Source organism: Streptomyces sp. NPDC050121, assembly GCF_044460385.1.
GTDB classification, from domain to species: domain Bacteria; phylum Actinomycetota; class Actinomycetes; order Streptomycetales; family Streptomycetaceae; genus Streptomyces; species Streptomyces soliscabiei.
Map to the genome: position 1 here is coordinate 1 of NZ_JBITJV010000042.1, position 81,359 is coordinate 81,359.

At 71.6% G+C, this 81,359-nt stretch carries 77 protein-coding genes and 8 pseudogenes; 32 read left to right on the plus strand and 53 right to left on the minus strand.

Annotation, left to right across the window (positions count from 1 at the left end):
• Both ACIBTS_RS40570 and ACIBTS_RS40575 read right to left on the minus strand, forming a co-directional pair.
• On the minus strand, window positions 1-1,366 hold a 1,366-nt coding region (locus ACIBTS_RS40570; protein WP_399325781.1), incomplete at its 3' end, for a maltotransferase domain-containing protein.
• Window positions 1,367-1,441: 75 nt separating this feature from the next.
• Window positions 1,442-1,741, minus strand: coding sequence for a DUF5133 domain-containing protein (locus ACIBTS_RS40575; RefSeq protein ID WP_079657609.1), 300 nt, complete (start codon window positions 1,739-1,741; stop codon window positions 1,442-1,444).
• A gap of 295 nt (window positions 1,742-2,036) precedes the next feature.
• Between ACIBTS_RS40575 and ACIBTS_RS40580 the strand changes: the two genes are divergently transcribed.
• Together ACIBTS_RS40580 and glgX are read left to right on the plus strand one after the other, a co-directional pair.
• Window positions 2,037-2,549: a pep a2 gene (locus ACIBTS_RS40580; RefSeq protein ID WP_399325784.1), complete on the plus strand. Its 513-nt coding sequence runs from the start codon at window positions 2,037-2,039 to the stop codon at window positions 2,547-2,549.
• 44 nt (window positions 2,550-2,593) lie between these two features.
• Window positions 2,594-4,711, plus strand: coding sequence for a glycogen debranching protein GlgX (glgX, locus tag ACIBTS_RS40585; protein WP_399325880.1), 2,118 nt, complete (start codon window positions 2,594-2,596; stop codon window positions 4,709-4,711).
• Window positions 4,712-4,736: 25 nt separating this feature from the next.
• Here glgX and ACIBTS_RS40590 read toward each other — a convergent pair whose 3' ends face one another.
• A complete protein-coding gene (locus tag ACIBTS_RS40590) occupies window positions 4,737-5,537 on the minus strand; it encodes a VOC family protein (protein WP_399325786.1) in 801 nt (266 codons plus the stop codon).
• Window positions 5,538-5,643: 106 nt separating this feature from the next.
• Between ACIBTS_RS40590 and ACIBTS_RS40595 the strand changes: the two genes are divergently transcribed.
• Window positions 5,644-5,979, plus strand: a complete 336-nt coding sequence (locus ACIBTS_RS40595; RefSeq protein WP_399325788.1) for an ANTAR domain-containing protein — start codon at window positions 5,644-5,646, stop codon at window positions 5,977-5,979.
• A gap of 57 nt (window positions 5,980-6,036) precedes the next feature.
• Here ACIBTS_RS40595 and ACIBTS_RS40600 read toward each other — a convergent pair whose 3' ends face one another.
• The gene (locus ACIBTS_RS40600) at window positions 6,037-6,828 is read right to left on the minus strand and encodes a SigB/SigF/SigG family RNA polymerase sigma factor (RefSeq protein WP_334582266.1); all 792 of its coding nucleotides are present in this window, start codon (window positions 6,826-6,828) and stop codon (window positions 6,037-6,039) included.
• A gap of 298 nt (window positions 6,829-7,126) precedes the next feature.
• On the opposite strand from ACIBTS_RS40600, the pseudogene ACIBTS_RS40605 reads away from it, so the two are divergent.
• From ACIBTS_RS40605 to ACIBTS_RS40615, 3 genes and pseudogenes are all read left to right on the plus strand, one after another.
• Window positions 7,127-7,511, plus strand: a pseudogene (locus tag ACIBTS_RS40605) (MarR family transcriptional regulator).
• Between the two features lie 251 nt (window positions 7,512-7,762).
• Window positions 7,763-7,894, plus strand: a pseudogene (locus tag ACIBTS_RS40610) (multidrug ABC transporter permease); the annotation flags it as partial.
• 190 nt (window positions 7,895-8,084) lie between these two features.
• On the plus strand, window positions 8,085-8,606 hold the full coding sequence (locus ACIBTS_RS40615; protein ID WP_079664558.1) for a hypothetical protein: 522 nt from the start codon (window positions 8,085-8,087) through the stop codon (window positions 8,604-8,606).
• 21 nt (window positions 8,607-8,627) lie between these two features.
• Here the strand turns inward: ACIBTS_RS40615 and hemC are convergent, their stop codons facing one another.
• The 5 genes from hemC to ACIBTS_RS40640 all read right to left on the minus strand — a co-directional run bounded on the left by hemC (window position 8,628) and on the right by ACIBTS_RS40640 (window position 12,556).
• Window positions 8,628-9,563 (minus strand): hydroxymethylbilane synthase, encoded by a 936-nt coding sequence (hemC, locus tag ACIBTS_RS40620; RefSeq protein ID WP_079657601.1) that lies wholly within the window; start codon window positions 9,561-9,563, stop codon window positions 8,628-8,630.
• A 50-nt stretch (window positions 9,564-9,613) separates the two neighbouring features.
• Complete coding sequence (locus ACIBTS_RS40625; protein ID WP_399325790.1) at window positions 9,614-10,081, minus strand: GNAT family N-acetyltransferase; 468 nt, start codon at window positions 10,079-10,081, stop codon at window positions 9,614-9,616.
• The gene (locus ACIBTS_RS40630; protein WP_399325792.1) at window positions 10,078-10,596 is read right to left on the minus strand and encodes a hypothetical protein; all 519 of its coding nucleotides are present in this window, start codon (window positions 10,594-10,596) and stop codon (window positions 10,078-10,080) included. Before ACIBTS_RS40630 ends, ACIBTS_RS40625 begins: the two co-directional genes overlap by 4 nt.
• 72 nt (window positions 10,597-10,668) lie before the next feature.
• Window positions 10,669-11,445, minus strand: coding sequence for an NPP1 family protein (locus ACIBTS_RS40635; protein WP_399325794.1), 777 nt, complete (start codon window positions 11,443-11,445; stop codon window positions 10,669-10,671).
• Between the two features lie 154 nt (window positions 11,446-11,599).
• A complete protein-coding gene (locus ACIBTS_RS40640) occupies window positions 11,600-12,556 on the minus strand; it encodes an ATP-dependent DNA ligase (RefSeq protein WP_399325881.1) in 957 nt (318 codons plus the stop codon).
• A gap of 494 nt (window positions 12,557-13,050) precedes the next feature.
• Here ACIBTS_RS40640 and ACIBTS_RS40645 point away from each other — a divergent pair, with 494 nt between their 5' ends.
• On the plus strand, window positions 13,051-13,569 hold the full coding sequence (locus tag ACIBTS_RS40645) for a MarR family winged helix-turn-helix transcriptional regulator (RefSeq protein WP_399325796.1): 519 nt from the start codon (window positions 13,051-13,053) through the stop codon (window positions 13,567-13,569).
• A gap of 3 nt (window positions 13,570-13,572) precedes the next feature.
• Here ACIBTS_RS40645 and ACIBTS_RS40650 read toward each other — a convergent pair whose 3' ends face one another.
• Window positions 13,573-14,718, minus strand: a complete 1,146-nt coding sequence (locus tag ACIBTS_RS40650; RefSeq protein WP_399325883.1) for an MFS transporter — start codon at window positions 14,716-14,718, stop codon at window positions 13,573-13,575.
• A 117-nt stretch (window positions 14,719-14,835) separates the two neighbouring features.
• Between ACIBTS_RS40650 and ACIBTS_RS40655 the strand changes: the two genes are divergently transcribed.
• From ACIBTS_RS40655 to ACIBTS_RS40675, 5 genes and pseudogenes are all read left to right on the plus strand, one after another.
• The gene (locus tag ACIBTS_RS40655; protein WP_399325798.1) at window positions 14,836-15,654 is read left to right on the plus strand and encodes an AraC family transcriptional regulator; all 819 of its coding nucleotides are present in this window, start codon (window positions 14,836-14,838) and stop codon (window positions 15,652-15,654) included.
• A 94-nt stretch (window positions 15,655-15,748) separates the two neighbouring features.
• A complete protein-coding gene (locus ACIBTS_RS40660; protein WP_079657598.1) occupies window positions 15,749-16,147 on the plus strand; it encodes a hypothetical protein in 399 nt (132 codons plus the stop codon).
• Window positions 16,144-16,611, plus strand: a complete 468-nt coding sequence (locus tag ACIBTS_RS40665) for a peroxiredoxin (RefSeq protein WP_079657597.1) — start codon at window positions 16,144-16,146, stop codon at window positions 16,609-16,611. Before ACIBTS_RS40660 ends, ACIBTS_RS40665 begins: the two co-directional genes overlap by 4 nt.
• A 60-nt stretch (window positions 16,612-16,671) precedes the next feature.
• Complete coding sequence (locus ACIBTS_RS40670; RefSeq protein ID WP_399325801.1) at window positions 16,672-19,020, plus strand: SpoIIE family protein phosphatase; 2,349 nt, start codon at window positions 16,672-16,674, stop codon at window positions 19,018-19,020.
• Between the two features lie 372 nt (window positions 19,021-19,392).
• A pseudogene (locus tag ACIBTS_RS40675) lies at window positions 19,393-19,837 on the plus strand (histidine kinase); the annotation flags it as partial.
• 42 nt (window positions 19,838-19,879) lie between these two features.
• Here ACIBTS_RS40675 and ACIBTS_RS40680 read toward each other — a convergent pair.
• The 4 genes and pseudogenes from ACIBTS_RS40680 to ACIBTS_RS40695 all read right to left on the minus strand — a co-directional run.
• Window positions 19,880-20,710: an aldo/keto reductase gene (locus ACIBTS_RS40680; protein WP_399325803.1), complete on the minus strand. Its 831-nt coding sequence runs from the start codon at window positions 20,708-20,710 to the stop codon at window positions 19,880-19,882.
• 59 nt (window positions 20,711-20,769) lie between these two features.
• Complete coding sequence (locus ACIBTS_RS40685) at window positions 20,770-21,798, minus strand: LLM class flavin-dependent oxidoreductase (protein WP_399325805.1); 1,029 nt, start codon at window positions 21,796-21,798, stop codon at window positions 20,770-20,772.
• A gap of 67 nt (window positions 21,799-21,865) precedes the next feature.
• Window positions 21,866-23,371 carry a metallophosphoesterase family protein gene (locus ACIBTS_RS40690; RefSeq protein ID WP_399325807.1) on the minus strand — a complete coding sequence of 502 codons (1,506 nt, stop codon included), beginning with the start codon at window positions 23,369-23,371 and terminating at the stop codon, window positions 21,866-21,868.
• 188 nt (window positions 23,372-23,559) lie between these two features.
• A pseudogene (locus tag ACIBTS_RS40695) lies at window positions 23,560-23,947 on the minus strand (MHYT domain-containing protein); the annotation flags it as partial.
• Between the two features lie 400 nt (window positions 23,948-24,347).
• Here ACIBTS_RS40695 and ACIBTS_RS40700 point away from each other — a divergent pair.
• Window positions 24,348-24,566, plus strand: a pseudogene (locus ACIBTS_RS40700) (transcriptional regulator); the annotation flags it as partial.
• Here ACIBTS_RS40700 and ACIBTS_RS40705 read toward each other — a convergent pair.
• From ACIBTS_RS40705 to ACIBTS_RS40725, 5 genes and pseudogenes are all read right to left on the minus strand, one after another.
• Window positions 24,545-24,967: a hypothetical protein gene (locus ACIBTS_RS40705; protein ID WP_399325808.1), complete on the minus strand. Its 423-nt coding sequence runs from the start codon at window positions 24,965-24,967 to the stop codon at window positions 24,545-24,547. The pseudogene ACIBTS_RS40700 and the gene ACIBTS_RS40705 overlap by 22 nt on opposite strands.
• A 190-nt stretch (window positions 24,968-25,157) precedes the next feature.
• Window positions 25,158-25,400 (minus strand): annotated as a pseudogene (locus tag ACIBTS_RS40710) (transposase); the annotation flags it as partial.
• 6 nt (window positions 25,401-25,406) lie between these two features.
• Window positions 25,407-26,591 (minus strand): glycoside hydrolase family 64 protein, encoded by a 1,185-nt coding sequence (locus ACIBTS_RS40715; protein ID WP_399325810.1) that lies wholly within the window; start codon window positions 26,589-26,591, stop codon window positions 25,407-25,409.
• A 170-nt stretch (window positions 26,592-26,761) separates the two neighbouring features.
• Window positions 26,762-27,517, minus strand: a complete 756-nt coding sequence (locus tag ACIBTS_RS40720; protein WP_319672979.1) for a dienelactone hydrolase family protein — start codon at window positions 27,515-27,517, stop codon at window positions 26,762-26,764.
• Between the two features lie 127 nt (window positions 27,518-27,644).
• A complete protein-coding gene (locus ACIBTS_RS40725; RefSeq protein WP_399325813.1) occupies window positions 27,645-28,265 on the minus strand; it encodes an L-threonylcarbamoyladenylate synthase in 621 nt (206 codons plus the stop codon).
• Between the two features lie 465 nt (window positions 28,266-28,730).
• Here ACIBTS_RS40725 and ACIBTS_RS40730 point away from each other — a divergent pair, with 465 nt between their 5' ends.
• Window positions 28,731-30,266 carry a helix-turn-helix domain-containing protein gene (locus tag ACIBTS_RS40730; RefSeq protein ID WP_399325815.1) on the plus strand — a complete coding sequence of 512 codons (1,536 nt, stop codon included), beginning with the start codon at window positions 28,731-28,733 and terminating at the stop codon, window positions 30,264-30,266.
• Window positions 30,267-30,385: 119 nt separating this feature from the next.
• Here ACIBTS_RS40730 and ACIBTS_RS40735 read toward each other — a convergent pair whose 3' ends face one another.
• The 9 genes from ACIBTS_RS40735 to ACIBTS_RS40775 all read right to left on the minus strand — a co-directional run bounded on the left by ACIBTS_RS40735 (window position 30,386) and on the right by ACIBTS_RS40775 (window position 37,538).
• Window positions 30,386-31,609, minus strand: a complete 1,224-nt coding sequence (locus ACIBTS_RS40735; RefSeq protein ID WP_399325817.1) for a cytochrome P450 — start codon at window positions 31,607-31,609, stop codon at window positions 30,386-30,388.
• A complete protein-coding gene (locus tag ACIBTS_RS40740) occupies window positions 31,606-32,889 on the minus strand; it encodes a cytochrome P450 (protein ID WP_399325819.1) in 1,284 nt (427 codons plus the stop codon). Before ACIBTS_RS40740 ends, ACIBTS_RS40735 begins: the two co-directional genes overlap by 4 nt.
• Complete coding sequence (locus ACIBTS_RS40745) at window positions 32,886-33,512, minus strand: ATP/GTP-binding protein (RefSeq protein ID WP_319672974.1); 627 nt, start codon at window positions 33,510-33,512, stop codon at window positions 32,886-32,888. Before ACIBTS_RS40745 ends, ACIBTS_RS40740 begins: the two co-directional genes overlap by 4 nt.
• On the minus strand, window positions 33,481-33,846 hold the full coding sequence (locus tag ACIBTS_RS40750) for a DUF742 domain-containing protein (RefSeq protein WP_319672973.1): 366 nt from the start codon (window positions 33,844-33,846) through the stop codon (window positions 33,481-33,483). The genes ACIBTS_RS40745 and ACIBTS_RS40750 overlap by 32 nt, the downstream gene beginning before the upstream one ends.
• Window positions 33,843-34,265, minus strand: a complete 423-nt coding sequence (locus ACIBTS_RS40755; RefSeq protein WP_319672972.1) for a roadblock/LC7 domain-containing protein — start codon at window positions 34,263-34,265, stop codon at window positions 33,843-33,845. Before ACIBTS_RS40755 ends, ACIBTS_RS40750 begins: the two co-directional genes overlap by 4 nt.
• Complete coding sequence (locus ACIBTS_RS40760) at window positions 34,262-35,665, minus strand: ATP-binding protein (protein WP_399325821.1); 1,404 nt, start codon at window positions 35,663-35,665, stop codon at window positions 34,262-34,264. Before ACIBTS_RS40760 ends, ACIBTS_RS40755 begins: the two co-directional genes overlap by 4 nt.
• 278 nt (window positions 35,666-35,943) lie before the next feature.
• Complete coding sequence (locus tag ACIBTS_RS40765) at window positions 35,944-36,411, minus strand: hypothetical protein (RefSeq protein WP_079657580.1); 468 nt, start codon at window positions 36,409-36,411, stop codon at window positions 35,944-35,946.
• A 181-nt stretch (window positions 36,412-36,592) separates the two neighbouring features.
• Complete coding sequence (locus ACIBTS_RS40770; RefSeq protein WP_079664553.1) at window positions 36,593-36,955, minus strand: helix-turn-helix transcriptional regulator; 363 nt, start codon at window positions 36,953-36,955, stop codon at window positions 36,593-36,595.
• A 208-nt stretch (window positions 36,956-37,163) separates the two neighbouring features.
• Window positions 37,164-37,538: a hypothetical protein gene (locus ACIBTS_RS40775; RefSeq protein ID WP_079657579.1), complete on the minus strand. Its 375-nt coding sequence runs from the start codon at window positions 37,536-37,538 to the stop codon at window positions 37,164-37,166.
• Window positions 37,539-37,803: 265 nt separating this feature from the next.
• Between ACIBTS_RS40775 and ACIBTS_RS40780 the strand changes: the two genes are divergently transcribed.
• Window positions 37,804-39,351, plus strand: a complete 1,548-nt coding sequence (locus tag ACIBTS_RS40780; protein ID WP_399325824.1) for a cytochrome bc complex cytochrome b subunit — start codon at window positions 37,804-37,806, stop codon at window positions 39,349-39,351.
• Here the strand turns inward: ACIBTS_RS40780 and ACIBTS_RS40785 are convergent.
• From ACIBTS_RS40785 to ACIBTS_RS40795, 3 genes are all read right to left on the minus strand, one after another.
• Window positions 39,269-39,673, minus strand: coding sequence for a cytochrome c oxidase subunit 4 (locus ACIBTS_RS40785; RefSeq protein WP_079657577.1), 405 nt, complete (start codon window positions 39,671-39,673; stop codon window positions 39,269-39,271). The two genes, ACIBTS_RS40780 and ACIBTS_RS40785, sit on opposite strands and share 83 nt — an antisense overlap.
• On the minus strand, window positions 39,670-41,343 hold the full coding sequence (ctaD, locus tag ACIBTS_RS40790) for a cytochrome c oxidase subunit I (protein WP_319672968.1): 1,674 nt from the start codon (window positions 41,341-41,343) through the stop codon (window positions 39,670-39,672). Before ctaD ends, ACIBTS_RS40785 begins: the two co-directional genes overlap by 4 nt.
• A 148-nt stretch (window positions 41,344-41,491) precedes the next feature.
• The gene (locus tag ACIBTS_RS40795; protein WP_399325826.1) at window positions 41,492-42,616 is read right to left on the minus strand and encodes a CapA family protein; all 1,125 of its coding nucleotides are present in this window, start codon (window positions 42,614-42,616) and stop codon (window positions 41,492-41,494) included.
• Window positions 42,617-42,704: 88 nt separating this feature from the next.
• On the opposite strand from ACIBTS_RS40795, the gene ACIBTS_RS40800 reads away from it, so the two are divergent.
• On the plus strand, window positions 42,705-44,117 hold the full coding sequence (locus tag ACIBTS_RS40800) for an RtcB family protein (RefSeq protein WP_399325828.1): 1,413 nt from the start codon (window positions 42,705-42,707) through the stop codon (window positions 44,115-44,117).
• A gap of 84 nt (window positions 44,118-44,201) precedes the next feature.
• On the opposite strand, the gene ACIBTS_RS40805 is transcribed toward ACIBTS_RS40800, so the two are convergent.
• Together ACIBTS_RS40805 and ACIBTS_RS40810 are read right to left on the minus strand one after the other, a co-directional pair.
• Window positions 44,202-44,657, minus strand: a complete 456-nt coding sequence (locus ACIBTS_RS40805; RefSeq protein WP_319672965.1) for an archease — start codon at window positions 44,655-44,657, stop codon at window positions 44,202-44,204.
• Window positions 44,658-44,665: 8 nt separating this feature from the next.
• Entirely contained in the window at window positions 44,666-44,998 is a 333-nt protein-coding gene (locus ACIBTS_RS40810) for a hypothetical protein (RefSeq protein WP_319672964.1), read from the minus strand.
• 133 nt (window positions 44,999-45,131) lie between these two features.
• Here ACIBTS_RS40810 and ACIBTS_RS40815 point away from each other — a divergent pair, with 133 nt between their 5' ends.
• Together ACIBTS_RS40815 and ACIBTS_RS40820 are read left to right on the plus strand one after the other, a co-directional pair.
• Window positions 45,132-45,821 (plus strand): dienelactone hydrolase family protein, encoded by a 690-nt coding sequence (locus ACIBTS_RS40815; protein ID WP_399325831.1) that lies wholly within the window; start codon window positions 45,132-45,134, stop codon window positions 45,819-45,821.
• Window positions 45,822-45,842: 21 nt separating this feature from the next.
• Complete coding sequence (locus tag ACIBTS_RS40820) at window positions 45,843-46,493, plus strand: phosphoribosyltransferase family protein (protein ID WP_319672962.1); 651 nt, start codon at window positions 45,843-45,845, stop codon at window positions 46,491-46,493.
• Window position 46,494: 1 nt separating this feature from the next.
• On the opposite strand, the gene ACIBTS_RS40825 is transcribed toward ACIBTS_RS40820, so the two are convergent.
• The 7 genes from ACIBTS_RS40825 to ACIBTS_RS40855 all read right to left on the minus strand — a co-directional run bounded on the left by ACIBTS_RS40825 (window position 46,495) and on the right by ACIBTS_RS40855 (window position 55,525).
• A complete protein-coding gene (locus tag ACIBTS_RS40825; protein WP_399325885.1) occupies window positions 46,495-48,231 on the minus strand; it encodes an RICIN domain-containing protein in 1,737 nt (578 codons plus the stop codon).
• Window positions 48,232-48,320: 89 nt separating this feature from the next.
• Window positions 48,321-50,447 carry a beta-galactosidase gene (locus tag ACIBTS_RS40830; RefSeq protein ID WP_399325832.1) on the minus strand — a complete coding sequence of 709 codons (2,127 nt, stop codon included), beginning with the start codon at window positions 50,445-50,447 and terminating at the stop codon, window positions 48,321-48,323.
• Between the two features lie 37 nt (window positions 50,448-50,484).
• On the minus strand, window positions 50,485-51,414 hold the full coding sequence (locus tag ACIBTS_RS40835) for a carbohydrate ABC transporter permease (protein ID WP_399325834.1): 930 nt from the start codon (window positions 51,412-51,414) through the stop codon (window positions 50,485-50,487).
• Complete coding sequence (locus ACIBTS_RS40840; protein ID WP_319672959.1) at window positions 51,411-52,280, minus strand: sugar ABC transporter permease; 870 nt, start codon at window positions 52,278-52,280, stop codon at window positions 51,411-51,413. The genes ACIBTS_RS40835 and ACIBTS_RS40840 overlap by 4 nt, the downstream gene beginning before the upstream one ends.
• 1 nt (window position 52,281) lies before the next feature.
• A complete protein-coding gene (locus ACIBTS_RS40845) occupies window positions 52,282-53,679 on the minus strand; it encodes an ABC transporter substrate-binding protein (RefSeq protein ID WP_399325836.1) in 1,398 nt (465 codons plus the stop codon).
• Window positions 53,680-54,025: 346 nt separating this feature from the next.
• Complete coding sequence (locus ACIBTS_RS40850; protein ID WP_399325838.1) at window positions 54,026-55,168, minus strand: LacI family DNA-binding transcriptional regulator; 1,143 nt, start codon at window positions 55,166-55,168, stop codon at window positions 54,026-54,028.
• 144 nt (window positions 55,169-55,312) lie between these two features.
• A complete protein-coding gene (locus ACIBTS_RS40855) occupies window positions 55,313-55,525 on the minus strand; it encodes a hypothetical protein (protein WP_399325839.1) in 213 nt (70 codons plus the stop codon).
• Window positions 55,526-55,560: 35 nt separating this feature from the next.
• On the opposite strand from ACIBTS_RS40855, the gene ACIBTS_RS40860 reads away from it, so the two are divergent.
• A complete protein-coding gene (locus ACIBTS_RS40860; RefSeq protein ID WP_399325841.1) occupies window positions 55,561-55,701 on the plus strand; it encodes a hypothetical protein in 141 nt (46 codons plus the stop codon).
• A 63-nt stretch (window positions 55,702-55,764) separates the two neighbouring features.
• A complete protein-coding gene (locus ACIBTS_RS40865) occupies window positions 55,765-56,217 on the plus strand; it encodes an NAD(P)H-dependent oxidoreductase (RefSeq protein WP_334582213.1) in 453 nt (150 codons plus the stop codon).
• 50 nt (window positions 56,218-56,267) lie between these two features.
• Here the strand turns inward: ACIBTS_RS40865 and ACIBTS_RS40870 are convergent, their stop codons facing one another.
• The gene (locus tag ACIBTS_RS40870; RefSeq protein WP_399325843.1) at window positions 56,268-56,735 is read right to left on the minus strand and encodes a hypothetical protein; all 468 of its coding nucleotides are present in this window, start codon (window positions 56,733-56,735) and stop codon (window positions 56,268-56,270) included.
• A 444-nt stretch (window positions 56,736-57,179) separates the two neighbouring features.
• Here ACIBTS_RS40870 and ACIBTS_RS40875 point away from each other — a divergent pair, with 444 nt between their 5' ends.
• Both ACIBTS_RS40875 and ACIBTS_RS40880 read left to right on the plus strand, forming a co-directional pair.
• On the plus strand, window positions 57,180-59,450 hold the full coding sequence (locus tag ACIBTS_RS40875; protein ID WP_399325845.1) for a M4 family metallopeptidase: 2,271 nt from the start codon (window positions 57,180-57,182) through the stop codon (window positions 59,448-59,450).
• Window positions 59,451-59,545: 95 nt separating this feature from the next.
• Window positions 59,546-59,773: a hypothetical protein gene (locus ACIBTS_RS40880; protein ID WP_399325848.1), complete on the plus strand. Its 228-nt coding sequence runs from the start codon at window positions 59,546-59,548 to the stop codon at window positions 59,771-59,773.
• Between the two features lie 145 nt (window positions 59,774-59,918).
• On the opposite strand, the gene ACIBTS_RS40885 is transcribed toward ACIBTS_RS40880, so the two are convergent.
• On the minus strand, window positions 59,919-60,677 hold the full coding sequence (locus tag ACIBTS_RS40885) for a hypothetical protein (RefSeq protein ID WP_399325850.1): 759 nt from the start codon (window positions 60,675-60,677) through the stop codon (window positions 59,919-59,921).
• A 174-nt stretch (window positions 60,678-60,851) separates the two neighbouring features.
• Here ACIBTS_RS40885 and ACIBTS_RS40890 point away from each other — a divergent pair, with 174 nt between their 5' ends.
• Window positions 60,852-61,124, plus strand: coding sequence for a hypothetical protein (locus ACIBTS_RS40890; RefSeq protein ID WP_079664549.1), 273 nt, complete (start codon window positions 60,852-60,854; stop codon window positions 61,122-61,124).
• 463 nt (window positions 61,125-61,587) lie between these two features.
• Here the strand turns inward: ACIBTS_RS40890 and ACIBTS_RS40895 are convergent, their stop codons facing one another.
• Window positions 61,588-62,349, minus strand: coding sequence for a class I SAM-dependent methyltransferase (locus ACIBTS_RS40895; protein ID WP_399325852.1), 762 nt, complete (start codon window positions 62,347-62,349; stop codon window positions 61,588-61,590).
• A 177-nt stretch (window positions 62,350-62,526) separates the two neighbouring features.
• On the opposite strand from ACIBTS_RS40895, the gene ACIBTS_RS40900 reads away from it, so the two are divergent.
• The gene (locus tag ACIBTS_RS40900) at window positions 62,527-62,859 is read left to right on the plus strand and encodes a hypothetical protein (RefSeq protein WP_319346915.1); all 333 of its coding nucleotides are present in this window, start codon (window positions 62,527-62,529) and stop codon (window positions 62,857-62,859) included.
• A gap of 157 nt (window positions 62,860-63,016) precedes the next feature.
• Window positions 63,017-63,856 carry a chitosanase gene (locus ACIBTS_RS40905; RefSeq protein ID WP_399325854.1) on the plus strand — a complete coding sequence of 280 codons (840 nt, stop codon included), beginning with the start codon at window positions 63,017-63,019 and terminating at the stop codon, window positions 63,854-63,856.
• On the opposite strand, the gene ACIBTS_RS40910 is transcribed toward ACIBTS_RS40905, so the two are convergent.
• The 3 genes from ACIBTS_RS40910 to ACIBTS_RS40920 all read right to left on the minus strand — a co-directional run bounded on the left by ACIBTS_RS40910 (window position 63,844) and on the right by ACIBTS_RS40920 (window position 66,493).
• Window positions 63,844-65,073 carry an acyltransferase family protein gene (locus ACIBTS_RS40910; protein ID WP_399325856.1) on the minus strand — a complete coding sequence of 410 codons (1,230 nt, stop codon included), beginning with the start codon at window positions 65,071-65,073 and terminating at the stop codon, window positions 63,844-63,846. The genes ACIBTS_RS40905 and ACIBTS_RS40910 overlap by 13 nt on opposite strands.
• Window positions 65,074-65,222: 149 nt before the next feature.
• Entirely contained in the window at window positions 65,223-65,849 is a 627-nt protein-coding gene (locus ACIBTS_RS40915; protein ID WP_399325858.1) for a hypothetical protein, read from the minus strand.
• Window positions 65,846-66,493, minus strand: a complete 648-nt coding sequence (locus ACIBTS_RS40920) for an RNA polymerase sigma factor (protein WP_399325860.1) — start codon at window positions 66,491-66,493, stop codon at window positions 65,846-65,848. Before ACIBTS_RS40920 ends, ACIBTS_RS40915 begins: the two co-directional genes overlap by 4 nt.
• A 222-nt stretch (window positions 66,494-66,715) precedes the next feature.
• On the opposite strand from ACIBTS_RS40920, the gene ACIBTS_RS40925 reads away from it, so the two are divergent.
• On the plus strand, window positions 66,716-67,165 hold the full coding sequence (locus ACIBTS_RS40925; RefSeq protein WP_399325862.1) for an ATP-binding protein: 450 nt from the start codon (window positions 66,716-66,718) through the stop codon (window positions 67,163-67,165).
• A 21-nt stretch (window positions 67,166-67,186) separates the two neighbouring features.
• Here ACIBTS_RS40925 and ACIBTS_RS40930 read toward each other — a convergent pair whose 3' ends face one another.
• Entirely contained in the window at window positions 67,187-67,696 is a 510-nt protein-coding gene (locus tag ACIBTS_RS40930; protein WP_399325864.1) for a molybdenum cofactor biosysynthesis protein, read from the minus strand.
• A 38-nt stretch (window positions 67,697-67,734) separates the two neighbouring features.
• Window positions 67,735-69,060: an alpha/beta fold hydrolase gene (locus ACIBTS_RS40935; RefSeq protein WP_399325866.1), complete on the minus strand. Its 1,326-nt coding sequence runs from the start codon at window positions 69,058-69,060 to the stop codon at window positions 67,735-67,737.
• 280 nt (window positions 69,061-69,340) lie between these two features.
• On the opposite strand from ACIBTS_RS40935, the pseudogene ACIBTS_RS40940 reads away from it, so the two are divergent.
• From ACIBTS_RS40940 to ACIBTS_RS40965, 6 genes and pseudogenes are all read left to right on the plus strand, one after another.
• Window positions 69,341-70,309: pseudogene (locus ACIBTS_RS40940) on the plus strand (helix-turn-helix domain-containing protein); the annotation flags it as partial.
• Window positions 70,310-70,803: 494 nt separating this feature from the next.
• Window positions 70,804-72,285: an MFS transporter gene (locus ACIBTS_RS40945; RefSeq protein WP_399325887.1), complete on the plus strand. Its 1,482-nt coding sequence runs from the start codon at window positions 70,804-70,806 to the stop codon at window positions 72,283-72,285.
• 84 nt (window positions 72,286-72,369) lie between these two features.
• Window positions 72,370-73,260: a DUF1932 domain-containing protein gene (locus tag ACIBTS_RS40950; RefSeq protein WP_399325868.1), complete on the plus strand. Its 891-nt coding sequence runs from the start codon at window positions 72,370-72,372 to the stop codon at window positions 73,258-73,260.
• A gap of 11 nt (window positions 73,261-73,271) precedes the next feature.
• Window positions 73,272-73,718 carry a hypothetical protein gene (locus ACIBTS_RS40955; RefSeq protein WP_399325889.1) on the plus strand — a complete coding sequence of 149 codons (447 nt, stop codon included), beginning with the start codon at window positions 73,272-73,274 and terminating at the stop codon, window positions 73,716-73,718.
• Window positions 73,719-73,823: 105 nt separating this feature from the next.
• Window positions 73,824-74,387, plus strand: coding sequence for a hypothetical protein (locus ACIBTS_RS40960; protein WP_399325869.1), 564 nt, complete (start codon window positions 73,824-73,826; stop codon window positions 74,385-74,387).
• A gap of 141 nt (window positions 74,388-74,528) precedes the next feature.
• Complete coding sequence (locus ACIBTS_RS40965; RefSeq protein ID WP_399325871.1) at window positions 74,529-75,659, plus strand: abortive phage infection protein; 1,131 nt, start codon at window positions 74,529-74,531, stop codon at window positions 75,657-75,659.
• Window positions 75,660-75,667: 8 nt separating this feature from the next.
• Here ACIBTS_RS40965 and ACIBTS_RS40970 read toward each other — a convergent pair whose 3' ends face one another.
• The 5 genes and pseudogenes from ACIBTS_RS40970 to ACIBTS_RS40990 all read right to left on the minus strand — a co-directional run bounded on the left by ACIBTS_RS40970 (window position 75,668) and on the right by ACIBTS_RS40990 (window position 81,107).
• Window positions 75,668-76,840: a Cmx/CmrA family chloramphenicol efflux MFS transporter gene (locus ACIBTS_RS40970; RefSeq protein ID WP_399325873.1), complete on the minus strand. Its 1,173-nt coding sequence runs from the start codon at window positions 76,838-76,840 to the stop codon at window positions 75,668-75,670.
• A 283-nt stretch (window positions 76,841-77,123) separates the two neighbouring features.
• Window positions 77,124-77,912 carry a polysaccharide deacetylase family protein gene (locus tag ACIBTS_RS40975; RefSeq protein WP_399325875.1) on the minus strand — a complete coding sequence of 263 codons (789 nt, stop codon included), beginning with the start codon at window positions 77,910-77,912 and terminating at the stop codon, window positions 77,124-77,126.
• Window positions 77,913-78,053: 141 nt separating this feature from the next.
• A pseudogene (locus tag ACIBTS_RS40980) lies at window positions 78,054-78,328 on the minus strand (glycoside hydrolase); the annotation flags it as partial.
• Window positions 78,329-78,566: 238 nt separating this feature from the next.
• Window positions 78,567-79,139, minus strand: coding sequence for a hypothetical protein (locus ACIBTS_RS40985; protein ID WP_399325876.1), 573 nt, complete (start codon window positions 79,137-79,139; stop codon window positions 78,567-78,569).
• Between the two features lie 216 nt (window positions 79,140-79,355).
• A complete protein-coding gene (locus ACIBTS_RS40990) occupies window positions 79,356-81,107 on the minus strand; it encodes an RICIN domain-containing protein (RefSeq protein WP_399325878.1) in 1,752 nt (583 codons plus the stop codon).
• Window positions 81,108-81,359: the final 252 nt, after the last annotated feature.

Consider the following 81,359-nt stretch of genomic DNA (forward strand, 5'->3'; position numbering starts at 1 on the left):
CGGCCTCCCCCGAGAGTTCGGTGAGGTACTCCGTCAGTTCCTGCTTCGTGTTGCGCCAGGTGAAGTAGGTGTACGACTGCTGGAAGCCGATCTGGGCGAGCGTGTGCATCATCGCGGGCCGGGTGAAGGCCTCGGCCAGGAAGATGACGTCGGGGTCGGTGCGGTTGATCTCCGCGATGACCCGCTCCCAGAACACCAGCGGCTTGGTGTGCGGGTTGTCGACGCGGAAGATCCGCACTCCGTACGACATCCAGTGGCGCAGCACGCGCTGGGTCTCGGAGATCAGACCCTTCATGTCGGCGTCGAAGGCGAGGGGGTAGATGTCCTGGTACTTCTTCGGCGGGTTCTCGGCGTACGCGATCGTCCCGTCCGGGCGGTGGTGGAACCACTCGGAGTGCTTGTGCACCCAGGGATGATCCGGCGAGCACTGCAGGGCGAAGTCGAGGGCGATCTCCAGCCCGTGCTCCGCCGCCCGCTCCACGAACCAGGCAAAGTCCTCGATGGTGCCCAGGTCCGGGTGGACGGCGTCGTGGCCGCCCTCCGGGGAGCCGATCGCCCAGGGCACGCCCACGTCGTCCGGGCCGGCGTTCAACGTGTTGTTGCGGCCCTTGCGGAACGTCGTGCCGATGGGGTGGATCGGCGGCAGATAGACGACGTCGAAGCCCATCGCGGCGATGGCGGGAAGCCTGCGCGCGGCGGTGCGGAACGTGCCGTGCGGGCGCTCGGGGGTCCCCTCGGAGCGCGGGAAGAACTCGTACCACGCGCCGTACAGCGCCCGCTCCCGCTCCACCAGCAGCGGCAACGGCTCGGAGGCGGTGACCAGATCGCGCAGCGGATGACGGGCGAGGACAGCGGCCGTCTCCGGCGCCGTGGCCGCCGCGTAGCGCTCGGCCACCGGCAGGGTGTCGTCGAGCAGCGTCTTCGCCGCGTCCCTCAGCAGAGTGCGCTGCGGTCCGCGCGGGGCGCGGGTGGCCGCCCGCGCGTGGAGCCGCCCGCCCTCCTCCAGGACCAGACCCGTGTCGATGCCCGCCGGGATCTTGATGTCCGCGTGGCGGCGCCAGGTGGCGATGGGGTCGCTCCAGGCCTCCACGGTGAAGGTCCAGCGGCCCATGGCCTCCAGGGTCACATCGGCGCCCCAGCGGTCGCTGCCGGGGGCGAGTTCGCGCATCGGCGTCCAGGGTCCACGGCCGCCGTCCGGGCCTTTGAGGACCACGTTGGCGCCGATGGCGTCGTGGCCCTCGCGGAACACCGTCGCGGAGATCCGCACCGTCTCCCCGGTCACGGCTTTCGCCGGCCGCCTGCCGCACTCCACGCGCGGTTCGACGTCCCGTACCGGGATACGGCCGATCGCCCTGGTGGACTTCACCTCTGCACCTCCGCTTGCTGAAACTAGCTCTGTTCGCCCGGTGTTGGGCGACCGGACCGTACCCACGTCGCAGTGCTACGTCTCCGCCGGAAGACACGGGAGGGAGCGCGTGGCCGAGAGCCGCGCGACGCCGTTGCGCCGGCTCGGCCCCCTGCGCTCCCGGTGATAAACGTCCGTAGCGGCCCGTAGATACTGTTCGGCGGCGTCCGCGGCCTCCCGTGCACAGCGCTTGGCCATCAGCACGCACAGGGTGTACCCGCAGTCCTCGAAGGCGGCCCGCACCGCATGGTCACCCGGGCGTGCGAGCATGGCCCGCTCCCAGGACCGGTAACTGCCCAGAGCTCTGGCGACTTCGGTCTTCGCTGGTTGCAGCATCGCGCGGTTCACCTTCCGGGAGTCCAAGAGGTACGCCGCTCGAAGCGAGCGGGCCGGCCCTTTCCGCAGAGGCGCGAAAGCGTCCAACCTCCCGAGGCCTTCACTTATGGTGCACGGCACATCACCCAACGTCCTGTTGGATCTTGGTCGTGGTGTGCTCGTGTTGCACGAATGGCGTAGCAGCCGCACTGTGGTTGTGACTCAGAAGCGATTACCGCTCACGCTTCGTGTCGGGGAACTCGGCCCGTCGGGCCGATTCAGGAGCGAGAGCCTCGCGGGTGAGGAGCGAACGACGATGAAGACCGCAGTCCCCTGCTACTACCACCTCGACATGGACGTCAGCCAGGAACGGGTCGGACAGATCAGGCGCATCCTGGCCGCTCATCTCAAGTATTGGGACCTCGACACGCTCGTGGAGCCCGTCTGCCGCGGCGTCGAGATGCTGCTGAAGGCCATCGACGAACACGCGACGGACAAGCACGCCTCGATCGAGATGTGGTGGAACGGGCAGCATCTGATCACCGCCATCGGTGGCGACGACCGTCATCTGCGCCCCGACCAGGACCTGCGGGCCTGTCTGGAGCGCATCGCCGCCATGAGCGACGGCTGGGGCTGCTGCGCCACCGACACCGGCAGCAAGGTCATCTGGTTCTCCCAGCGGGCCCGCGCCGGCGAACGCGTCCCCCTCGTGCCGACGGCGCCGGCGCCCAGCCTGCGCGAGGTGCGCCAAGTGCCCCGCGAACTGCCCGTGGCGGCCCTGGCCGCCCCGGCGGACGAGGTTCAGGGCGTCCTGGAGGCTGCCCGGTGACCTCACGGCCGCACCGGATCGACCGGATCGACCGGAGTGCAGGGGTGCCCGCGTGGAGCGGGCACCCCTACCCGTTGGGCGCCGACTTCGACGGGCAGGGCACCAACTTCGCCTTGTTCAGCGAGGTCGCCGAGCGCGTCGACCTCGTCCTCGTCGACGACGACGGCACCGCCCACCGGGTCCCGCTGACCGAGGTCGACGGCTTCGTCTGGCACGCCTACCTGCCCGGCGTCGGCCCCGGGCAGTGTTACGGCTTCCGGGTGCACGGGCCGTGGAACCCGGCCTCCGGCCACCGGTGCAACCCGGCGAAGCTGCTTCTCGACCCCTACGCACGGGCCGTCGACGGCCAGGTCGACAACCATCCCTCCCTCTTCGAACGAGCGGGCGACCGCCCCGACCCCGCGGACAGCGCCGGGCACACCCCGCTCGGCGTGGTCACCGACTCCGCCTTCGACTGGGGCGACGACAGGCCACGCCGGCGCTCCTACGCCGACACGGTGATCTACGAGGCCCATGTCCGCGGTTTGACCCGCACCCACCCCGACGTCCCGCCCGCCCTGCGCGGCACCTACGCCGGCCTCGCGCACCCCGCGGTGACCGGGCACCTCACCTCGCTGGGCGTCACGGCGATCGAACTGATGCCGGTCCACCAGTTCGTGCAGGACGGCGTGCTGAAGGACCGAGGCCTGTCCAATTACTGGGGCTACAACACCATCGGTTTCTTCGCCCCGCACCACGCCTACGCCGCCCACGGCACCCGTGGCGAACAGGTCACCGAGTTCAAGACCATGGTGAAGGCGCTGCACGCGGCCGGCCTCGAAGTGATCCTCGACGTCGTCTACAACCACACCGCCGAGGGCAATGAGAAGGGCCCCACCCTCTCCTTCCGCGGCATCGACAACGCCTCCTACTACCGGCTCGTGGACGGCGACTGGTCGCACTACTACGACACCACCGGCACCGGCAACAGCCTCCTCATGCGGCACCCGTACGTCCTCCAGCTGATCATGGACTCCCTGCGGTACTGGGTGACGGAGATGCACGTCGACGGCTTCCGTTTCGACCTCGCGGCCACCCTCGCCCGTCAGTTCCACGAGGTGGACCGGCTGTCGGCGTTCTTCGACCTGATCCAGCAGGACCCGGTGATCAGCCGCGTCAAGCTCATCGCCGAACCCTGGGACGTCGGCGAGGGCGGCTACCAGGTGGGCAACTTCCCGCCCCTGTGGTCGGAGTGGAACGGCCGCTACCGCGACGCCGTACGCGACTTCTGGCGGGCGGAACCCGGCTCGCTGGGCGAGTTCGCCTCCCGGCTGACCGGATCCTCCGACCTGTACGCCCACAGCCGGCGCCGCCCGCGCGCCAGCGTCAACTTCGTCACCGCGCACGACGGGTTCACCCTGCGCGACCTCGTCTCGTACAACGACAAGCACAACGAGGCCAACGGCGAAGGCAACCGGGACGGCGAGAGCGACAACCGCTCCTGGAACTGCGGGACCGAGGGTCCCACCGAGCGCCCCGCGGTCCTCGCGCTGCGCGCCCGGCAACAGCGCAACCTGCTCGCCACCCTGCTGCTGTCGCAGGGCATCCCGATGCTCTGCCACGGCGACGAACTCGGCCGCACCCAGGGCGGCAACAACAACGCCTACTGCCAGGACAACGAAGTCTCCTGGATCGACTGGCGGTTGACCGACGAACAGCGGGGCCTCACCGACTTCTGCCGACGTCTGCTCGCCCTGCGCGCCGGCCACCCCGTCCTGCGGCGGCGCCGCTTCTTCCGCGGCGAGACCGTCACCCACGCCCGGCAGCCGCTGCCCGACCTGGTCTGGCTGCTGCCGGACGCGCGCGAGATGAGCGACCGCGACTGGCACCGCTCCGACGCCCACAGCGTCGGCGTCTTCCTCAACGGCGACGCCATCGCCGAACCCGACCCCTGCGGCCGGCCCGTCGTGGACGACTCGCTCCTGCTGCTGTTCAACGGCTACTGGGAACCCGTCGCCTTCCGGCTGCCCGGACCCGGGTACGGCGAGCGCTGGACGGTGTGCGTCGACACCGCGGAGCCCGACGGCGGCCCCGACGAGACGGAGTACAAGGCGGGCGCCCGGCTGACCCTGGAGCCGCGCAGCCTCATCGTCCTGTCACGGCCCCCGCACCGCTCGGGGTGAGGGGGCAGGGGTGAGGGGGTTCGGCTCAGCGCTCGCGGCGCGAGGTCACCGTGAACTGGGCGCCATCCGGATCGCGCAGCACCGCCTCGTCGGCGGACTCGACCAGCACGCTGCCGCCGTGCTTCTCCGCGGCCCGCGCGCAGGCCGCCACGTCCGCGACGGCGAAGTGCACCTGCCAGTGCGGACGGATCGTCGGGTCGGGTGCCGCCTCCAGCGCCCCCGACTCGATGCGGGCCACCACATCGCCCCGGCTGCGCAGCACGACCTCACCGGCCTCGTAGTGGACCTCGCAGCAGCCCGGGCGGTCCGTGGCCCAGTCGAGGATCTCGCCGTAGAAGATGGCGGAGTCGAAGGCGTCGCGCGTGTGCAGCCTGATGAAGGCGGGCGCCGCCTGCCGCCACGCCTCCCAGTTGCCGATCAGCTCCCCCTCCCAGATGCCGAAGGTCGCGCCCTCCCGGTCGGCCAGCAGCGCCGCCCGGCCCGGCGGCAGCGAGATGGGCCCCACGGCCACCGTCCCGCCGCGCTCCCGAGCCCGGGACGCCGCCTCGTCCGCGCTGGGCACCGCGAAATACGGCGTCCAGGCCACCGCCATCTGCCACATCGAGGCGACGGCGGCCACCCCCGCGACCGGCACCGTGCCGACCAGCGCCGTGCGGAAGTGGTCGCCGAGCGCACCCCGGCGCCACTCCCAGCCCAGCACGGCCCCGTAGAACTCCTGGGTGGCGTCCAGATCCCGGCTGGTCAGGCTCACCCAGCAGGGCGCGCCGAACACGGAGCGAGTGGAGACGGAGCCTCTCGCACGGGCGGATGTCGGGTGGTCGTTCATGGCACTCGCGTTCCTGCTCTCTAGGCCGACGGGCGGCGTCTGCCACCAGTGTCCGGCCGCAACCCTCCAGGGCGCTCGCCGAGACACCCGGTGGCACGATGGAGTGATGGCACGAGTACCGCGCGGACCCGACAACGAAACAGATCGGGTTGCCAGCCTCGAAGCGGAGATCGCGCAGCTGAAGGAGGCGATCGCCTCACACGCCGTCGTGGACCAGGCGATCGGCGTGGTCGTCGCGCTGGGGCGGATGTCGCCCGACGAAGGCTGGCTCGTGCTGCGCGAAGTCTCCCAGCACGCGAACGTCAAGCTGCGCAACGTGGCCGATCTGATCCTCATCTGGGGGCGCGGCGGAGAGATGCCCGAGGAGATCCGTGCGGAACTCGAGGACCTCCTGGACCGGCACGGCCCCCTGCAGATCCCCGGCGCGCCCCCGCTGGAATGAACGTCGCGAACGTCGCTGGAATGAACGTCGCTGAAGTGAACCTCGCTGGAGTGAACGTCATCGCGCCTCGGCGGTGATCTCCTCACGCAGCCGTGCGAAGCAGCCGCTGAGCAGCCGCGAGACGTGCATCTGCGAGATGCCCAACTGCTCCGCGATCCGGCTCTGCGTCATGCCCACGAAGAACCGCAGGTACAGGATGGTCCGTTCGCGCTCCGGCAGCGCCCGCAGACAGGGCGCCACGGCCACCCGGTCGACGACCGTGTCGTAGCCCGGATCGGGGCCCCCGAGAGCGTCCTCGAGCGCGTAGCCGTCGGTGCCGGGCAGCTCGGCCTCCAGCGACAGTGCGGAGAAGCACTCCAGAGCCTCCGTGCCCGTGCGTACCTCGTCCTCGCTCAGCTCCGCGTACGCGGCGATCTCGGCGACCGTCGGTGGCCGGCCCGGAGTCGTCTGCGACAGCTCCTTCGCGGCGTGCCGCACCCGGTTGCGCAGGTCCTGGACCCGGCGCGGCACGTGCAGCGTCCACATGTGGTCGCGGAAGTGGCGCTTGATCTCACCCGTGATCGTCGGCACCGCGTATGCCTCGAAGGCGCGGCCGCGGTGCGGATCGTAGTGGTCCACGGCCTTCACGAGCCCCAGGGCCGCGACCTGGTACAGGTCCTCCAGGGCTTCGCCGCGCCCCCGGAAGCGGACGGCGATCCGCTCGGCCATGGGCAGCCAGAGCCGGACCAGCTCGTCCTTGAGCGCCTGGCGCTCCGGCCCGTCGGGCAGCCCGACGAGCCGGACGAAGGATTCGGTGGTGTCCGGGGCGTCGTCGTGGGGGTGCTGCTTGGTTCGGACGGTGGTACGCATCACGCGCGCCTCCCTCAGGAGGGGTGCAGGCGAAGGGACGGGACACCGTGGGAAGCGCTCACTCGGACGGTCGCGGAACACCCGGGGCCGGCCGTGCAGCGGGTCCCACGGACGTGCCTCCGGTCCGAAGCACTTCCCTGCAGATTCCCGCGGCCGGACGCGCTGAAACTGATTTGCCCCTGTTTGTCATGTTTCACCCTTCACTTTGTGTGCTGCTCACCCCCTCTTGTCCCTTCTTGCCACCTCCTCATGCCTTCTCTTGGGCGGTTACCTCTGACACAGACGTAACGTCGTCGGTATGGACGAGGAGACGTTCCCTGAAGAGCTCGCCGACGCGCTCGTCGGCGTCCAGCGGCTGCTCAGGCGACGGCTGCGGGCCGGTCTGGCCGTGCCCCGGCTGCGGGGGGCCGAGGTCGAGCTGCTGCGCCTCGTCGAGACCCGCCCCGGCATCGGCGTCTCGGACGCGGCCGAGGAGCTGTACCTCGCGGGCAACTCCGTCTCGTCAACCGACTGGTCAGGGACGGCTGTCTGGTGCGGGAGACCCACCCCGCCGACCGGCGCGCCGCGCTCGTCGGCCGGCACGTCGCCCGCCTCGCGCCGCCGACCGCCAGGCTCTGCCTGCGGCGCTGCCGGCCCTGCGCGCGCTCGCCGTCACCCTGCACGAGGAGGCCGAGGAGTCATGACGACCGACAGCGAACACGCCACGGACGCCGTCGCCTGCACCCGGCTCGCCTACGCCTTCGGCGGATCACCGCCGTACGCGAGGCCACCGGCATGACGGTCCTGGTGACCACCCTCCCCCAGAGGGGGCACCCCCAACATGGACGAGGCCGACCAGTACTGTGACCGGGTCGGCCTGATGCACCGCGGCCGGAGCCGCGCCCTGGGCGCCCCCGTCGAGCTCCGGCAGGGGCTCGGGGAACGCAGGCGTGCGCAAGTGGACGCTCTGCGCGGCCTTCTCCTCGGCACGCCCGCACATCTCGCCCTCGTCTTCGGGGTGCTGATCGTGGCCGCCGCGCTCGGCATCACCGCGGCCTCCTCGCTCCTCGGCCGGCCGGCCCGCTGATCTTGCGTCGGGACGTGATGTGCGGCACGCCGTGGCAAGCCCTTTCCCGGCCCATGGGCGGATAGTGCCTGCGCACGGCTTGATCAGCGATCAAAAGGGGTGAAGTCCCTGGCCACAGCGCATTCTGCTCATTTGACAGTGCGATCGGCGCACGGATAGGAAGCAGCCGATGGACGTCGAGAGGTGGACTGTGTACGAGCCGAACGTGGTCGGGGACTGGCAGGAGTACGACGAGCATGCCGGTCTGCGGGTCCGCGTCCACCGCCTGGAGCTGAGCGAGCCGCCGCGGGGACGTGACGACGCGGCCGAGGGGCTGACCTACTTCTGTCTCCGGGTGACCGTCGAGAACCGGGGCAGCCTCCAGCCCACGATCCACCTCGAGGACGGCCAGATCGACGTGCGGCTCGGGCCCGACGGCGAGAGCGCGTTCATCGACTGGCGCAACTCGCAGTTCATCGAGGGCTTCGACGTCTACCCGCTGCGCCGGGCCACCGCCGTGCTCTACGCGGCAGGGCCCGAGGCCGCCCTGAGCCAGGTGGACGTCCAGGTCCAGGTGCGGGTCGACGACGACTGGGCCGACCGCCGGCTGTGGACGGGCGGCATCGGACTGCACGAGACCCCCGGCGGCGCCCCGGCGGGGCCGGGACGCGACAGCTTGGCCTGCCAGGTGAGCAACTTCCTGCGGGACCAGGCCGAAGAGGGCACCGCCTGAGCGCCTGGGGCCCCGGCAGGCTCAGTGCGGGATGCCGTCGATGATCTCGCGCGCGCCCTGACGCAGCAGCGCCACCGCCACCGACGTGCCGAGCGTCGCCGGGTCGAGGCGCCCCGCCCACTCGTGGGCGTTCAGCCGGGTCTTGCCGTCCGGGGTGAACACGCAGGCCCGCAGGGACAGTTCACCGCTGCGGTCCACCTGCGCGTAGCCGGCGATCGGGCTGTTGCAGTGCCCCTGCAGCACATGCAGGAACATGCGCTCCGCCGTGGCCTCGCGGTGGGTGGCCGGATCGCCGAGCCCGCTGACCACGTCGATGAGGTCGGCGTCGCCCTCGCGGCACTGCAGGGCGAGGATGCCCGCGCCGATCGGCGGCATCATCGTCTCCGCGGAGAGGATCTCGCTGATCACGTCCCGCCGGTCGATGCGCTCCAGGCCGGACACCGCCAGCAGCAGGGCGTCCGCCTCGCCCGCCGCCAGCTTCTCCAGCCGCCGGTTGGCGTTGCCGCGGAACGGCACGCACTCCAGGTGCGGATGGGTGGCGGCGAGCTGGGCGATCCGGCGCACCGAGGAGGTGCCGACGCGCGTACCCTCCGGCAGCTCGTCCAGGGTGAGGCCGCCCGGGTGCACGAGCGCGTCCCGGATGTCGTCCCGCTTCAGGAACGCGGCGAACACCGTGCCCGCGGGCAGCGGCCGGTCCGCCGGAACGTCCTTGACGCAGTGCACCGCGAGATCCGCCTGGCCGGCGAGCAGCGCCGCGTCGACCTCCTTGGTGAACGCGCCCTTGCCCTCGACCTGGGACAGGTCGCCCATCCACTTGTCGCCGGTCGTCTTCACCGGGACGACCTCGGTGCGCACACCGGGCTGCAGGGCGGCCAACTCGGCGCGCACCCGCTCCACTTGGGCCAGGGCCATGGGCGAGTCGCGGGAGACGATACGGATCAGCTGCGGAACGGACATGCGGGACACGATAGACCCTAGCGGCCCGTGCGCCGCGCCGCACGCCGGTTTCAGGGAGAGAGGTGCAGGCTGAAGCGCCGCTTGTCCGTGCCGAGGGCGCCGAGCCGGGCGTAGAAGCGGATGGCGCCCTCGTTCCAGGCAGGCGTCTGCCACTGCACCTCGGACAGGTCCAGGTCGCGGGCCCGGTCCGCGACCGCGTCCATCAGCAGGGCGCCCAGGCCCAGGCCGCGGTGGCCGTCGGCGAGGAACAGACAGTCCAGGTAGAGGTACTCGCGGCCCTCCCAGGTGGAGAGCTCGGGCGCGCAGGTCGCGTAGCCGACGATCGCACCGTCGGGCGCTTCCGCCACCAGGCAGCACAGCCGGGGCACGGGGGTGTCGAAGAGGAGCACGGCGAGACGCTCCGCGAGGTCGGGCGCGGGCGGGGCGGCGCGCTCGTACTCCGCGTGCAGGCCGGCGAGTTCGGCGACGCGCGGCAGGTCGGAGCGCTCGGCGGACCGTACTCGGGCGGCGGCGCTCACCTGATGTCCCCCTCGACGGTGTCCGCGCCCCACGCGGTCAGCCGCTCGGCCAACGGGCCCGTGCCGTCGAGGATCCGGCGGACGAACGCGTCGCGTTCATGGGCGAACACGGCCGCCTCCCACACGCACGGCGCGAGCCCCGCCCGCCCCGGCCGCAGCTCCTGCGGCTGTCCGACCGGGCCCGTGAACACGGCCAGATCCGACATGTCTGCCTCGATCCAGGTGAGGAGCAGGACGTAGTCGCCGTCGCCGCCCGCGTGCGCGATCAGGACGGCGAGGCCCAGCGAGCCCCGTTGCTCCCCGAGCGCCAGCTGCCCGGCGGCGATGCGCAGCGCTTCCTCGGCGAAGGGCTCGGACACCGTGCGGCCCGGCGCCTCGAGCGCGTACGCCTTCACCAGGTGCCCGGCGACCTGGTGGGCACCCAGCGGGCGGGCGGGGCGGGCGTGGTGCTCCTCGGCGAGGGCCAGCAGGTCCTTGGCCTGGACGGCCGACGGGAGTTCGTCGTGAAGATCCATCAGGACATCATGGGGTGTGCGTGCGCCGCCGTCCACGGCCGAGGAACAGATGGCCCGGACGGCGGCCGGGGCTCACGCGGCGGGATCGAAGGCGATACCCGACGGCTTGGCCGACGCGAGGTGATTGGCGAAGTTCGCGTCCTTCAGGCCGAAGTTGGCGCTGCCGAAGTCGTACCCGCTCAGCTTGTCGCGCAGGCCCGACGGGTAGCCGTTCCAGCCGACCAGTGGCGGGTACTGCCAGGTGTGCTTGGCGTTCTCCGGCGGCTCGTCATTGCCGTTCGCCAGCCGGAAGCAGTGCGTGCGGATGCCGTCCTTGTGGTAGACGATCTTCGCGTGCGCGCCGTCGAATCGGACACCCGAGGCCGCGGTGACGGTGAACGAGCCGTGGTTGGACGTCGAGACGTACTGGACCTGGCCGTTCTGCACCCAGATCACGACATGCTCCCAGTCGTTGCGGTGCCCGCCGATGCTGCTGCCCGCCAACGCCTGGTCCTTCTCGAAGTACAGGCCGTACAGGTACGCGCACCAGCCGTTGTTGCACTTGTAGCGCGAGTAGCTGTTGGTGTTGTCCAGGTCGGACGCGTCATGGCAGTCGCCGCTGAGCGAACCGGTCGGCTTCAGGCCGCCGTTGATCGTGCCGTCGGGGCCGATGGCGGGGGTCGGGTAGCAGCCGTCGGTGTCGTAGTCGAAGGCGGGCTGGTAGGCCAGCTCGGCGGCCTCGGCGTTGGAGGGCAGCGCCGCCGGCGGGGCGGCGAAGGCGACCGACGGGACGGCGACGACGAGCGCGGCGGCGCCGGCGAGCCCGGTGAGCCACCTCCGGCGGTGGGCCTTGAACTTCGGTGATGACACCGCGTCCTCCTCGGGATTGCGGGCGCAGCCCAACGGCTGTGTGCGGAGAAAGAGTTGAGAGCAGTTCAGCTTCCTCGCTCTTCACTTCCACGCCAAGGGGTCGCAGGCGTACCGGTGGTGAAGCACAGCCCAATAGTTGGCTGCTGAGGTGAGGTCAGGAGGACATGTCCGGGAGGTCGGCCGCGGACTCCTCGGGCGTCAGGTCCGGCCGCAGCCGCAGCCAGGACGGCTGGCGCAGCAGCCCCGCCCGGGTACGGGTGCTGTAGCGGACCTCGCCGACCAGCCGGGGCACGACCCAGTGCGCGCCCGCCGCCTGCGGCACGGGGTCGAAGGGGCACACGTCCGTCGCGGCGGCCCGCAGCAGCGACGCGAGTTCGACCCGCTCGGCCTGGCTCCAGCCGGTGCCCACCCCGCCGACGTACCGCAGCCCCGACGCGGACCGCTGGCCGACCAGGACGGCGCCGGGCAGCCCCGACAGCCGGCCCTTGCCGGGCAGCCAGCCGCCGACCAGGACGTCCGCGACGCGCATGTTCCGGATCTTGATCCAGGCTCGGGAACGCACGCCCGGCTCGTACACCGAGTCCAGCCGCTTGCAGACGAGCCCTTCCAGACCGTGCGCGCGGGTCGCCTCCAGGGCCTCGCGTCCGTGCCCGACCAGAGCCCCGGGCGTCGACCAGAACGGCCCCTCCAGCGCCAGCGACTCCAGCCGGGATCTGCGCTGCAGATAGGGCAGCGGCAGGAGGGAGCGGCCGCCGAGGTGCAGGACGTCGAACAGCACGAGGTGCACGGGCGCCGTCGCCGCCAGCCGTGCGGCCTTGCCCGGTGCCTGGACCAGCCCCATCCGGGCCTGCAGCAACTGGAAGTCGGCCCGGCCCCGTTCGTCCAGGGCGAGGACCTCGCCGTCCAGCACGGCCGGTGTGGCGCCGAGAGCGTCTCCCAGGGGGCGCAGTTCGGGGTAGGCGCCGGTGATGTCCTCTCCCGAGCGGGCGCGCAGCGTGATGCTGCCGTCTCCGGCGAGGTACACCACGGCCCGCTGCCCGTCCTGCTTGGTCTCGTAGGCCCAGCGCGCGTCGTGGGCCGCGAGCGGCAGCCGGCCCGGGGTGGCGAGCATCGGGGCGATGAGGGGGAGTGTCACGGGTGAGGTGTGGACACGGCCGGACCGATGCACGCCGCACACGCGCCGGTTTCGCCTGAACGGCGCTGTGGCGACGCGCCCTCGGTACGCGTCCGGCGCCACCGGAGGGGCCGCCACCAGGCCGCCCTGGCAGGCGCTGACGACCGGCTGCGCGCGGTCCCGGGCACCGGACACTCGCCGATGTCGGAGGCAGCCGGCCCGCCGGGGCGTCGGCCAGGGGCAGGTGGTGAGCGACGAGGTCGTGCAGCGCCCGGGCGACGCTGACCCGCTCCGAAACGCGCTTACGGGACGGAAAGCAGGTGGTGCCGGCAGGGGTCGGTGTCAGGCGCCCGTGCACGTCGTCCGACGGACCGGTCGCCGCGAGGGCCCGTCAGAGGCCGAGGGACTTGGCCACGGCGTTCGCCCGCCGGGGGCGTGGCCCCGCGCTGTAAATTACTTGAGTTACGCAACAAGATGGTAAAGTGGGGCTCATGCCCACCGAACCGCTGCCTCTGCCCTCCGTCGCCTCGCCGGAAGTGATCGAGATCGAGCGCGCGCTCACTCGCATCACCTATCTGAGCACCCGCGCCCGCCAGCACGACCGGCTGATGACGCTGGCCGGCGTCCCTCTCGACCGCGCCGCCGTGGCGCTGCTGCGGCAGGTGGCCGACTCCGAGCCGCTGCGGCCGGGGGAGCTGGCCCAGCGCCTGGGCGTGGAGGCCTCCCATGTGACGCGCACGGTGCAGCAGCTCCAGAAGTCCGGATACGTCACCCGGGTCCCCGACCCCCAGGACGGCCGGGCCCAGCGGATCGAGCTCACCGAGGCCGGTCGCGCGGCCATCGACCGGGTCCGCGACGCGGGCGCCCGGGGGATGCAACTGGCGCTCTCCGACTGGTCCCCGGAGGAACTGGGCCGGCTCGCCACGCTCTTCCACCGCATGGTCGACGACTTCCTCGCCCATGCCGCCGAAGAGGAGCCCGAGCAGCCGGCCGCCGCGCCCCGCGTCTGACGCTCAGGCGCGTGAGCCGGCCCCGGCCGGAAAAGCGGTCGCCGAAACCGGCTCGCGCAGGCCGCGCAGCAGGAGCCAGGCCACCACGGGCGGCAGGACCAGCGGCAGCAGGGCCGTCCGCAGGGACGTGGCGTCCGCGAGCGCGCCCAGAGCCGGAGCCGCCGCGCCCCCGACGCTCACGGTCAGCCCCAGGGTGACACCGCTCGCGGTGCCCACGCGCCGCGGCAGGCAGTCCTGGCCCAGCGTCACGTGCAGCGAGAACGGGACGTACAGCCCGGCCGAGGCGAGCGCGACGAACAGGAGCAGGGGCGGGCCCGGGACCAGCAGCACACCGGCCACGGCCACCACCGTCAGGGCGTACGAGTGGCGTACGACCCCGAGTCGCCCGTAGCGCTCGGCCAGCCGGCTCCCCGCCAGCGTCCCCACCGCACCGCCCGCGTACAGCACGCACAGCGCGGCCGTTCCCGCCGCCGCCCCACCCCCGGTGCGCTCGCGGACGTACAGCGGGACGAACGTGCTCAGGCCGACGAAGACGATCGACCGGCACACCACCGCCCCCGACAGCCGCAGGAACGACGGCCAGTCGTCCCGGGCCGCCCCCTCGGCCGCCGCCGGGGCGGGCCCGGTGCGGTCGGCCGCCGAGCGGACCGCCGCCACGCACAGCGCCACGCCCGCCAGGGCCGGCAGGCCCAGCAGCGGCGAGGCCCGCAGCCCCCAGGTCGCGACCACGGCCGCGACCAGCGGCGGAGCGAGTGCGAAGCCTACGTTCCCGCCGAGCGCGAACCAGGCCATCGCCGTGTGACGGCCGCCCGAGACGGCACGGGCCGCCCGCGCGGCCTCCGGGTGATAGGCGGCGACGCCGATCCCGGACACGGCCACCGCCGCCAGGGTGAGCGCGTACGAGCCGCCGACCCCGCTCAGCGCGATCCCCGTACCGGAGGCCGCCACGCTGAGCGGCAGCAGCCACGGCATCGCCCACCGGTCGGTCAGCACACCGAACAGCGGCTGTGCCACCGACGACAACAGGGAGGCCGCCAGCACGATCCCGGAGGCGGCGGCATAGGAATAGGCCCGCTCGGACACGAAGAACGGGACCAGCGCGGCCACCGCCCCCTGGTACACGTCCACACAGGCGTGGCCCAGGGACATCACGGTGACGGCTCGGTTCTTCGCAGTGACGGTCCGGCTCTTCGGGGTTCGGTTTCTCGGCACGCTGCGATCGTCGTGGCCGGGACGCCTGTCGCGCTTCCGATAATCTGCCGTCCTGTGTCGAACATCCGCCACGACGGCCGGGCCGCCCCCGTCCGTCACGCTCCCAAGGCGCCCACCCGCGCCCAGCCGCTCGCCGCCGGCGAGCGCATCGACGCACACCGGCACGACGACCACCAGATCGTCTACGCGGGCTCCGGCGTCCTGGCCGTCACCACCGACGCCGGCACCTGGTTCGCCCCCGGCACCCGCGCCCTGTGGGTGCCCGCCGGGACCGCGCACGCGCACCGGGCCTACGGCCATCTCGACCTGCACCTGGTCGGCCTGTCCGCCGACGACAACCCGCTCGGCCTGGACGCCCCGACGGTCCTCGCCGTCAGCCCGCTCCTGCGCGAGCTGATCCTCGCCTACACCCGCGCCCCCGAGGACACGAGCCCCGAACGCGACCGCCTGCTCGCCGTCCTGCGCGACCAGCTCCGCGCCTCCCCGCAGCAGCCGATGCGGCTGCCCACCCCGGTCGACCCCCGGCTCGCCGCGGTCTGCGCACTCGTCCACACGAACCCCGCCGACCAGCGCACCCTGGCCGCCCTCGGCGCCGCGACCGGCACCGGCGAACGTACCCTCAGCCGCCTCTTTCGCCACGAGTTCGGCATGACCTTCCCCCAGTGGCGCACCCAGTCCCGCCTCTACCACGCCCTGCGCCTGCTGGCCGACGACACACCCGTCACCACGGTCGCCCACCGCTGCGGCTGGTCCTCCGCCAGCGCGTTCATCGACGTGTTCCGCACGGCGTACGGCTACACCCCGGGCCGGCACCGGCGGAGCGCCCGGCGCACCCTCCCGGCGGGCAACAGCACCGTGCCGCCCGCGAGTTGAGGTCCCCGACCAGGTACCCCGACTGCGTACCCCGCCTCCGGTCGCCCCGCTGCCCTCCCGTAATCTCGGGCGCGAGGTCATCTGAGGAGGAACCGTGCCCCGGTCCGAACGCTCACCCCTGCTGCTGGCAGGTCTGCTGGCCGGCATGGGCGTAGCCCACTTCGCCGTGCCGCGCCCGTTCGACGCGATCGTCCCGCGCGCGCTGCCCGGCTCGCCCAGGACCTGGACGTACGCCAGCGGTGTCGCCGAACTGGCGCTGGCGGCCGGTGTGGCCCTGCCCCGGACCCGCAGGACGGCCGCGCTGGCGACGGCGGCGTTCTTCGTCGGCGTCTTCCCCGCCAACGTCAAGATGGCGTGGGACTGGCGTCACCGCCCCACCCCGCTCAAGGCCGCCGCCGTCGGCCGCCTGCCCCTGCAGGCGCCCCTCGTGCTGTGGGCCCGCAGCGTCGCCGACCGCACCGACATCGTGAACACCCTGGAGGGACGGGCATGACCAAGGCTCTGGAGACCGGCGACGTCGTGGAGGACTTCGCCCTGCCGGACGAGACCGGCACCGTGCGCACTCTGACGGACCTGCTCGCCGAGGGGCCGGTGGTCCTCTTCTTCTACCCCGCCGCCCTGACCCCGGGCTGCACCGCCGAGGCCTGCCACTTCCGTGACCTGGCCGCCGAGTTCGCCGCCGTCGGCGCCCGCCCCGTCGGCATCAGCGGGGACTCCGTCGACCGTCAGCAGGAGTTCGCCGGCAAGCACACGCTCGGCATGCCGCTGCTGTCCGACGCCGACGGCGCGGTGCGGGAACGGTTCGGCGTGAAGCGCGGCTTCTCCCTGGCCCCCACCAAGCGGGTCACCTTCGTCATCGGGCAGGACCGCACCGTCCTGGAGGTCGTGCGTAGCGAACTGCGCATGAACACCCACGCCGACCGCGCCCTCGACGTGCTGCGCACCCACCGCGCCTGAGGGCCGGGGGCCGGACCGGCGCGGTTGATGCGGCGGGACAAAGGGACCATTCTGGACGGCATGGAGCATGTCGTCGCTGCGGCGGTCATCGATGTCCGCGGCATCGTGACGGGCTGGAGCGAGGGTGCCCGTCTGCTGACGGGCCATACGGCCGAAGAGGCCGTGGGGCGGGCGGTGACCGATCTGCTCGCCGGGGAGCTCCCGAGGGTTCCGGCGTCGGCGTGGACCCGGCCCGTCGTGGTACGCCACCGCGACGGCCGACACGTCACCCTGACCGTCACCGCCTGCCCGGTGCTGGGCCCCGACGGGGAGCCCGTCGGCTGGACCCTCACCGCCGAACGGCCCTCGGCCTCGGCCCCGGAACCGACCCTCGCGGGGCGGGCCTTCCAGCAGGCGTCCATGTCGATGTCCGTCTTCGACCTCCACCAGCACTATCTGCGTCTGAACGAGGTCGCCTGCAAGGTCATGGGCGTCTCCGAGGACGCTCTGCTCGGCCGCCACTTCCCGGACACCCTCCAGGAGTCCGAGCACAGCCGCGGCTTCAACTGGCACCTCCGCCATGTCGCCGAGACCGGCCGCCCGATCCGCTACGAGAGCTGGACCGGCGCCCCCTCCCTCAACCGGGAGCACGCGTGGACCACCGAGATGTGGCCCTTGCGGGAGTCGACGGGCGAGGTCGTCGGTGTCGCCCTGGCCTCCTTCGACAGCACCGATCAGTACCTCGCCCGCCAGCGGCTGGCCCTGCTGAACGAGGCCGCGGCCTCGATCGGCACCACTCTCGACATGGTGCGCACCACCGAGGAGGTGGTCCATCTCCTCGTTCCCCGGTTCGCCGACTTCGTCAGCGTCGACCTGCTGGACTGGGTCCTCGGCGCCGAGGAGCCGCCGCCCGTCCCGGACGGCGAGGTCGTGCTGCGCCGGGTCGCCCACGGGTCCGCCCACGAGGGCACCCCGGAGGCAGCGGTCCGTCTCGGCGAGACCGACGTCCATCCGCCCTTCAGCCCGCCCGCACGCGCCCTGCGGGAGGGGCGCGCCATCCGTCTGCAGGCGGGTGAGCCCGATTTCATGCAGTGGGTCGCCGAACGCAACGCGCGCGCCCCCGAGGGACGCCGCCACCGGACCGGCGTTCACTCGGTGATCTCGGTGCCTCTGCGAGCCCGCGGCACCACCCTCGGCGTCCTGGTCGGCGTCCGTATCGCCCATGTCGACGACTACGAGGCCGACGACGCCGTCTTCGCCGAGGAACTCGCCAGCCGGGCCGCCGTCTGTATCGACAACGCCCGCCGCTTCGCCCGCGAACGCACCACCGCACTCACCCTCCAGCACAGCCTGCTGCCCCGGGGCCTGCCCGGACAGGCCGCCGTCGAGGTGGCCCACCGCTATCTGCCCAGCGGCTCCACCGCGGGCATCGGCGGCGACTGGTTCGACGTCATCCCGCTCTCCGGCAGCCGGGTCGCCCTCGTCGTCGGGGACGTCGTCGGGCACGGCATCCCCTCCTCGGCGACCATGGGACGGCTCTGCATGGCCGTGCGCACCCTCGCCGACGTGGACCTGCCGCCCGACGAGCTCCTCACCCACCTCGACGACCTCGTCACCCATCTGGCGGCCTACGACCAGGGCGGCGACGACGTCGCCGAGCTGGGCGCCACCTGCCTCTACGCCGTCTACGACCCCGTCAGCCGCCGGCTCACCCTCGCCGCAGCCGGCCACCCCGCACCGGCCCTCGTCCTGCCCGACGGCACCGCACGCCTCGTCGACATGACCCCCGGGCCCCCGCTCGGCGTCGGCGGACTGCCCTTCGAGGCCGTCGAGCTGGAGCTGCCCGAGGGATGCGTCGTCGCCCTCTACACGGACGGTCTGATCGAGGACCGCGACCGTGACGTCGACCGCGCCACCGGCGAACTGTGCAACGCCCTGACCGCACCAGCCGCCACCCTCGACGCCCTCTGCGACACGGTGCTCAAGGCCGTCCTGCCGGAGGAGCCGAGCGACGACGTCGCCCTGCTGCTCGCCCGCACCCGCGCCCTCGGCACGGACCAGGTCGCCACCTGGGACGTCACCCCGGACCCCGCGCAGGTGGCCGCCACCCGGCAGGCCGCCACCGAGCAACTGTCCGCCTGGGGCCTTCAGGAGGCCGCGTTCGTCACCGAACTCGTCGTCAGTGAACTCGTCACCAACGCCATCCGCTACGGCGCGCCCCCCATCCAGCTCCGCCTGATCCGCGACCGCACCCTCATCTGCGAGGTCTCCGACGGCAGTTCCACCTCGCCCCACCTGCGCCGCGCCCACGCCTTCGACGAGGGCGGCCGCGGACTGCTGCTCGTCGCGCAGCTCACTCAGCGCTGGGGCAGCCGGCAGACGGGCCGGGGCAAGACGATCTGGGCGGAGCAGTCGCTGGAGCCGCAGTGAGCGGCACGCAGGGCCGGGCGGGCGCGGCGCGCCGTGCTCGCAGGACGGAGCGCCGCCGCAGGAGCGCCCCCCGATCACCGACAGGGCGACCAGGGCCACGGCGGGGCCGCCCAGCGTGAGGATCCGCTGAAGAGACGTCGCCGCGGCGTAGCCGACGCCGGCTTCGGCCGCCGCCCACAGACCGGCGGCGGCGACGCTGTAAGGGGCGATGCGGCGGTAGGGCAGCCGGGTGGCGCCCGCGAAATGGGGGGGCGAGCGTGCGGACCACGGGCACGAAGCGGGCCAGGAAGACGGCCCGGCCGTCGTGGCGCGTCATCAGGGACTCCGCCCGCCGCCAGGCGGTGCCGGGGATGCGCCGGCCCACGGCGCCCGCTCGCGGCCTCGGACGTCGAGCATCTGCGCGTGGAGGCGCAGCTGCGCGAAGAGGCGGCCCGTGCCGCGGAGCGGTCCCGTATCTCCACCGAAATGCACGATGTGCTCGCCCACCGGCTGAGCCCACCGGCTGAGCCTGATCTCCCTGCACACCGGTGTTCTCGCCACCAGGAGCGCCACCCTGCCCGCCCCGGTCGTCGAACGCCTCGGTCTGCTGCGCACCGCGTCCGTCGAAGCCCTGGCCGACCTGCGGGACGTGCTCGGTGCCCTAAGCGACGCCGACGCCACGCAGCCGGGTTCCGCGCTCACGCCCGCCGTGAGGGACGTGCGGGAACTGGTCGACGAGGCCCGTTCCGCCGGCCGGCGCGTCGAGCTGATCACGGACGGCGAACCCGAGCAGGCCCCCACCACCCACCGGCTGGCGGTGTACCGCATCGTCCAGGAACTGGAAGTCACGGACTCACCGGCTGACCGGAAAAGACGCCGCTCAGAACTCCTCGTGCACCTCGGGGTCCCCGCCCAGGCGCTCGGGCACCCGGTCCGCGATCGCCGCCATCTGCGCCGGGCCGAGTTCGAAGCCGAAGACATCGAGGTTGGCGCGCTGCCGCTCGGGGCTCGACGACTTCGGGATGGGGACCGCGCCGAGCTGGAGGTGCCAGCGCAGCACGACCTGGCCGGGAGTCACGCCCAGCGCCTCGGCGACGGAGACGACGGCCGGATCGTCCAGGAGCGCCGAGCCGCGGCCCAGCGGGCTCCAGCTCTGCGTGCGGACGCCCTTGGCCTCGTGGAAGGCGCGCAGCGCGTCCTGCGGGAAGAGCGGGTGCAGCTCGATCTGGTTGACGGAGGGCAGCACGCCCGTCTCCTTCTCCAGCCGTTCGATGTGCTCGGCGGTGAAGTTGGAGACGCCGATCGAGCGGACCAGGCCGTCCTCGCGCAGCTTGATCATGGCCCGCCAGGAGTCGACGTACTTGTCGACCCGGGGCAGCGGCCAGTGGATCAGATACAGGTCCAGGTAGGCGAGACCGAGCCGCTGCCGGGACTCCTCGAAGGAGGCGAGGGTCTCCTCATAGCCATGATGACGGCCGGGCAGCTTCGTGGTCACCACGATCTCCTCGCGCGCCACCCCGCTCCGGGCCACCCCGCGGCCGACCCCGCTCTCGTTGCGGTAGTTCGCCGCCGTGTCGAGCAGCCGGTAGCCGAGGCCCAGCGCCCCGGCCACCGCCTCCTCCGCCTGGGCGTCGTCCATCGGCCAGGTGCCCAGGCCCAGGGCCGGGAGCTTCGTGCCGTCGTTGAGCGGGTGCGCCGGGATGTTGATCACGATGGGGCCTTCCCTCGACTGTGTCGTCCCTCCAGCCTCGGGGACAGGGGGCGCATCGATCAACCGGAGCGCCGCCAGCCCAGCGCCGGACCCAGCTTCGTCGCCATGTCGGTCAGGATCTGCACATAGTCCTCGTGCTCGAAGGTGAACGGCAGCGCGAAGGCGACCTCGTCGATCTCACGGAACGCGGCGTGGGCGTGCAGGCGTTCGGCGATCTCGTCCGAGGAGCCCACCAGGTCGGGTGCGAACAGCAGCCGGGCCGGGCCCTGCGGGGAGGTCGTACGGGGCAGCCGCTTGGCCACGAACTCCTCGTATTTCACGCGCTGTTCGGGTGAGGCGGAGTCGGTGGGGATGACCACGAGGCCCTGGGAGACGCGGGCGGATTCGGCGTCGGCGTGGGCGGCGCGGAAGGCGCGGATGTGGGAGAGCTGGATCTCGGCGAAGTCCCGTGTGTCGTCTGGGCCTTCGGCCTTGACGACGCTGCTGGTGAGGAAGTTCATGCCGTGTTCCCCGGCCCACTCGGCCGAGTTCAGGCTGCCCCCGCCATACCACAGCCTGCGGCCGAGGCCCGGGGAGTGCGGCTGCACCCGGTCGGAGAACACCTCGAAGCCCTCGACCCCGCTGAAGTCGGTGGCGGACTTACCGCGTACGAAGTCCAGCAGCCGTCGCACCCGCTCGTAGCCGAAGTCCTCCGCGCCGGACGTGTCCGGGTACAGGGCCTCCTTGACCTGGTCGTAGTGCATCGGCGGGCCGACGCTCACCCCCGGGTTGAGCCGGCCCCCGGACAGGATGTCGACCGTCGCCAGGTCCTCCGCGAGACGCAGCGGGTTCTCCCAGCCCAGCGGGATGACCGCGGTGCCGAGCTCGATCCGGCGGGTGCGTTGCGAGGCCGCCGCCAGCACGGCCACGGGGGAGGAGATGCCGTACTGCAGGTGGCGGTGGCGCACCCAGGCGCTGTCGAAGCCGAGCCGTTCGCCCAGCTCGATGATCTCCAGGGTGGTCTCGTGACCCCGGCCGGGGTCGTCCCCTTCGAACAGTCCGATGGTGAGGAAGCCCAGCTTGCGCAAGGGGCGTGAGGTCGGCGACACGGACTCCTCCAGCGGTCGTACGTCGGTTCTGCCCCGATTCTGGCAGGCGAACATTGCGTGCGTGTGATCAGATCAGCGGGATGGTGACCGCGTCCTCGACCGGCGGGTTCAGTTCCTGCGCGAGATTGCCGGTGGCCGCGTAGCAGCGCAGCCGGACCGACTCCGGCGTCACGTCCAGCCGCAGGAAGCACTTGAAGAACGGCGGGCTGTACGTCGCCGAGCTCGGCGAGAACAGCTGGGTGTAGATCTTGCGGACGGGCAGCCGGAACCGTTTGCGGCGGTCCGGGCGGCTCCCGGTGCCCAGCAGGCCGGCGATCAGCCGGATCCGCCGCGTCACCCGCACCTCCGGGCCCGGCGTCCGGGTCGGCCCGATGCCCAGCCGCTCGGCGACGACCGCCTGGCCCTCGGCCTCGGTGAGCGCGAAGAAGCGGCGCAGCCGCAGCCGGCGCCCGTAGAGTCGGCTGTAGAAGGCGAGGGAGTCGCCGCGCAGCGGATAGCAGCGGAAGTCCTCCTCGGTGACGCCGGCGACGGACACCCGGGGGATGGTGTGCGTGGCGTGCATGAAGGCGCCCCCGCCTCCCGAGACCACGTACTGCAGGGTCCGGCCGTCCGCCAGCCGCACCGGATAGCGCTGGTAGTTGTGGATGTCGCCGCCTATCGCCGCAACGTAGCGGTGCTCGGGCGCGCTGACGATGTCGTCGACGGTGCCGCCGCCCTCGATGGGGCACGGGTGGTGCTCGCCGTCGACGTACAGGGGTGAGCCGGTGATGAGGATCTTCGGCCGCGGCCCCCGGGACACCTCGCGCAGCCACGCGCCCTGTTCGGCGTCCAGGGTGCCCAGCAATCCGGTGTCGATCCCTATGATCCGCACCGGGCCTGCGTCGATCGCCCAGTACGGCCCCGGCTGCACGGCCTGTTGGACCGGGGCCGACCTCAACTCGCGTGCTTCGGGAAGCCGTTGACCGTCACCCGGGCGCGGCCGGTGCCACAGCAGGGACCGCAGCCAGGCCCGGCTGAGGAGGCGCGGCGCGGGCTCGGCGGGCAGGGGCGGGGCGTCGCCGCAGAAGACCCGCATGAACGCGCCGAGGTCCTCGTACCAGTCGTGGTTGCCCGGTATCGCGTAGATGGGGGCGCGGTAGTCGCGGTACGGGCGGAAGAACTTGGTGCCGTAGTCGTCGGCGCTGCCGACCGGGTAGATGACGTCACTGGCGACGACGGCGAACGACGTGCCCTGACTGACCCTCAGAAAGCCCGGCACGACGGCGTACTGGGGATCGTCGCCCTCGCCGGTGTCGCCGATGACCATGAAGGAGAAGTCGTCCGGGTCCTGACGCCGGATCATTTTGTCGGCGGGGGCGCCGGCCGCCGCGCGCTGCGCCACCAGGCGGCCACGGGTGCGGCCCGTCGGGTCGCCGAACCAGGAGGCCAGCACGCCGTTGCGGGCGGCCCACAGCGTCCGGGGATTCAGCCACGAGATCTTCTCGACCCGGCCCGGCATGAGCTGCTGGTAGGCGCCGCGTTCGGCGCCGCCCCAGCCTGCGCCTTCGGCGGTATCGCGTGAGGAGTCAGACACCGCTGCACCGTAGCAATGATCCAATGCACGGCCACGGGCGGGTGCTCCCGCGCGTCCCTCCCGCGCCCGCCGGGCTCGAGGTCGCCCTCGACAGGGCGCAGGCTACCGCCGAGGAACGCGGCGCGGTGGCTACCTCGACCACGCCGACCGATACCGCCGCGCCGAGGAGTTCCTCACCGTCGCCCGACGATCAGCACGGACAGCGCCACGGTGGGCGGGGCGTAGTCGATGTCCCCGTTGAGCCGCAGCGCCGCCATGCCCAGGTAGTGCATGGCCGCGACCCCGAGACCGGTGACGACGCCCGCGAGCGACAGTGACCCGCGGGCGGCACCCCGGTAGCCCACGATGAACACGCCGACGCCGACCAACCGCGATCGCGACGGCGAGGCTGAGCACCGTCAGACCGGCGTGGTAGCCGATCCGTGTCTCCTCCACCTGGAAGCCGATCATGGCGATGAAGTGCATCGTCCAGATGCCACAGCCGATCGAAGCGGTCCCCAGGGCCAGCCAACCCGGCTTCCACGAATCGTTGTTGAGCAGCGTCCGCACGATACAGCGCAGCCCCAGAGCTCCTCCTTAAGTATCGGCGGACCCGCAGCCGGACTATGCCCCGGTGAGAGCCCAGCCTTTCATTCAGGTCGCGTTGATGCGTGCTGTGCGCGCGCCTCGCCTGTTTCCGGCAGTCCGGGCACCGGCCGGGGCGAGCGGTGGACACAGCCTCCACCACCAGGACGTCGGAGGAGTCGCTGACGCGCTCCACTCGCACATCGATCCGGGAAACAGCACAGCCTCGACCGTCTTGCCCGCCATGCCGGGACATACTCTGCCGAAACGATCCCTCGCTCCCTTCGCTGACCTGGGGATTCACGGAACTGCGGACAGAGCCTTGAAAACCCCACCCTCCGCTCAGGGGGGCCCAGACCTGCTCACCTTCGCTCCTCACCCATCGGCCTGGGCTCCAAGCGGCTTCTGGCTACTCGGTTTCGCAGTTCCGCTCCGCCTGCAGTCCTCGTACGGTGAGCTGCACCTGATGACGACCGTGACCACCTTCGCCACCGCCGTTGACATAACGCTTGCCGAGCTGAAGCTGGAGGCGTTCCTGCCGGCCGACGCGGCGACAGCCGAGGCACTCTCGGCGGCCGCCGGGCCAATGGGCGCCGCTGCTGCTGCGGATCAGGCCCCCGGGAACATGTAATCGGCCTTGATCCGGCCGTCGTCGTCGAGCACGAGAATGTCCAGGCCGCCGCCCACTACGTCGTCGGTTTCGGTGGACACCGTCTCCCAACGGAACTTGACCACGCCATTGAGGCGCACCGCGTCGGCGCGGGCCCGGAAGGTGAATCCCTCTTTCTCGACGAACCGCTCGTAGCTTCGCGCCACTCTGGCTTCGATGGCGTCGTACCCCTGAGCCTCCAAAATCGTGTGGTCGAAGCCGAGTTCCGCGGCGATCTCTCTGATCTCCGCGGGCGGGTGAAGGATATGGGTGCCGTCCTCGGCCCACAGCCGCTCGATGGCCGCGCGCCGTTCGGCGGCGTCCGACAGCGTCCATTGAGCCATGTAGCGGTCAGCCAGGTGCTGCGGGTCGATCTCGATCATGTGAAACTCCTTGCAGGGCACGTCTCTTCGGATCAGATCGTGCAATGCGCGGCAATGACCGACAATTCCCTGCAGGGAATGGACCTTCAAGACAGCGACGACAGCGGTCGTACATGAGCTCAGCTTGTCGCTTATCCCTTCATCGGGGCGGGGGTGTGTCAATTTAACGGCTGATCTTGGTTGTTGAGGTTCAGTTGTTGGCCGGGGTGAGCCGGCCCTCGAAGGCGATCTGGAACGCGTTGAGGGGTGCCTTCCAGCGCGTGGTCCACCTCTTGCGGCCCTGGCCCGTCGGGTCGAGGCTCATCAACGCCGTGTAGACGCATTTGAGGGCGGCGGCTTCGTTGGGGAAGTGGCCGCGGGCCCGGACGGCCTTGCGTATGCGGGCGTTGACGCTCTCGATGGCTTTCGACGAGCAGATGACCTTGCGAATCTCGTCCGCTCAGTTCAGCGGGTCGAGCGTCAGGTACGCCTGGCGCGGCGCGCCGTCGTGGACGAGCGACTCCTGCTGTCCGACGTCGTCGAAGGCGAACGCGTACGCCTTCCCGTCGGCCATCTGCGCGTGGATCCTGCGCGCGTAGTGGTTGGTCACCGCGTCCTGGTAGAAGTTCGCCGTCGTGGTGTCCGGCTGGTTGCTTTCGACGAGCAGCGTGGAGCGGTTGAAGCCCGCGCACAGGGTGCGGGAGATGGGCCCGCGCACGGCGTCGTTCGGGGCGTCGAGGAGCCTGTGGCAGCCGAAGATGCTCGCTGCGTCCGGTTTCTGGAAGCTGGTGAGGACCGTTCCGGAGGCGTTGGTGAAGTTCATGACCCCGCCCGAGACGCGGCCGTAGTACTTCGTGCCCGGCTGGTCGGCGAACGGCGTCACGGTCAGGGTCGTCGTGGCGTACTTCTGCCAGACGCGGTTGACGTAGTCGTCCATGACGTTCGCCGGAAGGGCCCCGGTCTCCACCCCGTACAGCGGGGAGATCGCCCGCAGCACGGTCCCGTCGGACCGGCTCTGGACGAGGTTCGCCCAGCCGCCGGGCTGAGCGCGCAAGGCGGAGAAGAACCCGTTGTAGCCGCCGGTCCTGAGATGCCCGGTGCTCACCGTGCTCCCGTCGGCGCGCTGCACGCCGACCGCGTACGGCGCGGAGAACATGTCGACCTGGGTGCTGTTCAGCCACAGCCCGGAGTCGTTCAGCGTGTACTCCGACCAGTTGAACAGGATGTCGCGGTTCGGGTCGCTCGGGTTCTGCACGGCCGGCTGCACCAGCCCGCCGGTGGTCAGGCGGAAGTCGAGCTTGCGTCCGTACGAGAAGTAGATCCGGCCCGAGAACTTCGGGATGCGGATCGTGGCGGACTGTCCGGCGGCCGGTCCCGTGATCGACGCGTCGGGCGCCGGGGTGGGCGGGGTGCCGCCGGCGGGCCAGGCGTGGAAGGCGCCGTTCGCGTCCGCCCAGCCCTGCTGTCCCGTCGCCGACAGGGTGCCGAGGTTGTAGACGTGCAGGGCGTCGCCACGGCCGGAGTTGTTGGTGATCTTGAGCGGGACGGTGTCGGGGACGGCGGCCGCGGCCGGCGGTCCCAGGGTGAGCAGCGCGCCGATGAGGGCGATCGCCGCGAGCAGTGCCGTGCTGATCCTGGTGAGCACTCTCCACCTCCGTGCGGGGGAGGCCTGTGGGGCAGGCCTGTGGGGGTTGGTCCGTACCTGTTGAGAGCGCTCTCAACGTGACATCGGGATGTGCTCATGTCAACAAGGTGAACGAAAGAGGGCGTCCGCGGCACGGCCTGCCACGGACGCCCCCGTCAAGGGAGTCGGGGTCAGAAGGTCCGCTTCAGCAGATCCAGCAGCGCGGCCCAGTGCCGCTCCGCGGCCTGCTCGTCGTAGGCGGAGGTGTCGGCCTGCGTATAGCCGTGCTCGGCGCCGGTGTAGACCTCGCAGGTGTGCCGGACACCGGCGGCGGTGAGGGCCTCCTCGAAGCGCTCGATCTGCTCCGGCGGCAGGCCGGGGTCGTTGTCGGCGTGGCCGAAGTACACCTCGGCCGTGATGTGTTCGGCCGCCAGATGCGGGCTGTCCGGCGCGTCGGTGACAAGACGGCTGCCGTGGAAACCGGCCGCCGCCGCGATCCGGTCCGGATGGGCGCCGGCGGTGGGCAGGGTGAGCCGGGCGCCCATGCAGTATCCGGTCACCGCGACCGGACCCGCTGCGACCAGGGGGCTCTCCTCCATCCACCGCAGATACGCGTCCGCGTCCCGGACGATCAGCTCGGGGGTCAGCGCCAGCACCATCGGGTACAGCGTCTCGAAGATCTCCGGGCGCGCGGCGGGGTCGATGAACTCGGGCAACTCCATGACGGGGGCGCGCCCGTGGCGGTAGAACAAGTTGGGCACCAGCACCGTGTAGCCGGCTTCGGCGAGCCGGTCGGCCATCGACCGCAGGTGCGGACGCAGACCGAACGCGTCCTGGTACAGCAGCACGCCCGGCCGGGGCGTCCCGTCGCCCGGATGCGCGACATAGGCGTCCGCGACGCCGTCCTCGGTGGGGATGTCCACTGCTGTTCCCTGTACGGAGGTCATGGGGGTGCCTCTCTGCGCGGTTCACGACGAGCACTCGACCGGTCCGGCCGGGCCGGTCCGCGCTCATCGTTGCACGCACCACCGAACCGGCCGCGAGGGGCCCTGACCCGCGGGAGCGGCGGGGGAGTTACTCGAACCGGGAGGTGTCACCGGCCCCGTGCCGCACGATCTCCGCCTTGCCGTCGGAGAAGTCGATGACCGTCGTCGGCTCGGTGCCGCAGTCACCGGAGTCCACCACGCCGTCCACCACGTGGTCGAGCTGGTCCTTGATCTCCCAGCCCTGCGTCATCGGCTCGTCCTCGCCCGGCAGCAGCAGGGTGCTGGACAGCAGGGGCTCGCCGAGCTCGGCGAGCAGGGCCTGGGTGACGACATGGTCCGGGATGCGCACGCCCACCGTCTTCTTCTTCGGGTGCTGGAGCATGCGCGGCACCTCCTTCGTCGCCGGGAGGATGAAGGTGTAGCTGCCCGGCGTCGACGCCTTGATCGCGCGGAACACGTCCTTGTCCACCCGCACGAACTGGCCGAGCTGCGCGAAGTCCTGGCAGACGAGGGTGAAGTGGTGCCGGTCGTCCAGTTCGCGGATGGCCCGGATCCGGTCGATGCCGTCCTTGCTGCCCAGACGGCAGCCCAGCGCGTAGCAGGAATCCGTCGGGTACGCGATCAGCGCGTCCGCCCGGATGGCGGCAGCGACCTGGGAGATGGTGCGCGGCTGGGGGTTGTCGGGGTGCACGTCGTAGTACTTCGCCATTGGCTGAGCTTATGCCGTGCCGCGGCCGCCGGTCCTCTCGGCGGCGGCCCCCACGACGTGCGGCCTGCGAGCTCGCGGCGTGTCTTCCCGCGCTGCACCGGGCCCTGGACCGCCGGGCCGCGTCCGCCGTCCCGCATTCCGAGCCCTCCGAGGGCAGCTGTCCCTCACCGAGGATGAGCCGGGCGCGCTCGGCGCGGCGCTGGACGCGCTCGCCTCACCGACGCGCCACCTGCACAGCACCGCGCACCGAGCACCGCCCGCGCCCGTGTCGCCCGTTCCCGCACCGCACCCGTACACGGACCAGGCCCTGCTCCTCCACGCGGTCCGCCTCCGTGGTCACCGGCTGCCGTGCGGCGGGGGAGCGTTCGCACCGGGTGAGCGTTCGCATCCCGGTGAGGTAACGTCCCGGACCGATATGACTGGTTCGGCCCGCGCGGGCCGTGAGGGGACGAGGAGAGCGGCGAGATGGCCGGCCCGGACGACGAGAGCCTCCACACCGACCCGGCGGACGGCGCCGACGCGGCGTGGGCGCAGGAACTCCTCGGCCACCTGCGCCCCGCGGGACGCGACGTCGGCAGAATCGTCGAGTGGCTGGCGGACACCGCCGACGCGACCGTCTCCCTGCGCGACGACACCGGCGCTTTCCTCGCCGGAGCGCCGACCCCGCTGGACGAGAGCCTGGTCGCCGACATCACCGGCGGCCGCCTCGCCTCCGCCGCCTGGGAGGGCGGGGGCAGGTACGTGCGCCTGATCAGGGTCGAACTCCCGCGTCCGGCCGCCGCCGGCGTGCTCGCCGTCACCCGCACGCGCCCCTTCGACCGGCGCGCCTCCGACATCGTCACGCACACCGTGGGCGCCCTGGAACTCCTGCTGCGCGCACAGCAGACCGCGGCGACCGGACACCGCCTGGCCCGCGCCACCGCCGATCTGCGCCTGGCCATCCTGCAACTGCTCATGGTCGAGGACACCGTCGCCGCCCGCCGCGTCGCCGCCGGGCTGTGGCCCGGCCTGCTGGACACCGACACCGCCTGCGTCTACGTCGTCGAGAGCAGCCCCGAGGAACGCGACCGGCTCGCCGCGGCCTGCCTGGCGGCGACCCACGACGAAGCCCTCGTCGTGCGCTGCCCCGCCATGGACGGCCACGTCATCGTCGTCGTCCCGGACGACAGCGCCGGCCGCGCCCTGCGCGCCCTGTGCGACCGCCACCCCGGCGCGTTCCTCGGCGGCAGCGTCCGCCAGAGCCTCGCCCGCACCGCCACCGCCTACGGCCAGGCCGTCAGCGCCCTCGCCGTCGCCCGCTTCCGACCCGACAAGACGGCCGTCTACGCCGAACGCACCCACCCCGAACGCCTGATGGACCCCGAGGTCCTGCGCTCCTGGACGACCCGTCTGCTGCGCCCCCTCGACGTCCTGGCGCACCACACCCGCGCCGAACTCCTCGCCACCACCCGCCTCGGCCTGGAGTTCACGGCCGTCAGCGCGGCGAAGGTGCTCGGCGTCAGCCGCAACACCGTCCGCGCCCGCATGGAACGCGTCGAGGCCCTGCTGCGCACCGACTTCTCCGACCTCACCGTGCGGGCCGTCGTCCACCTCGCGCTCAACGCCCAGGTCGCCATCGCGGACGACCTCACGGGCGGTGAGCCGGCCCCCGCCCGCCTCGGTGAGCTGCTCGCCGGGCCCGCGCTGAGCGGCTGGGCGCAGGACCTGCTGGCCCGCCTCGACACCGACGGTCGTGACCTGCGCGGTACCCTGCGCGCCTGGATCGCCGTCGGCGGCAACGCCGAACGGGCCGCCCACCTGCTGGGCGTGCACGCGCAGACCGTCCGCGAACATGTCCGCAGCGCCGAACCCGTCCTGGAACGCCAGCTCCTCGCCGCCGGCAGCGACCTCTACGAAGTCGTCCTGGCCCATCTGGTGGTCGGCGACCTCGACCAGCCCGACCTGCACGGATCGGCCGGGCGGGCTGAATCGGGCCATCCGGACTCTGCTGTGCACAGGTGAGTCCTCCGGCCCCGTGAGCGGGCACCGGCACGATACACAACGCGGTCACCGGGCACGTAGATTCGGGGCACCGCGGTGGTGCGACCGGCACGGGGGACTGGTCGCGCCCCCGCGCCCCCTCAGTCCCGCAACCGGACCGGGATCTCCTGCCAGCCGCTCGCGATGAACGAGGGGACCTGCCGCAGCTCCCCGGCACCGGTGTCCAGCCGCAGGCCGGGGAAGCGGTCGAACAGGGCGGGCAGCGCCGTCAGTGCCTCCATCCGGGCCAGTGGGGCCCCGATGCACCGGTGCACACCGATCCCGAAGGCCAGATGGTCGTCCGCCGCGCGCGCCGCGTCGAACACCTCCGCGTCCGGCCCGTAGTGCGCCGGATCCACGTTCGCCGCCGCGTACGTCGTGATGATCGCGTCCCCGGCGGGAATCGTCACGTCACCGACCTTCAGATCGCTGACCGCGAAGCGCAGCGGCAGCGTGGCGATCGACGGATACAACCGCAGCGTCTCGTCCACGACCGCCTCCCAGCCGATCTCGCCGCGTCGCACCGCCGCCAGCTGCTCGGGGCGGTGCAGCAGCGCCACCACCGCGTTCCCGATCAGGTTGACGGTCGTCTCGAAGCCGGCCCCGATGACCAGCAGCAGCGTGTACAGCAGCTCCTCGTCGCTGAGCCGGTCGCCCTCCTCGTCGCGCACCCGGATCAGCTCGGTCGTCATGTCGTCGCCCGGGTGCTCGCTCTTGTGGGCGATGAGCGAGCCCAGCACGGTGCCGATCTGCTCCTGCACGAAGGCGGCGTGCTCCGGGCTCGGGTCGGAGGTGTCCATGATCGCCGCGATGAGCCGGCCGGTGGCCGCCCTCAACTCCTCGGGCACGCCGAAGAGTTCGCAGATGATCCGCAGCGGCAGCGGGTGCGCGAAGCCGGACTTCAGATCGACGGTGTCCGCACCCTTGTCGAGCGTGTCCAGCAGCTCCGCCGTGATCGCCTCCACTCGCTCACGCAGCGCCTCCGTACGGCGGTGGGTGAAGCTCGGCGCCACCAGTCTGCGCAGCCGCGTGTGGTCCGCGCCGTAGGTGGAGAGCATGTTGATCACACCGACCCAGCCCAGGATCCAGCCCCAGGAGGGGTGTTCGCCGAGCTCCGCCCACTGCCGCCAGTGCCGCCGGGGGTCCTTGCTGACCTGCGGGTCCAGGATCAGCGCCTTGAGGGTGTCGTACCCGGTGGGCGCCCAGGCCGGGATGCCGCCGGGCAGTTCGACGGGCACGATCGGGCCCAGGGCGCGCAGCCGGGCGCTCTCGGCGTGCACGTCGGCGCCGAACGGGTCGAGGACGATGCGGTCGGTCACGGTCACGAACGGACTCCTGAGGGGTCGGGAGAGGAACTGGCGGAGCGGGCGCTGAATCGGACGGGCAGAGCGGTCAGCGAGCGGTGGAACGGGCCGGGCCGCCAGGTCAGCCGCTCGCGCGGCACGACGGGGTCGAGGTCGGGCAGCCACTGGGTGAGCTGCTCGATCGCCTCGGTGACGATGAGCAGCGTGTGCTGTTTCGCCGGACAGGCGTGCGCCCCGGCCCCCCACGACAGGTGCGAGGCGTCGTTCGGATGCCGGCCGCCGGTGACCTGCCGCTCCGCGACAGGGGCACCTCTCCCGCCCTTCGGGCCAGGGGGGAGCCCGAGCGCCCCGTACGACATCACCACCGGCACCGCCTCGCGCAGCCACACCCCGTGGAAGGCCACGGGCTCGCGGGCGAAGTAGATGCCGTAGTTCGCCAGCGGCGTCTCGTGGTGCAGCACCTCGACCACCGCGTCCATGACCGGGCGGGCGCCGCTGGTCAGGGTGGAGTAGTAGAGCGGGTTGCCCAGGACCCTCGACAGCGTGTTGGACAGCAGGTTCGCGGTCGGCTCGAACCCGGCGCCGAGGGTCAGGAACACCTGCCAGGTGACCTCCTCGCGGGTCAGCCGGGCCGGATGGTCCAGCAGTCGGCTGGGCAGGTCGTCGCCGGGCTGCTCGGCCTTGGCCGCGATGAGCTCCAGCACGTACTGCGCGTACTGCGCCTCGCCCTCGGTGGCCTGCGCGCCGCCCTCCATCATCTTGCCCAGGCCCTCGTTGAGCCGGTCGCCCTGAGCGTCCGGCAGCCCGAACAGATCGTTCAACACCAGCGCCATCAGGGGCCGCGAGAAGTCCGCGACCAGGTCCGCCTCGCCGCGCGGACCGATGCGCCCGGCCAGCAGTCGCACCGCCCGGTGCACCCGCTCGCGCAGGTCGTGCGGTTCCACCAGGTCGAAGACGTCGATGAGGGTGGTGCGGTAGCGCAGGTGCGCGGCGCCGTCGGAGAACAGGGCGTTGGGCCGCCAGCGCATCATGCCGAGCACCGGCGAGTCGACGGGCACGGTCGCCTCCCATGCGCGCGGGTCGTGCGAGAACGTCTCCTCGTCGTGCAGCACGTCCAGCGCGGCACGCCGGTCGGTGATCACGTACGCGGGCACTCCGGGGGCCAACTCGGCCCAGCCGACGGGTCCTTGGGCGCGCAGCGCGTTGTAGTAGCGGTGCGGATCCGGCGCGAAGCCGTCCTCCCACAGGCGTACGGGAACGGAGCGGGAGAAGTCGCGCCGGTCGGCGGGGTAGGCGGTCACCGGGCCTCCACGGGGTCGCGGCCGACGAGATGGTCGACCAGCGCGAGCAGCGCGTCGATCGAGGAGTTCGCGTCCCGCGCGTCACACGTCACCATCGGCGTTCCCGGCTCCAGGTCCAGCGCCCGGCGCAGCTGCTCCTCGCCGTAGTGGCGGGGCGCGTCGGGAAAGGCGTTGAAGGCGACCGCGTACGGCAGCCCGCTCTCCTCCACCAGGCCCAGCACGTCGAACGACGCGTCGAGCCGGCGGCTGTCGACCAGGACGAGCGCCCCCAGCGCCCCGTAGGCGATGTCGTCCCACAGCTCCCGGAAGCGTTCCTGCCCGGGCGTGCCGAACAGGTACAGCACGACGTCACCGGGCAGGCTGATCCGGCCGAAGTCGATGGCGACGGTGGTCGTCGTCTTCTCCCGCACGCCGGACAGGTCGTCCACGAGCGCGGAGGCCTCGGACAGGTGCTCCTCGGTGTGCAGCGGCCGGATCTCGGACACCGAGTCGATCAGGGTCGTCTTACCCACCCCGAACGGCCCCGCGACGAGGATCTTCACCAGATCGCGGGCGGTGTCCGGCAGGTGGACGGCACCGGGTGCGCCGGCGCTAGGTGCGGTGCTTGAGGGCGCGGAGGCCATCGGCCACTCTCTTCAACAGGTCGGGGTCGAACCGGTCGGCGGGCGGGATCGGCGCGCGGGCGAGGACCAGGTCCCGGTCGACGAGGTCGGCGGCCAGCACCCGCACCGCGGAGACCGGCAGCCGGAGCAGCGCCGCCGCCTCCACCACCGCCAGCGATCCGCTCTCCAAGGTGTCCAGCAGGGCGAGTTCGGCGGCGGGGAGCCCGGCGGGCAGCGGCTCCCCGCTGCGGGCGAGCACGGACAGCCGCTCCAGGTGGGGGCGGCTGGGCCGGGCCACTCCGCCGGTCGACAGATACGCGGGGACCAGGGGCCGGCCGGCCGGGCGGCGGGTCATGCCGAGGGGATGTCGTCGGCTCCTCGGGGCGCGGCCGCCATGGCCTTCTCGCCCAGTCGCGCCACCTGGGAGTGCACCCGGTGCGCCAGCAGGTCCAGCCGTACCTCGCCGCCGCCGTAGGCGGCGACGCAGGTGCCGTGGTCGGTCGGCACGATCAGCACATATCCGTGGTCGGACTCGATGACGATCTGCCGTACGTCCGCCCGCTCCCGGTCGGCGAACGCGGCCGCCGCCGTCCGGCAGGCCCCCTGCACGGTGCTGGTGATGGCGGCCACCCGCTCCGCCGACGGCTGCGACAGGGCATCGGTGTACCCCGTCACGAGTCCGTCCCGGGTCAGCATGACGGCGGCCAGCACGTGCGGCACCTGCAGGATCGGGTCCAGCACCCATGCCGTGTCGCCCGTGTTGCGGCTGGTCATCCGGCCGCTCCCCCTTCGTCGTCGGTCTGGTCGGTGTCGTCGGCCGGGGTGTCCGCGTGGACGCCCTCGCCGGTGTTCCGGGCGGCGGCGCGGGCCGCCGCCGTGCCGGACTGCAGCGCGCCGAGCGCGGCCGCGGCCTCCTCCGGAGCGCGCGCCGGACGCCGCACCGGAGTCTCCTGCGGTAGCGCTGCCCGGCCGCGGCGACGGCGCTGCGGCAGGCCGTCGACGTCCGGCGGTTCGTGATGCCCGGGCGGCGGCTCGGGCACGCCGGCCTCGGTGTCGTACGCGTGCGCGGGCGCGGGCCGGTCGGGCACAGCCGCGCGGGTCGTACGCGTGGTGCGCGGGGCGCTCGCGGCCGGCGGCCGGTCGGCCGGGTCGAGGGTGCTCAGGAGGTGGCTGTCGACCCGCAGCACCGCGCGCACCCCGCCGTAGGGGGAGGCCGAGGAGACGTCGACGGCCAGGTCGAACTGCCGGGTCAGCCGGCCGATCGCGGCCAGCCCCATGCGCGGCGGATCGCCGAGGTCGGTGAGCAGGATGGGGTCGTCGCCGGCCACCAGCCGCTGGGCGCGGTCGCGTTCGTCCCGTGTCATGCCGAGACCCGCGTCGTCGATCGTGACGCACGCCCCGTGGTGGACGTGCTCCAGGCTCACCACGACGTCGGTGTCCGGGGCGGAGTGCCGCAGCGCGTTGTCGAGCAGTTCGGCGACGATGATGGCCACCGGCTCGACGGCGTGCGAGACCAGGGCGGTACCGGGCTCCAGATGGTTGTGGACCTTGACCCGGTGGTAGCCGGCGAGGCGCGCCTGACCGCCGGTCACCGCGTCCACCAGGTGGGACTCCTCGCGCGCCAGCCCGACCCACGCCCCGCACACCACGGCGGCGACCTGCGCGCGGCGCAGAGACTGCTCGTTCTCGTGGTCCAGCCGGAACAGGGTCTGCGCCAACTCCGGGTCGTCGTAGCGCTGTTGCAGTCCGCGCAGGGCGTCCTGCAGCCGGTAGAGAGCCGCCTGGATCTCCCGGGTGGCGCCCCGCATCCCGGCCTGCGCCGCGGCGTCGACCCGGGTGCGCTGGGCGGCCACCTCGGACTGCAGCGCCAGCACCACGTTCTCCAGGGCGATGCCCAGGGGGGTGCCGGTGGTGAGCGGCTGGAGCGGGCCCGGCACCGTCAGGTGCTGATGGGCCACCTGGCGGGCGGCGGCCGGCACGCGCCGCACGGCCAGATGCTCGACCTCCGCGGTGAACGACCGCAAGGAACCGTCGAGTTGGGTGCGCAGGGCGGCGATCTCCGCTCGCTGCCGGGCCTGTTGCCGCCGTAGCCGCAGCAGTCCGCCGCCGAGGGCGAGCGCGGACAGTGTGCCGGCGGCCAGGCCGCCGGCCACCAGGTCCGGTAATTCGATCATCGAAGAGGTTCCAGGGAGGGTCGGGCGTCGTCGCGAGATTCAGGGCAGGGCTGGGCCCGATGTGTTTGAACCGGGCACGTGCAGCACACTACACACCGCCATCGACCGATCCCGTCCGGTTGAGCGAGACTCCGCTCCGAACATGCCCGGTATCTGTTCACTTCTGCGTCGACTGTCTGAATGTCCCTGTGGCGCAGGCGAGTTGGGAGGGGCGTATCGGCACGCCCGCCGCCGGACCGGGCCCGACCGCCCCGCGTGCGGGGGGTGTCCCCGACGCGTCACCGACCGCACACCGGGGCCAGCACGGCCAGTGTGCCGTTGGCCTGGCGCAGTGCCAGCTCCAGGGTGACGGGCGCGTGCAGCGCACCGGTCCCGTCCGGCGGAATCAGCCACTCCAGGAACCGGGCGGCACGGTACGGCGGAGGCACCGCCACCCAGGAACCCCGGCCCGCGCGCCGCAGCCCCGCACCGATCCACCGGCTGCCGGGGTCGGGTGGCAGGAAGAACCCCACCCGGTGCGCCGCGGTGTCCACCAGCGTGGGTCCCGGCGCGGGGCGCGAGGTCTGCCAGAGCAGGTCCAGGGTGAGCAACCCCAGGCCGTCGGGCACGCTCAGCACGTCCCAGTAACGGCCCGCCTCCAGCAGAGCGACGCCGTCGCCCTGGTCCCACTCCCGCTTGCACCTGCGCGGGTCCGTCGCGGCGGCGGCGAGCCACTCCACGCCGCGCATCCACATCACATCGCTCATGTCGGCTCCGTGTACCGTCCGCCACCGGCCGCACGCCGACCGGGCGTATGCATGCTGGTAGATATTTCTACGTGGCGGAAGGGGTGGCGAACCGTGGCGTTTCAGTCTGTTTCGTTCGACGTTCGCGCCACTGTTCGGCAGCCGCCGGGTACACCGAGGGGTCGTGCCGGGACCCCTCGTTTCAGGGCGTGCCCGAAGGAAGCCTGAAGCCGGGCGGCTCGGCCTGGCGTAGTTCGGCCAGCAACTCGTTCTGCCCCGCCAGGAGTTCGGTCAGGATGCGGCGGGCGGCCCGCAGCAACTCGGCCACGTCACCGCCCGCGAGCGCGTAGGTGACGGTCGAACCCTCCCGGATCGACACCACGATCCCGGACCGGCGCAACACCGCCAACTGCTGGGACAGGCTGGACGGTTCGATCTCGATCTCGGTGAGCAGGTCCCGGACGGCGACGGGGCCGCCCTGCAGCAGTTCGAGGACCCGGATGCGTACCGGGTGCCCGAGCATGCGGAAGAACTCGGCCTTGGCCTGGTAGAGGGGAACCTGCATGGTCACTCACTCGCTCCCTGCCGCGTTCGGCGCGTGGTTCTCGATGGTGCGGCGGCGCGCCTGTCCGTGCGCCGCCGCGCGCGACGTGCTGCGCCACGATCCTGGTGGCTGCGGGCCCCGCACACCCGTGTGATGCGTTGATCTGGATGTGTCGAGATGAAGAAATCTTCAATTCGAGGGCGTGCGAAGCCGCGGTCCGTCCGGTCCTCTACACCTCGAGGTCGGCCTCGATCCGCTTGAGCTGGTGGCGGGCCATCGCCAGGTTGGACCGCTCGCGGTCCAGGACGAGGTAGAGGAACAGACCGCTGCCGCCCCGCCCCTTGAGCAGCCGGATCAGGTGGTACTGGCCGCCGAGCGTGATCAGGATGTCCTCGATCTCGCCCTTCAGCCCCAGGTGTTCCATGGTGCGGACCTTGGCGCGGATCACATCGGTGTTGCCGGCCGCCGCGACGTTCAGGTCGAGATCCTTGCCCCCGCCGAGCGTGCCGAGAGCCATGCCGCTGGTGTAGTCGACGACGGCGACCCCCAGCGCCCCCTCCACCGCGGTCATCGTCTCCTTCATCGAGATCTCCACGTTCGCCATGGCGCTCCTCCTGCCGGTTGCACGGGCCCGGGCCTCTCCGGCCCCGCTGGTGCCCCGACCGTACGAAGCCTGTCCCCCGAGTGGGTGACGTGCTCCGGGACTGGTCCAAGAGGCGTCGGAACAGGAAGATCTCCGCACCTTTTTGACCGTGGACATACGAGAGTTGAGCGGTACTCCCTCCTGTTGGGCCGAACGGGTGCCGCTGCCGTGTCGCGCGGGTGTTTGGCGCGGCACGGGCACTCGACCGGTGCGCCGGCGGCTAGGCATGACCCGAGCACCGGTGTGGAGGAGGCGGTCCGTGGAGGGTGAGCGCGGCAGCGCGGTCCGCAGGGCCGCCGACGCGACCGACGAGCGGCTGCCGCTGTACGACGGCGGTGGACTGCTGCGCAAGGCGTTCCCCCACCACTGGTCGTTCTTCCTCGGCGAACTGGCCCTCTACAGCCTGATCGTCCTGCTGCTGACCGGGGTGTGGCTGACGTTCTTCTTCCAGCCCGAGATGCACGAGGTCGTCTACGGCGGCCGGTACGTGCCCCTGAGCGGCGTGCGGATGTCCGCGGCCTTCGACTCCACCCTGCGGATCAGCTTCGACGTGCGCGGCGGGCTGCTCATCCGGCAGGTGCACCACTGGGCGGCCCTGGTGTTCGTCGCCGCGATCGGCGTGCATGTGCTGAGGGTCTTCTTCACGGGTGCCTTCCGCAGGCCGCGGGAGATGAACTGGGTCATCGGCGTCACGCTGTTCACGCTCGCGCTGGCCGAGGGCTTCGCGGGCTACTCCCTCCCGGACGACCTGCTCTCCGGCACCGGCCTGCGCATCGCGCAGGGCATCATGCTGTCCATCCCGGTGGTGGGCACATACGTGAGCATGTTCGCGTTCGGCGCCGAGTTCCCCGGACACGACATCGTGCCCCGGCTGTACAGCCTGCACATTCTGCTGCTGCCGGGCGCGCTGATCGCGCTGGTCACCCTCCATCTGATCCTCGTCTTCCACCTGAAGCACACGCACTGGCGCGGCCCGGGCCGGACGAACGCGAACGCCGTCGGCAGACCGTTCGTCCCCCAGTTCACGGCCGGCTCGGGCGGCCTGTTCCTCATGGTCTTCGGGGTGCTGACCCTGATGGGCGGGCTCGCGCAGATCAACCCCGTGTGGGTGTACGGCCCCTACCGCCCGGACATCGTGTCGACCGGCTCCCAGCCCGACTTCTACGTCGGCTTCCTGGAAGGGGCGCTACGACTGGTACCGCCCTGGGAGACCAACCTCGCCGGACACACCCTGATGTGGAACGTCCTGCTGCCGGCCGTCGTCCTGCCCGGGCTGTTCTTCACCGCCCTGTACGCGTACCCGTTCGTGGAGCAGCGGCTCACGGGGGAGTGGCAGCAGGAGCACCATCTGTGCGACCGGCCGCGTGAACGCCCCGTGCGCACCGGGCTCGGCGTCGCCGGGATCGTCTTCTACGGCGTCCTGCTGCTGGGCGGCGGCAACGACATCGTGGCCCAGACGTTCCGCATCTCCGTCAACGCCCTCACCTGGATCCTGCGCGTCGCCTTCGTCGTCGGCCCGGTCCTGGCCTTCCTGCTCACCCGTCGCCTGTGCCATGCCCTGCTGGCCGCCGAGCGGGAACGCCTCACCGAGGGGGAGGAGACCGGCGAGGTGCGCCAGTCCGTGTCCGGCGGCTACGAGAGCGACCACCGGCCGGTGGAGAGGTTCCGGCCGGGCGCCCCCAGGACACCGGTCAGTCCACCCGGCCGGAGTCCCGGTCTGCGTACTGGAAGACCATCGCGGACACCCCGGCTCCCAGTACGCCGGCGCCGATGAGGAACAGCCACAGTCCGAACACCACCCCGGTCGCGGTGACGGCGAACCCGGCGGCGACGACGACCGGCCAGGGGCTCTCGGGCGGGAAGAACTCCAGCGGCCCGGCGCCGTCGGCCACTTCGGCGTCCCCGCGGTCCTGAGGGCGCAGCCCCTTGCGCCGGTAGTGCGTCGCGCAGAAGAACGAGATCACCGCGGCCATGAGGCACGCGACGATCAGCGCCGCGGTACCGGCCGGATCGGCGTGCGACCACACCCCGTAGAGCACCGCGCAGCCTCCGAAGAAGGCGGCGACACCGCCGAAGAGGAACGACTCGGCCCTCATCGCAGACCCTCCTCACGCGCCAGTTCCACGACGGCCGGATGGTGCAGATCGAAGGCCGGGGACTCCGACCGCACCCGCGGCAGCGCCGTGAAGTTGTGCCGGGGCGGCGGACACGCCGTCGCCCACTCCAGGCCGCGCCCGTACCCCCAGGGATCGTCCACGGCGACGAGCCGCCCGTGACGCGCCGTGTGCCACACGTTGTACAGGAACGGCAGCGTGGAGACCCCGAGCAGGAACGCGCCCACCGACGACAGCGTGTTCAGCAGCGTGAAGCCGTCGGACGGGAGGTAGTCGGCGTACCGGCGGGGCATGCCCTCCTCGCCGAGCCAGTGCTGTACCAGGAAGGTCAGCTGGAACGCCGGGAACAGCAGCCAGAAGTGCAGTTTGCCCAGCCGCTCGTCCAGCATCCGCCCGGTGAACTTCGGCCACCAGAAGTAGAACCCGGCGAACATCGCGAAGACCACGGTGCCGAACAGCACGTAGTGCAGGTGCGCCACGATGAAGTACGAGTCGGTGAGGTGGAAGTCGAGCGGCGGCGACGCGATGAGCACCCCGCTCAACCCGCCCAGCAGGAACGACACCAGGAACCCGAGCGACCACAGCATCGGCGTCTCGAACGACAGGGACCCCCCGATCATGGTGCCGATCCACGCGAAGAACTTGATGCCGGTGGGGACGGCGATCAGGAACGACATCAGCGAGAAGAACGGCAGCAGCACCGCTCCGGTGGCGAACATGTGGTGAGCCCAGACCACCGCGGACAGCATGGTGATGGCGATCGTCGCACCGATCATCGGCAGGTAGCCGAACAGGGGCTTGCGCGCGAACACGGGAATGATCTCCGAGATGATCCCGAAGAACGGCAGCGCCACGATGTACACCTCGGGATGCCCGAAGAACCAGAACAGGTGCTGCCAGAGGATCGCCCCGCCGTTCGTGGCGTCGAAGACATGGCTGCCGAACTTCCGGTCCGACTCCAGCGCCAGCAGCGCCGCGGTGAGCACGGGGAACGCGGGCAGCACCAGGATCGAGGTGAACAGCACGTTCCAGCTGAAGATCGGCATCCGGAACATCGTCAGCCCGGGGGCGCGCAGACACATGATCGTGGTGATGAAGTTGACCGCGCCCAGGGTGGTCGACACGCCGGTGACCACGAGCCCCATCACCCAAAGGTCGCCGCCCGCGCCGGGAGAGTAGTAGCCGCTGTTCAGCGGCGCGTACGCGAACCAGCCGAACGCCGCCGCGCCGCCCGGCACCACGAACCCCGACACCACCATCAGACCGCCGAACAGGTACATCCAGTACGACAGCGCGTTCAGCCGGGGGAAGGCCACGTCCGGCGCCCCGATCTGCAGCGGCATCACGGCGTTCGCGAACCCCGCGAACATCGGGGTAGCGAAGAGCAGCATCATGATCGTGCCGTGGATGGTGAAGAGCTCGTTGTAGCCCTGCTCGCTGGTGAACTGCAGCCCCGGACGGGCCAGTTCGGCGCGCATCGCCAGCGCCAGCAGACCGGCGAAGAGGAAGAAGCAGAAGGCCGTCACCATGTACAGCCGTCCGATGACCTTGTGGTCGGTCGTGGACGCCCAGCGCAACAGCGTCCGGCCGGGCGAGCGCGGGGAGGAGGCGCCGCCGCGGTCCTCGTCGGCGCGTTCCGACAGTTCGGTCATCGTCCTCCTCCAGGTGACCGGCGGTGACCGGGCGCGGACGCGGGGTGAGCCCGCACGACAGCCCCGACGCTACTGCCGCCACCGGCGCGATCCGGCCGCGCCACGCCTCCTGTCCCCCGTCAGAGGACGCAGTGCGGCCGCGCACACCTCACGGATGGTGCGGAGCCCCGGGGCGCACCAGGGCGAGCGTGCCGTCGGGGTCCAGGGTGATGCGGACGCCGGCACTGATCCGGTCCAGCGTCGCGCGCAGCCAGGCCCGGTCCGCGTCCGGCGCGGGTTCGAGCCGCATCCGCCGGGCCCGCAGGGCCGCCATCCGCAGACCCGCCAGCCCTCCCGTGTCCGCGGCCACCTGAACGAGGTAGGCGATCCGGAGATCGTCGCGGTACTCCTCGTAGCCGGAGATGCCCTCGTAGTCGTCGATGAAGTCCCCGCAGCCATACAGGACGAGCCGGTCGCGGTACACCTCGACGGGGCGCGGATGGTGCGAGGAATGGCCGTGCACGAGATCGACGCCGCCATCCACCAGGGCGCGCGCGAAGCGGATCTGATCGCGGGGGACGCGGTACCCCCAGTTGGCGCCCCAGTGCACCGACACGACCACCAGATCGCCCGAGCGCTTCGTCCGCCGCACATGCCGGACCACCGCCGCGGCCGTGTCCGCCGACAACTCGGGCAGATAGGAGACACCGGGTACGGTCGGGCTCGTCGCCCAGTCGGCCGGTACGCCGCTGGACCGCGCCGCGAGTGCGAACACGAGCACCCGGCCGCCACCCGGGAGGGGCACCACGGCGGGCGCGTAGGCCTCGTCCGGGGCGCGTCCGGCCCCCGCGGTCCGCAGGCCCACGCGCGCCAACGAGTCGAGCGTCTCCTCCAGACCGGGGCGGCCGAAGTCCAGCACATGGTTGTTGGCCAGGACGCAGACGTCCGGCCGGGCGGCCGTGAGAGCGGGCAGGTTCGCCGGGTGCATCCGGTAGTGCACCGCCTTGCCGGGCGCGAAGGCGTCGCAGCGCGTCACAGCCGTCTCCAGGTTGACGATCCTGACGTCCGGGTCGGCCTGCGCCAGCAGCCGCAGCGCCTCGCCCCACGGCCAGGAAGGGGCGACGGGAGCGGGTATCGGCCCGTTGACGGACTCCGCCAGCCGAACGTAGTCCCGGGCGTCGCCGACGTAACCCTCCCGCAGCCGAGGACTGCCGGGATGCGCAAGGATCTGATCGACGCCGCGCCCGAGCATCACATCGCCGCACAGGAACAGCGTCACCACAGCGCCGCCCATGTCCCCACGGTAACCCTCCCGCATATGCGTGGCGGCGGAAGGGCCGGGGTACCCCGAAAAGGCGCACGCGAGTCGCTGGAGGGCCGCGATGGAGCTGGTCGAGGAGCGTCCCTACCGCTTCCGCATCGAACCCCGGGGACGGATGCGGGTGCCCGGCGTGGTCTTCGCCTCCCGCGCCCTGCTCGCCGACGCCGAGCAGTCACTGGAGCAGGTCGTCAACGTGGCCGCGCTGCCCGGGATCGTCGCCGCCTCGTACGCCATGCCGGACATCCACTGGGGCTACGGCTTCCCCATCGGCGGCGTGGCCGCGACCGACACCGAGGACGGCGGCGTGGTCTCGCCCGGCGGGGTCGGCTTCGACATCTCCTGCGGGGTGCGGCTGCTGGCCGCCGACACCGACGTCGGCACGCTCCGCCCCGCGCTGCCCGCGGTCATGGACGGCCTGGACCGGGCCATCCCCCGCGGTGCGGGACCCGGCGGGGTGTGGCGGCTCACCGGCCCCGGGCAACTGGAGAGGATCCTGCGAGGCGGTTCCCGGTACGCCGTCGAAGAGGGATACGGCGAGCAGCGCGACCTGCTGCGCTGCGAGGACGGCGGGGCCGTCGCCGACGCCGAGGTGCGCCAGGTCGGCCGGCGGGCCAGGGAGCGCGGCCTCGGACAGGTCGGCAGCCTGGGCTCCGCCAACCACTTCCTGGAGGTGCAGAGGGTCGCCGAGGTCTACGACGAGAGCATCGCCGCGGCGTTCGGGATCGCGCTCGGCCAGGTGTGTGTGATGATCCACTGCGGCTCGCGCGGGCTCGGCCACCAGATCTGCACCGACCACGTCCGGGCGATGGACCGGGCCATGGCCCGCTACGGCATCAGCGTGCCCGACCGGCAGCTCGCCTGCACCCCGGTGGACTCGCCGGAGGGAAAGGCGTATCTGGGCGCGATGGCGGCGGCCGCCAACTACGGCCGCGCGAACCGCCAGTTGCTGTCCGACGCGGCCCGCCGGGTCTTTCGTGACGCCGTCGGGGCCCGTCTCTCCCTCGTGTACGACGTGTCCCATAACCTCGCCAAGACCGAGCCCCACACAGTGGACGGCAGGCGCCGCAGGCTGTGCGTGCACCGCAAGGGCGCGACCCGGGCCTTCCCGCCCGGCCATCCCGACCTTCCCCAGGACCTGCGGGAGTTCGGGCAACCGGTGCTGATTCCCGGCACCATGGGCACGGCCTCGTACGTGCTCGCCGGAGTGCCCGAAGGCGGCGCGTTCTTCTCCACCTGCCACGGTGCGGGCCGGGTGATGAGCCGGCACCGGGCGGCGCGCACGGTCACCGGGGCGCAGGTGAGGGCCCGGCTGGAGGCGAACGGCATCGCGGTGCGCCCCCGGTCGTTGCGCGGGCTGTCCGAGGAGACCCCGGAGGCGTACAAGGACGTGGGCGAGGTGGTGGCGGTGAGCGAGAGAGCCGGACTGTGCCGCACGGTCGCCCGGCTGGTGCCGCTGGGAGTGGTCAAGGGCTGAACGCCCCGCACCTGCCTACCGGCCGGCCCCTCGCCCCCGCCCGGACCTCCGGGCCGTCACACGTCGACCGTCACCGCGGGGCCGTCACACGTCGACCGTCACCGCGCACGACCAGCCGTACGGGCCCGGCCCGATGTGCAGCTCGTGCCACGCGACGGCCTTCGGCACCGAACCGACGATCTCCACCTCCGACAGGGCCGCGACCGCCAGCCGCACATCGAGGCCGTCGTCCATGGCCACCGCCTCCAGATCGACGGGCACCTGACCGTGCACCTCCAGCCGGTAGACGACCTCGTCCAGCAGCGCCACCAGCAGATCGTCGTCGGCGGCCTCGGCGAACTGGACCCGCTCCACGGCCGTGGGCCGCACCGCCGTGACGTCGGCGAAGCACTCCACCATCCCCAGCGCCGCCTCCACCAGACAGCGCTCGCGGCTCGTGCCCCATGCGTCGACGCGGATGTCGGCGGTGTGCGGCACCGTCCGGTGGCCGCTCTCGCCCTGCCGCCGCGCCTGAATCTCGTCGTCCCCGTCGCCGACCATGCCCGCCGTCACCTCTCCCGGCCTGATGCGTCGGCCGGGGCGTCCGGATCGGCCGACGCGCCCGATGCCGTCGTGCGGCCCGAGCCGCCCACCCGCGGCCTGCGGTGGCGGCGCCGACGCAGGGCCGCCCCGCTCGTCGCCACGGCCAGGCCCAGGCTGAACAGGAGCGCCAGTGCCAGACCGGAGCTGAAGACGGCAAGCGTGTTCATGGTGGCGATGTGGTGATCGAGCACCGACACGCTGTACTCGGGGCCGCCGGACAGGTTGTCGGCGATCACCAGGCAGGTGAAGGCACCGGTGGCCGCGAGCAGGAGCAGCCCGACGAACAGCATCCTGGTCATCTCCCCGCAAGAGTGCTTCGACGCCCCGAGTACCCCGGTTGGCCGGCCGCAGTCTGGATACCCGGAAGGAGTCCGGACGGGCCGGCGAGGCCCCGTGAGGCCCCGGCGCGCCGGGGAAAGAAGATGACGAGCGATGATCACCCAACTGGTCCGCGTGCCCGTCGACCGCGCCGCGCTGATGGGTGACCTCGTCCTGCCGACGCCGGCCCGGGCCGTGGTGCTGTTCGCCCACGGCAGCGGCAGCTCCCGGCACAGCCCCCGCAACCGCATGGTCGCCGCCGAACTGCGCACCGCCGGACTGGGCACCCTGCTGGTCGATCTGCTCACCGAACGCGAGGACGCCGAGGACGCGGCGACGGGGGTGTACCGCTTCGACATCGCGCTGCTGGGCCACCGCGTCGTCGCCGTCCTCGACTGGCTGACGGGCCAGCACGACACCAGGACACTGCCCCTCGTGCTGTTCGGCGCCAGCACGGGCGCGGCAGCGGCTCTGCTGGCCGCCGCCGAGCGGCCGGAGCGGGTCCTGACCGTGGTGTCACGCGGCGGGCGGCCCGACCTCGCGGGCGCGGCCCTGGAGCGCGTACGGGCTCCGGTGCTGCTCCTCGTGGGCGGCCGCGACCCGGAGGTGCTGCGGCTGAACCAGGAGGCGGCCCGACGGCTGCATGTCCCGCACTTCATCCAGGTGGTGCCGGGCGCCACTCACCTGTTCGAGGAGCCCGGCGCGCTGGAGCAGGTCGCCCGGGCGGCGAGGCAGTGGTGCGAGGACTGCCTGAAGTCCGCACCGCCGCCGACGCGCGGAGCGCCCGAGACGGGGGAGGACTGACCGGAAGGAGCGGCGGTCGCCATGCAGTTCCGTGATAGACGACAGGCCGGACGGAAACTCGCCGACGAGCTGCGGACCCGGCAGGAACAGGGCGCCCTGCCCGACCCCCTCGTGCTCGCCCTGCCACGCGGCGGTGTCACCGTGGCCGCCGAGGTCGCCCGGGTCCTCCACGCCCCGCTGGACGTGCTCGTCGTACGGAAGATCGGCGCCCCCTTCCAGGAGGAACTCGGCGTCGGCGCGATCACCGGCGACGACGAGGCGCTCTTCGACGACGACGTCCTCGGCAGGCTGGGCCTCAGCAGGAGCCGGCTCGCCCCGGTGGTGGAGCGGGAACGCACCGAACTGCGTCGCCGCGAGGGGCTGTACCGAGAGGGCCGCCCCGCCCCCGACCTGCGGGGACGTACCGTGATCGTGGTCGACGACGGGCTGGCGACCGGCGTCACGGCGCGCGCCGCGCTGCGGTCCGTATGGCGGCGCGCGCCGCGGCGGGTCGTGCTGGCGGTGCCGGTCGGCGCGCCGGAGGCGGTTCTCCTCCTGCGCGCCGAGGCCGACGACGTGATCTGCCTGCACCAGCCGGCCCACTTCATGGCCGTGGGCCTGTGGTACGAGGACTTCCAGCAGCTCACGGACGCGGACGTACTGGACGCCCTGCGCACGGCCGCCCAACGGTGATCTACCGCATGAGCTCCCAGTCCTGGGAGCCGTCCGTGAGCGCGTTCTGCAAGGTCAGCTGCGCACCTGCGGACGCACCGGTCAGATACAGGTTGGTGTTCTTGACGGACTGGAGTCTGTAGAACCCGTCGCTGGTCTTCACGAGGTTCCAGCTGCCGGTGGCGCTGTTGTCGACCCACTGTCCGATCTTCTGGCCGGCCGTCGCGTTGCCCGTCCAGATGGCCGCGGCCCGGCCGCCCGACTTGTTCAGCAGGCTCACGCCGCCGTTCGGCTCGCTCACCACATGCCAGTACTGGGTGTCCGGGTTCGCCGCCGACCCCGGCGCCTCCAGCCGGACGTCGGGCACGTCCGTGTTGCCGATGTTGGCGTCGTTGGTCTTGTTCCCGGTGCCGATCACCTGATCGGTCCTGCGGTTGACCAGCTGGTAGTAGGCGCCGTCCGAGTGGCCGAGGTCCACCTCGGCGTACGCGATCGTGGAAGTGCCCTGGTTGTTGAGGATCGCGATGCGGCCGGTGCCCTCGACGTACTGCAGGTCGCGGCTGTAACCGGCCGCCGACGTCGTCTGGTACTCCTTCCAGGCGCCGTCGCTGCGCCCGCTGTCGTTGACCCAGACGTTGCCGCTGCCGGCCGCGTTGTAGACCAGGCGCCCGCCGGGCAGCCTGATGAGGACCGGGCTGCCGCCCGTCGCGAGGGCGCGGGAACCGGTGTCGAGCGGCAGGGAGGTGACGCCGGTGCCCGTCGCGGAGCCGGCGTAGAACTTCAGCGGGTCGTCGGCGAGGACGTACTTGGTGTTGACCCCGCCGCCCCAGTACTCGAAGGTCAGGAGCCATTTGCCGTCCGTCGTGCGGACGACGTTCGCCATGCCGGGCCGCCCGCCGCCGATCTCCGTCTTGCCGCCGCCCAGGTCCTGGGTCAGCCCGGCGACGTCGACGACGGGGGCGCTCCACGCGGCACTGCGGCCGTCCCAGGTCCGGTGGGCGAGGATCTGGCCCTGTGAGTCCGCGGCGGTGTCGTTGGCGGGGTCCAGGGTCGCGACGCCGGTGGTGGCGTCGAAGCCGGTGTAGTCGTTCTCGTCGGAGTAGTAGCAGACGAGCCGGCCCTTGTAGACCATCAGGTACGGCTCCCAGACGGGATCCACCTGCTTGTTCGTGTTCGCACCCGCGATGTTCTGCCCGACCGCGCCCGCGCTGCCGCCCTGCCAGCCGCCGCTCGCGACGACGTTGACGACCTTCCACGACGCACCGTCGTCGGCGCTGGAGTACAGGGCGATCGCCAGGTCCTTGCGGTCCCCGTCGTTGGACGGCGTCCAGTTCGGGTCGGCCGCCTTGTGCTCCTTGTAGTAGTAGTCGTCGCCCGACACGACGCTCGCCAGCAGCAGCGTGCCCTGCTTCAGGTTCCCGACGTCCTGCGGCAGCACATAGAGATACGGGTTGGTCCAGTTGCTCGTGTACTTCGCGTACCGGGGGTCGCTGGACAGATACGCCGGTGCTTTGACCTCCGACAGCGGCTGCCACGTCGTTCCGTGGTCGTCGCTCTTGTAGACCGGGAGGGTCTGCTGGTCCGCGCTGCCCGTCGCCGGTACGACGGTGGACTTCTCGAACGACGCGACCAGCCGCCCGCTCGGCAGCTCCGCCGACTTCGGGTAGATCGCGCAGTTTCCGCGCCCCTTCAGACACGGATCGCCGCCCAACTGGTACAGGATGCCGCCCGTCGGGTTGTACGCCTGCGCCGTGGCCATCGGGATCACCAGCAGCGCCGACGCGGCGGTGAGGCCGCCCAGCGTTCGGGCGAGTCTTCTTCTTTGCACAGCCCCTCCTTGGGGGTGGGTCAGGAGTGGAGGACGCGTACGTCCCACGGGCCGAGGCCCAGCGCCGCGCCCGCGGGGACGCGGGTGCCGGTCAGGGCGTCGAAGAGGTCCACGGGCACGGGGACGCTCACGGGTTCGAAGCTCCAGTTGTGGACGATGTGGACGCGGCGTCCGTCGGGCGAGGCGCCGGTCGTCGCCGTGACCGAGACCGGGAGCGAATCCCAGGCGTGGCGTGCCGACGGGGTCAGCCACTCGGCCAGGCCCCGGGCGAGGTCACGGCCGGGCACGGTCCCCACGTAGGTGACACGGCCCTCGCCGTGGCGGCGGGTGGTGACCGCGGGCCAGCGGCCGAAGTGGGGGTGGTCGTAGCCCACGAGTACGTCGGCGTCGGTGACGGTGAGCCCGTCGGCCCAGCGCGTCGCCGTCGCGCCCGCGGGGACGTGCAGCGGGCTGCCCGGCGCGGGTCGTACGGGGACCTCCCGCACGAGGTTGCTGAACTCGTCGTACGCCACGCCCGCCGCCTCGGTGAGGCGTCCCGGCGCCGCCTCGGCCCGGGCCCGGGCCCCCTCGTCCGCGTAGCCGGTGCGCGGGCCGAGGACCAGATGGCCGCCGGCATGGGCGTAGGCGGCCAGCCAGTCGAGCGTCGAGTCGGCGGCCAGGTACAGCGCCGGCACGACAAGCACGGGATGACGGCGGACGGCCTCCTCGGGCGTCAGCCCCTCGCGCTCGCCGCTCGGGTCGTGCAACTGGCGGGCGTGCACGATGCGGACCTGACGGCCCGCGTCGAAGGCGCCCCGGTAGAAGGGGTCGAAGATGCGGTGGTAGGCGGCGGGGTCGGGCGAGCCGTCCGGCTTGGCGAGCGGCGGGTACTTCTGCATGAGCCACTTGCTGGGCGTCGAGTAGACCATCGTGATGTCGGCGTCCGGTTCGAGCCCGGCGACGAGCGGCCCCGCAGCCTCGAACTCCGCGCCCAGCCGGGCGAGTTCGGCGTACGTCCGGCCCGGCCGGCCGGTGTGCGGGAGGATGCCGCCCCAGTAGGTCTCCGCGCCGAAGTGCAGCGTGTGCCAGTGCCAGTACTCGATCATGCGGGCGCCACGCGCGACCAGCGCCCAGGCGGCCTGCCGCCACTGGCCGTCGTAGGCCGGCCGATTGTCCCAGGGGAAGCCGATGGACCCGGCGTTGGTCTCGGTGACCAGGAACGGCTCCTGGCGGGAGGAGAACATCCAGTCGGCGGTCTGGTACAGCGCCCAGGTGCCGGTGGTCTGCCAGATCTGCTCATGGCCGTCGGGCGTGGGGTCGGGCAGTTGCAGCGCGTCCTGCATGCCGTAGTACGGGTTGCCGGAGGCGATGTCGAGCGGGTCGGTCAGCTCGTCGTCCTCCACCGCGGGACGGGTGTAGGAGATGCAGGTGGTGACGAACTGCTCGGGGCGGGCGTACTCACGGACGATGTCGGCCTGCCAGCCGATGAACTCCGTGACCTGACGGGCCTGGAAGGCGCGCCAGGCGACGTCGTACTGCGGCTGTGCGTTGCCGTCCGGGGTCCACAGGTCCGACCAGCTGGACAGGCGGTGGGACCAGTACACCAGCCCCCACTCGCGGTTGAGGGTCTCGACGTCGCCGTACGTCTCACGCAGATGGTCCACGAAACGCTGGAAGACGCCGTGGTTGTGCAGGAGTTCGTTGCCCGGCTCGTTGTCCACCTGGAAGCCGATCACCGCGGGGTGGTCGGCGTACCGGGCGACGATCTTCCGGATGACCCGCTCGGCGTGGAAGCGGAACGCCGGGTGGGTGAAGTCGACCTCCTGCCGGGCGCCCCAGCCGATCCGCTCACCGGTGCGCCGCTCACCGGTGATCTCCGGGTACTGGCGGGCCAGCCACGGCGGGACGGCGTACGTCGGGGTCCCGAGCACGACGGAGATGCCCCGCTCATGGGCGCCGTCGAGGACCGGCTGGAGCCAGTCGAGGTCGAAGACGTCGTTCTCGGGCTCCCAGGTCGACCAGACGGACTCACCGACCCGGATGACGGTGACATGCGCGTCGGCCATCAGGTCGAGGTCGGTCTTGAGGCGTTCGTCCGGCCGTTCACAGAGCTGGTACTCGTGGTAGTAAGCGGCGCCGAACAGGACGCGGGCGGGCAGTTCCGCCATGAAGGGGACCTCCGGAGGAGAAGTGACGTGAGGGGGGTTACTGCTTGACGCCGCCGGCGGCCAGGCCGCTCTGCCAGTACCGCTGGAGCAGCAGGAACGCCACGACGAGCGGGATGATCGACAGCATGGAGCCGGTCACGACCAGCGCGAGCATGTCGCTGCTGGTGCCGGCCCCGCCGTTCTGTGCCTGCGCGGCCCAGGAGGAGAGGCCGACGGTGACGGGGTACAGGTCCGGGTCGTTCAGCATGATCAGCGGCAGGAAGTAGTTGTTCCAGGTCGCCACCAGCGTGAACAGCAGCACCGTCACCAGGCCGGGGCCCAGCAGCCGCAGCGCGATCCGGAAGAAGATCCGGGCCTCCCCGGCGCCGTCGATGCGGGCGGCCTCCAGCAGGCTGTCGGGGACGGCGTCCTGGGCGTAGATACGCATCAGGTAGAGGCCGAACGGGTTGACGAGGGAGGGCAGGATGATGGCCCAGGGGGTGTTGACCAGCCCCGCCTTCGCGAAGAGCAGGTACGTCGGGATGGCCAGGGCGGTGGTCGGGACCATGACGGCGCCCAGGACCAGGTTGAAGGCGGCCCGGTCGCCGCGGAAGCGGAACTTGGCGAACCCGTACCCGCCGGCGGCCGCGAGCAGCGCGGCCCCGAGCGCGCTGACCCCGGCGTACATCACCGTGTTGAGCAGCCAGTGCACGAAGACGCCGTCGTCCTGGGTGAGGGTCTGCCTGATGTTCGTCAGCAGTTGCGGGGCGTGCGAGAACCACAGGCCGAAGCTGTTGAACAGGTCCTGGGTGCTCTTGGTGGAGGCGATCAGCAGCCAGCACAGGGGGAGGAGGAAGTAGGCCAGGGCGGCCAGCATGGCGATGGTCAGGGGGGTGCTGCGGCGGGCCGCGCGCCCTTTCGAGGGAACGCCGGCCGTCGGCACGGCCGCCGTCGGTGCCACCGGTGTCGCCGGGGTTGTCGTCGTCACGGGGTCCTCCGGCGGTTCGCGGTGAGCAGGACGGCGTAGGAGGCGACCACGATGACGAGGCCGAGGAGGAAGGACACCGTGGCCGCGTAGTTGACCTGCTGGCCGGTGAAGGCGAGCGTGTAGGCGTAGAGGTTGGCGGTGTAGGAACTGCTGATGACGTCCGGCGCTATCTTCATCAGCAGGTTCGGCTCGTTGAAGAGCTGGAAGCTGCCGATGACGGAGAACAGCAGGGTGAGCAGGAGCGCCGGGCGGAGCGCCGGTAGCTTGATCGACCAGGCGATGCGCCAGGCGCCGGCGCCGTCCATCGCGGCCGCCTCGTACAGCTCGCCGGGGACGGTGCGCAGCGCGGCATACAGGATGATCATGTTGTAGCCGACGAACTCCCAGGTCACGATGTTCGCCAGGCTGGCGAGCATCCAGCTGTCACCGAGGAAGTCGGGGACCGGGAGGTCCAGTTGACGGCCGAGCTGGGCGAACGGGCCGAAGTCGGGCCCGTACAGATAGCCCCACATGAGCGCGGCGACGACGCTCGGCACGGCGTACGGCACGAAGATGCCCAGCCGGATCACCCGGGCGAGCCGCAGCAGCCCGCTGTCGAGCGCGAGCGCGAACAGCAGCGCCAGCAGCAGCATCACCGGGACCTGGATGAGGAAGAACAGGGCCACGCGGCCCACGCCGTGCAGGAGTTGGGGGTCCTTGAGGGCTTGGACGTAGTTGTCGAGGCCGACGAAGACCGTTCCGCCGATCAGCCGCTCCTGGAAGAGGCTGAGGTAGGCGGCGTAGGCGAGGGGGGCGAGGAAGAGCAGGAGGAACAGCACCATGAAGGGTGCGACGAACAGCGGTCCTGCCGCCCGACGACGGCTCATCTCAACTCCCCTTGACCGTGAAGCCCTGGCCCTTGGCGTACGCGGTGAGCCGTGACTGCCAGGCGCCGAGCGCGGCGACGGTGTCGGACTTGTCGGCGAGGGACTTGCCGACGGTCTCGGTCCAGTCGGTCGCCGCCTGGTCGAGGAACGGGGGCCACTGGAAGGAGGAGTTGACCGTGGAGCTGATGTCGGCGAAGACCTGGTTGACCTTCTGGCCGCCGTAGAACGCGGGCGCGTCGCCGGTGAACTGGGCGTCCGTGAGGAGCGCCTTGGTCGCAGGGAAGAAGAACTGCTCGGTGGCGAACATCTTCGCGCTGGCCGGGTCGCTGTTGAGGAACTGCGCGAACATCGCCGCCGCGATCGGGTTCTTGGTCGAGCGGATGACCGCGGTGGTGGAGCCGCCCCAGTTGCCCGAGCTGGGCTTGGCGGTGTCCCACTGCGGCAGCGGGGCCGCCCGCCACTTGCCCGCGGTGGCCTTGGCGGAACCGGAGAGGAACACGGGTCCCCAGGCGGCGGTGATCCAGGTGGCGTACTTGCCCTTGTTGAGGGCCGCGTACCAGGAGTCGGTGAAGTCCGGCTCGACGCCGACGACCCCTTCCTTCGCGAGCCCGCCCCAGTACGCGCCGAGCTTCTTGGAGGCGGCGTCGTCGACGCTGATCGTGATGTCGCTCTTGCCCGACGTGACGTAGGGCTTCGCGCCCGCCTGCCACAACAGGCCGTGCCAGGCGGCCACTTGGTTGGCCGCGAGGTTGGTGAGGTAGACGTCCGGGTCGGCCTTGTGCAGCTTGCGGGCCGCCTCGGCGAACTCGTCCCAGGTCTTGGGCACCTGGATGCCGTGCGCGTCGAAGATGTCCTGCCGGTACAGCATGCCCATCGGGCCGGTGTCCTGGGGGATCGCCCAGATCTCGCCGTTCGTTCCGCTGACCTGCCCCCACGTCCAGTCGACGAACGTGGACTTGAGCGCGGAGGCGCCGTAGGGCCGCAGGTCCAGCAGGCTGCCCGTGATCGTGAAGGTCGGGATGGCCTGGTACTCGATCTGCACCATGTCGGGGGCCCCGCTGCCGGCCTTCAGCGCCGTACGCAGCTTGGTGTACTGCGGGGTGCCCTGGCCGGCGTTGACGACCTTGACCTTGACGGCCGGGTACTTGGCCTCGAAGAGCGCGACCTCCTTGTCGATGTTCGGGACCCAGGTCCAGAACGTCAGCTCGGTCGGCGTCTTCATCGCCTTGTCGATGTCGGCCTGGCCGACCGGCTTGCCGGCGGCGGAGGAGCCGCCCGAGTCGCCGCCGCCGCAGGCGGTCAGGACGGCGCCGAGCGACAGGGCGCCGGTCGTGGTGAGGAACAGCCGGCGGCTCATCGCGGAGCGCTCGGACAGGGATGAGGACGTGATTCTGGGCATGGTGGACTCCCGCCAGAGGCGATGATCACGGCACGCCTGGCGAGGGCGTGCGGGGGCGTGGTGAAGCAGGGAGGGAAGACAGGAGAGAAGTACTGAGAGACGTACTGAGAGAAATGCTGAGAGAAGAGGGAGGAGAGGGGGAGCGAAGGTGCGAAGGACCTGGCTCGGGGCCCGCTGCGTTCAGGGGCGGCGGCTCGGTGCGGCCCGATGTGGTGCGGGCGACGGGGTGCTCGGGGAGGACGCGGGCGCGAGGGGTACGGCGGCTCGCCTTCGGATCACGCGCACGGCCATGGGTGCTGGTTGCTGGGTGCGTTCGGCCTGCCTCGGTCGGGCCGATCCGTGTTCTTCAGTGCCCGGTGGAGGGTCCTCCGTTCGGTAGCGGCTCGCTGGACGTGCCTCTGCGCGACCGGGAGGCGGGACGCCGTCCGCGCGCCGGGGTCGTCCGGTGCGCGGGAGGCGCGGTCGAGGTGCGGACGACGAGGTCGACCGGTGGGTCGCTCGCCGGCAAGGGCTCGGCGTCCGGGTTCTCGATGGCGTGCAGCAGACGCTTGAGTCCCTCCTGCGCCACGGCGTCGAAGGGCTGAGGCACCGTGGTCAGCGGAGGAGACACATAGGCGGCGACCGGAATGTCGTCGAATCCGACCACGCTGACGTCCTCCGGCACCCGTCGTCCGGCCTCCGTCAGCGCGCGGATCAGACCGATCGCCATGTCGTCGTTGGCGGCGAACACCGCGGTGACGTCGCCGTCCGCGGCCAGTGCGCGTCCCGCCGCGTAACCGGACGCGGCCGACCAGTCGCCCTCGACGACCTGCGGCACGTCCCTGCCATGGGCGGTCAGCGTCCTCCGCCAGCCTTCCAGCCGGTCCCGGGCGGCATACCAGCGCAGCGGTCCGGCGAGATGATGAACCGTCATATGGCCGAGGGCCAGCAGGTGTTCGGTGGCGGCGCGGGCCATCTCGTCGGCTCCGTCGCCCGCGGTCAGCACCATGGGCGCCTCGACGCAGGACGGCGCGCCGAGGACGAGGACGGGCACGTCGACGCGGAGGGTGACCTCACCGTCGTCCGTCTGCTCGTCGATCGGCTCGGAGATGACGATGCCGTCCACGCCCTGGTCGAGGAGCGAGTCCACGGCTCCCGCGATGCCTGCGGGGTCGCCCTCCACCGTGTTGACCACACGCAGTGCGTATCCGGTGTCCCGGACGGCCCGCTCGACGCCCATGAGCAGGGTAGCGGGTCCGTACAGGGCCGTGCCGAGCGTCACCACGCCGATGGAGCGGGTCCGTCCCGAGGCCAGGGCCCGAGCGGCGTTGTTGCGCCGGTAGCCAAGTGTTTCCGCGGCTTCCAGGACGCGTCGGCGCACGTCGGCGGAGACGTACTGCTCGTCGTTGAAAACCCGCGAGACCGTCTTCTGGGAGACGCCGGCCAGGCGGGCCACGTCCACGCTGCGCGGCGCGGCGGAACTCCCGCCCCGCCCTGTTCCTCGCGTCATGGTGTCTCCCGTACGGCCGGATGTTCATACCGATGATGACAGACGCCGACTGCATGACTGCGCAGTCATGTCTGCGCTGTCATGTCTACGCAGTCATACGACGGTCGTCAAGAGTCGGGGACGCATCCGTGACCAACACGGAAGTCAGTTCGCCGGCAGCCACTTCTCCAGGGCGTCGATGAGACGGTCGAGCGCGGGCTCCTCCGCGGAGCGGTCCGTCATCACCGTACGGCCGCCGAACCGAAGCGTGTACTGGAACATGTCGGCCGTCCCCGTGTTCCTGGTGACCGAGGGGACGTCGGCGAGCTCGGGATCACCGAGCAGGGTGCGCAGGCTCGTGAACTGGGCGCACCACACCGCACCCGGGGGGCACGCTGCTCCTGGCGACGCTGGTGGTCCTCACCGCCGACCCGCTTCTCCCGGCGGACACCCGGACGGGAGCCCGTGCGGTCCCCGTCTCCGACGCCGTCCTGGAGATCCGCTTCCCGGACGGCGCCACCGAGGCCGTCACCCCGCCGGCCGGTCCGGGGTGAACGCCGGCGCCGCGCGCGTCGCCGCTTGCGGTCGGCCCGGGGGAGCGGGCAGGGTTCCGTGCCGTGGCCACCTTGCTGATCGTCCATCACACCCCCTCGCCCAACTGCCAGGCGCTCTTCGAAGCGGTCGTCTCCGGCGCGACGGCTCCCGAGATCGAAGGCGTCCGCGTCGAACGGCGGGCGGCCCTCGCCGCGACCGCCTCCGACGTCCTGGCCGCCGACGCCTACCTGCTGGGCACCCCGGCCAACCTCGGCTACATGTCGGGCGCGCTCAAGCATTTCTTCGACCAGGTGTACTACCCGTGCCTCGACACGACCCGCGGTCGGCCCTTCGGCTACTACGTGCACGGGGGCAACGACGTCACCGGCGCGGTACGCGGCATCGAGGCCATCACCACGGGCCTGGGCTGGCGTCGCGCGGCCGAGCCGGTCACGGTCACCGGGGAACCGGGCAAGGCGGACGTGGCGGCCGCCTGGGAACTGGGGGCGACGGTGGCGGCCGGTCTGCTGGACTGACCGGCCGCGGGATCATGGCAGGTGGGCAGGGCAGGACGGCCGGCCCGGGCTCAGTTCCACAGCGGATACGTCACGACACGTGCGAACTGCGCAGGCCTGGCCCCGGGGTAGGTCAGGCTGATCCGGCTGTAGTGCTGCACCTGCGGGTTCTTCTTCCAGGACTGCGGCCGGTCCAGCTTCACCACGACGGCGTACGGGTGGAAGGTGCCCGCCGCGCAGTACGGGTCGCAGTCGTTGACGACGTTGACTCCCGTGGCCCGCGCCGAGTTCGAGCCCCAGTTGTTCCAGTGCAGTGAGACGAGACGGCTGTTGCCGTCGCCGCACGCCAGGATGAAGTCCCTCGGCCGTTCCTGTGTGTGCCAGAAGCAGTCGACCAGGACGGGATCCGTGGCCTTCTGCACCACGGCCTCACGCACCGTGGGCGGTGCCGCGGCCGGTGCCGCCGAGGCCGAGCCGACGGCCGCCGTGAGGCCCAGCGCCGCACACAGCATGACCGCTGTTCTCGTCGTGTGTCGCATCTCCGCTCCCGCCCGCCCGACCCGGGACCCGCCGGTGTGCCGCGCCCCGGTGAGGTTCTCTACCGACGCTACGACGACGAACGCGGCGCGACCACTCGAACGCGCCGTCGCCCCGGCACTGCGGCGACGGAAGCGGTTCGTCGGGCCGGGGAGCCGGGTGTGCACCCCCGGCTGAAAACGTGCGCCGAGCAGACCGAATCCCCAGAAGGCCATGGTCAATTCAAGCCGTTGTTTTGGCATTCCCATGACAAAGCTGTGCACGGAGTGCCACTCTGCTGCCGAAGTTCACCATTCCTTCACACCCGCATCATGCGGCGCACCTGTCATTCACCCCCCACCTCCTTCCACCCGCCTGTCGTGCAGCGCTCCGGACCGGCCCCACCCCGCCGGCCCGCCCCACCTCGGCCCCATCACCGGCCGACCGTCGCACAGAAGGAGAACCCGTTGCCCCGGCGACACCGCCCCACCCTCCGGCGCAGACGCGCCACCGCCCTCGCGTTGACGACCATCGGGACCCTGCTGGCCCTGGGCGCCCCCACCGGCACCGCCGGTGCGGCTCCGGCCGACCCGGGCCCGTCCAGGATCACCGCCACGCCCCGCACCGGCGCCGCCGCGACGCCCCTGTCACCGGCCCGCCGCGCCTCGCTGATCAAGAGCGCGCAGACCACGTCCGGCACCACGGCCCGGCAGCTCGCCCTCGGCGCCCAAGAGAAGCTCGTCGTGAAGGACGTCATCCAGGACGCCGACGGCACCATACACACCCGCTACGAGCGCACCTACGCCGGACTGCCCGTCCTCGGCGGCGACCTGGTCGTCCACCACAAGAGCGGCCGCACCACCGTCTCCAAGGCGAGCGGGGCGACCCTCACCGTGCCCTCCCTCACTCCGAAGCTCCCCGCCGCGAACGCCACCGGCAAGGCACTCGCGGCCGCCAAGAGCGCCGAGGTCAAGGGCTCCGCGGCCGCGAACGCGCCCCGCCTCGTCGTCTGGGCCGGCGCCGGCAAGCCCGTCCTGGCCTGGGAGACGGTCGTCGGGGGCGTCCAGCAGGACGGCACACCGAGCGAACTCCAGGTGGTCACCGACGCGACCACCGGCAAGCAGCTCCTCGCCGCGGAGCAGGTGGAGACCGGTACCGGCACCGGCCAGTACACCGGCGCGGTCCCGCTCGGCACGACCCTGTCGGGATCGACGTACCAGCTCACCGACGGCGGCCGCGCCGGACACAAGACGTACGACCTCAACCAGGGCACCTCCGGCACCGGCACCCTCTTCACGGACGACAACGATGTCTGGGGCGACGGCACCCCGTCCAACCGCCAGACCGCCGGTGTCGACGTGGCCTTCGGCGCCGCGGCCACCTGGGACTACTACAAGGACGTGTACGGCCGCAACGGCATCCGCAACGACGGCGTCGCCGCCTACAGCCGCGCCCACTACGGCAGCAGCTACGTCAACGCCTTCTGGCAGGACAGCTGCTTCTGCATGACCTACGGCGACGGCTCGGGCAACACGCACCCGCTGACCGCCCTCGACGTGGCCGCCCACGAGATGAGCCACGGCGTCACCGCCGCCACCGCCAACCTGACCTACTCGGGCGAGTCCGGCGGTCTGAACGAGGCGACCTCGGACATCTTCGCCGCAGCCGTCGAGTTCCACTCGAACCTCGCCGCCGACCCCGGCGACTACCTCGTCGGCGAGAAGATCGACATCAACGGCGACGGCACCCCGCTGCGCTACATGGACAAGCCCTCCAAGGACGGCTCCTCCCGCGACAACTGGAGCTCCACCCTCGGCGGCGTCGACGTCCACTACTCCTCGGGCCCCGCGAACCACTTCTTCTACCTGCTCTCCGAGGGCAGCGGCGCCAAGACCGTCAACGGCGTCGCCTACGACAGCCCGACCTTCGACGGCCAGAGCGTCACCGGCATCGGCATCGAGAACGCCGCCGCCATCTGGTACCGGGCCCTGACGACGTACATGACCTCGTCGACCGACTACGCCGGCGCCCGCACCGCCACCCTCCAGGCGGCGAGCGACCTCTTCGGCGCCTACAGCCCGACCTACCTCCAGGTGGCCGACGCCTGGGCCGCCATCAACGTCGGCAGCCGCATAGCCCTCGGTGTCAACGTCGCCCCGATCGCCGACCAGGTCAGCGGTGTCGGCCAGGCCGTCAGCCTGCAGGTGGACGCGTACACCACCAACACCGGCGCCGGCCTCACCTACGAGGCGACCGGGCTGCCCGACGGTCTGAGCATCAGCCCGAGCGGACTGATCTCCGGCACGCCGACCACCCTCGGCAGCAGCGACGTGACCCTCAAGGTCACCGACAGCACCGGCGCGTCCGTCTCGGACACCTTCACCTGGCGGATCGCCTACATCTACGCCAACGCCACCCGCGTCGACATCCCGGACAACGGCGCCGCCGTGGAGTCGCCGGTCACCATCGCGGGCCGCGACGGCAACGCCTCCGCCACCACCTCGGTCTACGTCAACATCGTGCACACCTACCGCGGTGACCTGACCGTCGACCTCGTCGGGCCCAACGGCACCGTCTACTCCCTGCTCGACCGCAGCGGCGGCTCCGCCGACAACGTCGACCAGACCTTCACGGTCGACGCCTCCGCCCAACCCGTCAACGGCACCTGGAAGCTGCGCGTCCAGGACCGTGCGTCCATCGACACGGGCTACATCCAGCGCTGGCAGCTCACTCCCTGACAGCAGACCGCCCGACTCCGCCGCCCGGGTCTCACGAGGCCCGGGCGGCGGCGCGTGTCCGCGGACGGTGCGGCCGGACGGCCGAGGCCGCCGGGATGAGTTGGAAGGTGGAGGACGACTTCCAGGACTCGAAATCCACCGTCTCACTCGACCGGACCCAGGTCAGGCGCTACCGGGCGTGGAAACGCCACGTCACGATGGCCATGGCGGCCCTCGCCCTGCTCGCCGTACTCGCGGCCATCGACAGGACCAGCCACCCCGCCCGATCCTGCGCGACCATACCGACCAGGGCCCGCCGGCCGATTGCGGTGCGATCGCGCTGACCGTACCCGAGGCCCAGCGACTGTTTCACCTGCTCACCACGCGCATCTGCGACCTGCTGCCGGCGGCCATGCACGCCCGAATCGCCCGGCGTCTGAACTGGTCCGACTGGCGACGACGCCACCAGGCCCGAGCCCGCCGGCACCACTACCGAACCCGACTCGCCCTCGACGAATGACACCGCGTCGGGTCGCGATCCACGACTGGGGTACCGGGCGTGGGGACGACTCCGCCCACGACCTGGGCCAGGGGCGTGCCGCGCGCCCACAGCCGAAGCCGGGGACCGTCGATCAGATACGTGCGGCCCTCGCGCGCGGCCCACACCTCGTCCCGGTGCGTGAACGTGCCCCGGTGCACGACGAGTCGCAGCGGGGGACCGGCCCGGCCCCGCGTCGGCATCCGGGCCCGGCAGGAGCAGGCCGACTCCTCGTCGGGCAGCGGCTCGGCCACCGGACGGAACGCCACGTCGAGCAGCAGACCCCGGCCGTCACGAGCGGCGAGATGGAGGGTGTCGTGCTGAGGGGGCGGCAGCACCCGCCAGCCGTCCCGCCGGAGCATCCGGGCCACCGCGACCACCAGCACGGGCATGTCCAACTCGGCCAGCTCCTCGGCGGTGTAGTACCCACCGCGCCGCCGGGCCGGCCGCCGGGACCGACGCCGTACGACGACGGCGACGACCGCGAGGGGCACGAGGAGCAGCGCGCAGGCCCGGCCGCCGAACGTGCGGGAGACCAGCGCGAGTCCCGCGACCGCGGCGCACGCGACGGCGAGCAGGGTGGCGAGGGCCGGCAGCACTTCGCGTAATCGAGGCCCGTCGCGGCCCGAGGCCCGCAGCTCACGCACGGTCCGCCGACGCCTGGCCCACGCCGACTCACCGGCCGGCGCCCGCTCCCGCCTGCGTGCCATCAGGGCCGGCCCCCCACCCCTCACACAACGACGTGTAAGGGGTGGATACCCGCTGAGTCGGGACATGCCCTCCGACGACATGTTTCCGCCACCGGCTTGGCCGAAGAACGCCGAGACGGGCCGCAGCGCGAGGGCGCCGGGCCGTTGTCAGTGGTGGATGACAAGCTGCTGGTCATGGACGAGGTTGAGTTCTTGCGGGGCCGGGTCTACGGCGCCGACCACGACGACGCCGGCCCCCGCCCGGACCGCCGGTACGCGCACCTGGTGGGCGGCCCGCTGGACGGGCTGCTGCTGGACATCACGGACCGCTCCGATCACGAGCTGCGCGAGGTGGCGCTGACCACGGAGATAGGCCGCTACGGGCCCGGCGGCCACGCCCTGTACGAGCGGCGAGGCACCGCCGACCGCCGGTTCGACTGGCGCGGCGACGCCCCGGGCACCCCCTGAACCACCCGGCCCGTGAACTCCCCTGCGCCGACGATCTTCCTTTTCAGTGTCCCGAAAATCTTCATGGAGTACCTCCATCGCAAGGGAAGTGACGCTGAATCGGAATCGAGTATGTGATCACGCCAGAATGTCTTTCGCAGGTGTGAAAACGGGGGTGCACTACCAGTCAAAAGGCCTCGGGCATGCGATGGCTGGTGCCGCTCAGGAAGGCACTGGCTGGTGCTCTGACCGCACTGGGTTCGCCGGGTTGGTGGTCGTGGCGGTTGGATGTACGGTGACGTCCGATCCGACTGCTGGAAGGCGCGGTGGCCGAGCCTGTCCGTGTGCGCAGGCTGACCGACCAGGAAGGCCGGCGGCTGCAGCAGCACGTGCGCCGGGGCAGAAAGAGGCATTCGGTGGGGCGGCCGCCGGCCACTCGCCTCGGATGCATGAGCACGCCGTCCCGGCCCGCGGCCGCACAACGTCAGGGCCGGAGTGCGACCAGGAGATCAACCACGTAGGTCTCTTCCACCTCCTCGCGAGGAAAAATCTTGACCAGCCGCTCACGCTCATCGGCGAAAAATGCCTGGCGGTCAGCCTCTTCAAGGACGAGGAATGCCGACCGGCTGCCGATGTTGGCGAGATGCACGTCCAAGGAGACACTGCGGCTCCAGCGCACTTGACGGCGCGCAACCCGTAGCCCTGTCAGCCCCGCCAGCCGGATGGCGTCGTTGTCCGAGGGACGCACGGCAGACCTTGGCTTCACCCCGCAGTGGTGCGCAATGCGCCCGTGCTGCTCGCGGATCCACGGCACGTCGAAGGCCGTGGTGTTCCACCAGATCGCCAGCGCACCGCCCGCTCGCAGGACACGCAATGCCTCCGGGACGGACCGGCCAGGGTCGGTCCACTGCCAGGACTGGGCATAGGTGACGAGGTCGCAGGAAGCCTCGACCAAGGGCAGAGCATTTCCGTCCCCTCTCACGATCGGCGCCCCGGGAAGCGCCTGATGGAACTCACCCGCCATGGCCTCACCCGGCTCGACAGCGATCACGTCAGCTCCTCGCTCCCGCAGCAGCACGCTGGCGATTCCGGTACCCGCGCCGACATCGGCGACCCGGGCGCCCGCCAAGCGACAGCCTGCGAACTCCTCGATGCAGTCAAAGAGCGCGGCTGGGTAAGAAGGCCGACTCGCCGCGTACTGAGCCGCGGCTACGTCGAAGGACTGGGCGCGAGAACTGGCGGTCATACCCTCATCATCGCCTTCCGCACCAAGCATTCGACTATCACCAACCCGGCGAACCTGTGCGGTCACAGCACCGGGTGAACTGCTCGATGCCGCCTTCTCGTCGTCCGCGCTGCACTCCTTGCGCTCCCGGTGACCGGAACGGTGGCTTCCATCGCGGGAGGGTGATCAAATGTGCGAATGTCTACAGGATCCACATCCGCCACTCGTGCGGCGACCACCGCACCGGCGGTCCGTCACGGCTGGCACAAGCTGCTGTTCGGCCTCTTCCTGCTGGGTCGCGCGACCCGCATTCCGGCCGCGTTGGACGGTACGACGGGGGCGACCCCCTCGGGCTGGTGGTACGTGCTGTGGGAGGTGCTCGCCCTGGTGCTGGCGGCCTTCGCAGTGAGTGAGTGGGAGATCCTCAATGCGGCGTCCTGGCGCATGTCGGTGTCGCAGTGGGTCTGCATGGTCATCTTCCATATCGGCCTCACCGGGTTCCTGATCTCCGTCATGGTCCGACTGCTCTGACTCGCGGCCCGCGTGATGGCGGGTCAGTTTGTTCGATCGCACGAACATGGCTTCGATGGGTTACTTCTGTCGCCGGGCTCTGATAGGAAACCTTCCTGTCAGTTGCAGCGCAGAGCCACCCCACCCCCACTCCTCACCTGGAGCCACTGTGGTGCACATGCCCCGGCCGATCGACGGCCCCACCCCCACCCCCGCTCCCACCTCCCGCCGCCTCTTCCTCGCCCTCGCCGGCGCCCTGGCGGCAGCCTCCCTGCTCGACGCCCACCCGGCGACCGCGGCCCCCACCGCCAAGGGTCTCGACGACCCGGCGAAGAAGGAGATCGCCATGAAGCTGGTGTCGAGCGCGGAGAACTCCTCGCTCGACTGGAAGGCCCAGTACCGGTACATCGAGGACATCGGCGACGGCCGCGGCTACACCGCGGGCATCATCGGTTTCTGCTCCGGCACCGGCGACATGCTCGACCTCGTACAGCTCTACACCGACCGCAAGCCCGGCAACGTCCTCGCCAAGTACCTGCCCGCCCTGCGCGCAGTCAACGGCACCGACTCGCACGCCGGCCTCGACCCGAACTACCCCAAGGACTGGCGCAAGGCCGCCCAGGACACGGCGTTCCAGCAGGCCCAGAACGACGAACGTGACCGCGTCTACTTCAACCCGGCCGTCCAGCAGGGCAAGACGGACGGACTGCGTGTCCTGGGCCAGTTCGCCTACTACGACGCCATCGTCATGCACGGCGACGGCACCGACCCCACCAGTTTCCGCAACATCCGGCGGCGCGCGCTGACCAAGGCGAAGCCGCCGGCCCAGGGCGGCGACGAGACGACGTATCTGAACGCCTTCCTCGACGCCCGGGTCTGGGCCATGAAACAGGAGGAGGCGCACAGCGACACCAGTCGCGTCGACACGGCCCAGCGCGTGTTCCTGCGCAAGGGCAACCTCGACCTCGACCCGCCCCTGGACTGGAAGGTGTACGGCGACGGCTATCACATCGGCTGAGCGGCTCTGCGCGAGTCCGGCCGACAACGTCGTGCCAGCCTGCGGCCCCATGCCTGGCCCGGCACTTCGATGCAACGGTGGGTCAGTACGCACAACGGCAGCAGCACGGCGAAGAACGCCAGCTCGAGCGCCGGACTGTCCTGCTGCCACCGGCCGATCGTGCCGTCGGTCACCGCCAGCAGCACGGGATGCAGCAGATAGACCGAGTAGCTGATCGTTCCCAGTCCGATCAGCTCGCGCGGTACGCGCCGGTGGCGCGCGGCCAGTCCCACGCCGAAGGTGAGCGCGGCCAGCAGGAACGCCAGGATCCAGCCGCGCCGGGTGAAGTGGGCGTCGTCGCCCTGGCCGTACGCACTCCCCACGGCGCACCCGAGCACCACGGCGGCGGTGACGGCCGCGCGCCGCCAACTGCTCCGGCCGTGCTCGGCCCGGTGGACGGCGGTGCCGAGGAACATCACGGAGAGGATCACCAGCCCCTCCCACATGGGCACCGTGCCGTTGAAAACGACCAGGACGAGCGCCGACACCCCGCCCAGCACCCCGCCGGCCACCCGCAGCGCGGGTGACCCGGCGCTCGCCCAGCAGACGGCGAGCACCATGGCGACCGAGGTGAGCGCGATCAGCGGGCCGGTACCGACCGCGCCGGAGAGAGCCGAGGCCGGCAGGGTGACCCCCGCTGTCGCGCTCACGGCGGCGAACGCGGCGAGGGTGACGGCGACCGCCGCCGACCGCTGGTGCCGACCGGCCGTGAAGAGGGCGACGACCAGCAGATAGAAGGCCATCTCGTAGGAGAGCGTCCACAGGACGAGCAGGACGCTCGGCGTCCCCAGCAGCTCTTGGAGCAGGGTGACATGGGCGACGGCCACGGCGGTGAGGCCCTGTCGGCCCAGGCCGTCGCGCAGTTCGGCGATGCCCAGCAGATTCAGGACGAGGACCCCGGTGACGGCCGCCGCCCACAGCGGGTACACGCGGAAGACCCGTCCGATCCAGAAGGACCGGACACAGCCCCGGCGCTCCAGCGACGCGGGGATGATGTAGCCGCTCACCAGGAAGAACACCATGATGCCGTACCGGCCGAGGTTGAACTGCGGCATCACTTCCTGCCGGAACTCCGGCAGGAACGCCGACGACGAGTGGTCGAGCACCACGACGAGTGCGGCGATGCCGCGCAACGCGTCGAGCCAGCCCAGACGGTAGGCGGGTGACCGAGCGATCACGGAGTGTGACGTCTCCGAGGATGGACGGATGACGAGCGGGGGTTCCATGGGAAGACCGGGTTCTGTGCGGCGAGGTGTTCGCTGAGGTGACGTGAGGTGAGGTGTGCGGTGAAGTGTTCGCTGAGGTGTGCCGTGAGCGGGGACAGTCCCTACTCGTCGGGCAGCGTGAGCTTCAGCGGAACACAGGGCTTGGCCTCGCTCTTGCTCGCGTAGAGCTCGACCGCGCGCGGCCGCGACATGCCTTTCATGTTCTCGAAGGCCAGCACATTGCCCCGGCGCAAGGTGAAGTCCCAACTGGCCTTGACCGCGATGCCGGGGACCAGGTTCCCGGTTCGCCTTTCGATCACCGGGAACGGGGTGAACTTGCTGCGCTCGCAGACATAGCCGGGAGCCAACACATCAATCGTCACCTCGATGCCCCACGGACGCACCTTCCTCGCCAGTTCGCGCTGGGCGTCGATCCCGATGGCCTGGTCCTTGACGGTGAGCTCGACGGTGCCGTCCCCCTGTAGCTCCGCCGCGAACGCCGCCGTGTCGGCCGACGGGCCGGCCGACGAGCCGGGTACGACCGCCACGCCGAGCCAGGCCATCGCGCAGGCCGCCGCGACGAAGGCGATCCGGCGAGGAGCGAGCAGAGAGCGCGCGGAAGCCCTTGTCCAGCCCCGACCCGCTCCGACCTCGTTCGGTTCGGTCCGGCACGCCCCGGCCTCGCGCAGTTCGATCTCCTTCTTGAGCTCGTCCAGGAGCCGGTCCTCGAACGTCGGCCTCGTGCTCATGCTTCCCCCCTTGCGATGTACAGCGCCGATGCGTCCGGCGTCGTGACTGGCGTGGAGCTCGTTCCCGCGGCCGTCGGGTTCGCGTCCGCGGCCTCGACGTCCGCCTCCTTTCGCAGTGTCTTGCGCGCCCGGTGCAGTCGTACGCGCGCCGTGACCTGGCGTATGCCCAGCGCGGCCGCCGCCTCGGTGACCGTCAGCTGGTCCACCGCGATCAGCTCCATGACGGCCCGCTCGCCCTCGGGGAGCCGTGCCAGCGCGGCCAGGGCGCGCCGCCCCGGGCTCTCCGCGTCGAGTCTGTCCTCGATACGGACGATGTCGTCGGCCTCCAGCAGCCTCCGCCCGAAGAAACGCAGATCGCGCTCCGCCTCCCGCGCGACCCGGCGACGCTCCGACGACACCACATTGCGGGCGATGCCGAACAGCCAGGCCGTCTCACTGCCGAGGTGCGGCCGGTAGGAGTGGGCCGAGTGCAGGACGGTCAGGAAGATCTCCGCCGTCAGGTCGGCCGCGGTGTGCGGGTCGTCGACCCGGCGCGCCACGAATCGCAGCACCGCGTCCACGTGGCGCCGGTAGAACTCCTCGAAGAGCTCCGGGTCACGCACCGCCGCGGCGGGCCCACTCGGTAACCGTTCCGCGCCGGCCACAGGCGTCTCCTTCCACCGGGTTCGTCACACGCACTACACCTGTTCTTGGAATGAGGCGCGAAAAGCGTTACAGACGTCGACGACGGAAGGTGAAACCCCAGGCGTGCCGGCCAGGTTCGCGTCGGCGCGCCGAGCGCGGCGGGTGAGTGGTGCACCTGGGGCGTAGGGGGCGGGTTCTCGGGTAGTCGCGCGGATATGAACGGGGTAGTGAAGGCGGTCCGGATGGCAGGTGTCCCGCCCGACCAGGGTTTCTCCGCATCCGACAGGACCCCTGCCGAGACGACGGTGGCACTCGACGGCAAGGACGGTTGTATCGCCCGGGCGCGGCAGCTCACGGGCGACTTCCTCACCCGCGTGCGGCGCCCGGGCGCTCCGCCCGTGCCGGTGGGGGCCGTGGACCTGTCCCAGCTGGTGGTGAGCGAGCTGGTCACCAACGCGCTCAGATACGCGCCCGGGCCGGTGCTGCTGCAACTGCGTGTCAGTGGTGGCACGGTGGAGATCGCCGTCTGGGACAGCGATCCGGTGCTGCCGACACCCCGCGCACCGGATCCGACGCGGGTCGGCCAGCACGGCCTGGAGATCGTGCGGGCCGTGGCGGAGGAATTCGAGGTCGTACGGGCGCCGGTGGGCAAACGGATCGTCGCCCGACTCGGCCTGACCGACGTACCATGAGGCGTCCCGCCCCTTCCGGCCTCAGGCCCGGACGGCGGACGCGTCGATGACCTCGAACGTAGCCCGGCCCAGGACGAGCACACCGTCCGACAATGGCGTACACCGCACGCCGCCTTTGCCGCGCAGGGCGCGCTGGGCGCCGGGGCCGATGGTGACGTCCAGCCACGCGCAGGGGCGCGCCGGGAGGTTCACGGCGAACGCCACCGGACCGGCCGCGCCGTCGAGGACGACGGTCGAGCCGACGTAGGCGTCGATGTCGACGCCCCGCAGCAGGACGTTCCGGCGCGTCTGCCGCAGACCGACGGCCGCGTCGATGTGCCGCGGGAGGTTCTCCGCGGCCATGAGCGTCACCGACGCGTCCCGGTGGGCCGGGCGGCCGAAGTAGCGGTCACCGACCAGCCCGAGACCGCGACGGACCTGAACCTCCCGCACGAGCTCGTCGTCCGGGCCGTCCGACGGCCCGTCCGCGGGCCGCCCCGCGAACCGGTGCGACGCCGACACCAGCAGCTCCACCACCTCGACCTCGGTCATGGAACCAGCCTAAGCGCGGCGCCGCCCGGTTCGGCGGGTCAGGGCAGGAGGGGGAGGGCGGCGCAGTTGGAGTGGGCGGGGCGCCCGTTGAGCCGGTCGGTGAGCCAGGAGATCGCGTCGCCCTGGTCGACGAGCAACGGCGTGAAGTGGTTGATCAGGGCCCGGCCGACGCTCGGCAGGATCACCGGCTTGTACGTGACGTCGGCGCCCTTGGCGCACCAGGCCGCGGCGAGCGAGCGCGCCTGCGCGTGCGGCACCAGCTCGTCGGCGGTGCCGGTCGCCAGCCGCACCGGAGACGTCGGTTCGAGGGCGCCGATGCGCTGGTCGGCCAGGAACGCCTTCAGCGCCGGCTCCGACTGGACGACGTCGCCGATGGACCGCCCGTCCGTCGTCCAGGCGGTGCTGCGCGCCGAGTTGTAGGCGAGGAGGGCGTCGCCGACGCACATCGTCGACAGGTCTTTGAGCGCGGCGCGGCCGGCCGCGTTGAGGTGCGCGTCGGCGATCGGCTCGAGGGCGGGGTCGGACTCCAGGAACCCGTTCACCGCCCAGCCCAGCGCTCCGGCCAGATCGCTGCCGTCGATGGCCCTGGTGACGGAGACCAGGTCGGCGGGCGGGGCCCCCGTGTAGGTTCCGGAGAGGGTGACGTCGGGGGCGTAGGAGGGCTGCAGTTCGGCGGCGGCCGCCGTGGCCCCGCCGCCCTGGCTGTAGCCGAACAGCGCCACCCGGGAGGCGGCCGTGAGCGACGTACCGTCCAGGGCACGGGCCGCGCGGACGGCGTCCAGGACGGCGTGCGCCTCGTCGACCCGGTTGACGTAGGTGTGCAGCCGGTCCGTCGAGCCCAGCCCTGTGTAGTCCGTGACGACGACAGCGATGCCCCGCGCGAGGAGACGGTAGATCGCCAGGTCCTCGTAACCGACTGACAGTGTCTGGCCGTTGACCAGGAGCGGGTGTTCCAGGCCGAGGGAGGCTGAGCACTGGTCGCCCTGGCCCATGGTGCCGGGTGCCACGGCGACCAGCGGCCGTGCTCCACCGCCCTTCCAGCGGGCCGACGGCTCGATGTAGGCGCCGGTGACCGCCATGGGCCGGCCGGCGGAGTCCGTGGACTTGTACATCAGCCGGGTCGCGGTGCCGGGCAGCGGTCCGTCGACGCCCGGCAGGCTCAGCGCGAGGGGCAGTGGTTCGGAGCGGACCAGGGCGCCGTCGGCCGCCGGGAGCGTGGCGGGCGGGTTGTAGAACGTGGGGATGGTGACGCCGCGCGAGACCACGGCGTCCGACTGCGCTGTGGCGTCGGCGGGTACGGCGGTGACGCCGAGGCAGGCGGCCGCGGTGACGGCTGCGGCCAGCAGGCGGGTGGGGGTGGGCATGGCGGACCTCCGGGAAGGGGGAGGCCGAGCCTTCGTCTGCGGCTCGGGTGGCGGACGGCCCGGTGGGGTACGGACCGTGACGACCGAGCGGCACGCGACCGCGGTCGCCCACCGCAGCCCCGCACCGCTCTTAGACGAACTGTCAGGACCGTAGCGGTGGTTCGGTTACCTCGGGTAGCGGCCGGTAGGTTACGGTTCAGTAATATGACTCTCCGGTAGCAAGTCCGAAGCCTTCGCATCGGCGGTCAGGCCCGCTCACGCGGTGTGGTTGACTTGCTCCGTGTTGCACGAGTCGGTGTTCCGCACCACGGACCTGCCGGTGGGCGATCGGTTCGAGGCGTGGGCGGAGCGCATGGGCAACACCCACGCGCCCATGCACCTCACCAGCGACCGCACCGCGGACTACCACGGCCACCAACGCGTGATCGGGCTGGGCGATGTGACGGTGTGGCCCGCCACCTTCGACCACCTGGTCTTCCGCCGTACGCCGAAACTCGTCCGCCAGTCCGATCCCGAGACCTACCACCTCTCCCTGCTGCTGAAGGGCGAGGGAGCCGCCGACTGGGGCAGACAACAGGCCGCCTACCGGATGAACGACTTCCACATCAACTCCTCCTCCCGGTCGTGGGAGGTCTTCACCGGCACCGATTCCGTCACCATCGTCGGCCTGGAGGTCCCGCGTGCCCTGGTGGCCGTGCCCGGGCAGCGAGCCGACCGGATGCTGGGGACTCTCCTGTCGGGCCGGGAAGGGATCGGCGCGCTGCTCTCGCAGTTCCTCCTCCAACTCGTCGCGGACACCTCGCCCTACCAGCCCACGGACGCACCCCGGTTGGGCACGGTCGTCTCGGACCTGGTCACGGCCCTCTTCGCGCACGCCGCGGACGCCGACCTCCCGCTCCCGCCGGAGATCCACGGCCGCACCCTCACCCTCCAGGTCAAGACGTTCATCCGCCGACACCTCGGCGACCCGGACCTGACCCCCGCCATGGTCGCCGCCGCACACCACATCTCCCGCAGCTACCTCTACCGCCTGTTCCAGGCCGAAGGCCTCACCGTCGCCTCCTACATCCGGGACCAGCGACTGGAAAACGCCCGCCGCGAGCTCACCGACCCGCGGCTGTGGGCGCTGCCCATCCACGCCGTCGCCGCCCGCTGGGGCTTCCCCCGCGCCGCCGAGTTCACCCGGGCGTTCCGCACCGCCTACGGCCTCCCGCCCAGCGAACTGCGCGAACAGGCGCTGAACGAGGCCCAGCCCCCGGCGCGCTCAGCCCTGCCGCCCACGGCATCGGCGGTGGACGCGCCACAGGGCGCAGCGGTGGATGCAGAGGTGGAGACGGGGGGAAACAGGGTGGGGACATGGGTGGACGCTCCGCCAAGCAGGCGTGGACGGTCGGCTAACGACACACCGGGCGTCCCTCCCGCATCCTGGTGATCCGCGGTGAACGCCGAACCCGCGACAGCCGAGGCCGTGCCAGGACAACAGGGGAGTCCTGGCACGGCACGGCACGGGCCCCCCACGACGCACGCCGTACACGGCCGACGACGCACGCCGTACACGGGTGATCGAGTGGTGACGGCCCGGCCCCGGGCGTACCGTCGAACGGTGGCCCCGACAGTGGACGCGCCCGTTCACTGACCTCTCACCAGGGCCCGCGTCCGAGCGGGCGACATGTCATGAGCAGCGTTCCGCAACCGACCTCGGCACCCGAGGCCACCGTCCGGCAGGACGGTGGCGGTAGCGCGATGGCGCTGCTGGTCATCGCGTCGTGCCAGCTCATGGTGGTCCTGGACATCACCATCGTGAACATCGCGCTGCCGGACATCCAGCGCTCCCTGGACTTCTCCACCACGAGCCTGGCGTGGGTGGTCAACGCCTACACCCTCACCTTCGGCGGCCTGCTGCTGCTCGGCGGCCGGACCGGCGACATCCTCGGCAGACGGCGCATGTTGGTCTTCGGAGTGCTGCTGTTCGTGCTCGCCTCCCTGCTCGGCGGCCTCGCCCAGAACGAGGCCCAACTCCTCGCCGCACGCGCCCTGCAGGGCATCGGCGGCGCCATCGCCTCCCCGACCGCGCTCTCCCTGGTCAGCACGACCTTCCGCGAAGGTCCCGAGCGCAACCGGGCCTTCGGGGTCTTCGCCGCGGTCTCGGCGGGCGGCGGCGCGATCGGCCTGCTCGCCGGTGGCGTGCTCGTCGAGTGGCTGAACTGGCGGTGGGTGCTCTTCGTCAACGTTCCCATCGGACTGCTCATCGCCCTCGCCACACCCCGCTGGATCGGGGAATCCGAACGCCACCCCGGGCACTTCGACCTCACCGGCGCGCTGACCTCCACCGTGGGCATGGTCCTTCTGGTGTACGGGTTCATCAGGGCCGCGCAGGAAGGGTGGCGGGACGCGTTCACACTGGCCTCGTTCGGCGCGGCCGTCGTCGTCCTCGCGCTGTTCGTCCTGGTCGAACGGCGGTCCAGGCAGCCGATCACGCCGCTGCACATGTTCGCCGACCGCAACCGGGCGGGCGCGTACGGGATCATGCTGTGCCTCGCCGCCGCGATCTTCGGCATGTTCTTCTTCCTCACGCTCTTCGTGCAGAACGTGCTCGACTTCAGCCCGCTGGCGACCGGCTTCGCCTTTCTGCCGGTCAGCGCGGTCATCGCGGTCGGCGCCGGGCTGGCCTCGCGGTTCCTGCCCCGGTTCGGCCCCAAGCCCTTCATGGTGGTGGGCGCGATCCTCGCGGCGGCCGGCCTGTCCTGGCTGACCCTGACCGACATCCACTCCACCTACGCCGGCAGTGTGCTCGGCCCGATCCTCGTCTTCAGTCTCGGCATGGGCATGGAGTTCGTCTCCCTGACCCTGATGGCGCTGTCCAACGTGCCCCCGCAGGAGACCGGCGCGGCCTCCGGACTCCTCAACGCCACCCAGCAGGTGGGCGGTTCGCTCGGCCTGTCCATCCTGGTCACGATGTACGGCACGGCCAGCCGCAACGAGGCGGACCGGCAGATCCCCGCCTACCTGACCCAGGCGACCCCGGCCGAACGTCTGCGCTTCCGGCGCACCGGGCAGCTCCCTGCCCCCTGGTCCGACGAGATCCTCACCGCCGGCGTCTCGGCCGCCTTCGTCATGGCGGCGATCTTCACGGTCCTGGCCGCGCTGATCGCGGTCGTGGTGATCCAGGTCCGTCCCTCCGACCTGGACCGCCTCAAGGGCGGCACGGTCCCGGGCGGCGTCTGATCCCGCAGGCGCGACGGGGGACGAGGAGCAACTGCGCGGACCGGTCCGGCCGTAACGAAGCGGTCCGGCGGTTAGTGTCCGCACATGGGACATCGAGACGTGGGGATTCTGCACCCCGGAACCATGGGAGCACGTGTCGCGGCGCAGGCCGTGGCGGCGGGAGCCAGGCTCTGGTGGCCGGCGGAAGGTCGGTCGGAGGCGACGCGGCGGCGAGCCGCCGAGTTCGGGCTGCGGCCTGCCGGCAGCGTCGAGGAACTGGCCCGGACGTGCGAGGTCGTCCTCAGTGTGTGTCCGCCCGCGGCTGCGCTCGACGTCGCCGGACAGGTGGCGGCGGCCGGCTTTCGCGGCGTCTACGTCGATGCCAACGCGGTGAGTCCGGAGCGGATGGCCGACATCACCCAGGTGTTCGAGGGCACCGGCGTGACGGTCGTGGACGGCGGCATCACCGGACCGCCCCCGCGCGAGGCGGGCACGACCCGGCTGTACCTCTCGGGCGAAGACCCGGCCGTGGCCCGGGTCGCGGCCCTGTTCGACGGAACGGCACTCACCCCGGTCGTCCTGGCGGGGCCGATCGGGCGGGCGTCGGCGCTCAAGCTGGCGTTCGCCGCGTACAACAAGATCTCGTACGCCCTCGCCGCCCATGCCTGCGCGCTGGCCGACGGCCATGGGGTGCTGGACGATCTGCTCGACCTGGCGGAGCAGCTGCTGCCCGGCACCCCACTGGCCGGGCTCGAGCAGTTGGCCGCCGCCGGGCCGCGGGCCTGGCGGTGGGAGCCGGAGATGCGCGAGATAGCCCGGGCCTGCCGCGCGGTGGACGTACCGGCCGCCTTCGCCGAGGCCGCCCTCGAGACGTTCGGACGGTGGGAGGCCCACAAGGACGACCCGACGGTGACCGGCGGGCAACTGATCGCGGATCTGGTCGAGGACGGTCCGGTGTCCACGAAGCGCCCACGGAGGAGTTTGCCGTCGCAGTGAGCGGCAACGCGATGTCCATGAGTGAACCGAACAAGAAGACGAACGAAGAGTCCGCGGCGGAGCGGCTGACCGCGTCCAAGGCGCGGCGCACCGCGGACAAGGCGACCGCTCCGGCCGCCCGGACCGCGAAGAACGCCGCGACGAAGGCGGACGACGCCGCCTCGGCCACGAAGAACGGGGTCGAGCGCTCGGCCGAGGCGACGACCGGGGCCGTGCAGAGCGCGGCGCACGGAGCCGCCCGGGGTGTCGAGGCGGGCCGCCAGGCGATCGTCGCGACGTCGGGGCAGGTCGCCGCGACTGCCAGGACGGCCTGGACGGTCATCGCGCACCGCAAGCTGGTCGCCGCAGGAGTCGGCGCCGGGCTGTCCGTCCTGACGGCGGCCTCGTACGCCGTAGGGCGTCGCGCCGGCCGCCACCCGCACGGCCCCCTCACCCGGCTCACCGGCGGCCGGATCTGACAGCTTGACCTGATCGTCTCGGCCGCCCTCGCCGTCGCAGGACTCGCAGCACTCGCAGGATTCCGGAACCCCCGCCGTAGCCAACTGGTCCGACTCCACAGGCGGTTGACGGCCCGTTCGACCACGGCGGGGACGTACACGACACAGCTGTCCTCCGGCCGCACGGTCACCACGACCGTCCCGTCCGTGCCCGCCCCGATCACCCCCGGCCGGTGGCGGCTGGACGTCGAGGACCGGCGCCCCGGAGCCACCCCGGCCCGCACCGAACTCGTCCGCCGCACGCTGACCCTCGACGCGCTGCTGCCCTGGTCACGGATCCCCGAACCCGCCGACTCCGCGGGCATCGGCCGCTACCGGACGACGATCGACCTGCCGTCCGACTGGACCTCGTGCCACGGCGCGCACCTGGACCTCGGCCAGGTCTGCGACACCGCCCGCGTCACCGTCAACGGCATCGGCGCGCCACCCGTCGACCGGCTCAGGCCGGTCGTCGACGTCGGCCCCCTGCTCCGGCGCGGCGCCAACGTCATCGAGGTGGAGGTGGCGACCCCCCTCGTCAACCGACTCCGGGTCGCCCGGCCGACCGTCTTCGGCGCCGTCGCCCGCCAGGACCACGGCCTCATGGGCCCGGTACGACTGCTGCCGTACGGTCAGGCCGTGATCGGCTGAGGGGGAGGGGCGGGCGCCGTCTTTCGGATGTGTCCCGGCCGCCGAAACGACCGTGGGCCCGCCCCCTTCACCCACCTTCGTCGCCGTGCGGCAGACCATCGGCGGACTGCGCCTCGTGTCCGGCTCCAGCACGGTGGGGGCATGGCGGAAACGAATCGGATCAGTCGGGCCGGATTCCTGGCCGGGATGGCGGCGATCGGCGCCGCGGGCGCGCTCGGCCCTGCGGGGCGGGCACAGGCCACGGGACGGCGGCGAGGAGTCAGGCACCGGGGTGTCGTCTACACCGTGGGGGAGGGTGAGACGCCGGCCACGGGCTGGAACGCCGAGCGGATGCGGGCGGACATCCGGGCCATCCGCCAGGACTTGCACGCCGACACGGTCGACGTCACCGGCGACGGCGTGGAACGCCTCGCGGCGACCGCGGCCGAGGCGGCCGAGCAGGACCTGCACGTATGGCTGCAGCCCACCCTGGGCGACGTCCCGCCGCGGGACATCCTCGAACACCTCGCGGAGACGGGCCGCATCGCGCAGCGGCTGCGCAGGCAGGGCGCGAGCGTCGACCTCAGCGTGGGCTGCGAGTTCTGGCTGTTCGTGCCCGGCATCCTGCCGGGGGCGACCGCGCTGGAGCGCATACGCAACCTGCAGAACGGCACCTACGACCCGGTGGTGACCCAGCGCCGGCTCGACGCCTTCACGGCCCGCGCGGCCAGGACCGGCCGCTCGGTCTTCGACGGCCGGCTCGGCTACGCCGCCGCACAGGACGACCAGGTCGACTGGTCGCTGTTCGACGTCGTCGGCATCGACTACTACTCCTTCTTCCCCCGGCCCGCCGACTACGTGAAGGAACTGCGCCGCTTTCTGCGCTGGGGCAAGCCCCTGGCCATCACCGAGTTCGGCACCTGCGCCTACGTGGGAGCGCCGCAGACGGGCGGCATGGGCTGGGACGTGGTCGACTACGACAAGGACCCCGAGGAGATCAAGGGCCACCTGGTCCGCAGCGAACGCACCCAGGCCGACTACGTCACCGCGCTCCTAGGGGTCTTCGAGTCGATGGGACTGTACGCGGCGATGGCCTTCGAGTTCGTCACCCCCGACGCCCCGCACCGCGCGGACAACCCTCGCTTCGACATCGACATGGCGTCCTACGCCATCACCAAGACCGTGCACAAACGCCCGGGGCACCCGGAGGCGGGCTGGCACTGGGAACCCAAGCAGGCCTTCCACGCGCTGGCCCGCCACTACGCCGACCGCGCCCCGGGCACACCGCGTTGAACCGGCGTCTACATCGTCCGCTCCGGCACGCGTGTGCGGCTGCGGGCGCGTGAAGCAGCGGTGACGGTGATCGCCGTCGCCGCCGCGGCCAGGGCGGCGCTGACCCATGCGGCGCCCCGGTAGTCGTCCGCTGCGCCGGTCGCGGCGCCGGCCAGCAGCGGCCCCAGGAAGGCGCCGACGTTCAACGCGACGGTGGCGAACGCCCCGCCCAGGGACGGCGCGTGGGACGCGACGCGCATGACGCGGCCGACGAGAGCCGATCCGACACCGAAGGACAGCCCGCCCTGGACGACCGCCAGCACGAACAGCGGGACCGCGTCCGCGCCGGCGACGGCCAGCGCCGCCCAGCCGACCGGCAGCGCGCACAGGGCACGTACCAGGCCGCGCCGCATCCGTCCGTCGCCCGTCCGCCCGGCGACCGTCACTCCGACGAAGGCTCCGCCGCCGAACCCGGCGAGCAGCCCGGCAACGGCGCCTTCGGGGAGGTGGGCGACCTCCGTGGCAAGGACGGCGAGATAGGCGTACGTCGCGAACGTCGCCCCGTTGACCAGGGCCGCGAGGACCAGCGCCGACCGCACCGCCGGTGACCTCAGTGCCCGCGCTTCGTCCCGGATCGACACCTCCCGCGGACGGGTCGCGTCGGCGGGCGCGGACCGAAAGACCAGCGTCAAGGCAGGCAGGCACAGCGCGGCGACCGCCCAGAACGCGGCACGCCAGCCGGACCAGTCACCGAGCAGCGCGCCCGCGGGCACGCCCACGACGCATGACAGTGTCACGCCCGACAACAGGACGGCGGTGGCCCTGGTCTGCTTGGCGGGGTGGGGCAGAGCGGTCGCCACGGACATGGCGACCGCCAGGAAACCGGCGTTGACGATCGCGGCGACGACCCGGGTACCGAACAGCACGGGGAAGCTCGTCGTGACGGCGCCGACGGCATGCACGACGACGAAAGCGGCCAGGAACGCGGCGAGCGCGCGACGGCGTGGCCAACGCGCGCTGAGCGCGGCCATCACGGGTGCGCCCACGACCATCCCGATGGCGTACGCGGACGTCAGACTCGCGGCGGCACCCATCGACACGGACAGGTCCCGGGCGATTCCCGGCACGAGACCGGAGAGCATGAACTCGGAGGTTCCCTGGGCGAAAACAGCAAGGCCGAGGATGTGGACGAACACAGGCAAGGGATCGACTCCAGCGTCGGAATGCGTGGTCAGAAGCATCCGCGCGTCGCACGTCGACATCGGCCTGCGTCACCTACGACCGACCGAGGCGAGAGCAGAAACGGGACGAGACACGCGCAGCGCGCGTCCGGTCACCGGAAACAGGGTCGAGCACCGACCGGTCGTCGACCGGTCAGCCGACCCGCCGCCGGGCGACCGGCGGCTCCGCTCTGTCCGACTCGGGGCTCGTCACCCGACGCACCCTACGGACGGTCTCCCCGGCCCACAACCGAATTACCTCGTCTCAACGGACCGGGAAGCCGAACGAATACCCCTGCTGCTTCAGCCACGGCAGGACCTCGCGCAGGGCGGCGACGGTCTGGGCGCGGTCCCCGCCGGCGTCGTGGAAGAGGATGGTCGGGCCGTTGGAGACCTCTTTCTTGACGGTGGCGACGATCGCGGCGGCGCCGGGGTGCTCGAAGTCCTTGGTGTCGACGTTCCAGCCCAGCGGCCGCATTCCGTGGGACGCGGCGAGGGTGCGGCTGTAGGGGGTGAAGGCGCCGCCGGGGGCCCGGTAGTACAGGGGCCGCACGCCCCCCGAGGCTTCGGTGATCATGCGCTCGGCGTCCAGGATCTGCTGCGACTGGTAGGCCTCGGACTTGGTGTCCATGGTCGTGTCGTGCGACACGGTGTGGTCGCACAGCCGGTGCCCGGCCGCCACCACCGCCTTGACCAGCTCCGGGTGGGCCTGGGCCTGCGTGCCCACCATGCAGAAGGTCGCCTTCACCCCGTTCTCCTCCAGCACCTGGAGGACCTGCGGGGTCCAGACCGGGTCCGGCCCGTCGTCGATGGTGATGTTGACGCCATGGGCGCCGGCGTCCGACGCGTGGGCGATCTCCACGGCCACCGCCGCCGGCGCCCGGCCGGCGGCGCCCGAGGCTGAGGGACGCGCCGATACGCCCGCTGCCGCCCGCGGATCGTCGGACTGGCCGGCCTGCGCCGTCCACACCGAGGTGGCGGCCGCCACCGCCGTCACCCCGACCGCCGCCGCGAGTACCCGGCCGTACCATCCCCGCCCGCCATGCCGCGCCATGTCTGCCCTGTCCTCGTCGAGTCGCTGGAACCACCTGCAGCTGTCAGGACGGGCAAAGAGCGGGAAGGGATCCGTCTGTTACGGATCACGGACAATTTCGCGGAGGTTCCGGGACGCACGAGCACGCGCACGGCACGGTGTTCAGATCCGCAGCGGGCCGCACAGCAGGGCCGCGGGGCCCGGCGTGCTGCCGAGGCGGGTGGTGAAGGCGATGCCGGCGGCGTACTCGTCGGCGGCGCACTGGCCCTTGTAGCGGCCTGGGCGAATTCGCCGCCGGGGTCGCCGGCGGGCCGGTGGTCGGACCGGTCGAACCAGAGGGTCCGTCCCGGGTGGCCAAGCGCGGTACGGGACGGCACGCACAGCGCTGCCGACACCCGGTCGCCGCGCCGGCTGTAGCCGACGAGGAACTGGTCGGCGGCCTCGGAGGCGGCAGGGGCCCGGGTGGCAGCGGCCCGGGTGGCGGCGACCGCGGAGGGTGCCGGGGTCAGGGTGGCGAGGACCGTGGCCAGAGCCTCTGGGGGCCTGTGGGGGTGTGTCGGTGGGAGGCGAACGAGCGGCGGCTGCCGGCCTACGGACGCGCGGCGCCCGGTGCCGGCCCGATGAGGCCGGGCGCCGGGGCGCCGCGCAGAGGTGCAGTGCCCGTGGACGTGGACATCACCAGCTGTGGGCGACGTCCAGCACGAGGTGATCGGCCAGCCGCAGCACACGGAAGGGCAGACGGGCGCGCACGCCGAGCCCGAACTGCGTCACGCCCTCGAAGCTCCCGGCGTACCGGGTGTCCTGGAAGGTGCGGTAGCCGGTGAGGTCCACGCCCGGCAGCGGTTGCGCGACCCGTCCGGGGTAGGTGGGGACGCCGGTCTCGGGGTTGTAGGCGGGCGCGTTCACCCGGACGTCCAGGATGGCGCCGCCGCGGACGGGGATGGGGCGGCCGGAACCGTCCTGTTCGAGCACGTCGACGTAGCCCACCGAGAAGCCGAGCGCGTCGCCGCCCGCGCCCGGGACGTCGATGACGAACCGGTCGTAGCAGTCGTGGGCGCCGGTCCTGACGTTCGTGACCGGGGTCGCCGTGCTGGTGACGAACGTCTTGTCCAGGCTCCCCCAGCCGGTGGGACAGGCCGCAGCGGTCCGGGTCGCGCCGGCCGGCGCGGCTTCGGCCGGGACCGCGGCCACACCGAGCGTGGCGGTCAGGAGGGCGGCGGTGGCCCAGATGGTTCTGCTTCGCACCATGATCTCCCCCAAGGATTTGTGTGGCGGACATCAACTGAGACAACCGGATCGCCCCATGGGTTGCACTGTCTTCGCGTCTCTCTGTATGGCGCGAGAGAGCCGACCCGGAGCGGAGCCCGTGGCCTGAAACCGACGGACCTTCTTCGGCGGCTCATGCCTGTGTCCCCGGCCGCCGACATCGTCCAGGGACACAGGGGCTCGTGGGTCAGTGTGAGGTCAGCGTGCGGCCAGTTTCCAGAGGTGGTCCGCCGTGCCGTTGTCGGTCCACTGCAGGACCTGCGCGCCGGACGAGGTGCTCATGCCGTTCACGCCGAGCAGGAGCCCGCTGTTGTAGTTGGCGATCTTGTAGAAGCCGTCGCGGGCCGGAATGAGCTGCCAGAGGTGGTCGGCGGTGCCGTTGTCACCCCAGATCAGCGCCGTGCCGCCGTCGGCGGTGCTCATGTTGTTGATGCCCAGCAGCAGTCCGCTCTTCTGGTTGACGATTTTGTACAGGCCCGAGCCCGCCGCGACCAGGGTCCAGTTCTGGTCCGTTCCCGTCGTGGACGTCGACTGGACCACCGAAGTGCCCTGGGCCGTGCCCGCGTTCACGGTGTCCAGGGCGAGACCGCTGTTCTTGTTGGTGATCTGGTAGCGCCCGACGAGCGAGGTGGAGGCGCCGCTCGGAGTGATCACCAGGTGGTAGCCGTCGGAGGCGTTCATCGTGACGGGCACGGTGATCGAGCCGTTGCTGACGGCGTAGTCCGCGTCCGAGACGGTGATCGGGCCGGGGGAGGCGGTGAGTCGGCCGGTGTGCGGGCTGTACTCCAGCTTGACGTGGACCGTGCTGCCGAAGGCCGACAGCGAGGAGAGGCCGTTCACGGTCACGGCGCAGGAGCCGGTGCAGCCCCCGGTCACGACGCTGATCTGGTTGCCCGCGCTGTTCAGGGAGGCGAGACCGTCGATGCCGGTCTGCGCGGGCGGCGTGGTGACCAGCATGTTCCCCGACATGTCGCCGTACCACTTGTACGTCCAGTAGGAACCGTTGGGCGAGCCGCCGGTGTCGATGAGCGTGTCGCCGAGGGTGCCGTAGTGGTTCCAGAAGGCGAGCTCGGCGTCACGCACCCCGGCCCGTTCGAACTTGGCGGCATAGCCGATGAGCGCGCCCGAGTTGCCCACCTCGTCGGGAGTTCCGTACTCCTCGATGGCGATCGGGCGCGCACTGATGCCGAGACTCGACTCCAGGGAGCGGTAGGCGGCGACATGGGCGGCGATGTCCTTGCTGCCCTGCAGCTCGTGCCAGGCGATGACGTCGGGGACCGTGCCGCTCGCCTTGGCGTCGGTGAGGAAGGAGCTCATCGAGGACTGGTTCCACGCCGAGTGGCTCGGTCCCTGGATCGGCGTCCTGGTGTCCTTGGCGCGGACCTCCTTGAACGTGCGCGCCCAGCCCGCGTCGAACGCACCCGCGTTGGCGGTGTTCCAGGTCCAGTCGGGTTCGTTCCACAGCTCGTACGCGCTGATGTTCGTCGCGCCCGAGGACTGCACGGAGGCGACCTGCTTGTCGACCGCGGACAGCCAGTCGGCCCAACTAACCCACTTGTAGGGGAAGTTCGGGTACCAGTCCGGCATCCGTACGACAACCTTGGCGCCGGCGCGGGCCGCCTTCGGCGCGACCACGAGGGCGTCCCCGGCCGGCTTGGGCTCGCCGTTGGGCAGTTGGGAGCCGCCCGGGGCCATCTGGACGAAGGTGTTCGGCTTGAGCGCGTTGACCACGCTGTCGGCGGGCGTGCTGTTGTCCGCGAGGCCGTAGAGACTGCCGGTCGCGACGTGCGTGACCGGCCGGAGGGTCTGGCCCGCGTTGACGACCAGGGTGGTGGCTGTCGTAGGCGCGGCGTCGGCGGGGACCGCCGCGGCGAGTGCGGCAGCGGTGAGAGCGGTGGCGCCGACGGCTGCGGTGAGGCGGCCGGACAGGCGTGGTCTGGTGCGGCTCATCAAGGGAGTTCTCCTCACGGAGGGAGGGAATTGGAGGGGGTGTCAGAGTCTGTGTCATATCCCCGGTCGGATCAGCGCGCGGCGTCATGGGGGTCCCCCTCTGGGGGAGTGCGTGCCAGGCGTCGCGCGCCCGGCCGGGGATATGACACAGACTCTCAGCTTGTTCTTTATCTACCAGGATCTGCCAGGGCGGCCGATGGCCTTGAGGGTCTCGGGGCGTTTGACGGTCTTGCCGACGTCGTAGCGGGGTGC

Bases quoted from the DNA above. Each gene is read 5' to 3' on its own strand.
- ACIBTS_RS40575 (WP_079657609.1), bottom strand. From the start codon at position 1,741: ATGCTGCAACCAGCGAAGACCGAAGTCGCCAGAGCTCTGGGCAGTTAC.
- ACIBTS_RS40580 (WP_399325784.1), top strand. From the start codon at position 2,037: ATGAAGACCGCAGTCCCCTGCTACTACCACCTCGACATGGACGTCAGC.
- ACIBTS_RS40590 (WP_399325786.1), bottom strand. From the start codon at position 5,537: ATGAACGACCACCCGACATCCGCCCGTGCGAGAGGCTCCGTCTCCACT.
- ACIBTS_RS40595 (WP_399325788.1), top strand. From the start codon at position 5,644: ATGGCACGAGTACCGCGCGGACCCGACAACGAAACAGATCGGGTTGCC.
- ACIBTS_RS40600 (WP_334582266.1), bottom strand. From the start codon at position 6,828: ATGCGTACCACCGTCCGAACCAAGCAGCACCCCCACGACGACGCCCCG.
- hemC (WP_079657601.1), bottom strand. From the start codon at position 9,563: ATGTCCGTTCCGCAGCTGATCCGTATCGTCTCCCGCGACTCGCCCATG.
- ACIBTS_RS40630 (WP_399325792.1), bottom strand. From the start codon at position 10,596: ATGGATCTTCACGACGAACTCCCGTCGGCCGTCCAGGCCAAGGACCTG.
- ACIBTS_RS40640 (WP_399325881.1), bottom strand. From the start codon at position 12,556: ATGCTCGCCACCCCGGGCCGGCTGCCGCTCGCGGCCCACGACGCGCGC.
- ACIBTS_RS40645 (WP_399325796.1), top strand. From the start codon at position 13,051: ATGCCCACCGAACCGCTGCCTCTGCCCTCCGTCGCCTCGCCGGAAGTG.
- ACIBTS_RS40650 (WP_399325883.1), bottom strand. From the start codon at position 14,718: ATGTCCCTGGGCCACGCCTGTGTGGACGTGTACCAGGGGGCGGTGGCC.
- ACIBTS_RS40665 (WP_079657597.1), top strand. From the start codon at position 16,144: ATGACCAAGGCTCTGGAGACCGGCGACGTCGTGGAGGACTTCGCCCTG.
- ACIBTS_RS40670 (WP_399325801.1), top strand. From the start codon at position 16,672: ATGGAGCATGTCGTCGCTGCGGCGGTCATCGATGTCCGCGGCATCGTG.
- ACIBTS_RS40705 (WP_399325808.1), bottom strand. From the start codon at position 24,967: ATGATCGAGATCGACCCGCAGCACCTGGCTGACCGCTACATGGCTCAA.
- ACIBTS_RS40720 (WP_319672979.1), bottom strand. From the start codon at position 27,517: ATGACCTCCGTACAGGGAACAGCAGTGGACATCCCCACCGAGGACGGC.
- ACIBTS_RS40725 (WP_399325813.1), bottom strand. From the start codon at position 28,265: ATGGCGAAGTACTACGACGTGCACCCCGACAACCCCCAGCCGCGCACC.
- ACIBTS_RS40730 (WP_399325815.1), top strand. From the start codon at position 28,731: ATGGCCGGCCCGGACGACGAGAGCCTCCACACCGACCCGGCGGACGGC.
- ACIBTS_RS40745 (WP_319672974.1), bottom strand. From the start codon at position 33,512: ATGGCCTCCGCGCCCTCAAGCACCGCACCTAGCGCCGGCGCACCCGGT.
- ACIBTS_RS40750 (WP_319672973.1), bottom strand. From the start codon at position 33,846: ATGACCCGCCGCCCGGCCGGCCGGCCCCTGGTCCCCGCGTATCTGTCG.
- ACIBTS_RS40755 (WP_319672972.1), bottom strand. From the start codon at position 34,265: ATGACCAGCCGCAACACGGGCGACACGGCATGGGTGCTGGACCCGATC.
- ACIBTS_RS40760 (WP_399325821.1), bottom strand. From the start codon at position 35,665: ATGATCGAATTACCGGACCTGGTGGCCGGCGGCCTGGCCGCCGGCACA.
- ACIBTS_RS40765 (WP_079657580.1), bottom strand. From the start codon at position 36,411: ATGAGCGATGTGATGTGGATGCGCGGCGTGGAGTGGCTCGCCGCCGCC.
- ACIBTS_RS40770 (WP_079664553.1), bottom strand. From the start codon at position 36,955: ATGCAGGTTCCCCTCTACCAGGCCAAGGCCGAGTTCTTCCGCATGCTC.
- ACIBTS_RS40775 (WP_079657579.1), bottom strand. From the start codon at position 37,538: ATGGCGAACGTGGAGATCTCGATGAAGGAGACGATGACCGCGGTGGAG.
- ACIBTS_RS40780 (WP_399325824.1), top strand. From the start codon at position 37,804: ATGACCCGAGCACCGGTGTGGAGGAGGCGGTCCGTGGAGGGTGAGCGC.
- ACIBTS_RS40785 (WP_079657577.1), bottom strand. From the start codon at position 39,673: ATGAGGGCCGAGTCGTTCCTCTTCGGCGGTGTCGCCGCCTTCTTCGGA.
- ctaD (WP_319672968.1), bottom strand. From the start codon at position 41,343: ATGACCGAACTGTCGGAACGCGCCGACGAGGACCGCGGCGGCGCCTCC.
- ACIBTS_RS40795 (WP_399325826.1), bottom strand. From the start codon at position 42,616: ATGGGCGGCGCTGTGGTGACGCTGTTCCTGTGCGGCGATGTGATGCTC.
- ACIBTS_RS40800 (WP_399325828.1), top strand. From the start codon at position 42,705: ATGGAGCTGGTCGAGGAGCGTCCCTACCGCTTCCGCATCGAACCCCGG.
- ACIBTS_RS40805 (WP_319672965.1), bottom strand. From the start codon at position 44,657: ATGGTCGGCGACGGGGACGACGAGATTCAGGCGCGGCGGCAGGGCGAG.
- ACIBTS_RS40810 (WP_319672964.1), bottom strand. From the start codon at position 44,998: ATGACCAGGATGCTGTTCGTCGGGCTGCTCCTGCTCGCGGCCACCGGT.
- ACIBTS_RS40815 (WP_399325831.1), top strand. From the start codon at position 45,132: ATGATCACCCAACTGGTCCGCGTGCCCGTCGACCGCGCCGCGCTGATG.
- ACIBTS_RS40820 (WP_319672962.1), top strand. From the start codon at position 45,843: ATGCAGTTCCGTGATAGACGACAGGCCGGACGGAAACTCGCCGACGAG.
- ACIBTS_RS40825 (WP_399325885.1), bottom strand. From the start codon at position 48,231: ATGGCCACGGCGCAGGCGTACAACCCGACGGGCGGCATCCTGTACCAG.
- ACIBTS_RS40830 (WP_399325832.1), bottom strand. From the start codon at position 50,447: ATGGCGGAACTGCCCGCCCGCGTCCTGTTCGGCGCCGCTTACTACCAC.
- ACIBTS_RS40840 (WP_319672959.1), bottom strand. From the start codon at position 52,280: ATGAGCCGTCGTCGGGCGGCAGGACCGCTGTTCGTCGCACCCTTCATG.
- ACIBTS_RS40845 (WP_399325836.1), bottom strand. From the start codon at position 53,679: ATGCCCAGAATCACGTCCTCATCCCTGTCCGAGCGCTCCGCGATGAGC.
- ACIBTS_RS40850 (WP_399325838.1), bottom strand. From the start codon at position 55,168: ATGACGCGAGGAACAGGGCGGGGCGGGAGTTCCGCCGCGCCGCGCAGC.
- ACIBTS_RS40870 (WP_399325843.1), bottom strand. From the start codon at position 56,735: ATGCGACACACGACGAGAACAGCGGTCATGCTGTGTGCGGCGCTGGGC.
- ACIBTS_RS40880 (WP_399325848.1), top strand. From the start codon at position 59,546: ATGAGTTGGAAGGTGGAGGACGACTTCCAGGACTCGAAATCCACCGTC.
- ACIBTS_RS40885 (WP_399325850.1), bottom strand. From the start codon at position 60,677: ATGGCACGCAGGCGGGAGCGGGCGCCGGCCGGTGAGTCGGCGTGGGCC.
- ACIBTS_RS40890 (WP_079664549.1), top strand. From the start codon at position 60,852: ATGGACGAGGTTGAGTTCTTGCGGGGCCGGGTCTACGGCGCCGACCAC.
- ACIBTS_RS40895 (WP_399325852.1), bottom strand. From the start codon at position 62,349: ATGACCGCCAGTTCTCGCGCCCAGTCCTTCGACGTAGCCGCGGCTCAG.
- ACIBTS_RS40900 (WP_319346915.1), top strand. From the start codon at position 62,527: ATGTCTACAGGATCCACATCCGCCACTCGTGCGGCGACCACCGCACCG.
- ACIBTS_RS40905 (WP_399325854.1), top strand. From the start codon at position 63,017: ATGCCCCGGCCGATCGACGGCCCCACCCCCACCCCCGCTCCCACCTCC.
- ACIBTS_RS40915 (WP_399325858.1), bottom strand. From the start codon at position 65,849: ATGAGCACGAGGCCGACGTTCGAGGACCGGCTCCTGGACGAGCTCAAG.
- ACIBTS_RS40925 (WP_399325862.1), top strand. From the start codon at position 66,716: ATGGCAGGTGTCCCGCCCGACCAGGGTTTCTCCGCATCCGACAGGACC.
- ACIBTS_RS40930 (WP_399325864.1), bottom strand. From the start codon at position 67,696: ATGACCGAGGTCGAGGTGGTGGAGCTGCTGGTGTCGGCGTCGCACCGG.
- ACIBTS_RS40935 (WP_399325866.1), bottom strand. From the start codon at position 69,060: ATGCCCACCCCCACCCGCCTGCTGGCCGCAGCCGTCACCGCGGCCGCC.
- ACIBTS_RS40945 (WP_399325887.1), top strand. From the start codon at position 70,804: ATGGCGCTGCTGGTCATCGCGTCGTGCCAGCTCATGGTGGTCCTGGAC.
- ACIBTS_RS40950 (WP_399325868.1), top strand. From the start codon at position 72,370: ATGGGACATCGAGACGTGGGGATTCTGCACCCCGGAACCATGGGAGCA.
- ACIBTS_RS40955 (WP_399325889.1), top strand. From the start codon at position 73,272: ATGTCCATGAGTGAACCGAACAAGAAGACGAACGAAGAGTCCGCGGCG.
- ACIBTS_RS40965 (WP_399325871.1), top strand. From the start codon at position 74,529: ATGGCGGAAACGAATCGGATCAGTCGGGCCGGATTCCTGGCCGGGATG.
- ACIBTS_RS40975 (WP_399325875.1), bottom strand. From the start codon at position 77,912: ATGGCGCGGCATGGCGGGCGGGGATGGTACGGCCGGGTACTCGCGGCG.
- ACIBTS_RS40985 (WP_399325876.1), bottom strand. From the start codon at position 79,139: ATGGTGCGAAGCAGAACCATCTGGGCCACCGCCGCCCTCCTGACCGCC.
- ACIBTS_RS40990 (WP_399325878.1), bottom strand. From the start codon at position 81,107: ATGAGCCGCACCAGACCACGCCTGTCCGGCCGCCTCACCGCAGCCGTC.